Genomic DNA, 100,137 nt, shown 5'->3' on the forward strand with positions numbered 1-100,137 from the left:
GATCCCACCCCCACACCTCGACACCGACCAACCCCGCGTCAACAACTTCCACCACCCCGAACGACACTTCACCCGCCGACAAGCCGAGGAAACAGGGGAAGACGAGGCCCGGGAAGCCGGGAACGCCGGGGAAGACGAGGCCGGCGAAGCCGGGGCCGGAGCCGGGGAAGCCGCGGAGCACGGCGCGGCCTAACGCCTCAACACCCTGCCGTCACTCCTCGTCGAGAGCGGCCAACACCTCGTCAGACAGGTCGATGTTGGTCCACACGTTCTGCACGTCGTCGCTGTCCTCGAGGGCGTCGACGAGCCTGAACACCTTGTTCGCACCATCGACGTCGACCGGCACGCTCACCGAAGGCTGAAAGCCCGCCTCGGCCGATTCGTAGTCGATACCCGCATCCACCAGCGCGGTCCGGACGGCCACCAGGTCGGCGGGTTCGGAGATCACCTCGAAGCGTTCGCCAAGATCGGTGACGTCCTCGGCGCCCGCATCCAGCACGGCCGTCAGCACGTCGTCTTCGGTGAGCCCGTTCTTCTCCAAGGTGACCGTGCCCTTGCGGGAAAACAGGTAGGACACCGACCCGGGGTCCGCCATGGTGCCGCCGTTGCGGGTCATCGCTATGCGCACCTCGCTGGCCGCCCGATTGCGGTTGTCGGTCAGGCACTCGATGAGCACCGCCACCCCGTTGGGCCCATAGCCCTCGTACATGATGGTCTGGTAGTCCGCGCCGCCGGCTTCCTCGCCGGCGCCCCGCTTACGTGCCCGTTCGATGTTGTCATTGGGAACAGAAGTCTTCTTGGCCTTCTGGATGGCGTCGTACAGCGTCGGGTTGCCGGCCGGGTCACCGCCGCCGGTGCGTGCGGCAACCTCGATGTTCTTGATCAGCCGGGCAAACTCCTTGCCGCGGCGGGCGTCCTTGACGGCCTTTTGATGCTTGGTGGTGGCCCACTTGGAATGGCCGCTCATCGTCTGTGTCGTCCCTCTTTCGCTCTGTTCGCCAGCCGAGTCTACGTGGACGCACTGCGGCGGCGCGCGCCACGCCAGCGCAGCGGCCGGCATCCGCGCGTCAGTGCCGCCCCTGCACCAGGTCGACAAACAGCCGGTGCACCCGCCGGTCCCCGGTCATTTCCGGGTGAAACGCCGTCGCCAGCACCGCGCCCTGGCGCACCGCCACGATGCGCCCCGCCGCCCGGGCCAGCACCTGCACTCCATCACCGACCCGCTCAACCCAGGGCGCCCGGATGAACACCGCTCGCACGGACGAATCCAGGCCCGCGAAGGCAATATCGCCCTCGAACGAGTCGACCTGGCGCCCGAACGCGTTTCGACGCACAGTCATGTCGATGGCGCCCAGCGACAGTGCCTCCCGCCCATCGGCGCCGGCGTCCAGAATCTCACCGGCCAGCAGGATCATGCCCGCGCATGCTCCGTAGGCGGGCAACCCCTCGGCCAACCGCGTCCGCAGCGGATCCAGCAGGTCGAAGTCGCGCAGCAGATGGCTCATGGCGGTGGATTCCCCGCCGGGTATCACCAGGCCATCCACCATCTCCAGTTCGCCGCGGCGGCGCACCGCGATCGCCTCCGCGCCGGAATCGCGCAGTGCCGCCAGGTGCTCGCGGGTATCGCCCTGCAATGCCAGCACGCCGACGGTCGGCCGGCTCACGGCTGGTATCCGCGCTTGAAGCGGGTCAGCCCCTCCTGCATCACCGTCGCAACCATGTCGCCGTGCCGATTGAAGATGGTGCCGTGGCACAGCGATCGCCCACCGAACGCCGACGGCGAAGACTGGTCGTAGAGCAACCATTCGTCGGCCCGGAACCTCCGGTGGAACCACATTGCATGATCCAGTGACGCCACCTGCAGATGCGGGCGCACCTCGAGGTGAGTCACCTGCGCCGATCCCAGCAGCGTCAGGTCGCTCATGTAGGCCAGGGCGCAGATGTGCAGCACCGGGTCGTCGGGCAGCGGATCCCGATGGCGGACCCAGACTTGCTGTTGAGACGCCTTGCCCGGCAGCACCTGCAGCATCTCGCGCGGCACAATGCACACGTCCCATTCGGCGAACTGCTTGAAACCGGCGTCGTCGAACACCTTCATCGAGGTCATGTCCGGCAGTCCGTCGGGCGCGGGCGCCGCCGGCATGGCGTCCTGGTGGGTGATGCCCTCCTGATCGGTCTGGAACGACGCCCCCATGCTGAATATGACTTCGCCGTGCTGAATGGCGTTGACCCGGCGGGTGGCAAACGATCCGCCGTCCCGGGTGCGCTCCACGATGAACACCGTGCGTTCCTTGGCATCCCCGGGACGCAGGAAATAGGCGTGCAGCGAATGCACCTGGTAGCGCGGATCCACCGTGCGCACCGCCGACACCAGCGCCTGCCCGGCGACATGCCCGCCGAAAGTGCGCTGCATGAAGCCCGATTCGGGACTGTAAACGCTACCGCGATAGATGTTGACCTCGAGCTGCTCCAGATCGAGGATCTGTTCTATCGCCACGGATCGTTTCTAACAGATTGCCGCTACCAGCCACGCTGGGCCAGGCGATGCGGCTGGGCGATCTCCTCCACGTTGATCCCGACCATCGCCTCCCCCAGCCCGCGCGACACCTTGGCCAGCACATCCGGGTCGTCGAAGAAGGTGGTGGCCTTCACTATCGCGGCCGCGCGGTCCTGCGGTGCGCCGGACTTGAAGATGCCCGAGCCGACGAAAACCCCCTCGGCGCCGAGCTGCATCATCATCGCTGCGTCGGCCGGGGTGGCGATGCCGCCGGCGGTGAACAGCGTGACCGGCAGTTTGCCGGCCCGTGCCACCTCGGCGACGAGGTCGTAGGGCGCCTGCAGCTCCTTGGCCGCGACGAACAACTCGTCCTCGGACAGCGAGGTCAACCGCCGGATCTCGCCTCCGATCGCGCGCATGTGCGTGGTGGCGTTGGAGACGTCGCCGGTGCCGGCCTCACCCTTGGAGCGGATCATCGCCGCACCTTCGGCGATGCGCCGCAGCGCCTCGCCGAGGTTGGTGGCGCCGCACACGAACGGCACGGTGAATTTCCACTTGTCGATGTGGTGGGTGTAGTCCGCCGGCGTCAATACCTCGGACTCGTCGATGTAGTCCACCCCGAGGCTCTGCAGGATCTGCGCCTCGACGAAATGCCCGATCCGAGCCTTGGCCATCACCGGGATGGTGACCGCGCCGATGATGGCGTCGATCATGCCGGGGTCGCTCATCCGGGACACGCCGCCTTGAGCGCGGATGTCGGCGGGCACCCGTTCCAGTGCCATGACGGCCACCGCACCGGCGCCTTCGGCTATGCGGGCCTGTTCCGGGGTGACGACGTCCATGATGACGCCGCCCTTGAGCATTTCGGCCATGCCTCGTTTGACGCGGGCCGTCCCGGTCCCACTTCCAGATTGGCTGTCCACCGCTCTCCTTGACTCGCCCTCACGGGAGTTCACTATGACCTTCCAGTCTAGTGCTGACCGGCAAGCGGGTTTCCCCGCTCCGCGCGTCGGAGCTGTTGCCCGGACTCAGCTGATCGACTGCGGAACCGCCGTGCTGCGGGACGCGGGATAGGCGGTCGCGTTGGCGAGCTCGTTGGCGGCGGGCAACAGTTCTCCGAGCTGACGCGGATACACCTGCTGACCCGCCGCGGTGAGGCCGGCGATCTGTGCCGCGTCGCACCAGCGCGCACCGTGGATATAGCTGCGTTCCAGCTCGGTCCGCCCGCTGGGTGACGGTTCGAACCGGCGGGTGCGATGCACCAGGTAGAACTCTTCGCTGTCGATCAGCGAACCGTTGAACTCGAAAACCTCGTCGCGGCGCCAGACGGGACCCAGAAACTCCGCCGGGGCGACCCGCAGACCGGTCTCCTCCGCGAGTTCGCGTGCGGCAGCCTCGGCCAACCGCTCGCCCGGGCGCACCGCGCCACCCACGGTGAACCACCATCTGGGCGCGGTGCCATCGGTGATCGCCGGGTCCGAACCACACAGCAGCAGCACCGACCCGGCCTCGTCGAGCAGCACCACCCGCGCGGAGGTGCGGTGCGCGGATGCCGGGCCGGGGTCCGCCTGCGCATGTGGCCGCTCGACGATCTCGAAAGACGCCGGCACCGGCACTCGGCCACCGAGCCGGAACATCCGCACCATGCGACGTTCGGCCAGCACCCGGGTGTCGCGTACCGCGTCGTTGTGGAAACGCCGGGCCAGCAGCAGCCGGGCTTCGGCATCCGCCAGTTCGGTCACCAGGCCCGCCGGCAACGATGCCGCATCGACGACGGCCAGTGCCGCGGAAAGTTCGTTTTCCGCCGTTTCCCGCGCGGTTCGCGGCGCACGTTCGGCGGCATCGGCCAGGGCCGCCAGGCGCCTGCCGGCCGGCGCACCGCCGTAGGCGTCGATCGCCACCGCCCGCGCCACCACGGCGCGCCGCGCCAATGCGGCGTCCAGTGCCTGCCAGGACAGGTCGTAGCGGACGTGCAGCCGGTCGAGCCGGTGAGCCCGCTGATACCCCCAGGCGGCGAACCCGACCAGGACCGCGAAGAGCAGGACCGCCGCCGCAATCAGCCATTCCATCAACCGGCCACCTGCACCTTGATGCCCGACCCGGCGACTGTCTGGTACACCCGCATGATCTGGCCGGCCACCACCGGCCAGTCGTAGCGGCGCACCGCTTCGGCGGCGGCGCCAACATAGTGTTCGCGCTGGGTATCGTTGGCCAGCAACTCCACCAGCCCATCGGCCAGCGCGGCACTGTCGTCGACGGCGACAAGCCGGCCCACGTCGCCGTCGGCCAACACCCGCCGGAACGCGTCCAGGTCACTGGCCACCACGGCGGTGCCGGCTGCCATCGCCTCCACCAACACGATGCCGAAGCTCTCACCGCCGGTGTTGGGCGCGCAGTAGACGTCGGCGCTTCGCAACGCCGACGCCTTCTCCGCGTCGTCCACCTGACCCAGAAAACGTAGATGTCCAGTTAAATCTCCTGCCCGCGTGCGTAATTCACGCTCGTCCCCGCGGCCGACGATCAGCAACTGCACATCGGGAAAGTGCTGTATCACCTTGGGCATGGCGTCCAGCAGCACGGCCATACCCTTGCGCGGCTCGTCGTAGCGGCCGAGAAACAGCACCGTGCGGCCCGGTCGCGGATATCCCGCCAGCGGCGAGGCCGAGGCGAAAAAGCCGACGTCAACCCCATTGGGGATCTCGACCGCGTCGGATCCCAGCGACTCCATCTGCCAGCGCCGGGCCAGGTCGGACACCGCGATGCGGCCGACGATCTTTTCGTGCATGGGCCGCAGGATCCCGCCGAAGACCGACAGTGTCAACGACCTGGTGGTCGAGGTGTGATACGTCGCCACTATCGGGCCCTGCGCAACGTTGAGCGCCAGCATCGACAGGCTGGGGGCGTTCGGCTCGTGCAGGTGCAGCACGTCGAAGTCGCCGTCGGCCAGCCACTTCTTCACTTTCCGTTGGGTGGCCGGGCCGAAGCGCAGCCGCGCTACCGAGCCGTTGTACGGGATGGGCACTGACCGGCCGGCCGACACGACGAAGTCGGGCAGTGCGGCGTCGATCGAGACCGGGGCCAGCACGCTGACCCGGTGGCCGCGCGCTTCCATGATCTGGGCCAGCTGCAGTACGTGCGCCTGCACCCCGCCCGCGACATCGAACGAGTACGGGCAGACCATCCCGATCCGCATCAGCCGTCCTTCAGCCACGCCCGACGGTCGTCCGACAGGTCGGCCAACCACTGCGGCTGCAGCATGTGCCAGTCTTCGGGGTTGGCGGCAATGTTGCGGGCGAACTCATCGGCGAGTGCCTGGGTGATGACGGCGACGTCGCCGCTGCCGCAGTCCAGCGGAGTCTGCATCTTGCAGCTCCAGCCGTCGCCGGTGAACCAGCAATGCGACGGCAGCAGGGCCGCACCCGTCTCGATCGCGAGCTTCGCCGGCCCGGCCGGCATCCGGGTGGGTTCGCCGAAGAAGTCGACCTCGACGCCGGTGCGGGTGAGATCTCGCTCGGCCATCAGGGCGACCACCCGATTGTCGCGGAGCCGGTCGGACAGGACCTCAAACGGCGGGTGCTCGCCGCCGGACAGCGGCAGGACCTCGAACCCGAGGGTCTCCCGGTAGGCGATGAAGCGCCGGTACAGCGACTCGGGTTTGAGCCGTTCGGCCACGGTGCTGAAGGTGCCGTGGGTCTGCGACAGCCACACACCGTTCATATCCCAGTTGCCGCTGTGCGGCAGCGCCAGCACCACTCCGCGGCCCGCAGCCAGCGCCGCATTCAAATTGTCCTTGCCGCCGACCGAGGCGTCCAGCCTGCGGGTCAGCGATTTCAGATCCATCGTCGGCAGCCGGAACGCCTCCCGCCAGTAGCGGGCATAGGACGCCAGCGAGTCGCGCAGCAACGCATCGGGCACATCGGCCGGCCGTACACCGATGACCCTGGCCAGGTTCTTGCGCAGCTGTTCGGGCCCGCCTCCACGGGCAAAATAGCGGGCGCCGGCATCGAAGGCGTTGCGCGCGGCGAATTCCGGCATTGCCCGTACCGCCCGCCAGCCGGTCGCGTAGGCCCAGTCGGTCGCGGTCTCGGTGAGAATCCTGCGCGGGCGCGCAACCACCGATTCCGGACCCGGTGTCCGGGGTGTCACCCTGCCCCCTCCCCGGGCGGGGAAACGGGCGGGATCCGGTCGACCGCTCCGGGCGAGGTCCGCACCGCATACATGCGCTGCGCGCAGGTGATCACGCTGAGCACGGCCAACACCCACATCCCGACCGGTAACGCCGGCGGCCAGGCCACGACCGGAAAATCCGACACCCCGGCGGCACCCAACACGATGATCAGTCGCTCCGGCCGCTCGATGAAGCCTCCGTCCCCACGCAGCCCACTGGCCTCGGCACGGGCCTTGATGTAGGAGATCACCTGGGAGGTGACCAGGCAGATCAGGGTCGCGACGGCAAGCAACTCGTCGTGCAGGTGAAACACGATCCACCACAGCAGCCCGCAGAACACCGCGCCGTCGGTGATCCGGTCGCAGGCGGCGTCCAGCACCGCCCCGAAGCGGGTACCTCCGCCCCGTTCGCGCGCCATCGCCCCGTCGAGCATGTCGAACAGCGTGAAGAACCAGACCACAAACCAGCCGGCGAACAACTTGCCCGTCGGGAACAGGATCAACGACCCGGCAACCGAGGCGGCGGTACCGATGAGGGTCACCGAATCCGGTGTCAAACCGACTCTCAGCGCCGCCCGGGCCAGCGGATTGGTGATACCGGCGAAAAACGCCCGGGACAGGAACGGCAGTTTGCTCATTGCTGCCGCACCCATTCCTCGGCCAGCAGCCGACGGGTTTCGCGCAGCAACTGGGGTATCACCTTGGAGCCGCCGATGATCGTGATGAAGTTCGCGTCTCCGCCCCACCGGGGCACGACGTGGACGTGCAGGTGTTCGGCCAGCGAGCCGCCCGCCGAGGAACCCAGGTTGATGCCGACGTTGAAACCGTGCGGATGCGACACGTTCTTGATGACGCGGATCGCCTTCTGGGTGAACGCCATCACCTCGGCGCTCTCGGCGCCGGTGAGGTCCTCCAGCTCCGAGACCCGCCGGTAGGGCACCACCATCAGGTGACCCGGGTTGTAGGGGTACAGGTTGAGCACCGCATAGACCAGTTCACCGCGGGCCACCACCAGGCCTTCTTCGTCGGGCAGCCCCGGGATGTCGGTAAACGGCTGCGCGCGGTCGGTGTCTGCCCGTTCGCCGGTCGCTTCGGCGAGGTAGTTCATCCGGTACGGCGTCCACAGCCGCTGTAGGTGGTCGCGCCGGCCGACGCCGCGGTCGCGGATCGTGTCGGGGTCGGCGTCCGGCATCGTGTCGGGGTCGGCGTCGTCCTCAGCCACCGTCGCGCTCCGTGAGCTGTATCAGATCGGCTGTCGGCATGGCGTTTTCGCGGCCGGCGATCCAGTCTGCGATGGCGGACACCGCGGCCTCGCGGGGCACCCCGTTGATCTGGGTGCGGTCACCGAAACGGAAACTCACCGCGCTGGCGCGCACGTCGCGGTCGCCGGCCAGCAGCATGAAGGGCACCTTCTGGTTGGTGTGGTTGACGATCTTCTTGGCCATCCTGTCGTCGCCGGTATCCACCGTGGCCCGGACTCCCCGCGATTTCAGTTGCGCACCAACATCTTCCAGGTAGGAAATGTGCTCGTCGGCAACCGGGATCCCAACCACCTGAACCGGCGCCAGCCACGCCGGGAACGCGCCCGCGTAATGCTCGGTGAGCACCCCGAAGAACCGCTCGATCGATCCGAACAGCGCGCGGTGGATCAGCACCGGGGACTGTCGGGAACCATCGCTTGCGGTGTACTCCAGATCGAATCGCTCCGGCATGATGAAGTCCAGCTGGATCGTCGACATCTGCCAGTTGCGCCCGAGCGCGTCCTTGACCTGGACCGAGATCTTCGGGCCGTAGAACGCCGCACCGCCGGGGTCGGGGACCAGGCGCAGCCCGGACGCCTCACCGACCTCCCGCAGGATGCCGGTGGCCTCCTCCCACACCTCGTCGGAGCCCACGTATTTCTCGGGGTTCCTCGTCGACAGCTCCAGGTAGTAGTCGTCGAGGCCGTAGTCGCCGAGCAGGTCGAGGATGAAGCGCAACAGCGAGGCGATCTCCTCGCGCATCTGCTCGCGGGTGCAGTAGATGTGCGCGTCGTCCTGGGTCATGCCGCGCACCCGGGTCAGCCCGTGCACCACACCGGACTTCTCGTAGCGGTAGACGCTGCCGAACTCGAAGAGCCGCAACGGAAGCTCGCGGTAGGAGCGGCCGCGCGCCCGGTAGATCAGATGATGCATCGGGCAGTTCATCGGCTTGAGGTAGTAGTCCTGCCCGGGTTTGCGCACTGTGCCGTCGGCGTTGTGTTCGGCGTCTATGCGCATGGGCGGGTACATCCCGTCGGCGTACCACTGCAGGTGTCCGGAGGTGACGTAGAGCTGTTCCTTGGTGATGTGCGGGGTGTTGACGAACTCGTAGCCCGCCTCGACGTGCTTGCGCCGGGAGTACTCCTCCAGCTCGCGGCGCACAATCCCACCGTTGGGGTGGAAAACCGGTAGACCCGAACCGATTTCGTCGGGAAAGCTGAACAGGTCCAACTCGACACCCAGTTTGCGGTGATCGCGGCGCTGCGCCTCGGCGATCAGCTCCAGGTGGCGGTCCAGCTGTTCCTGGGATTCCCAGGCGGTGCCGTAGATGCGTTGCAGGCTGGCATTGGCCTGATCGCCCCGCCAGTAGGCCGCCGAGCTGCGGGTGAGCGTGAACGCCGGGATGTGCTTGGTGGTCGGGATGTGCGGCCCCCGGCACAGGTCGCCCCACACCCGCTCGCGGGTCCGGGGGTTGAGGTTGTCGTAGGCGGTGAGTTCGTCGCCGCCTACCTCCATCACGTCCGGGTCGCCGGACTTGTCGTCGACGAGTTCGAGCTTGAACGGCTCACCGGCCAGCTCCTCGCGCGCCTGGTCCTTGGATTCGTAGACCCGGCGGTCGAACAGCTGGCCGTCCTTGACGATCCGGCGCATCCGCTTTTCCAGGGCTTCCAGATCCTCCGGCGTGAACGGCTCGGCGACGGCGAAGTCGTAGTAGAAGCCGTCGGTCACCGGCGGCCCGATGCCCAGCTTGGCGTCGGGAAACAACTCCTGGACCGCCTGGGCCAGCACATGTGCGGTTGAGTGCCGGATCACGCTGCGGCCGTCGTCGGTGTTGGCCGCAACCGGTGTCACCTCGACGTCCGCGTCCGGCACCCAGCTCAGATCCCGCAGCGTGCCCTGAGCATCTCGGACCACCACGATCGAGTCGGGTGTCCCGCGCCGGGGCAGCCCCGCCTCGCCGACGGCGGCGGCCGCGGTGGACCCCGCCGGTACCCGAATCGGCGCGACCGGGGCCTGCGGGTCGGCGCCGCTGGCTTCAGCGGCGCGCTGTGCGGGGGCGCTCATCGGGTTGTTCTCCAACCGGGTTGACGTCACGCGTCGAAACGGTCGCGACCATGCTATCGGGGCGGGTATTCCGGTGAACCGCAGCCGCACGCCCACCGCCGGGAAAGGGTCCCGCGCGTGTCAGGGCTGACCGGGCTTGAGCTGCACGAACAAAGCCTCGGCCTCGGTCAGCAGGGTATCGCCGTCGCGCAGCCGGCCGGTCACGATGATCTTGCGTCCCTCGACGCGGTCGATTCCGGCGTCGAATTGCAGCTTTTTCTCGATCGGAACGATGTGGCGATAGTCGATCTTGAGATAGGCGGTGCGCTGGCGGCGACTGCCGGTGAGCACCGCGGCGGTCAGGCCCAGCACCGAGTCGAACAGCATGCCCAGCGAGCCGCCGTGCACGGCGCTGTTGCGTCCGAGGTGGAACCGGGCGAACCGGGCCCAGCCCGCTATGCGCCCGTCGTCGGTCCGGTGCGCCTTCATCGGGACGTTGAGAATGTTCCCGCGCACCGGCAGATCCATTCGCCGGCCCGAGGGTGTCTGCCATTCGTCGGTGTCGAACGGAGCCAGCAGCTTCGACAGTTCTTCCAGCCGGTCGGCGGCGGCGGTGATCACCTCGTCGGGGGCGTCGGCGGCGCGAGCGTGGTCCTGCAGTTTGCGGACGGCGTCGATGAACCGCCCGTAGTCCGGCCCACCCTTGTGGGTTGGCTCCACCAGGTTGAACCCCCCGCCGGGGGGTCGCGCCGATTCATGGGTCACCAGGACACCGTATTGGTTGGCCCGGAACACCTGCCTGGCTGGCTGCCCGCCTGGCAGGCAGCCACGACGTTGACTCTGCACTGGTGGCGCAAAAGTGCGAGTGGGGCGCGCCCTGGGCGCAGAATCAACGGCTGGACGGGCCCCAGGCCTCCAGCAGCTGCCGCGCACCCGAGCACATGGCCGCGATGACGTCGGCCACGCCCGCGTCGTCGCGGATCATCCCGACGCCTTGGCCGGCATCGACCGGGGCGACCCGCAGGTCGTCGACGGTGATATCGCGCCCGGACACCGCCGCCAGCTCAGCGCGCGCACCGGCGTCGCCGGCCAACTCGTGTTCGCGGCCCGTCCACCGGTCGGCAAACTCGTTGGACACCACCCGCGACGGGTACCGCTGCGGCCAGGGCAGGCCGGCGGCGACGTCGAAAACCCGGGTGACCCGGGTGTCGGTTCCGGCGGCCTCGATCAATGCCCGACGGCTCGCGTCGCCGGTCAACGCCTCTGGGCAAGCGGCAAATCGGGTCCCGATCCAGGCCCCACTGGCACCGGCCGCCAGGACGGCGGCCAGGCTGCGGGCCGAGCCGATCCCACCGCCGGCCAGCACCGGCACCGCCACCGCGTCGAGCACCGCATCCAGCAGGGGCAGGGTACCCAGACGCACCTCACCGTGACCGCCCCCTTCCGCACCGCGCGCCACCAGGATGTCGACGCCGGCATCTGCCGCGCGCCGGGCACCGTCCGCGTCGTAAACCTGTGTGGTGGCAACGATTCCGGCATCGTGCGCCTGATCCACCCAGGACCAGTCGGTGCCGAAGCCGATGGACAGCAACGCGGGACCCGCGGCCAGGGCATCCTCGAACAACCCGTCCTGGCTGCGCATCACCCAGTCCACCAGGCCGATGCCGAATCGCCCGCTGACCCGCCGCAGCTCGGTGGCCAGCGTGGCGCGGGTCGCGGTGCTGCCCATCCCGATCATGCCCAGCCCGCCGGCCGCGGTGACCGCCGTCGCCAATCGGCCGCCGGCAACCCCGCCCATCGGGGCATTGGCTATGGGCACCCGCAGGCCGAAGTCCCGCGACCACGCGGTGGCGAGCACGCCTAGCGCGCGGCGTCCGGCTGTGCCTTGACCACGGTCAGCAGGATCACCGAGTCCTCGACCGCGAGCAGCGAGTGACGTACCGGCGGAATCGGGACAAGGTCCCCGGTTTTTCCGTCCCAGGCGTCGTCACCGGCGGTGAGTCGCACGTGGCCGCGCAGTACCTGCAGCGTCGCCTCCCCCGGGCTGTCATGTTCGGCCAGTTCATGGCCGGCGAGCAGGGCCAACACCGTCTGCCGCAGCTGGTGGGTGTGGCCGCCGTGGACGGTGTGGGCGGCGCGGCCGCTATGCGCCTTGGCAGCTTCGGCCAGCTTCTCCGCCGCCAGGCCGGTCAGCGAAACAGATTCCATAGTGCGTCCTCTTTTCTGCAGTTGCCATCGGTTGTCGGCTGCGGAGAATGCTCAACAGCTCAAAATTAGCAGCTCAACAGCAGTATCCCCGTGACCAGCAGCGCGACTAGCTTGACCGCCTCCAAGCCGACGTAGTAGTAGTGCGCGTGCGAGCGCGGCCCCTCCGCTCCGGCCAGCACCGCATCGGAGCGGCGCGACAATTTGGGACGCACCGCGGCCAGCTGAGCCGCCAGTGCGATGGCGGCCACCGCGTACGCCGCGATGATCCGCCCGGACCCGCCTCCGGCCAGCAGCACCAGCATGACCACGGCGAATACGGCCTCGACGGTGTTGAGCGCACGAAAGACCAAGCGTCCGATGCCCAGGCCGATCTGCAACGTCACGTTGGGCGCCCGGAACTTCAGTGGCGCCTCCAGGAACGAGATGGCCACCACCATGCCGATCCAGACGAACGTAATGGCAATCTCGATTGCCCGCGTAGTACTCACCGTGGGAGCTCCATTTCCTAGGTATTGCCCGGATCCTGCCTAAACCTTGCCCAGATGAGCCAGACACATATCAGGCTCCACGAATGCCTCGAGTTGTTCCACCGTCACCGGTGCCGACCACGTCTCCAATGCTCCCCGCATGAGCCCGAGGTGGATGGGGCACACCACGTCCGACCGCGATTCGGCGAGTTCCAGGAACGGACAATGCCGCAGGCCGACCTGTTGTTCTCCATTGGATTCGCGGCGTTCGGGTGCGAATCCGAGGTCTCCGAGCAATTCGACCAGCCGCTCGATCGACGTGTCGGCACTCATGGTCCCCGGAGGTTCGAACCGCTTGCCCCATGCCCGGCCCGCGGCCAATGCGAGGGCGCCGCGATCCTTCGCCGCAGCCAGCTCGGCGGTGAGGATTTCGGCCAGCAACCGGTACTGCCGGGGCCCGTCGCGATCCATCTGCCGAACGGCGGCGAACATCAGGGGCGGGCGCCCGGGGCCGCGGTGCGCGGATTCGGCCCGTTCGACGTGACCGTCCCGGACCAGGGCATCGAGATGGAAGCGCACGGTGTTGGGATGCACCCGCAGCTCCTCGGCGATCGCGACGATGCTCAACGGAACCCGCGACGCCCGCACCGCCCGCAGCACCGCATGTCGGCGCCCCGCATCCGGGGCCGGTGCCACTTCATCACTCACGATCACTCACGATCACTCACGCGCACACGCTCCCTTGACTAGTCGTCGCCTTTCGGCTGGCCGGCCACCAGCGGGGCATCGGCTCCGACCGGTCCGACCTTGGCGGCGCCGCCCGGTGAACCCAGCGGCTCATCGCGGCCCGGCAGTGTCTCGGTGAAGAATGCCGCGTTGTCGGCCAGGTACGGCTCCAGTTCTTCGGGGAGGTCGTCCTCGTAGTAGATCGCCTCGACCGGGCACACCGGCTCGCAGGCACCGCAGTCCACACACTCGTCGGGATGGATGTAGAGGGCCCGGGCCCCCTCGTAGATGCAGTCGACGGGACATTCCTCCACGCAGGACCGGTCCATCACATCGATGCACGGCTTTCCAATGACATACGCCATGCGCTAGAGTTTACACAAGCATTGTTGTAAATAATAGGAGTGCCGGAAAACCATGACGGACAACGAACTTGACGTCCGGGAACTACGCAAACCCGACAAGCATCCGACGATCTTCGCAACCTACGACGCACTTTCCCCGGGTGCGTCGTTCGTCTTGGTCAACAACCACGATCCCAGGCACCTGCGGGCGGAATTCGAGATCGATCATCCGCGCAGTCACACCTGGCAGTACCTCGACGAGGGTCCCGACGTCTGGCGCATCAGGATCGGCAAGCTCAGCACCACCCCGCTGCCCCGCGTCCTGGTCAACACCGCCGACCTGTCAGCGGATCTGCCCGCGGACGCCACCGGCGCGGCCTGGAAACTCGAGGTCCGCAACCGCGATCTGGACTCCAATGTCATCGCGCTGCCGCCGGAAGGCACAATCGATACACACACCGGACCCGATCTCGACGTCCTGATCCATGTGGTGTCCGGTAGTGGCCGACTGACCACCGAGGAGGACATCATCGACCTCAACCCGGGCACCCTGTTGTGGCTGCCGAAACGTTCCCGCAGGCAGTTCGCCGCCGGGCCGGACGGCCTGCGCTACCTCACCGTTCACAAGAAGCGCCAGTCACTGGTCCTGGAAGCACCCCAGCGGCGGGCGGTCTGATGGCCGACAAGAGCGCCGACAACAAGAGCGGCAGGAAGGACGCGCTGCCGGCGGCGCAGCGGGACGACGAGCATGTGCAGGGGCACTGGCTGCTGGCACGGCTGGGCAAGCGGGTACTGCGCCCCGGCGGGATCGAACTCACCCGGACACTGCTTGCGCGCGCCAACGTCGGCGGCAAGGACGTGGTCGAGCTGGCACCCGGCCTGGGACGCACCGCAACCGAGATCATTGCGCGACACCCCAAGTCCTACGTCGGCGCCGAGGGCGATGCCGACGCCGCCGACCAGGTGCGGGGTGTCCTGGCCGGCCGGGGCGAGGTGCGGGTCGCCGACGCCGCCGAGACCGGCTTGCCCGACGTAAGCGCCGACGTCGTGATCGGCGAGGCCATGCTCACCATGCAAGGCGATTCGGCCAAGCACGCGATCGTGGCCGAGGCCGCGCGCGTGCTGCGGCCGGGCGGACGCTATGCGATCCACGAACTCGCACTGACCCCCGACGACGTACCCGAGCAGATCGCCACCGAGGTCCGTCAGTCACTTGCCCGGTCGATCAAGGTCAACGCGCGCCCGCTGACGGTTGCCGAGTGGTCGAAGCTGCTCGCCGAGCACGGGCTGGTGGTCGAAAGCGTTGCCACCGCCCCCATGGCACTCCTGCAGCCACGGCGGATGATCTCCGACGAAGGGCTGCTCGGCGCGCTGAGATTCGCCCGCAACCTGCTGTTGCAGCCCGAGGCCCGCAAGCGGGTTCTGATGATGCGCAGCACGTTCCGCAAGTACAACAAGCAAATGGCAGCGGTCGCCGTCGTCGCGCAGAAGCCGGTCAACGTCTAGCCCGGCCGGCCCTGCAGCGTTTGCTGTGCGCGTTCGACGGCCACGTCGACCAATCGGGCGGCCGCGCCGAGGTAGGTGGCCGACGGTGACCGACCGGTGAGGTCGGCTACCGCGCGCTGTTCGCCGAGAACGTCGGCGGCCCCGAGGTTTTCGGCCATCCTTCTCGCGTGCACCCCCAGCCCCGCCAGTAGTTCGCCGCACTGGGCGCCGGCGGCAACGGTTCGACGCACCAGGATGCGCAGGGTGTCCCACTCGGTGTGCCAGGCGCCGTCGGGACGCTCGTCGTTGGCCAGCGCGGCGGAGGTGTGCAGGGTGCCGGCCAATGGCGGTGCGGCCACCGCGGCCCGGCGGATCAAGATGGACAGCACCGGGTTTCGCTTGTGCGGCATGCAGGACGATATTCCGCGCCGATCACCGGCGGGCTCGCTGAGTTCGGCGATCTCCGGTCGGGCCAGGGTGACGACGTCGGCGGCGATGCGGCCCCAGGCATCGGTGCAGCCGGTCAGCGCATCACCGAGCGCGGTGACCGGTGTGCGTGTGGTGTGCCAGGGCAGCCGATAGGTCAAGCCCAGCGCGGCCGTAGCGTGCCGAGCGACATCCTCGGCCACCTCCACCAGGTCCGCACCGGCGGCCGACCCCCCGGCCGAACCGGCAGCCAGTTCGACGGCGGCTGCCCGCGTCCCGACCGCCCCACCGAACTGCGCCGGGGTATCCGCCGCGGCGAGCCCCCGGTAGGCGTCGACAAGTCCGTTCAGCCATCCGGCGGCCTTGGCTCCGAAGGTCGTCGGTGCGGCGTGCTGGGTCAGGGTGCGCCCAAGCATCGGGGTGTCCCGGTGCGCGGCGGCCAGTTCGGACACGGTGCGGATCTGGCCGGCCAGGTCGCCGAGAAGCTGGTCGACCGCTGCCCGCGCGGCCAGCATCAGCGCGGTGTCCAGCACGTCCTGGCTGGTCAAGCCGCAGTGAATCCAGCGCCCGAGCGCCGGGGCCGCCCGATCGCGCAGCAACGACACCAGCCCGATCACCGGGTTGCCGCCATCCTCGCCGGCAGCGGCGATCCGCTCGCAGTCGTCGTCGCCGATCAGCTCGCCCAGATCGCCCCCTTGAACGGGAACCAGCCCGGCGGCGATCAGCGCGTCGAGCCACGCCGTCTCCACCGCCGTCATCGAGGCCAGCAGGGTCCGGTCGGTCATGTGTTCCCCGGCGCGTTCGTCACCGGGCCACAACAGGTTCGTCATCGGCAACGATCCCCCGGCGCCAGGAACACCGTCTCGCGGGGCCCCTGCAGGTGCACATCGAACCGGTATCGTGCTCTCCCCGAGTCGTTTTCGGACACGCACAGCAGGGTCGGGCGTCGCCGCGGGTCGACCGACGCCAGCAACGGAACCGCATCGAGGTCGGTTCCGGGCAGGTAGGCGCGGGTCAGCAGCCGGTCCAGCAGTCCGCGGGCAAACACCGCGACACAGAAGAACGGCGGCTGCCCCGCGGTCGCCGAACCCGGGGCCACGGTCGCGAAGGAGTAGTGCCCGCCGGTGTCGGTCGCCGCCCGGCCCCAGCCGGTGAACGTCCATCCGTCGCGGTGCAGCGAACCGGAGGCGTGCGGGATCCGTCCGGCGCTGTCCGGCTGCCAGATCTCGATCAGCGCATCCGGCACCGCGGTTCCGTCGCCGTCGTAGACGGTGCCGTGCAACTCGATCGCACCCGGAAAATCCGCGCAAACCAATTCGCTGTCACCGGTGAACGGCAGGCCGATGCCGAAGAACGGCCCCACCGTCTGTCCCGGCGTCGCGGCCCGGTCAGTCATCGAAACCTCCGCCGCCCAGCACGATGTCCCAGCGGTAGCCGGTCGCGTATTCGGGTTCGGTGAGATCGTGGTCGTAGGCTGAGATAAGGCGTTGGCGCGCAGCGGGATCGATGATCGATTGGAAGATCGGATCGAACCCGAACAGTGGATCTCCGGGGAAATACATCTGGGTGATCAGGCGTTGGGTGAACGCGGTCCCGAACAGCGAGAAATGGATGTGGGCGGGCCGCCAGGCGTTGCGGTGGTTGCGCCATGGATACGGGCCGGGCTTGATGGTCTTGAACCGGTAGGAGCCGTCGGGTCCGGTCAGGCAGCGTCCGGCGCCGATGAAGTTGGGGTCCAGCGGGGCCGGGTGCTGGTCGCCGCGATGGTGGTAGCGCCCGGCGGCGTAGGCCTGCCAGATCTCCACCAGTTGGCCTGCCACCGGCCGGCCCGATTGGTCGAGCACCCGTCCGGCGACGATGATCCGCTCCCCGATCGGCTCGCCCTGGTGACCGGCGCTCAGGTCGGCGTCCAGCGGACCGACATCCTGATGGCCGAAGCAGGGGGCGTTGCGCTCGAGGTCCTCGGGGTCGAGGCGCACCAGCGGGTTCTTGGGATGCCGCAGGATGCTGCTGCGGTACGGCGGGTAGTTCAGCCGAGGTTGCGTCTCTCCCCCGCCGATACGGCGGTAGCCCGCCCCGAGGGCCTCGATCTCCGCGGTGATGTCGGCCTGGGATGCGATTGGCTGCGGTGTGGCATCCACGAACGGTGAGGCTACCCGTGCCGGGTCCGCACCCGGCGCGCACGGCGTTTGACCTGCGACCACCGAGACACCATTCTGTAGAGCGGAGATAGTCTCTGTATAACAGAAAACACGAGGATGGAGGTCAGGTGGGCGGCCACCGTGACGTCGAAGGCGGCACCGCGATCCGGGACATCGCCGACAACCTGCGCCGAGGCATGATCCCCGCGCACATCTACAACGACGAAGACGTCTTCGACCTGGAAAAGAAGCGGCTGTTCGCCCGGACGTGGATGTTCGTGGCCCACGAGTCGGAGATCCCCCAGGACGGCGACTACGTGGTGCGCCGGGTTCTCGACGACTCGTTCATCGTCACTCGGGATTCCACCGGCCGGATTCGCGCGCATTTCAACATGTGCCTGCACCGCGGCATGCAGATGTGCCGCGCCGAGATGGGCAACGCCTCGAACTTCCGCTGCCCCTATCACGGATGGACCTACCGCAACGACGGCCGGCTCACCGGCCTGCCGTTTCACCGGGACGCCTACGGCGGCGACGACGGATTCGCCAAGGGACAGACCCTGCTGCCCGCCCCGAGCCTGGCCAGCTACAACGGCCTGATCTTCATCAGCCTGGACCCGAACGCGCCACCGCTGACGGAATTCCTGGGCGATTTCGCCTTCTACCTCGACTTCTACACCAAGCAGAGCGACCGGGGCCTGCAGGTGCGGGGTCCGCAGCGCTGGCGGATCAAGGCCAACTGGAAGATCGGCGCGGAAAATTTCTCCGGGGACATGTACCACACCCCGCACACCCACGCCTCGGTCGTCGAGATCGGCCTGTTCCGCGAGCCCAAGGCACAGAAACGCAAGGACGGCGCCACCTACTGGGCCGGCACCGGCGGCGGCACCACCTACAAACTGCCGCCGGGCACCTTCGACGAACGCATGCGCTATGTCGGATATCCGCAGGAGATGATCGACCGGGCCAAGGGCGCCTGGTCGGCCCGGCAACAGCAGGTCATCGGCGACGACGGCTTCATGTTCTCCGCGGCCACCTGCTTCCCGAACCTGAGCTTCGTGCACAACTGGCCGAAAGTCCACGAGCACTCCCGCAATGGCCAGGACAGCGACGCGGTGCTGCCGTTCATCTCGATCCGGCAGTGGCAACCGGTCAGCGAGAACGAGACCGAGGTGTGTTCCTGGTTCGCCGTCGACGCCGCAGCGCCAGAGGAGTTCAAACGCGACTCCTACCGGGCCTATCTGATGTGCTTCGGCTCCACCGGCATGTTCGAGCAGGACGACGTGGAGAACTGGGTGTCGCTGACCTCCACCGCAGCCGGGACGATGGCGCGGCGCCTGCTGCTCAACAGCCGGATGGGCCTGCTGTCCGACGACCGCCCGGTCATCGACGCACTCTCAGCAGAGGCCTTCCACGGGCCGGGTCGCGCCCAGGTCGGCTACAACGAGTACAACCAACGCGAACTGCTCGAACTGTGGGCCCGGCACGTGGAGGCCGGATGCTGAGAAACAATGGAAAGCCGCTGCCGTTCGACGATGTCCGCCATCTTGCCGCCCACCAGTTCCTGGTGGACGAGGCCTACCTGCTGGACGCCCAGCTGTACGCGCAATGGCTGGACACCATGACCGACGACGTCCGCTACGTCATGCCGGTGCGGGTGACGACGGCTCGTGGCGCGGGATTCGACACCTCGCCGGGCATGGATCATTTCAACGAGGACAAGTACTCGCTGAGCCAGCGCGTCGCCCGCATGGCCACCGAGCACGCGTGGGCCGAGGACCCGCCCTCGCGGCTGCGGCACTTCGTCACCAACGTGCGCACCTTCGCCGACGCGACATGTTCCAGCGCCCCGGCCTCGACACACCTGCTGGTCGAGTCGGCCGAGTTGCTGTTCCGCAGTCGCGGCGACGTCAACGAGAGCGCGTTGCTGTCCTGCGGCCGGGAGGATCTGCTGCGCTGGGACGAGCCCCGGCAGACCTGGCTGCTGGCCCGCCGCAGTATCGACGTGGACGAGTCGGTGCTGCGGATGCAGAACCTGGCGGTTTTCCTGTGAATCCCGAGCTGACGGCGCTGCTGGCCGGCACCGTCGGCGAACCGGCCACCATCGCCAACGAATTCACCGAGGTGACCGTGCGGCGGGTGGATACCCGAAACGGTTCCCGGCTGCTGATCACCGCGAACCGGACCGGGCAGTGGATCAGTCTGGACGCCCTCGAGGTCGAAGCGCTGACCTGGCAGAACACCCGTACCCTGGAGGCCATGGTGGGCAACTCCCAGGCGCCGCTGCTGCCCGACGAGGGTGACGCCCCCGACGCCCCCGACGTGCCCGGGCAGCCGTGACCGGGTGGCTGCCCGGGAAACGAGCGCTGATCGTGGGCGCCGGGTCCGGGATCGGCCGGGCCGTCGCGGATGCCTTCCGCGCCGAGGGTGCGCACATCGCCGTGCTGGAAAGGGACCCCGACAAGTGCGACCGGCTGCGCCGGGAGTTGCCCGGGGTGCCGGTGACGGTAGGTGACGCGTGTGACCGCGACGCCGCCGAGCGCGCGGTCAGCACCGCGGTGCAGGCCTACGGCGGTCTGGACACCCTGGTCAACTGTGTCGGCGTATTCGACTTCTACCGGGGGCTCGGCGACATCGACGCCGACGATCTGCCGGGCGCGTTCGACGAGATGTTCCGCACCAATGTGCTCAGTCACCTGCAGACCGTGAAAGCCGCGATCCCGTCGCTGCGGGCCGAATCGGGCTCCTCGATCGTGCTGACCGAATCCACGTCGGCCTACTACCCCGGACGCGGGGGCGCCCTGTACGTGTCGTCGAAGTTCGCGGTCCGCGGGCTGGTGACGGCCCTGGCCCACGAGTTGGCGCCGGCGATCCGGGTGAACGGGGTGGCACCCGGCGGAACGCTGAACACCGACCTGCGCGGGGCGGCCAGCCTCGGCCTGGACCAAGTCCGTCTCGACGACTCCCCCGGCAGGGCCGCCGCACTGGCCGCACGCACCCCGCTGAACGTCGCACTCTCCGGGGAGGATCACGGGTGGAGCTACGTTTTCCTGGCCTCTGACCGGTCCCGCGGGATCACCGGGGAAACCATTCACCCCGACGGCGGATTTCGGGTGGGCACGACGCAATCGACGAAGCAGTGAGCCTGGAACCGCAGCGTGCGCTGGTGGCACAGGCCTGCCGGGTCGCCGCCGCCCGCGGCCTGGTCGACGGCATGCTGGGCCATCTGAGCTTTCGCGTGGACGACGACCACCTGCTGATCCGCTGCCGCAGCGATACCGACACCGGGGTCGCATTCACCCGTCCGAGCGATATCCGGCTGGTCACCTTCGACGGAGCCGAAGCCGCCGCTGGTGAACTCGACGGCTACCGGGTGCCCAACGAGCTGCCGATCCACGTCGAAACGCTGCGGGCCCACCCCGGCCACCGGGCCGTCGCGCACCTGCATCCCCCGGACGTGGTCGCCGCCGATCTGGCCGGCATCGCGATGCGCCCCATCTACGGCGCCTACGACATTCCCGCTGCGCGGTTGGCCCGTGGCGGGGTGCCGGTCTACGAGCGCGCGGTCCTGATCCGCAATGCGCGGCTGGGCCGGGAAATGGTGGCGGCCATGGGGGATGCACCGGTGGTGATCTGCCGCGGGCACGGCATCACCAGCGCCGCGGCAACCGTTGAGCAGGCGGTGCTGCAGGCAATCGGGCTCAACGAACTGGCCGCCATGTCGTTGAAGGTGCGCGCAGCCGGCGGCACCCTGCGCGACATCGACGCCTGCGACTGGGATGACCTGCCGGACTTGGGATCCGGCTTCACCATCGATTCCGCGTGGCGCCACGAGATTGCCCGCCTGGCCGGCATCGGTCAGCCCAGCTGATCGCCTATCTCGGTGGCGCCCTCGGTCAATGCGGCCGCCACCTCCGCGTAGCGGGAGCTGTCCAAGCGGTTCTGCGGGGCAGCGGCGTTCAACGCCAGCGGCAGCCCCTGCCCCCGGGTGGGTATCGAAACAGCCACCGAGGCAACGTCTTCCTCGCCCTCCCCGCAACTGACGGCATAGCCGTGCTCCCGGATGCGGGCCAGTTCGGCCTCCAACTCGGTGCGGCTGCCGATCGACCGGGACGTGACCCGCTCCAGCGTTTCGTCGGGGAACAGCTGCCTCAACTGGTTCTCCGGCAACCCGGCCAGCATCGCTTTTCCCGTCGAGGTGCAGTGTGCGGGCATCATGCGCCCCATCCGCGACGCCACCCGTACGGCCATCGGACCTTCTACGGCGGCAACGAACCGAACGCTGGGGCCGTCGAGCGTCCCGAGATGAATCGATTCCCGCAAGCTCTCGCTGAGCCTGCGCATGACCGGCAGCGCGGTCCGGTGAATGTCGGTCCGGCCGAGGATCGCCGAGGCCACACCGGTCAGTGCCGGGCCGGGCAGATAGGCCCTGGACTCGGGGTCCTGACGGACGAATCCGCGGTAGGTGAGCATCGCCAGCAGTCGGTGTGCGGTCGAGGATGCCACGCCGAGGTAGCGGGTCGCCTCGCTCAGCCGGATCTGCGGCCGCTCCCCCAACAGCAGTAGGAGTTTGAGTGCGTTGTCGACGGATTCGATCGGGTACTGCGGCGCCTCGTCGGGCATCCCGCGAGCCTATCCCGACCGGCCGCCGGGTTCCCGCCGCCGGCTCAGATTCGTTCGCGAGCGTAACGCGGCTGCGATTTCGCGCTCCGGATTTCGCCGTGGCGTTACGCTCGCGAGCATACGAGTACGCGAAGCCTCGATCGCCAAGAGCCGAATATCCTGCGCGGCCGCGCCGATATCGATACCCTCGGGCACCACCGAACCTGTTGTTCAGGCGGACAATGTGAACCGACAATCACTGCCATTGCGGATGGCCTCGACCAAACGGGCCCCGCCGCGTCGTGGAGGTCTGAAAGCAAATCTCGAGTACGGAAGAAATTGTGAGTTTTTTCGCGTTACCCCCGGAATTCAATTCGCTGCGCATGTTCACCGGTGCGGGCCCAGCCCCGATGCTGCGGGCATCCGGCGCGTGGACGGCGCTGGCCGATGAATTGGCGGCGGCGGCCAATTCCTTTGCCACGGTGACATCCGGGCTGACCGGCCAGGCATGGCAGGGGCGGCCGCCCCCTACTCCGGGTGGCTCAGCGCGGCGTCGGCGCGGGCCGCGCAGGCCGCGGTCCAGGCGCGCGCGGTGGCCGGCGCCTTCGAGGCTGCCCGCGCCGCAACGGTGCACCCGCTGGCCGTCGCCGCCAACCGCAACGCGTTCGTCCACCTGGTGACCTCCAACCTGTTCGGCCAGAACGCGCCGGCGATCGCGGCGGCCGAAGGCCTCTACGGGGAATTCTGGACAGCCGACGTGACCGCACTGCTCGACTACTTCGGTCGGGCCCAGTCCGCCGCCGCGGCCATGTCACCCTGGCCGACGTCACTTGCCGAGTTCTACAACCTCAACACCAGCATCGGCAATGACGGCGTGTGGAATCTGGGCTTCGGCAACACCGGCGACAACAACCTGGGCGGCGGTAACATCGGCGACTCGAACGTGGGCAGCGGCAACGTCGGCAGGGCCAATGTGGGCAGCGGCAATGAGGGCAACACCAACTTCGGCAACGGCAACCGCGGCAACCTCAACCTCGGCGGGGGAAACTACGGCACCGGGAACGTCGGCTCGGGGAACCTCGGCGGCGGAAACCGGGGCGGAGGAAACTTGGGTTCGACCAACATCGGCAGCGGCAACCTCGGATCGTTCAACCTCGGCAGCGGCAACATCGGTGAATCCAATGTCGGTTCCGGGAACATCGGCGACCCCAACATCGGTTTCGGGAACAAGGGCAACGGCAACGTCGGATTCGGCCTGGTCGGGGACGACCAGGTGGGTTTCGGCCCGTTCAGCGCCGGCATCGGAAACGTCGGCCTGTTCAACGCCGGCGAGAACACCACCGGCTTCTTCAACTCCGGGGACAACAACACCGGCGCTTTCCTGTCGGGCAACCTGAATACCGGCTACGGCACCTGGGCAACCCCGGAAGGTGTGGTGAATTCCGGCATCGGCAACATCGGCACCTACAACGTCGGCATCAACAACGCCGCCCATTACAGCACGGGCATCGGCAACACCGGCGATTACAGCTCGGGGTTCGACAACACCGGCGACCACCAGTCGGGTTTCAACAACTAGCCGGTGTGCCGCGCGGCCGATACGCACATCTGACGGGCCGTCAGGCATCCTGTACGCATGGACGTGACGGCACTACTCGCGGCGATCCCGCCGCTGGCGGTCTATCTGGTGGTCGGCGGGGTGGTCGGGATCGAAAGCCTGGGCGTCCCGCTGCCCGGGGAAATCGTGCTCGTCAGCGCCGCACTGATGTCATCGCATCACGAGCTGGCGGTGAACCCGGTGGGCGTCGCCGCCGCCGCGGTGACCGGGGCGGTCATCGGCGACTCCATCGGCTACTCGATCGGCCGCAGGTTCGGGATGCCGCTCTTCGACCGGCTCGGCCGCCGGTTCCCCAAGCATTTCGGGCCCGGGCACATCGCGCTGGCCGAGCGGACATTCGATCGCTGGGGTGTGCGCGCGGTGTTCTTCGGCCGGTTCATCGCGCTGCTGCGGATCCTGGCCGGGCCGCTTGCCGGGGCGCTGAAAATGCCCTACCCGCGTTTTTTGGCCGCCAATGTCGCCGGCGGCATCTGCTGGGCCGGCGGCACCACCGCGCTGGTGTATTACGCCGGCATCGCGGCCGAACGCTGGCTGTCGAGGTTTTCCTGGATAGCGCTGGTCATCGCGATCATCTGCGGTGTCACCGCCTCGATTCTGCTGCGCGAACGCACCTCGCGGGCGATCGCCGAGCTTGAGGCGCAGCACTATGGCGCGACGGGCACGCCGTCGCAGACCTGAAGCAACCGGGCCCCGATCGCGGTGGCGGGCAGGTCACGCGGTGAGCAGCCGGGCCAGGCCGATCAACCCCACCGCAACGATGACGGCCCGCAACGCATTCGGTGACAGCCGGCGCCCGTAGCGGGCCCCGAGCAGACCGCCCAGCAGTGAGCCCGCGGCGATCAGACCGGCCGCCGCCCAGCTGATCCGGTCCGGTGCCACCAGGACATAGCCAAGGGCCGCAACGATATTGACAATCGTCGACAGCAGGTTCTTGGCCGCGTTGGTTCGCTGCACGGATTCGTGAAGCAGCGCCCCCATCACGCCGATCAGCAGGATGCCCTGGGCGGCGGTGAAGTAGCCGCCGTAGACCGCGACGGCGAAGGTGCCCAGCACCAGCGCCGCCATCCGCGCCGCAGAGACGTGGTCGTGGGACCGGCCCGCCGCCGCGGCCCGCCGCCGCGCCCACCCCTGAATCCGGGGTCCGGCCAGCACCAGCGCCAGCGCCAGCACCAGCAGCACCGGCACGATCCGGGTGAACACCTTTTCCGGCAGGTGCAGCAGCAGGTAGGCGCCCAGCGCGGCGCCGGTCAGCGACGCCGGGATCTGCCAGCGCAGCCGGTCCCACTGGCCGCGCAACTCGGCCCGGTAGCCCCAGGTGCTCGACACGCCCCCGGCGACCAGCCCGACCGCATTCGACATGGTGGCGGTGACCGGGGGAAAGCCGAGGGTCACCAGGGTGGGAAAGGTGATCAGCGTGCCCGAGCCGACCAGGGCGTTGATCGCCCCGGCGCCCAGTCCTGCCAGCCCGATCAGGACCATCTGGGAAACCGGCACCGGACGACCCCGACTATGGCTGTCTAGACGTCGCTGGTGGTGTAGCGGGTCTTCACCGGCGGTGCCGCCAGCAACGGGGCCAGTTCGGTGAGTTTCCCCGGCCCGGCCCGGAAACGCCGGTAGGCCTCGTCGTGTTCCACCGATTCCCAAACCTCGTAGATCAGCCAGTGCGCCGGGTCGTCTTCGTCGACGAGAACGTCGGTGCGCAGATTCCCGTCGAACGCGCGGGTGTCGGCTAGGGCGCGGCTCATCACGTCGCTCCCGGCCGATATCGACTCAGGTGTGAACCGCAGCTCGAGGATCACCGTGACCGGCATCGTTGCTCCCCCTCCGGGTGTTCTCCGATGGTGGTCCCGGCTGGGATCGAACCAGCGACCTTCCGCGTGTGAAGCGGACGCTCTCCCACTGAGCCACGGGACCGGCGCCGACAGACGACGTCGAAGATTAGCACGGAGCCGGCTGGGCAGACGCGGGCCCGGTGGGCATGGGCGGTGGCCGGGGCGGTATCCAGCGCGCTGCCCGCCAACCACGCGCCAGGTCACGCCGGCGGGGGTGCCCTCGCCGCTGGTACCACCAGCGCCACCATCACCCATCACACCATTAGCGCCGCCACCGGCACCGGTTCCCGCAGGCCCGCCGTCACCGCCGGTACCCCCTGTGCCACCGGTAGCGGCGGCGGTCGTGTTGTCGGCCGCACCGCCTCCAGCACCGCCTATGCCGCCGTCACCGCCGTCGTGCGAACCAGCCATCATTCCCGGATCGGTATTGGTCCAGCCCACCCGCACCACCGTTACCGCCACCGGATCCGCCGTTGCCGCCGTTGCCGCCGCCGTCACCACCGTGACCCCCGGCCCCACCATCAACACTGCCCGCGGTCCCATCCGCGCCGTCACCGACCAACGGCCGCCCGGTATAGGTCACGAACGGCTCGTTGATCGGCGCGAAAATCTGCTCGGCCATCGACTCCGCCGACAACGCCTCCGCACCGGAATACAACGACCCCGCACCCGCCAACGACTCCGAAAACACCCGCTGAAACCCCAACACCTGAGCGGCCACACCCTGATAGGCCACGCCGAACTCACCGAACACCGCAGCCACCGCCGCCGACACCTCATCGGCCCCGGCACCCGCCACCGACGTCGTCACCGACGCCGCCGCAGCATTCACCTCATCTAGAGCCGCGCCAACAGTTATGACAGTGAAACTAGTCGCAGACCATATTCAGCCGATGGCCCCGGATGAGCCGCGTTCGTTGCCGACCTCGTCGCCGCCCGTGGCCGCCGGCCAAGACCCGCACGAACCACCGGACACGCTGGCACTCAGGGATTTGTGTGCGCCCGCGCACTGGACTATCGTCGTGCTTCGCACCGGGCGACGATCTCGTTCGTTGCGCGCGGATGTAGCGCAGTTGGTAGCGCATCACCTTGCCAAGGTGAGGGTCGCGGGTTCGAATCCCGTCATCCGCTCGAAGGTGCAAGTGGCATCAATCCCTGCGGTGGAGTGGCCGAGTGGTGAGGCAACGGCCTGCAAAGCCGTGCACACGGGTTCGATTCCCGTCTCCACCTCCAGCATTCGTTCCCGGCGCGATTAGCTCAGCGGGAGAGCGCTTCCCTGACACGGAAGAGGTCACTGGTTCAATCCCAGTATCGCGCACCACTACCTATCCCTACCCCCCTCCCGATACCGCGACCTGCTGTGTAATCTTGCCAACGTCCCCGAGGTGGTGTCATCAGGAGGCAATCGTGCACCGCTGGCTGATTCTGCTCACCGCACTGTTCGCCGCTCTGCCAGTCGCCGGATCCAGCGCCGGCGTGCTGCCGATCCCGCCCGCCCACGCCGACGACGAGGCCCCGATCGGCCGACTCGGCGACACCCTGCGGGTGAATACCGGCACCTACGTCGCCGACATCACCGTCAGCAGTGTGGAGCCGTGCGACCCGCCGCCCGGATTCGGCTACACCCGCAGCGGTATTCCGGTGAAGAGCTTCCCGGGCAGTTCGGTGGCCCGCGCCGACGTGGTGGTGCGCGCCGTGCAGGTGCCCAACGCCTTCATCATGGCCAAGAACTTCAGCTTCAACGGGGTCACCGACTTCGCCGACGCCTACAAGCCGCGCACCTCGGACGCACCCGACGCGCTGGACGCCGTGCTGGTGAACGCCCCGCAGGGCAAGATCGTGCGCGGCGCGGTGTACTGGGACGCCTACCGCGACCCGGTGACGGTGGTCGTGCTGCTGGACCGCAAGACCGGCGAGCACCTGGCCCAGTGGAACCTGTGACCTGACCGGGAACATCAGCGCTGAAGATCGAACGCGCGACTGCCGGTGACGCTGGCGAATTGGCCGCGGTTGCCGCCCGCACATTCCCGCTGGCGTGCCCGCCGTGGTCGCGACCGGAGGACATCGCCGCCTTCGTCGACGCCCAGTTGTCGCCGGAATGCTTCGCCGCCTACCTGAGTGATCCGCGCCGCGCGGTCATCGCGGCCCGCAATCCCGACGGAATTGCCGGGTATGTCATGGTGATCCGCGGTGTTCCGAACGACGACCGGATTCAGCGCGCCGTGCCGCTGCGGCCTGCGGTGGAGCTGTCAAAGTTGTATCTACTCACGGACTTTCACGGCACCGGGATATCGGCGGCGCTACTGGACGCCGCGATATCGGCGGCATTCGACTGGGGTGCGCGCTGCATATGGCTGGGCGCCAACGAAAAGAACCTGCGCGCGGTGCGGTTCTACCGCAAGCACGGATTCACCGTCACCGGCGCCAAGACGTTTCAGATGGGCAGCTTTGTCGAAGACGACTACGTCATGGTCCGGGAATTGTCGTGATCATCAGTCCCGCAAGGCGGTCAGGGCCAGCAGCCGGGAGGTGGCCCGCAGGTATTTCTTCCGGTACCCGCCGGCGAGCATCTCATCGCTGAAAATCGTGTCCAGCCTGTCCCCCGACGCCGCCACCGGAATCCCGGCGTCATAGAGCCGGTCGGTCAGGGCGACCAGTCGCAGCGCCACGCTCTGGTCGTCGATGCCGTGCACACCGGTCAGGAACACCGCGGTGACGCCCTCGATCAGTGTCAGATACCGCGAGGGATGCATGGTGGCCAGGTGCGCGCACAGCGTGTCGAAGTCGTCCAGCGTCGCCCCGGGCACCGCGGCGGCCCGCGCGGCGACGTCGTCGTTGGACAGCGGTGGCGGGGCGGGCGGCAGGTCGCGGTGCCGGTAGTCGGGACCTTCGATCCGCATCACGGTGAAAATCTCTGCCAGGGTGTTGATTTCGCGCAGGAAGTCCTGTGCGGCGAACCGGCCCTCACCCAGTTGCCCGGGCAGCGTGTTGGAGGTCGCCGCCACCGACACACCTCGCTGCACCAGCGAGGACAGCATCCGCGAGATCAGCGTGGTGTTACCCGGGTCGTCGAGTTCGAATTCGTCGATGCACACCGCGGTGTAGCCGGCCAGCATGTCGATGCATTCGGTGAAGCCGAACACCCCGGCCAGCTGGGTCAGCTCACCGAACGTCGCGAACGCCTTGGGCTGCTCCGGCACACCCGGACCCACACCGGGCAGCTCGTAGTACGCAGAGGCCAACAGGTGGGTCTTGCCGACGCCGAACCCGCCGTCCAGATACAGCCCCACACCCGGCAGCGGGTCGCGCCGGCCGAACAACCTCTTGCGGCCCGCGCGACGCGCCACTGCCTGCCGGCAGAAGTCCCGGCAGGATTCGACCGCGGCGGCCTGGGTGGGTTCGGCCGGATCCGGCCGATAGGTGGCAAAGCCGACGTCGGCGAACGTCGGCGGCGGCCGCAACTGGGCGATCAGCCGGCCCGGCGACACCGACGGATGCCGGTCCACCAGATGCCCAACACCGTCCGAACCAACCCCGGCCATGCTGGCACTGTAGCCACATGGTGCAATCGAACCCATGCCCGACGCACCAGCCGCGAGCCCGGCGGAGGCATCCTTCGGGCACCTGGAGTCGGGACGCGAACTCGGCCAGCCGCAGCTTGCGGCACTCTACGGCTACCCACCCGAGCGCACCTGGGTGCGCGCAAATTTCATCACCAGCCTCGACGGCGCCGCGACCATCGGGGGCCGCAGCGGTGCACTCGGCAGCCTCGGCGACCGGGCCGTGTTCAACACCCTGCGCGAACTCGCCGACGTCATCGTCGTCGGCGCCGGCACGGTGCGCGCCGAAGGCTATTCAGGCGCCCACATCAGCGTCCCGGCGAGACGGCAACGTCAGGACCGCGGCCAGGGCGAGATACCGCCGATCGCGATCGTCAGCCGCAGCGGGCGTCTGAACCGCGACCTTGCGGTGTTCACCCGGACCGAAGTGGCCCCGCTGGTATTCACCTGCCACGCGGCCGCCGACGACACCCGGCACCGGTTGGCCGGGTTGGACGGCCCGGCCGCCGAAATCATCGACGCCTCGGGTGACGACCCTGCGCAGGTGGACATGGCCCGCGTCCTGGCCGGGCTGGCCTCCCGGGGTCTGCGCCGGGTCCTCACCGAGGGTGGACCCACCCTGCTGGGCACCTTCATCGAAGCGGACCTGCTCGACGAGCTGTGCCTGACGATCGCGCCGTTCGTGGCCGGCGGAGCCGCCCCCCGCATCGCCTCGGGGCCGAGTGAGCTGCCAACCCGGATGCTGCGCGATCTGACGCTGACCGACGATGCCGGTTACCTCTATACGCGCTACGTGAAATCCGCCCCGGCCTGACACGCGGGTTTCGAACGCCGGGCTGAGGAGCCGGGCCCCACCGACCGGCGGGCTACTGTGGTCGGCATGAGTCGGCGCATCACGCTTCCCGCGATCCTGCTCGTGGCGGCCACGATGTCGACCGCCTGCGCCCCGCTCTTCGGCGCCGACCCGCGCTTCGCCACCAATTCCGGGGCCCGGCCGCAGGGGGCGGCCCCGAAGACGACTCCGCCCGGCGGCCCGGCGCCGATCGCGGCACCCAAGAACGACCTGTCCTGGCACGACTGCACGACAACGGTCAACGCCGGCGCGGGCGTCGAGGCGATGCCCGGGGTCACGCTGGACTGCGCGACCTTCGACTCCGACCTCGACGCACTCAACGGCGGATCACGACCGTTGATCATCGGCGCGGTGCGCGCCCGCTCGGATCAGACCCCCGACGACGCCGGCCCGCTTGTCTTCACCACCGGCTCGGATATCGCGTCCTCGGCCCAGCTGCCGGTCTGGCTGTCCCGCGCCGGGGCCGACGTGCTGAAAAGTCACCCGATCGTGGCGATCGACCGCCGCGGCATGGGCATGTCCAGCCCCATCGACTGCCGCGACCGCCTGGACCGCGATGAAATGCGCGATCAGACCCAGTTCGAAGTCGGCGACGATCCGGTGGCCAACCTGTCGGCGGTGTCCAACACCGCCACCACCGACTGCACCGACACCATCGCACCGGGCGCCTCCGCCTACGACAACACCCACGCCGCCTCCGACATCGAGCGGCTGCGCAACCTGTGGGATGTGCCGGCCGTCGCCCTGATCGGCATCGGCAACGGCGCCCAGGTCGCGTTGACCTATGCCGGGTCGCGCCCGGACAAGGTGGCCAGGCTGATCCTCGACTCGCCCGCGGCGCTGGGAGCCAGCGCCGAAACCGCCGCCGAACAACGCGTCAAAGGCCAACAGGCGGCGCTGGACGCCTTCGCCGCACAATGTGTCGCGGTGAATTGCGCGTTGGGTCCCGACCCCAAGGCCGCCGTCAGCGAGCTGCTGGCCTCGGCACGCGGCAGCCGCGGCCTCGGCGGGGTATCGGTGGCGTCGATCACCAACGCGATCACCACCCAGCTGGGCTATCCCGGCGGCGACCGGGTGAGGAACACCACGGAGCTGGCCGATGCCGTGGCGGCTGCCCGCTCCGGCGATATGAAGCCGCTGAACACCCTGATCGACCACGCCCAGGCCATCCGCGACAGCGACGGCCAGTTCGTCGGCTCGTGCAGCGACGCGGTGACCCGGCCCACCCCGGACCGGGTCCGCGAGCTGGTGGTCGCCTGGGCCAAGCTCTACCCCGAATTCGGCGCCGTGGCCGCACTCGATCTTGTCGAATGCGTGCACTGGCCCACCGGCCCGGACCCGACACAGCCCAAGAAACTCACCGTCGACGTGCTGCTGCTGGGCGTGCAGAACGACCCGATCGTCGGCAACGAGGGTGTCGCCGCGACGGCGGCCACCGTCATCAACGCCACCGCCGCCGGCAAGCGGGTGATGTGGCAGGGCATCGGCCACGGAGCCAGCATCTACTCCCCGTGCGCGGTCCCGCCGCTGATCGCCTACCTCGACGGCGGCCAGCTCCCGGGCACCGACACCTACTGTCCGGCCTGATCGCGGCGGGGACGGCCACATCGTCGCCCGGCGGTGCCCGCGGTGTACGGTGCGCTGGTGACGGCAGGCACTTCGGCAACCGCGGTCTTGCGTTCGGCCGTGCTGTCGGCATTCCGTCCCGGCCCGAAGAGCACCGCGTCGATCCTGCGGTCGGTGCTGTGGCCGGCGGCAATCCTGTCGGTGCTGCACCGCAGCATCGTGCTCACCACCAACGGCAACATCACCGACGACTTCAAGCCGGTCTATCGCGCGGTGCTGAACTTCCGTCGGGGCTGGGACATCTACAACGAGCACTTCGACTACGTCGACCCGCACTACCTGTACCCGCCGGGCGGCACCCTGCTGATGGCCCCGTTCGGCTACCTGCCGTTCGCGCCGTCGCGGTATGTGTTCATCTCGATCAACACCGCGGCCATCCTGCTCGCCGCCTACCTGCTGCTGCGGATGTTCGACTTCACGCTGTCCTCGGTGGCCGCCCCCGCGCTGATCCTGGCCATGTTCTGCACCGAGACGGTGACCAACACCCTGGTGTTCACCAATATCAACGGCGTCATCCTGCTGCTGGAGGTGTTGTTCCTGCGCTGGCTGCTGGATGGGCGGACCAGCCGCCAGTGGTGGGCCGGGCTGGCGATCGGGCTGACACTGGTGCTCAAACCGCTGCTCGGCCCGTTGCTGCTGCTGCCGCTGCTCAACCGCCAGTGGCGGGCGCTGGTTCCCGCCGTGTCGGTTCCGGTCGCGGTCAACCTGGCCGCGATTCCGCTGGTGGCCGACCCGATGAGCTTCTTCACCCGGACGCTGCCCTACATCATGGGCACCCGTGACTACTTCAACAGCTCGATCCTGGGCAACGGCGTGTACTTCGGGCTGCCGGCCTGGCTGATCATCGGGATGCGCGTGCTGTTCACCGGGCTCGCCGGCGGCGCGCTGTGGCTGCTGTACCGCTACTACCGCACCCGCGACCCGCTGCTGTGGTTCACCACGTCCTCCGGTGTGCTGCTGCTGTGGTCCTGGCTGGCGATGTCGCTGGCCCAGGGCTACTACTCGATGATGCTGTTCCCGCTGCTGATGACGGTGGTGCTGCCCAATTCGGTGATCCGCAACTGGCCCGCCTGGCTGGCGATCTATGGGTTCATGACGCTGGACCGCTGGCTGCTGTTCAACTGGATGCGCTGGGGCCGCGCCCTGGAATACCTCAAGATCACCTACGGCTGGTCGCTGCTGCTGGTCGTGATCTTCACCGTGCTCTACTTCCGCTACCTCGACGCCAAGGCGGAGAACCGCCTGGCCGATGGCATCGACCCGGCCTGGTGCCGGCGGGGCAGGTCCGGCACTACCGTGGAGGCATGACCCACACTGGCGACATGTCGCGCCCGAAGCTGGAGCTTTCCGACGACCAGTGGCACCAACGGCTCAACCCGCAGGAGTTCGAGGTGCTGCGCCGCGCCGGAACGGAGCGTCCCTTCACCGGCGAATACACCGACTCCACCACCCCCGGTGTCTATCGGTGCCGGGCGTGTGGAGCCGAATTGTTTCGCAGCACCGAGAAATTCGCATCGCACTGCGGCTGGCCGTCGTTCTACGACCCGTCGAACTCCGATGCGGTGATCCTGCGCGACGACGACTCGCTGGGCATGCGCCGCACCGAGGTGATCTGCGCGAACTGCCACAGCCACCTGGGCCACGTGTTCACCGGCGAGGGCTACCCCACCCCCACCGACCAGCGCTACTGCATCAATTCGATCTCGCTGCGGCTGGTGCCGGAGAGCGCATAGCCCGCGAGTGTGAATCTGACGACGGCCCCACGGCGTGTCGCGTCGTCAGATTCACGGTCGGCGGCGGCGGGGCGTCTCAGGGCAGCGAGTTGACCAGCTGGGCGACATCCACCCGGGGCCCGGTGAAGAACGGCGTCTCTTCGCGGGTGTGCCGGCGGGCATCGGTGGCGCGCAGGTCACGCATCAGGTCGACGATGCGATACAGCTCGGGCGCCTCGAAGGCGAGCAGCCATTCGTAGTCGCCGAGCGCGAACGCCGGCACCGTGTTGGCGCGCACGTCCTTGTAGCCGCGGGCGGCCATGCCGTGCTCGGAGAGCATGCGTCGGCGCTCCTCGTCGGCCAGCAGGTACCACTCGTAGGACCGCACGAACGGATACACGCACACGTAGTTGCCGGGGTCCTCCCCGGCCAGGAACGCCGGGATGTGGCTCTTGTTGAACTCGGCCGGGCGGTGCAGCGCCACGCTGCTCCACACCGGGGTGCACGCCCGGCCCAACGCGGTGGTGCGCCGGAAGTCGGCGTAGGTGGCCTGCAGCGCCTCGACGCGTTCGGCGTGGGTCCAGATCATGAAGTCCGCGTCTGCGCGCATGCCGGCCACGTCGTAGATGCCGCGCACCACGACGTCGCGTTCTTCCTGCCGCTCCATGAAGGCGACGGTCTCGCCGACGACCTCCTTGCGGGCGCCCGGGCCTCCCCTGTCGAGTTCACCGGCGCGCACGGAGAACACCGAGAACATCAGGTAGCGAATCGTCGCGTTGAGGGCGTCGAAGTCCAGGCGTGTCATGGCCCCTATCGTGCCACCTGGCCTCCCAGGGCCGAGACGACGTCGGCGACCGCCCTACCGGCGGCGCCCACGCAGGCCGGCACCCCGATGCCGTCGAGGTAGTTGCCCGCCACCCCCAGTGTCGGCGGCAGCCCGGAGCGCAACCGCGCGACCAGGTCCGCATGGCCGGGACCGTACTGCGGCATGGCGTCGACCCAGCGTTGCACCCGCACGTCCACCGGGTCGACGGCGATCCCGAACACCTCGGCCAGATCGCTGCGCGCCCAGGCCAGCAGGGTGTCATCGCAGGCCCGCATCGCCGCGTCGTCACCGAAGCGGCCCATCGACAACCGCACCTGCGCCACGCCGCCGGCCGCAACCGGTTGACCGAACCGCCCCCACTTGCGGGACGACAGCGTAATCGCCTTGGCGTGCAACGGTTCCCCGCTGGCAACCAGCACACCCGAGGCCTGGGGAAACGGGGTGTCGGCCGGCACCGCCAGGGCCACCACCACCGGCGACGCGGTGACGATCCGCCCCGCCACGGCAGCCGCCACCGGCGCCACATCCGCGGCCAAGGTGGCGGTCACCGCCGCCGGAACCGCCAGGATCACCGCGTCGGCGTGCCAGTGCGCACCGGTGTCGTCGCGCACCGTCCAGCCGGGCTCCAGCGCGCTGACCCCGGCCCGCACCCACCGGATCCGGCTGCGCTGCACCAGTGCGTCCAGCAGCGCCTGGTAGCCGCCGCGCAGCGAGCCGAACACCGGTCCGCCGCCGGCCGGCGGCAGTACGGCGCGAATCGCGTCGGTCAGGCCGGCGGCCCCGCCGTCCAGTGCCGCCGCCACCGCGGGAACCGCGGCACGTAACCCGATAGTCGCCGCCGATCCCGCATACACCCCGCCCAGCAGCGGATCCACCGAACGGGCCACCACCTGCTCGCCGAACCGCCCGGCCACCAGCGCGGCCACCACGGGGTCGCTCCCGCGAATCCAGTCCAGTTTCCGGCCGGGTTCGGCCTCGATGCGTGCGACCGTGTCCTCGTCCACCAAGCCCGCCACCGACGCCGCCGACGACGGAATCCCGGCGACGGTGTCCGGGGGCAGGGGGTGCAGCCGGCCGCCGGAGTGGATCAGCGGCCGCACACCGGTGGGGACGCGCTGGCGATCCGACAGACCCAGTTCGGCCAGCAGCGCCGGCACCTCGGGTCGGCGCAGCACATACGCCTCGGCGCCGACATCCATGGGCACCCCGCCCACCAGCTCGGTACGCAGGATGCCGCCGAGTCGGTCCGCCGGGTCGAACACCGTGATCGCCGCATCGTCGCCAACTGCGACCCGGAGCCGATAGGCGGCGACTAGTCCTGAAATACCGCCGCCGACAATGCAATACGACTGCGCGGTCATAGGGAGTGAACCAGTGATACCAGCTCGGCCAGCACGCCCGGGTCGGTTTGCGGCAGCACCCCGTGCCCCAGGTTGAACACGTGCCCCGCCGCACCGGCCGCCACGGCACGACGACCGTCGGCGACAACCTCCCGCGCGGCACGCTCGGCCACCTGCCAGCCCGCCAGCACCATCACCGGGTCGAGATTTCCCTGCAACGCGGTGCCCGGCACCACCCTGGCGGCGGCGTCGGACAGCGAGGTGCGCCAGTCCACCCCGACAGCGCGCGCCCTTCCCGGGTGCACCGCCTGCGACATCGCACCCAGCAATTCGGCGGTCCCGACCCCGAAGTGCGTCATCGGCAGGTCGTGCTCGGCGAGAGCGGCGAACACCCGGGAGCTGTGCGGCAGCACGTGCCGGCGGTAGTCGGCCAGCGACAGCGCACCCGCCCAGGAATCGAAGACTTGGATCGCGTCCACGCCGGCCGCGACCTGCCCGCGCAGAAATTCGATGGTGAGGTCGGTCAGCGCGGTCATCAGCGCGTGCCAGTTCGCCGGTTCGGCGGCCATCATGGCCTTGGTGCGCCAATGGTGGCGGCTCGGACCGCCCTCGACCAGATAGGACGCCAACGTGAACGGCGCCCCGGCGAACCCGATCAACGGCACCTCACCCAACGCGGCCACCAACAACGATACCGTGTCGAACACCGGCTGAATCGATTGCGGGTCAAGTGGTTTCATGGCAGCGATGTCCGAGGCCATCCGGATCGGGTTGGCGATCACCGGCCCGACGTCGGCCACGATGTCCAGGTCGACCCCCGCGGCCCGCAGCGGTACCACGATGTCGGAGAACAGGATCGCCGCATCGGTGCCGTACCGGCGGATCGGCTGCAGCGTGATCTCACAAGCCACATCCGGCTCGAAGCAGGCCGCCAGCATGCTGTGGTGTTCGCGCAACGCCCGGTATTCCGGCAGCGAACGGCCGGCCTGCCGCATGAACCACACCGGGATGCGGCTGGGTGCGCGGCCGGCGACGGCGGCCAGGTAGGGCGACTTTGGCAGGTCACGACGAGCACTCATCGGGCTCAATGCTGCCACGCCAACTCCCGGGGCCGGTCGGCGTACCATCACGCCAATGCCCGCCACCTACGACGACTTCCCGAGCCTGCGCCTGGACCCGGACGGCAAACCCGATTCCCACGGCGTGCTGACGCTGGTCCTGGACGCCCCGGGCCTCAACGCGGTCGGCCCGCGCATGCACCGCGACCTCGCCGACATCTGGCCGGTGATCGATCGCGACCCCGACGTGCGCGTGGTACTGGTCCGCGGCGAAGGCAAAGCGTTCTCCGCGGGCGGCAGCTTCGAGCTGATCGACGAGACCATCGACGACTACCAGGGCCGGCTGCGGATCATGCGGGAGGCCCGCGACCTGGTGCTCAACCTGGTCAACTTCGACAAACCGGTGGTGTCGGCGATCACCGGCCCGGCCGTCGGCGCCGGACTGGTTGTCGCTCTGCTCGCCGACATCTCGGTGGCGGGCCGCTCGGCAAAGATCATCGACGGCCACACCAAGCTGGGGGTGGCCGCCGGCGACCACGCCGCCATCTGCTGGCCGCTGCTGGCCGGGATGGCCAAGGCCAAGTATTACCTGCTCACCTGCGAAACGCTGTCCGGGCAGGAAGCCGAACGCATCGGTCTGGTCTCGACCTGCGTCGACGACGACGACGTGCTGTCTACCGCGACGCGACTGGCCGAGAACCTGGCCGTCGGCGCCCAGGACGCCATCCGCTGGACCAAGCACAGCCTCAACCACTGGTACCGGATGTTCGCACCGGCCTTCGAAAGCTCGCTCGGCCTGGAATTCATCGGGTTCGGTGGTCCCGATGTGCGCGAAGGGCTCGCCGCGCACCGGGAGAAGCGCCCGGCCCGCTTCGACACCGGTTCGCCGAGCTGAGCGCCACTCGGCGCGCCTGTTCCCGCTGGTCGACCGATGGGTCTACCGTCGAAATCTGTGACGTCCACTGAGCCGGTGCCGTTCCGCGAGGCGGTCGCGGCGATGAATGCGGTCACCGTACGCCCGGAGATCGAACTAGGCCCGATCCGCCCGCCCCAGCGGTTGGCGCCCTACAGCTACGCGCTGGGCGCCGAGGTCAAGCATCCCGACCTCGAAATCGTGCCCGAGCGGTCGGAAGGCGACGCGTTCGGCCGGCTCATCCTGCTCTATGACCCGGAGGGCTCGGATGCCTGGGACGGTCACATCCGCCTGGTCGCCTACATCCAGGCCGACCTCGACCCGCACGAGGCCATCGACCCTCTGCTGCCGGAAGTCGCCTGGAGCTGGCTGGCCGAGGCGCTGGATTCGCGAACCGAGCACATGACCGCCCTGGGCGGGACGGTCACCGCGACCACCTCGGTGCGCTACGGCGACATCTCCGGACCGCCGCGGGCGCACCAACTGGAAATGCGTGCGTCCTGGACGGCGACCACCCCGAATGTGGGCAGCCACGTCGAGGCGTTCTGCGCCGTCCTCGAACACGCCGCGGGCCTCCCGCCGGCGGGTATCACCGATCTGAGTTCGCGGTCACGCGCCTGACATGAGTTCCGAGCCCTCTCCGGCGGAGGCCGAGCCGTCCCCGACTGAGAGCCGGCCGTCGGCTGAGGGCGAGCCGCCGGACGGCCCGGAAACCGAGGTAGTCCCACTGCTGCATCCCGCGGACGGGATGCCCGAGCTCAGCGTCACCGCCGACCAGATCGCCTCGGCCGCGGCCCTGCTGGATCGCGGCCGCGGTTCGTTCGCCATAGATGCCGAGCGCGCATCGGGCTTCCGCTACTCCAACCGGGCCTATCTGATCCAGATCCGGCGGGCCGGGGCCGGCACCGTGCTGATCGACCCGGTCAGCCACGGCGGCGACCCGCTGAGGGTGCTGAAGCCGGTGGCCGAGGTGCTCGACCAGGAAGAGTGGATTCTGCACGCCGCCGACCAGGATCTGCCCTGCCTGGCCGAAGTCGGAATGCGCCCGCCCGCGCTCTACGACACCGAGCTCGCGGGCCGGCTGGCCGGGTTCGACCGGGTCAACCTGGCCACCATGGTCGAGCGGCTACTGGGCCGGGGCCTGGCCAAGGGACACGGCGCCGCCGACTGGTCCAAGCGCCCGCTGCCACCCGGCTGGCTCAACTATGCCGCCCTCGATGTGGAGCTGCTCATCGAACTTCGCGCGGGCATCGCCGAAATCCTGGAGCAGCAGGGTAAAACAGAGTGGGCCGCACAGGAATTCGAATTGGTGCGGATGTTCGCGGACAGGGCGCCACCGGCAATCCGGCGCGAACGCTGGCGGCGAACCTCGGGCATCCACAAGGTGCGCGATCGCCGTGCACTGGCCGCTGTGCGGGAACTGTGGACCGCCCGCGACCGGATCGCCGAACGCCGGGACATCGCTCCGCACCGCGTCCTGCCCGATTCCGCCATCATCGACGCCGCCGTCTCCGACCCCACATCGGTCGACGAGCTGACCGCCCTACCGGTATTCGGCGGACGCAACCAGCGCCGTAGCGCCGCGACATGGCTGGACGCACTGGAAGCCGCGCGGCGCAGCCAGGACCCGCCCGAGGTGAACGAACCCTCGAATGTCCTACCGCCGCCGTCACGCTGGGGCAGACGCAAACCCGACGCCGCCGCCCGACTGGAAGCCGCCCGCGCCGCCCTGGCGGAATTGTCCGAGCACACCGGGATTCCCGCGGAGAACCTCGTCGCCCCGGACCTGGTACGGCGGCTGTGCTGGGACTGGGACGCACTGGCGGCAGACGGCGCCGACCCCGAACACGTCGTCGCCGAACACCTGCGCAACGGGCAGGCCCGGCGCTGGCAGCGCGAACTCGTGGTTCCGCTGCTCGCCGCCGCCATACCGGGCGCGGCGCAGAGCAAGGCGGAAGCCGAGAACGACTAGTCCAGACGCTCGTGGACCTCGGCCCGTTCCACGGCCGACGTCGCCAATGCGGCAACCCAACCGGTGATCTGGCGGGCGATGTCCTGATCGGTGAGCCCGCGTTCGGCCAGCACCTCGCCCCGCGATGCCTGCGCGATGAAATCCTGCGGCAGCCCGACGTCGCGGCAGGGAACGTCGACCTCGGCGGCCCGCAACGCCGCCGACACCGCCGAACCGACACCGCCGGCAACCCCGTTGTCCTCCACCGTCACCACCAGCTTGTGCCCCGCCGCCAACTCGCGAATGGCCTCCGGCACCGGCAGCACCCAGCGAGGGTCGATCGCCGTCACACCGATTCCCTGGTTGTGCAGCCGCTTGGCCACCGCCACTGCCATCGAGCCGAACGCGCCGACCGCAATCAGCAGCACATCGGTGTGCAGCCCGGCCGCCGGCACCGCCAGCACATCCACCCCGTTGCGGCGCTCCAGCGCCGGAATATCCTCACCCACATCACCTTTGGGGAACCGTAGCGCCGTCGGGCCGTCGTCGACGTCGAGTGCCTCGGCGAGTTCCTCGCGCAGCCGGGTGCCATCGCGGGGTGCGGCCACCCGGATTCCGGGCACGATCCCCAGGATCGACAGGTCCCACATGCCGTTGTGGCTGGGGCCGTCGCTGCCGGTGACCCCGGCCCGGTCGAGCACCATGGTGACGGGCAGCTTGTGCAACGCCACATCCATCATGATCTGGTCGAAGGCCCGGTTGAGGAAGGTCGAATAGATGGCCACCACCGGATGCAGACCGCCCATCGCCAGGCCGGCCGCCGAGGTCATCGCGTGCTGCTCGGCGATGCCGACGTCGAACAACCTGTCCGGGAACGCTCCCCCGAACGCGGCCAACCCGGTGGGGCCGGGCATCGCCGCGGTGATGGCGACGATGTCGCGGCGGTGGTGCCCGTGGGCGACCAGCGCATCGGCGAACGTCGCCGTCCAGCCCGGACCGGCCACCTTGGTGGCAATCCCGGTGATCGGATCGATGGGAACCGTGGAGTGCATCTGCTCGGCCTCGTCGGCCTCGGCCGGCCCGTAGCCCATCCCCTTGCGGGTGACGACGTGCACGATCACCGGGGCGCCGAAGCCGCGGGCGCTGCGCAGCGCGACTTCCACGGCACGCTCGTCGTGGCCGTCGACGGGGCCGACGTATTTCAGCCCGAGGTCGGTGAACAGCAACTGCGGCGACAGCGAGTCCTTGATACCCGCCTTGACGCTGTGCACCACGTTGTAGGCGACCTCGCCCACCAGCGGCACCGCCCGCATCGCGTCCTTGCTGCGCTCCAGAAACCGCTCGTAGGCGGGCTGCAGCCGCAATTTCGCCAGGTGGTCGGCGACTCCTCCAATCGTTGGCGCGTAGCTGCGCCCGTTGTCGTTGACCACGATGATCACCGGCCGTTTCGAGGCGGCGATATTGTTCAGCGCCTCCCAGCACATGCCACCGGTGAGCGCCCCGTCGCCAACGACGGCCACCACGTGCCGGTTGCGGTGCCCGGTCAGCCGAAACGCCTGGGCCAAGCCGTCGGCGTAGGACAGTGCGGCGCTGGCATGGCTGGACTCCACCCAGTCGTGTTCGCTCTCCGCCCGGCACGGATATCCCGAGAGCCCGTCCTTTTTCCGCAGGCCGTCGAAGTCGTGCGCGCGCCCGGTCAGCAGCTTGTGGACGTAGGCCTGGTGTCCGGTGTCGAAGATGATCGGATCGTGCGGCGAATCGAACACCCGATGCAGCGCCAGTGTGAGCTCGACGACACCGAGGTTTGGGCCGAGGTGCCCGCCGGTCGCCGCCACCTTGTGAATGAGGAATTCGCGGATTTCGCAGGCCAGGTCGCCGAGTTGGCGCTGGGAAAGGTGCTGCAGATCAGCGGGTCCGCGGATCTGTTCCAGCATCCGGTCAGTCTACGCAGATCCCTGGTGAGCCGCCCCGGAGCGCAACTTTTGGTAACCTCTGTCAGCGGTGAGCCGGGAAGTCTGGTCGGCACGATAGTTCTCAGACCGTCCCATTGACCGCGGAGTGAAAAAATCATGCGTCTCGACACCGGCCGGACAGTGACCGCGGTCCGGACGTATCGTCACAGTATGCGCGCCGAAGAGTTCGCCGAAGAGTTCCCCGTCGTCAGCATCGATTCGAGCGCACTGGACGCCGCACGCACGCTCGCCGAACACCGGCTGCCCGGACTGCTGGTCACCGGAACACACGGCCGGGCCTACGCCGTACTGCCCGCCTCCCAGGTGGTGCGCTTCATCGTGCCCAGTTACGTCCAGGATGATCCCTCGCTGGCGGGTGTGCTCAACGAATCGACCGCCGACCGGGCCGCGGAGAAGCTGGCCGGCAAGAAGGTCCGCGATGTGCTGCCCGACCATCTGGTCGACGTTCCCGCCGCCCACGCCGACGACACCATCATCGAGGTCGCCGCGATGATGGCGCGGCTGCGCAGCCCGTTGCTCGCGGTTGTCAAAGACGGACAACTCCTCGGAGTGATCACGGCTTCGCGCCTGCTCGCGGCGGCGTTGAAGCATTGATCTCCAGGTATCCGGCACCGGCGCGCGACGATACACACCCCGGGCAGGTGAGTAGCCGATGAGCGCCCTCGCGGCCGTCGTCTTCGTGATGGTCTTCGCCCTGATCACCAACGACCGGGTCAACAAGACCGTGGTGGCGCTGGCCGGCGCCGGCATCGTGGTCGCGCTGCCCATCATCACCTCCCACGACGTCTTCTACTCCCACGAGACCGGCATCGACTGGGACGTCATCTTCCTGCTGCTGGGCATGATGATCATCGTCAGCGTGCTGCGCCAGACCGGCATCTTCGAGTACGTCGCGATCTGGTCGGCCAAACGCGCCCGCGGCTCGCCGCTGCGCATCATGATCCTGCTGGTGCTGGTCACCGCGATCGCCTCGGCGCTGCTGGACAACGTCACCACCGTGCTGCTGATCGCCCCGGTGACCCTGCTGGTCTGCGACCGGCTCGCCATCAACGCCTCCCCGTTCCTGATGGCCGAAGCGTTCGCGTCGAACATCGGCGGAACAGCGACACTGGTCGGCGACCCGCCCAACATCATCATCGCCAGCAAGGCCGGGCTGACCTTCAACGATTTCCTGGTGCACGTGGCGCCGGTGGTCGTGGTCACCATGGTCGTCCTGATCGCCATGCTGCCGCGCCTGTTCCCGGGAGCGTTCGTCGTGGATCAGGCGCGGGTGGCCGACATGATGGCGCTGGAGGAACGCGAAGCGATCCGCGATCCGAAGCTGCTGATCCGGTGCGGGATCGTGCTGGCCGCGGTATTCACCGCGTTCATCGGCCATTCGGCGGTGCACCTGGAGCCTTCGCTGGTGGCGATGCTGGGCGCCGGCATCCTGATCCTGGTCTCCCGCCAGGATTCATCGGAGTACCTGTCCAGTGTCGAATGGGACACCCTGCTGTTCTTCGCCGGGCTGTTCATCGTGGTGGGCGCGCTGGTGAAGACCGGTGTGGTCGCGCAGCTCGCGCAACTGGCGGTCACCGCGACCGGCGGCCATCCCCTGTTGACGACGATGGTGATCCTCGCCGCGTCGCTGGTGGTCAGCGGTATCGTCAACAACGTGCCGTACGCGGCGACGATGACCCCGATCGTCGCCGACCTGATTCCATCGTTGGTCAGCAACGGAGGCACCCAGGTGGTGTGGTGGGCGCTGGCGATCGGCACCGACTACGGCGGCAACCTGACCGCGGTGGGCGCCAGTGCCAACGTCGTCATCCTCGGTATCGCCAAGCGCGCCGACAATCCCATCTCGTTCTGGGAGTTCACCCGCAAGGGCATCATCGTGACGGCGATGTCGCTGGTCGTGGCCGCGCTGTATCTGTGGCTGCGCTATTTCGTGCTGGCCTGACCGATGACGTCCGGACGCGGCAGAAAGTCGAAGTCCCTTCGATGAGTGCCGTCGCGGTTGCGGTGTTCGTCGTCGCCTACATCCTGATTGCCACCGACCGGGTGCACAAGACGGTCGCGGCGCTGACGGGCGCGGCGATCGTGGTCATCCTGCCGATCAGCAATTCCCACGACGCCTTCTACTCCCACGAGACCGGCATCGACTGGGACGTCATCTTCCTGCTGCTGGGCATGATGATCATCGTCGGTGTGCTGCGCCAGACCGGCGTGTTCGAATACGTCGCGATCTGGTCGGCCAAGCGCGCCGGCGGCTCGCCGTTTCGAATCATGATCCTGCTGGTTCTGGTGGTCGCCGTGGGTTCGGCCCTGCTGGACAACGTCACAACGGTGCTGCTGATCGCCCCGGTGACCCTGCTGGTCTGCGACCGGCTGGCGATCAGCGCGATCCCGTTCCTGATGGCCGAGGTGTTCGCCGCCAACATCGGCGGCGCCGCCACCCTCGTCGGCGATCCCCCCAACATCATCATCGCCAGTCGCGCCGACCTGTCCTTCGATGAGTTCCTGGTGCACATGGCACCGATCGTCATCATCGTGCTCGTCGTGTTCGTCGCGTTGCTACCGCTGCTGTTCCGGGGCGCTTTCACGGTGAACAGCGACCGCGTCGCCGACATCATGTCGCTCAACGAGCACGAGGCGCTTCGGGATCGGGCACTGCTGACCAAGTGTGGCGGGGTGCTGACGCTGGTGTTCACCGCGTTCATTGCCCACCCCATCCTGCATATTCAGCCCTCCCTGGCGGCCCTGGTGGGTGCCGGGCTGCTGATCCTGATCTCGGGGTTGAAGCCGTCGGAGTACCTGTCCAGCGTCGAATGGGACACCCTGCTGTTCTTCGCCGGGCTGTTCGTCATGGTCGGCGCCCTGATGAAGACCGGCGTCATCGACAAGCTGGCCCGCGGCGCCATCGAACTCAGCGGCGGCCACGAATTTCTCACGGTGCTGATGATTCTCGGCATCTCCGCGCCGGTGTCGGGCATCATCGACAACATTCCGTATGTGGCCACCATGGCGCCCGTCATCTCCGAGCTTGTCGCGATCATGCCTGGGCAAGTGGACCCGAACGTGCTGTGGTGGACGCTGGCGCTGGGCGCGGACTTCGGCGGGAACCTGACCGCCGTCGGCGCCAGCGCCAACGTGGTGGTCATCGGAATCGCCAAGCGCGCGGGACGCCCGATCTCCTTCTGGGAGTTCACCCGCAAAGGCATAGTCGTCACCGTGATTTCGGTTGTCATGGCCGGGATTTACCTGTGGCTGCGCTACTTCATGGTGGGTTAGGGCTGGGCAGTGACGCTGACTCTGCGCTGGTGGCGCAATCACCTCCGCTGACTCTGCACCCAGGGCGCAAAAGTGCGAGTAGATCGCGCCACCAGCGCAGGATCACCGTCAGGTGTGGGCGGCGCGAAACCTGTTGAACAGCCACCACCCCAGGACCAGGTTGTATCCGAAGCCGGCCACCAGGTACGGCCACCAGATGCCGTGTGCGGCGGCCACCCAGAATGACTTGGCGGCCCAGTAGGGCGGCAGCACACCGAAGGCCAGGTTCCAACCCGAATGGATGAACCAGGGCAGGCAGGGCAGGCCGGCGATGAGCAAGCCGAGGGCGCGTACCATCGCCAGGCCCTGAATCTTGTTGCTCGCCACTGCGATGATCAGCAGTAGCGTCACCACCGCGGTCAGCCCGGCGAGCAGCCCAATGGGAATCAACGGCAGCATCAGCCCCGGACCCAACAGCCCACTGCATGACATGGTGGCAACCACGTACGCCGCGGTCACCGCGACAACCGTCGCGGCCCGGTAGCCGAGGAATATCGACAACGGCACCGGGGTGACCCGCAGCGCGGTCAGGGTGCCCGCGTCGATCTCATCGAGCACCAGGAAGGCCCCCAGGGCGCCGACGATGATGATGCTGGTCAGCAGCAGGAATGCGGTCAGGATCAACGGGTAGTACGGCACCAGGTCGAATCCGTTGCGCCGGGCCAGCAGCACGGTGGCCTTCGGGGTCAGCACCGCCACCGCGGTGGTCCAGATGACCGGGGCGACGACGATCATCACCAGCAGCGGTTCCCGGTAGGTGCCGCGAAGGTCGTTGCGCCCGAACGCTGTCAGCGCACGCATCGGCGGCGTCATGGGCCCGTCGAACCCGCCCCGTCGCCCGCCAGCACGTAGCGAGTGAACAGCGCTCTTGCCGCCCAGCACAATCCGGCCACACATAGCAGCGGATAGCCCACCGCGTAGGCGACCTGCCACGCTTGCAGACTCAACTGGCCGAACGCACTGCCCAGCAGTAGCAGCGGCCCCTGCATGGGCAGCAGGTAGAGCACCGGGTGCGGCCACAGCCCCGACAGGTAGAGGACCGGCAGATTCATCACGGCCAGCGGAATCGTGGCCGCCAGGAACCAATCGCTGATCGAGGCGAAGGGCAGTGACGTGACGAAACCCACCAGCAGCATCAGCAGCGTCCCCAAGGTCACCCCGGCGAGCACGGGCATCACACGGTAGTCGAGCCCGTGCGCAACGGTGACGACCACCACAGCTACACCCAGCGAAATCATCAGCAGCACAAGCAATTTAGCGAACAGATACTCGAAGAACCGCAACGGGGTGCAGATAACCGCCCCCAGGGTGCGTTCCTGTTTCTCGAAGAACACCGCGCCCGCGATGAAGAAGAACCCGATGATGGTGATGTCGCCGCACAGCACGTAGGGCTCGGCGGCCCGGCGCAGCCCGGGCGGCATCGGCAGCAGCACCGCCAGCCAGATCAATCCGGAGAACACCGCGGCATGCAAGAACCGCTGCCGCAGTTGGCTGGTCAGTTCCAGGCACACCGCGCGGGCCAGGCGGGTCACCGCAGGCGCCTTCCGGTGAGCTCGACGAGGACGTCGTCGAGGGAGGCTTCACGGCTGTGGATGGTCTCGACGTGCTCGTCACGGAGCAGCGCATAAAACGCCGGATCATCGGCGAGGGTGTCCATCGGGAACTCAGCCGTCGTCAAACCTCCTTTGGCCCTGCGGTATTCGACCCGGACCACGCGCCGGCTGCGGGCGATCTTCAGCTCGGCCGGCGCGTCGAGCGCAACGATCCGGCCGTCGACCACAAACGCCACGCGGTCGCAGAGCTCGTCGGCCGTCGCCATATCGTGGGTGGTCAGGAAGACGGTGCGCCCGCGCGCCTTCAGATCCACGATCATGTCCTTGACCGTGCGAGCGTTCACCGGATCCAGGCCGGCTGTCGGCTCGTCGAGGAACAGCAGCTCCGGCTCGTTGATCAGGGCGCGGGCGAACGTGAGCCGCATCTGCATGCCCTTGGAGTACCGGCCCACCCGAGTATGGGCATGGTCGGCCAGTCCCAGTTCGTCCAGCAGCCGGACCGGGTCGGCGGTCGCACCCCGGTACAGGGACGCGAAGAACCGCAGGTTCTCCACACCGGTGAGCTTCCGGTAGTGATTGGGCAGTTCGAACGACACTCCGATGCGTTCGTAGTAGTCGGAACCCTGGGATGCCGGCTCCGCACCCCAGACCTCGATCGTGCCGCCGTGACCGCGCAGCAGCCCGATCAGCAATCGCTGTGTCGTCGACTTGCCCGCCCCGCTGGGGCCCAGGAAGCCGAAGATCTCGCCGCGGCCGACGGTGAAATCCATTCCGCGGATGGCCGGAGTGTGCGATCGCGGGTAGCTGAAGGTAAGACCGCGGACCGTGATCACATCTGACGTCTCAGCGGAATAGCGGTCGCCGGACATCCCGTGCCGCCTATCGGGTGAGGAGCGCGACGCACTCCACGTGGTGGGTCAGGGGAAACGCGTCGAACACCTCGATCTTCCGCACGGTGTAGCCGCTGCGCCGGTACAGCCCGATATCGCGGGCGAATGATGCTGCCTCACAGCCGAAATGAACCACCTTCGGCACTTCGGCGGCCGCCAGCAGGTCGATCACCTCACGGCCCGCACCAGATCGCGGCGGATCCAGCACCGCTACGTCGGCGCCGGAGGTCTGTGCCGTCAGCACCCGGCGTACCGAACCGGTGACGATGTCCACCTGCGGCAGATCCGCCAGCGCCGCCCGCGCCGCGCCCGACGCCGCGCGCGAAGTATCGACGCTGAGCACCCGGCCCGACTCCCCCACCGCCTCGGCCAGCACCGCGGCGAAAACACCGGCGCCGCCGTAGAGGTCCCAGCCGGTCATGCCGTCGGCGACCTCCGCCCAGTCGGCGACGACACTGCTGTAGGTCGCCGCGGCATCGCGGTGCGCCTGCCAGAACGCCGTCACCGGCAACCGCCAGCCGCGGGAGCCCACCCGCTGCAGCACTTGGTCGCCGCCTTCGACGACATCCACCGTCGTGCGCCTACCCTGCCGCACGGTGGCGGCCACGTGTCGCTGCCCGTCGTCGTCGACAACGGCATGCACCCGGGCCCCGGCCGGCCAGTCGCGCCGTGCAAGATCGTCGAGCATCCCGGCAGACACTTGGGCGCACCGCAGGTCGCAGACCAGCTCATCGCTGTGGTAGCGGTGGAACCCCGGGTGACCGTCTGCTCCCACGTCGAGCCGGACCCGGGTACGCCAACCGGTGGCACCGGCATTCCCGACGGCCCGCGCCGAACCTGCCCACCGATAGCCGCCGAGCCGGTCGAGCTGGTTGGCCACCACCTCGGCCTTGAGCGTCAGCGCGGCCGGCGGGGCCGCGAACGACAGGTCGCAACAGCCGGCGCCATCCACCCCGGCGATCGGACACAGCGGGTCGATCCGATCCGGCGACGCCGAGATGACGTCGATAACCTCTGCGTGCCAATAGGATCCGCGATCCGCGGTCACCCGCGCCCGGACCCGCTCGCCGGGCAGGGCGTGGCGGACGAAAACCACCCGGCCGTCGTGGTGCGCGATGCAACTTCCACCGTTGGCGGGCGGGCCGACATCCAACGTCAGCTCCACGGCGGCGGGTTCGGGAGTCAATCGAAGATGCCCCGCCGTGCGTCGCCGGGGGCCGCGTGCGCCTCGAACTCCTTGATCCGCTCGGAGGAGGTCAGCTGCCAGGGAACGGACGTCACCATCACCCCGGGCATGAACAGCAGCCGGCCCTTGAGCCGAAGCGCACTCTGATTGTGCAGCAGCTGTTCCCACCAGCGGCCCACCACGTACTCCGGGATGAACACCGTCACCACCGAACGCGGCGATTCCCTACTCACCCGCTTGACGTAGTCCAGTACCGGACCGGTGATGTCGCGGTACGGGGAGGCGATCACTTTCAGGGGGACGTTGACGTCGCTGTCCTCCCACTCATGCTGCAGCTCAAGGGTTTCGGCTTCGTCGACTTTGACGGTGATGGCCTCCAGCACGTCCGGCCGGGTGGCGCGGGCATAGGCCAGGGCGCGCAGCGTGGGCAGGCGCAACTTCGACACCAGCACCAGAGCGTGATTGCGGCTGGGCAGCACGATCTCCGTTCCGTGTGCTGCGGCCTCTTCGGCCAGTTCCCGGCTGACCCCGTCGTAGTGGTGGCGGATCAGTTTCATCAGCACGAACATCACCGTCATGGCCACGATGGCGATCCAGGCGCCAGCCAGGAATTTGGTCACCATCACGACCAGCAGCACCGCACCGGTGGCAATGGCCCCGATGGTGTTGACGATCCGCGATCGGCCCATCCTGCGCCGGGCCGCGGCGTCGGTCTCGGTGCGCAACAGCCTGGTCCAGTGCCGCACCATGCCGATCTGGCTCAGCGTGAACGAGATGAAGACGCCGACGATGTAGAGCTGGATCAGGGCACTGAGCTCGGCGCGGAACGCGATGATCGCCGACAGGGCCGCCACCGACAGGAAGACGATCCCGTTGGAGAAGGCCAGCCGGTCGCCTCGGGTGTGCAGCTGGCGGGGCAGGTAGCTGTGCTGGGCGAGCACCGAGCCGAGCACTGGGAACCCGTTGAAGGCGGTGTTGGCCGCCAGCACGAGGATGAGCGCCGTGACCGCGGTGATCAGCACGAACCCGATCTGAAAGCTGCCGAACACCGTGTGGGCGATTTGGGTGACCAGGGTCTTCTGGAGGTAGTCGACAGGCACTCCGGTCAGCTGCAGCTCCGGGTCGTCGACCAGCTGCACCCCGATCATGTTGGACAGCACGATGATGCCCATCAGCAGGGCGACCGCGATCCCGCCCAGCATCAGCAGGGTGGTGGCCGCGTTGCGCGACTTGGGTTTCTCGAACGCGGGCACCCCGTTGCTGATCGCCTCGACACCGGTCAGCGCCGCACATCCCGACGAGAAGGACCGGGCGACCAGGAACACCAGCGCGAAACCGAAGACCTTGCCGTGCTCGGCGTGCATGTGCACACCTGCGGACTCGGAGGACTCGGCCTGCAGGTGATCGCCGAGTATGAAGATCCGGAAGAATCCCCAGCCCAGCATCGCGACGATCCCGACGATGAAGGCGTAGGTCGGTATGGCGAAGGCCACCCCGGATTCGCGGACCCCGCGCAGATTGATCGCCGTCACCAGCAGGATCGCCGCCACGCAGAACCAGACCTTGTGGTGGGCCACCAGCGGGACGGCCGATCCGATATTCGACATCGCCGACGCGGTCGAGACTGCGACGGTCAGGACGTAGTCGACCATCAGGGCGCTGGCCACGGTCAGGCCGGCGTTGTCACCGAGGTTGGTGGTGACCACCTCGTAGTCGCCGCCACCGGATGGGTAGGCGTGCACGTTCTGGCGGTAGCTGGCGACCACGACCAGCATGACCGCGCCCACCGCGAGACCGATCCACGGCGACAGCGAGTAGGCGGCCAGCCCGCCGACCGAGAGCATCAGAAAGATCTCCTCGGGGGCGTAGGCCACCGATGACAACGCGTCCGAGGCGAACACCGGCAGGGCGATGCGCTTGGGCAGCAACGTGTGGCTCAGTTGGTCGCTGCGATATGGCTCGCCGATCAGCAGTGTGCGCGCATTGCGCACAACATTTGAAAACTTCGACACGAGAGCCAAGACTAAGCCCACACGGGTCCGGCGGTAGCGTTCCCTAGGCGAGAATTTTCCCCGGCGGACCCCGGGGGCGCCGAGGGCGCTGGTGGGCGCCGGTGGGCCCCGGGATCGATCGCCGATCGATCGCGACGGGAAGTGCACAACCGAAAGGACCTCCACGTGCGGGTGGTTGTGATGGGATGCGGCCGGGTCGGATCTTCGCTGGCGCACGGCCTGTCGCGAATCGGCCACGATGTCTCGGTCATCGACCGTGACAGCACGGCATTCAACCGGCTCAACGCCGAATTCGCGGGTGAACGGGTGATCGGGCAGGGTTTCGACCGCGATGTGCTGCTCGCGGCCGGCATCGAACGCGCCGACGCATTCGCCGCCGTGTCATCCGGGGACAACTCGAACATCATCTCGGCACGGTTGGCGCGGGAAACGTTCGCCGTGCGGCGGGTGGTTGCCCGCATCTACGACGCCAAGCGCGCCGAGGTCTACGAACGCCTCGGTATTCCGACGATCGCCACGGTTCCGTGGACCACCGACCGGTTGCTCAACACGTTGATGCAGGAGACCGAGACCGCCAAATGGAGAGATCCGACCGGAACGGTCGCAGTCGCCCAGGTTGTGCTGCACGAGAGATGGATCGGCTACCAGGTCAAGGAGTTCCAGCATGCCACCGGGGCGCGGGTGGCCTTCCTGATCCGCTTCGGCACCGGGGTCCTGCCGGAGCCGACGACGGTGCTGCAGGCCGGCGACCAGGTCTATGTGGCCGCGATCTCCGGCCGTGTCGGCGAAGCGCTGGCCATCGCGGCACTGCCGCCCAGCGAGGAGCTGGAGCGATGAGGCGGGGGGCGGCCGGATGAAACGCGGCAACGACGAAAACGCCGGCGGAGCTGGCGTTGACGCCGGCGGAGCTGGCGTTGACGCCGGCGGAGCCGGGGTTGAGGAGTGGCGCAGATGAAGGTAGCCATCGCTGGCGCGGGAGCCGTGGGTCGCTCGGTCACCCGTGAGCTCGTCGCGAATTCGCACGATGTGACGCTGATCGAGCGCAACACCGATCACCTGGACGCCGAAGCGATTCCTGACGCAAACTGGCTTCTTGGCGATGCTTGCGAATTGACTCTGCTCGAATCGATGCATCTGGAGGATTTCGACGTGGTGGTCGCCGCCACCGGCGATGACAAGGCCAACGTGGTGCTCAGTCTGCTGGCAAAGACCGAGTTCGCCGTCCCCCGCGTGGTGGCCCGGGTCAACGATCCGCGCAACGAGTGGCTGTTCACCGACGCCTGGGGGGTCGACGTGGCGGTGTCCACACCCCGGATGTTGGCCTCGCTGATCGAGGAGGCGGTCGCCGTCGGCGACCTGGTGCGCCTGATGGAGTTCCGCAAGGGCGAGGCCAACCTGGTCGAGATCACTCTGCCCGACGACACGCCGTGGGGTGGGAAACCCGTGCGCAAGCTGCAGCTACCGAGTGACGCGGCACTGGTGACGATCCTGCGGGGGGCCCGGGTGATCGTGCCGGAAGGCGATGAACCCCTGGAGGGCGGCGATGAGTTGCTCTTCGTGGCCACCACCGAGGTTGAAGAGGGGCTGCAGCGCCTGCTGCTGCCGGATTCCGAGCACTCCGGCTAGGAACGTGGGTCGGTAGCCCACCTGGCGGGTTATTCGAGGTTGATTCTGCGCTGGTGGCGCAAAAGTGCGAGTGGAGGGCGCCCTCAACGCAGAGTCAACGCCACTGCCCAACCCCTAGCGTTCACTCTGCGCTCACGGCGCCACCTACCCGCACTTTTGCACCCTCAACGCAGGGTCAACGGGGGTGGTTGCGCCACGGGCGCAGAATCGGCGGTGGACGTGCGCCGGACGGCCTTGATCGCCGCATAGGTCGCCAGCGCCGCAAGGCCGGTGAGCGGCCAGCCCATCGCGATCCGAGCCACCCCCAACCAGCCGGTCTCACCGAGGTCGTAGAGGCGTTCCTGGACCAGGAAACGGGCCCCGAACACCAGCGTCCAGCACAGCGATGCCCCGTCGAAGGCGTACACCGCCCGCGGCACGTCCCGCCAGCTGTTGTCGCGCCCGCTGGCCCAGCTCCAGACGTAGCCGACCGCGGGCCTGCGGATGACGATCGATACCGCGAAGACGACAGCCCACAGCAGCGACATCCAGATACCCAGCAGAAAATACCCCTTCGCCTGACCCAGGAAGTACGCGATCAGCGCACAGACCGCGACCCCGAAAAATCCCGACACTGCCGGTTGCACGGAGTCGCGGCGGATCAGCCGCCAAAACAACACCAGGGCGGCCGTACCCAGCGCGGCGGCGATCGCCGGCAGCAGGCCGACCACGCCGGAGACCACGACGAATGTCACCACCGGAAGCGTCGAGTAGACGAGGCCGCTTGCGCCACCCGCCTGCTCCAGTAGCTGCCCGGCCCGGTCAGCGTTCACCGGGGGCAGCCGCGTCCCGGGCCGGGTGACCCGGACCTGTCGTGGTCCGAGGCCTCACCGCTGGATTTCGTAGTGCGGGTTGTAGATGGCCTTGTTCCCGTTCTCCAGTTTGCCCAGCCGCCCCCGCACCCGCAGCGTGCGGCCGGAGTCGATTCCCGGAATGCGTCGCTGGCCCAGCCACACCAAAGTCACGCTGTCGCTGCCGTCGAACAGCTCCGCGCGCACGCCGCCGGCGCATCCCTTGCCGTTGGTTTCGACGCTGCGCAGTGTCCCCACCATCGTCACCTCTTGGCCGCGCTCACAGTCGACGACGCGCTGCGCACCGGAATTGAGGACTTCGTCGGCCAGTTCGTCGGCCTCGCGCAGCTCCGGGTCTTCCGTCACTCGACGGGTCAGCCGACGAAGATATCCTGGGCTCCCCATTGACCGCTCCTGACAATCTGACGTCATTCGGGCAGGTGTCTGCCACCCATCCCGCATGTCACCATGCAAGGGCAACCGTAGACCTGTTGGTCGCCCCGCGCCACACCCGCTGACCAGGTGTCGGCGGGCACCCCGGTCCCGACACGCTGCCGCGCCGGGCACTATGGGTGGGTGGCTGTCGATCTGCGCGGTGTCACCACGGTGTTGCTCCCCGGAACAGGATCCGACGACGACTACGTACGCCGGGCCTTTTCCGGTCCGCTGACCGCAGCGGGAACGACGGTGGAGGCGCCGGTGCCGCAGCCGGGCCGGTTGATCGACGGCTATCGGGCCGCCTTGGACGACGCCGCCCGGCTGGGGCCGATCGGTGTCGGCGGTGTCTCGATCGGGGCGGCGGTGGCCGCCGCCTGGGCACTGGCGCATCCCGAATCCACCGTGGCCGTGCTGGCGGCACTGCCGGCCTGGAGCGGCGGCCCCGGCGATGCCCCGGCTGCCCAGGCCGCCCGGCATACGGCGGCGCAGCTGCGTCGACAGGGATTGGCGGTGACGACGGCGCAGATGCGGGCGTCCAGTCCGCCGTGGTTGGCAGCCGAGCTGACCCGTTCGTGGCAGGCGCAGTGGCCGGGGCTGCCCGATGCCATGGAGGCGGTGGCGTCCTTCGTGGCGCCCAGTTGCGCCGAGTTGGCCGCACTGACCGCACCGCTGGGCGTGGTGGCCGCACTCGACGATCCGATCCACCCGTTGCGGGTCGGCGCCGACTGGGCGAACGCCGCACCCCGTGGGGCACTGCGCACGGTAACGCTGACCGAGATGGGTACACACACCGAGGTGCTGGGAGCGGCCTGTCTCGCCGCCCTCGGTGCGGCGGGTTGACGGCGGCTTCGGGGGCGGGTGGGCCGCCGGTCAACCCCCGGTGTTCGTGCCGCGCAACTGCTGCATCGCCGACCCGCCGGCTCCCCGGCGGGCGCCCGGCTGGAGCGACTGCGACGGTGCGGGTTCGGGCGGTTCCGGCTCGGGACTCTGTTCGGCGCCCTGCTGGGCGGTCGCGGCTGCGGCCAACTGCTGGGCCATCGGCTCGGGCAGTTGCACCGGCAGCGGCGTGCGCACCGGCAACGGCGTGTCCCCTCGGCGAACCACCGTGTCGGCCAGTGCGGCCCGAGCCTCCTCGGTGAGCACATCGAAGGTTTCGAGGGCCCCGTTGACCACGCATCGAATCATCCAGCGGTAGCCGTCGACCCCGATGAAGCGGACCGCGCCGGAGGCAGTGCCGATCACTTCCCGCCCCCAAGGGCCGTCTTTGATCGATACCTCTGCGGAGTCCTTCCGCAGCGAGTCGGCCAGTTCGCCGGCCACCTCGCGCCACAGGCCGGGGCTTTTTGGTGCGGCATAGGCGGCGATGGTGTACCGGCCGTTGGGCGTGATCACCCACACCGCGCTGGGGACTCCGGTCTCGGTCAGTTCAACCTGCACCTGGCCCGCCGCGGGCATCGGGACGAGTACCGAACCGAGGTCGAGGCGGGCGATCTCGGCCGCAGCGGGATCGTCGAAGTCCTCGATATCGAACGGGCCATCGGGTTCCCCGCCCTGCGCGTCGGGTTCGTCGAGCGCATCGGCGTCCGCGCTGTGAGCGGCCACCGGCGGTGCCGGGGTGGCGTCTGTGCGCGCGCGCCTACCGAATGCCTTCACGGGCGCCGCCCTCCTCATCGCTTCGTTCGCTCACCTCGTCGCCGGTCACAAACTCGCGTGCCCACCGGAAGAACCGTGGCCGCCGTCTCCGCGCGACGTTTCAGCCAACCCCGCCTCGTGGAACGACGCCACCTCGACGAGGTCCACCAATTCGACCCGCTGGACCACCAACTGCGCAATCCGGTCACCGCGACCCACCACGATGGGTGTCGTGGGATCGAGATTGATCAGCGCCACCTTGATTTCACCACGGTATCCCGCGTCGATGGTGCCGGGACTGTTGACGATCGACAGCCCCACCCGCGAGGCCAGTCCCGAACGCGGGTGGACCAACCCGACCATGCCGAACGGGATGGCGACCGCCACACCGGTGCGCACCAGGGCGCGCTGCCCGGATGCCAGCTGCACGTCCTCGGCGCTGAACAGATCCACTCCGGCGTCGCCCTGGTGAGCGCGCGCGGGCATCGGGAGGCCTTCGTCGAGGCGGACTACGGCCAGACTGATCGCCACGGGGCCACAGATTACCCTTGTGCCGTGACCGAGACGCGCGTCGTGCCGCACAGTGTGCGATATCGCGAACGTTTGCGGGTGCCCTGGTGGTGGTGGCCACTGGGTTTCTCAGCGGCAGCCCTGATAGCAACGGAATTCAACATGGGCCTGCGCTCCCTGCCCGACTGGTTGCCGTTCGCGACGCTGTTCTCCGTTGCGACCGCCACCCTGCTGTGGCTCGGGCGTCTCGAGGTCCGGGTCGTCGAGGGCGCAGCCTCGGGCCCCGGCCAAAGCCCCGGGCTCGGGAAGGAGGTTGAAGTGTGGGCCGGCGACGCGCATCTGCCGGTCACCGTGATCTCCAGGTCCGCCGAGGTTGCGCGGACCGCGAAGTCGGCTGCACTGGGCCGGCAGCTCGACCCGGCGGCCTTCGTCCTACATCGGCCGTGGGTCGGCCCGATGGTTCTGATGGTCCTCGATGACCCCGACGATCCGACACCGTATTGGCTGGTGAGCTGCCGCCACCCCGACCGGATGCTGGCTGCGATGCGTAGTTGAGGCGGCGGGTTGCAGGTTGTGCCCGTCAGGGCGCGCAGTCGGTGCAGATCATCAGGCCGTTCTTCTCGCTGGCCAACCGGCTGCGGTGCTGCACCAGGAAACAACTGGAGCAGGTGAACTCGTCAGCCTGCTTGGGGACGACCCGCACGGACAACTCTTCGCCGGAAAGGTCGGCGCCGGGCAACTCGAAAGACTCCGCGGATTCCGACTCGTCGACGTCCACAACCGCCGACGCCGCTTCGTTGCGCCGCGCCTTCAGCGCCTCCAGCGAATCCTCGGAGACATCGTCGTTGTCGGTACGCCGTGGAGCGTCATAGTCGGTAGCCATTCCTCTACTCCCCGTCCGTTGTCGCCCGCGTCAGTCCAAGCATCCAGTTCACGCAACTGGTTCAAGCAACGCTTTGTACCAGCGTCGAACGCCTGCACCAAATGATTCGTGCCCTTATCGACAACAAACTGGGCGTGATTTACGTCACATCATATGACCAGTCGTTTCCCGGCGCCCTGAACGGCGAAGCGACCCCGCGATTAGAGTGCAGCTGTGGTCGCACACATCACCGCCGGAACCGCCTTCGACAAGCACGGTCGGCCTTTTCGGCGCCGCAACCCCCGGCCCGCGATCGTCGCCGTCACCCTGATGGCGTTGGTGACCGGCCTGGTGTGGACTATCGCCCTCACCGGGTCGCCGGACACCCGGGAAGCTGCAGTGTGCAACCCACCGCCGCCGACCGACGGTGCGGCGCCGGGTGGCGACCTCGGCGAGCCGGTATCACGGAGTCAGATGATCGACGTCGCACCCGCCGAACTCCGGCACACCAAGGTGCGGGTACTCAATGCCAGCGGCCGCGGCGGCCACGCCGGTGATATTGCCGCCGCACTGCAGGACTTGGGTTTTGCCCGGCCGAGTGCCGCCAACGACCCCCTCTACGCCGACGTCCGGCTGAACTGCCAAGGCCAGATCCGCTTCGGCTCCGCCGGACAGAGCACCGCCGCGGCGCTCTGGCTGGTCGCTCCCTGCACCGAGCTCTACAACGACGGCCGGGCCGACGACTCCGTCGACCTTGCACTCGGCACCGACTTCACCGCGCTGGCCCACAGTGACGACGTCGAGGCAGCGCTGACGGTCCTGCGGTCGGGCGCCACCGAACCTACCAACCCCGCGCTGCTGTCGCGGATCCACGCCGACAGCTGCTGATCGCTCAGTTCAGCGGTTCCAGCCCACCCGCGTCCCGCAGAACGCCCAGCAGTGCGTCGCTGATGCCGGGCGACGCGGCCACCACCGGCCCGGCGCCGGTCGCGCCGGGTGCCGGTAGCACTACCCGCGCACCCGCTTCGGCGGCGATCAGCGCTCCGGCCGCCTGATCCCAAACCTGCAGCCCATGCTCGTAGTAGGCATCGAGCCGGCCCGCCGCCACCAGGCACAGATCCAGCGCCGCGGAGCCGATCCGCCGCACGTCGCGGACCACGGGGAGAATCCGCGCCAGCAGCGCCGCCTGAGCACTCCGCCGCGCCGGCGAGTAGCCGAATCCGGTGCCCAGCAACGCCATCGACAAATCCTCGACGGCGGAGCACCGCAGCGCATGCGTGCCGTTCGCATCGACGACGCTCGCCCCCTGTCCCAACGCCGCGGAGTAGACCCGTCCGCCAACCACGTCGGCAACGGCACCGGCCACCGACCGGCCACCGACCTGCACCCCGACCGAAACCGCATAGGCCGGGATTCCGTAGACGAAGTTCACCGTGCCGTCGATCGGGTCCAGCACCCAGGTGACCGTGCCCGCCGGCCCGGTGGCGGTGCCCTCCGGCCCGCCACCCTCCTCCCCGAGAATCAGGTCGCCGGGCCGCAGTTCAGCGATCCGATCACGCAGCAACCGTTCGGTGTCGGTATCGACCACCGTCACGGGGTCGGTCGGAGTGGTCTTGGCGCGTACCGCCCCGGTACCCGAATCCGGCCCGCCAGCGGGTCCGGCGCCGAACACTTCCGCGCGGCGGCGACGGACGAATACCGCCGCCTCATCCGCCAGCAAGTGAGCCACCGAACGCAACGTCGCGGCCTCCGTGCGCGATCTTCCCGACGGGTTCACGGGTCTATCGCATCACAGCCACCGAGCGATCGACACATCGTGCGTCGCGGCTTCCTCGGAACGCGGTCGCTATGGTGAGCAAACAACCCGCACCCGTCGAGGAGATCCGATGGCCGCCATCCCGTCCGGGACTCACCCGTCAGCCGAACCGGCCACCTCCCAGCCGCGGCGCCGAGGTTTCGGTATCGACGTGGGCGGCAGCGGCATCAAGGGCGCCGTCGTGAACCTGGACACCGGACAGCTGATCGGCGACCGCATCAAGCTGCTCACCCCGCAACCGGCCACGCCCGCGGCGGTCGCCAGGGCCATCGCCGAAGTGGTCGACCGGTTCGGGTGGGCCGGACCGCTCGGCGTGACCTACCCCGGGGTCGTCACCCACGGCATCGTGCGGACGGCGGCAAACGTGGACAAGGCGTGGATCGGAACCGATGCCCGCGCCGTGATCAGCGCCGAACTCGACGGCCAGGACGTCACGATCCTCAACGACGCGGACGCTGCCGGATTGGCCGAGGAACGTTTCGGTGCAGGCCGGGGCCATGAGGGGCTGGTCGCGTTGCTCACCTTCGGAACCGGTATCGGTTCGGCACTCATCCACGACGGAACACTGATCCCCAACACCGAATTCGGCCACATCGAGGTCGGCGGCAAAGAGGCCGAGCAACGCGCAGCCTCATCGGTCAGGGAGAACAAGGGCTGGAGCTACGCGAAGTGGGCGAAACAGGTCACCAGGGTGCTGGTCGCGGTCGAGAACGCCATCTGCCCCGACCTGTTCATCGCCGGCGGCGGCATCAGCCGCAAAGCCGACAAGTGGGTTCACCTGCTGGAATGCCGCACACCGGTGGTGCCCGCCGCACTGCGCAACGCGGCCGGGATCGTCGGGGCGGCGATGGCAGCCGACGGGGGCGCGTCACGCTGAATTTCGGCCGCTCGACAAAGCCGCGCCGGTGGTGAAGTTACAATGGTCGCCGGCGGCCGCCCAAACCGACTAGCGCGCGATACGCACGCTGATGTCGATCGCCGACATTCGACATAGCAGACATTTTCGGTGAACTGTGTCCACACCGAAAGTGCGTCCGACCAAAGGGGTGTACGTGGCAGCGACGAAGGCAACTCCGGTGACCGATGAGCCGGTGCGGCGCACCGCCGCGAAACCTCCCGCCGCGAAGTCGACCGCCAGGAAATCTCCCGCCAAGCGCGCAGCGGCCACAGCCGCCGCGGGCGCAACACCGGCCAAGCGGACCGCGAAGGCGGCCAAAGGGGCCACCGGCACCCCCGGCACCCCAGCCGCCACGGCCGTCGCCCCTGCCCCGAAGAAGGCCCGCGGCAAAGCGCTGGCCAAAGCAGCCGCCAAAGTAATCGCCAAATCATCGGCCAAGCGCGGGGCGGCAAAGCCCAAGGACGAAGACAAGGTGTCGGGGGGCCCCAACGCCGAATCGGCGACCGCTGAGGGCCTGGACACCGAACCGGATGACGATCTCGACGTCGATGATGCCGAGATCAACCTCGAAGACCTCGAGGATGTAGCGGCCGACGACGACGCCGACGGTGCCGGTGACGGTGACGACGCCGACGGTGCCGGTGACGGTGACGGTGACGACGGTGCCGAGAAGCCCGGGGACCCCAAGAGCACCGCAGCCGGCAAAGCGGCCGGCAAGGCCGCCGCCGAGGATGACGACGAGGACGAGGTGATCCCCGAACCCAGCGACAAGGACAAGGCCTCCGGAGATTTCGTCTGGGACGAGGAGGAGTCCGAGGCATTGCGGCAGGCCCGCAAGGACGCCGAACTCACCGCATCGGCCGACTCGGTGCGCGCCTACCTCAAGCAGATCGGCAAGGTGGCGCTGCTCAACGCCGAGGAGGAGGTCGAGCTCGCCAAGCGGATCGAGGCCGGCCTGTACGCCACGCAACTGATGACGGAATTGGCCGACCGCGGCGAGAAGCTGCCCGCCGCCCAGCGCCGCGACATGACGTGGATCTGCCGGGATGGCGACCGCGCCAAGAACCATCTGCTCGAAGCCAACCTGCGGCTGGTGGTGTCGCTGGCCAAGCGTTACACCGGTCGCGGTATGGCCTTTCTGGACCTCATCCAGGAGGGCAACCTCGGGTTGATCCGCGCCGTCGAGAAGTTCGACTACACCAAGGGGTACAAGTTCTCCACCTACGCGACCTGGTGGATTCGCCAGGCGATCACCCGCGCCATGGCCGATCAGGCCCGCACCATCCGTATCCCGGTGCACATGGTGGAAGTGATCAACAAGCTGGGCCGAATCCAGCGCGAGCTCCTACAGGACCTGGGCCGGGAACCCAGCCCGGAGGAACTCGCCAAGGAAATGGACATCACCCCGGAGAAGGTGCTGGAGATCCAGCAGTACGCCCGCGAGCCGATCTCGCTGGATCAGACCATCGGCGACGAGGGCGACAGCCAGCTAGGCGATTTCATCGAGGACAGCGAGGCCGTGGTGGCCGTCGACGCGGTGTCCTTCACGCTGCTGCAGGACCAACTCCAGTCGGTGCTGGACACGTTGTCCGAACGCGAGGCAGGCGTCGTGCGCCTGCGCTTCGGCCTCACCGATGGCCAGCCTCGCACCCTGGACGAGATCGGACAGGTCTACGGGGTGACCCGGGAGCGGATTCGCCAGATAGAGTCCAAGACCATGTCGAAGCTGCGACACCCGAGCCGGTCCCAGGTCCTGCGCGACTACCTGGACTGATCGTCAACCGGTTCCCGACGAGCACCATGGTGCCAGGTGAATAACGACACACCCCGCAACTGCCCGGGAACAAGGTGAAACCGGCAAACGTCTGAGAGAGTAAGTCCATCGCCAGAACGGAGGAGCCATGAACGCAACTCTGACCAGTCCCGAGCTGACCCGCGCCGACCGCTGCGACCGTTGCGGCGCCGCCGCTCGGGTGTGCGCAACACTGCCTTCCGGAGCCGAGCTGCTCTTCTGCCAGCATCACGCCGACGAGCACGAGGCAAAGCTGGTTGAGTTGGCGGCCGTGCTGGAGGTGAGCGGCCGGTAATTGCCGCCGAACTCGCCCGCCCCAATGCCGGCCGCGCACTGCCTCATCGGTGATGCTGGAAGGGTATGAGTGTTCAGGCTGCAAAACCCTCGCGCCACCATGTCCGGCATCTGGGCCGCCGGACGCTGTCCAAGGCCTGGGATGATTCGATTTTCTCCGAATCCGCCGAGGCCGGTTTTTGGACCTGCCTCTCCACGCCGCCATTGCTGCTGGGCCTATTGGGCACATTGGCCTGGGTTGCGCCGATATTCGGCCAGGACACCCTGCCCTCCATCATCAAGAGCACGCTGTCGACGGCACGCAACTTCTTCTCACCCAACGTGGTCAGCGAGATCATCGAACCGACCATTCGCGACATCACCGCCACCGCCGGCGGCGACGTCGCATCGGTGGGTTTCCTGATCTCGCTGTGGGCCGGGTCCTCGGCGGTCTCCTCCTTCGTAGACGCCATCGTCGAGGCGCACGACCAGACACCGTTGCGACATCCGGTGCGGCAACGATTCTTCGCGCTGTTCATCTACATCGCGATGCTGACGTTCGTCGTGATCGCCGCGCCGATCGCGGTCGTCGGCCCGCGCACCGTGGGCCAGCACATTCCAGCCGGCCCGCAGAACCTGCTGCACTACGGCTACTACCCCGTGTTGATACTCGGGCTGATGGCCGGGGTGACCGTGCTGTACCGGGTGGCGCTGCCGGTACCGCTGCCGACACACCGGCTGATCCCCGGCACGGTCCTGGCCGCCGTGGTGTTCGCGATCGCCACACTGGGCCTTCGCATCTACCTGAAGTGGATCGGCAGCACCGGGTACACCTACGGGGCGCTGGCCACCCCGATAGCGTTTCTGCTGTTCGCGTTCTTCGGCGGATTCTCCATCATGATCGGAGCCGAACTCAATGCCGCGATCCAGGAGCAATGGCCCGCACCGACCACCCACTTCCACCGGCTTCGCCAGTGGCTTGCCCGACGCACCGGCGTCATCGCCGACCGGACGGACCGGCCGTCGAGCAGCTGATCAGCCCTTCTTCATCCGGTCGTAGATCTGCTTGCATTCGGGGCAGACCGGCGAGCCCGGCTTGGCGGCCCGGGTGACCGGAAAAACCTCCCCGCACAGCGCGACCACATGGCTGCCCACCACCGCGCTCTCGGCGATCTTGTCCTTTTTCACATAGTGGAAGAACTTGGGTGCGTCGTCACCGGTTCCGTCATCGGCGCGTTCGTCGATGTCGGGGCGCTCAAGGGTCTGGGTATCCATGCCTCATATTGTGCCCCCTTCCCGGGGAACCGACACCGGGGAATGCCCGTCGAGTCCAAACTGTGGGACAGTGGAAGCATGGCGCGCGGCCACGAGCCGGGGTTCGATGATTTCGACGATCACGGCCGTCCGGTACTGATCACCGGCGCTGCAACCTCCTACGAGGAGCAGCATCGGGCGCGGGTGCGCAAATACCTGACGCTCATGTCTTTCCGGATCCCCGCAATCATCCTGGCCTCCGTTGCCTACGGGCTGTGGCACAACGGCCTCATCTCGCTGCTGATCATCGTCGCGTCGATACCGCTGCCGTGGATAGCCGTCCTGGTCGCCAACGACCGGCCGCCCCGCAGCGCCGACGAGCCGCGGCGCTACAGCGACGCCCCCCGCCGACCGTCGCTGTTGGCGACCCTGCGCCCGCGAGAACTCGAAACCCGGCCACACCCCGAATCCCAACCGGATTCCACGACGATCAACCCCGACGGTTCCGTGTAGCGCTCGGTCCAGGCGCACTTCTCAGCACATTCTCAGGTCCTGGCCGCATTTCCGCACGTCAGAGGGTGTGCGACCGGTTCGGACCGGGAACTCCGGACAGCGCTGTCTCGTTGACTACGTAACAAGAAAAGCCGATCGGGAGGGCGCGCAGTGTCCGAAACCAGGACCGAAACCAGGACCGAAACCAGGAGCCAGACCAGGAGTCCGGCCAGGGGTCAGACCCGGGCGCAGACGGCCAGCAGGGGCGGCAGCCGCCGGGTCGACCGCGATCTGGATACCCAAAGCCCGGCCGCCGACCTGGTGCGCGTGTATTTGAACGGTATCGGCAAGACGGCACTGCTCAACGCCGCCGACGAAGTGGATCTGGCCAAGCGCATCGAGGCCGGCCTGTATGCCGCTCACCTGTTGGAGACCCGCAAGCGGCTTGGCGCGAACCGGAAACAAGCCTTGGCGGCGGTGGCACGCGACGGCGAGGCGGCGCGCCGTCATCTGCTGGAGGCGAACCTTCGCCTGGTGGTGTCACTGGCAAAGCGCTACACGGGCCGCGGCATGCCCCTGCTGGACCTGATCCAGGAGGGCAACCTGGGTCTCATCCGCGCCATGGAGAAGTTCGACTACTCCAAGGGATTCAAGTTCTCGACATATGCCACCTGGTGGATCCGTCAAGCGATCACCCGGGGCATGGCCGACCAGAGCCGCACCATCCGGCTTCCCGTCCACCTGGTCGAGCAGGTCAACAAGCTGGCGCGAATCAAGCGCGAGATGCACCAGATCCTGGGCCGTGAGGCGACCGACGAGGAACTCGCTGCCGAGTCCGGCATCCCGGTCGAGAAGATCAACGACCTGCTGGAGCACAGCCGCGACCCGGTCAGCCTGGACATGCCGGTCGGCTCGGAGGAAGAGGCCCCGCTGGGCGATTTCATCGAGGACGCCGAGGCCATGTCGGCCGAAAACGCGGTGATCGCCGAACTGCTGCACACCGACGTCCGCAGCGTGCTGGCCACACTCGACGAACGGGAACACCAGGTCATCCGACTGCGGTTCGGCCTGGACGACGGCCAACCACGGACCCTGGACCAGATCGGCAAGCTGTTCGGGCTCTCCCGGGAACGGGTCCGCCAGATCGAGCGCGACGTGATGTGCAAACTGCGTCAAGGCGAGCGGGCCGACCGGCTGCGGGCGTACGCCAGCTGAGGGCGTACCCGAGCTGCGGGCGTACGCCAGCTGAGGGCGTACCCGAGCTGCGGCTCGGGTAGACAACGACGCACGACCCCGACGGATAGGACCTATCCGAGACCGTGTGCGCCTTGAATGGACCGTCCGCGGCGTTGGCCAAGTAGAGTCAGCAGCGATGGAGGATGCTGAATGAACGACTTGGTCGACACAACCGAAATGTATCTGCGGACCATCTACGACCTCGAAGAGGAGGGCGTGACGCCGCTGCGCGCCCGGATCGCCGAACGGCTCGAACAAAGTGGCCCCACCGTAAGCCAGACCGTGTCCCGAATGGAGCGCGACGGGCTCCTGCGGGTGGCCGGCGACCGGCACCTCGAACTCACCGACAAGGGCCGCGCACTGGCCGTGTCCGTGATGCGCAAACACCGTCTCGCCGAGCGCCTCCTGGTCGACGTGATCGGGTTGCCCTGGGAAGAGGTGCACGCCGAAGCATGCCGGTGGGAGCACGTGATGAGTGAGGATGTCGAACGCCGCCTGGTCAAGGTGCTCGACAGCCCCACGACATCGCCGTTCGGCAACCCGATTCCGGGTCTGCTGGACCTCGGCGTCGGCCTCGATTCGGATGCCGAGCACGCGAATCTGGTCCGGTTGACCGAATTGCCGGACGGCCCTGCGGTCGCCGTCGTCGTTCGCCGGCTGGCCGAACACGTCCAGGGTGACATCAACCTGATCGCCCGGCTCAAAGAGGCCGGCGTGGTCCCCAACGCACGCGTCACTGTTGAGACCAGCCCGGCAGGCGGCGTGACCGTGGTCATACCCGGTCACGAGAACGTGACGCTGCCGCATGAGATGGCACACGCGGTCAAAGTCGAGAAAGTCTGACCCGAGCCCGCTGCCTCGCCGCCCCGCTGCCCCGCTGCCCCGCCGCCCCGCTGCCCTCGGGCCACCCAGCTGTAATGGTTAGCCCGCCTGCCGCCCGAAGTCCCGCGGTGGCGGCAGCCGCAGCCCCAGCCGATCGGCCAGCCGGTAGCCGGTGGCGGCCAGCTCGCGGATGTCGTCGGGCCGCATCCCCGACCGCAATGCCGTATCGAGCATGCCGGCCATCCGATGGTCGGGGTCGCATTGCAGCGCGGTCTCCAGCGATATGCCGGCCAGCGGGCCGTCTCCGCGCACATAGGCACTGAACGCCAACATCGCCAGCGCCTCCGCCCGCCAAGGCTGGGGCAGTCCGCGTGCCAACACCGACCACAGCGTCTCCGCTGCGGCTGCGTTCTCGGCCACCGCCAGCCCGTACAGGATGTCGCGCACCCGGGCATCGCGCAGGGCCGTACCCAGCCGGGCCACGTCGGCATCGGACAGCGATTGCCCGTCGGCCACCCGGGAGGCAGCCTCGATCGCGTTCCGCACATCGTCGCGGCAGCAGCCCAGCGGGTCGGTGCGATGCGCCCGCTCGCGCGCGACCGAGGCTTGTTCGAGGACCGGACCCAACGCCGCGGTGCGCTCAGGATCGGCGGCGATCACCGCCTGCAGGTCCGCACGCCGGGAATAGAGGCGCCGACCGTCCAGCACCGCGGCGGCTGCCAGCGGCGAAGCCGACGGATCTTCGACGATCCCGCCCGCGCCGCAGCCGTCGACACAATGCCAGCGACCGCCACGGGCAACGTTGTCCACGATGAACCCGGCGGGAAAGTCGATCCCATAGGGCAGCAGGGCCCTGGCCAACGCCTCGCAGAGTCGCCGATAGTCGCGGTTGCACTCGGCGCAATGCGCGCCATCTTCGTCGACAACCACCGCAATCACGGCATCCGGCTCGGCCGCCGCGGCGACCCCGGCGAGTTCGCCAATCCGATCGGTGAGGTGTTCGCAGAGATCGGCGCGCAACACCGCGTCCAGTGCGCCGTCGGCCGCCGACACCAGCACAAGCGATTTCTCCGGAACGAAGCCGAGGATTGCCGGGATCGCGGCTATCAGTGCGGCGGGACGGTTGAGGTCGAAGTCTTGTCGATGCGTCGTCATGACCCCAACGCTGATGCCCGGCACCGTCAGCGTGCGCCCGAACCAGCCGGTTCGATAGCCTCCTTGTGGACAAAGTCGCGACTGTGGGCTTTATCGTCTATCCCATGACTTCGATACGCGAGTACGACATGGTGGTTATCGGATCAGGACCCGGCGGCCAGAAGGCCGCCATAGCCGCGGCGAAACTGGGCAAGTCGGTGGCGATCATCGAGCGCGGGCGAATGGTCGGCGGCGTCTGTGTCAACACCGGAACCATCCCGTCGAAAACGCTGCGGGAGGCCGTCGTCTACCTCACCGGGATGAATCAGCGCGATCTCTACGGCGCGAGCTACCGGGTGAAGGACAAGATCACCCCGGCCGACCTGCTCGCGCGCACCCAGCACGTGATAGGCAAGCAGGTCGACGTGGTCCGTTCGCAGTTGATGCGCAACCGAATCGACCTGGTCCTGGGCCATGGGCGCTTCATCGACCCGCACACCATTCAGGTCGACCACGACGTCCATGGGGAGCGGGTCACGATCAGCGGCGAGCACATCGTCATTGCCACCGGCACCACGCCGGTGCGGCCACCGGGAATCGGGTTCGACGAGCAGCGGGTCCTGGATTCCGACGGGATTCTGGACCTCAAATCGCTGCCTGCCACGATGGTGGTGGTCGGCGCCGGCGTGATCGGAATCGAATACGCCTCGATGTTCGCCGCATTGGGCACCAAGGTCACGGTCGTGGAGAAGCGCGAGACGATGCTGGAGTTCTGCGATCCGGAGATCGTCGAGGCGCTCAAATTCCATCTGCGGGACCTGGCGGTGACGTTCCGGTTCGGCGAGAAGGTGACCGCCGTCGACGTCGGCTCCACCGGCACCGTGACCACACTGGCAAGCGGCAAACAGATTCCGGCTGAAACGGTGATGTACTCCGCGGGCCGCCAAGGGCAGACCGAGCACCTGGATCTGGCGAACGCGGGCCTGGAAACCGACCACCGCGGACGGAGTCCCGTCGACGACCGATTCCAGACCCGGGTCGAGCACATCTACGCGGTGGGCGATGTCATCGGCTTCCCGGCTCTGGCCGCCACGTCGATGGACCAGGGACGGCTGGCCGCCTCCCACGCTTTCGGGGAACCCACCGAGGGCGTCACCGCGCTGCAGCCGATCGGCATCTATTCGATCCCGGAGATCTCCTACGTCGGCGCCACCGAGGTGGAGCTGACCAGAGACTCGATCCCCTACGAGGTGGGTGTGGCACGCTACCGGGAACTTGCCCGCGGCCAGATAGCCGGTGATTCCTACGGCATGCTCAAGCTGCTGGTGTCCACTCAGGATCACACCCTGCTCGGGGTGCACATCTTCGGTACCAGCGCCACCGAGATGGTGCACATCGGCCAGGCCGTCATGGGATGCGGCGGCACGGTCGACTACCTGGTCGACGCGGTGTTCAACTACCCGACGTTCTCCGAGGCCTACAAGGTGGCCGCACTGGACGTGACCAACAAGATGCGGGCGCTGAGCCAGTTCCTGAGCTGACCGGATCGAACGGCGACCGATCGGTTGGGGGACACTGGGTGGTGCACCCCGCAGACACCCCGGAAAGGAGGCAGCACCCAATGTCCGACCACGACCCCGACCGGGCACCTGACTACCAACCGGGATCGTCCGGCATGTACGAGCTCGAGTTTCCCTCGCCCCAGGTGGCGACCGCCGACGGTCGCGGCCCGGTGCTGGTACACGCCCTGCAGGGATTTTCCGACGCCGGTCACGCGATCCGGCTGGCCTCAACTCACCTGTTGGCAGCCCTGGATTCCGAACTGGTCGCGTCGTTCGCGATCGACGAGCTGCTGGACTACCGGTCCCGCCGCCCGCCGATGACGTTCAAGACCGACCACTTCACCAGCTACACCGACCCCGAACTGAGCCTTCATGCGCTGCGCGATGCAGCGGGTACCCCGTTTCTGCTGCTCGCCGGCTTGGAACCGGACCTAAAGTGGGAACGCTTCATCACCGCCACCCGACTACTTGCCGAACGCCTGGGTGTCCGGCAGACCATCGGCCTGGGCACCGTTCCGATGGCGGTTCCACACACGCGGCCGGTCACCATGACGGCACACTCGAACAACACCGAGCTGATAGCCGACTTCCGACCGTGGGTCTCCGAAATCCAGGTCCCCGGCAGCGCATCCAACCTGCTGGAGTACCGGATGGCCCAACACGGCCATCAGGTCGTCGGCTTCACCGTCCACGTCCCGCACTACTTGACTCAAGCCGACTATCCCGCGGCCGCCGAGGCGCTTCTCGAACAGGTCGCCAAGACCGGTGAACTCGACCTGCCGCTCTCGCCACTCGCCGACGCCGCCGCGGCGGTGCGCACCAAAATCGACGAACAGGTTCGCGCGAGCGCCGAGGTGGCTCAAGTGGTGACCGCCCTTGAGCGCCAGTACGACGCGTTCATCGACGCCCAGGAGAACAGGTCCCTGCTGGACCGCGACGAGGAATTACCCAGCGGCGACGAGCTGGGCGCGGAGTTCGAGCGCTTCCTGGCTCAGCAAGCCGAGAAGAAGCACACCGACGACGACAGCAACCCCGGCTGACGGCGCTCAGCGCAGGCGGTGCTCAGTGCCGACGGCGCCCAGTCCCGGCGGTGCAGCACGGCGGCGCTCAGTCCCGGCGGTGCAGCACGGCGGAGAGATGGTGCTGCAACGGCAGACCAACCGCACCCATTTGCAGCGAGTAGGAAAGTTCATCGCCGTCGATCCGGAAAGAGCGGCCCAGCACCGAGACCTCTTTGGCCGATGGCGCCTGGCCGATGCTGCTGGCCGTCATCTCCAACTCGATGACACCTGCACGGACCGTATAGGTGCCGACTTCGATCTCGGTGATACCACTTGGGTGGGACAGCACGAACTCCAGCTGACCCGGCTCCGGCACCCGCAGATATCCCGTTTCTGCATGCATGGGGGTTCCGTCCACGACTGACTGGGTTTTTTGCCAATAGATCAGAAACGGCTTGCCGACGTGGGAGAAGGAGACTTCTTCGCGGTATTCGAAGGGTTCGATCGTCGGGTAGTCACCCGCTCCTCGCCCGGACCAGGTGCCCACTAACGGAGCCAGTTCGCTGAGGTTCGCGTGCAGGTCCACAGCCATTGGTCCAGCCTAGCGGTTCCGATCAGCCCGGAGCCGGCACTTTGCGGTGCGCCCGCAGTACTTCGATCTCGCGCTCGAAGTCGGCGGCCGAGGAGAACGAGCGGTAGACCGAGGCAAATCGCAGGTACGCGACCTCGTCGAGATCGCGCAACGGCCCCAGGATTGCCAGTCCCACATCGTGGCTGGGAACTTCGGGGCCTGCGGCACGCACGGCATCCTCCACGTGCTGAGCGAGCAGGTTCAACGCATCGTCGTCGACCTGACATCCCTGGCAGGCGCGACGCACCCCACTGATCACCTTTTCCCTGCTGAACGGCTCGGTGACTCCGCTGCGCTTCACCACGGCCAACACCGCGGTTTCCACGGTGGTGAACCGCCGTCCACACTCCGGACACGACCGACGCCGGCGGATGGCCTGGCCTTCGTCGGTTTCTCGTGAATCGATCACTCGCGAATCGGGATTCCGGCAGAAGGGGCAGTGCATAGCCCTCCTTGGTCGCTGCGTCACACCCGGGTGGAACTCCCGGGTAGAACACCCCGAGCGTACCGGTGGACCCTGGAGCTGCCGCCGCTCACCCACCTCAGCCGACCGGCGCAATCAACGTCTGACCGGCCACCACCGCATTCGAGGCCAGCGCATTGAGACCCCGAATGGTTTCGACGACTTCATCGACCGGCGCCGCCGGCGCCACCCTGGAAGCCAGGTTCTGCAGAGACTCCCCCGGTTCGACCCGAACCACCGCCAGCGCCGCGGGAACCGGGGACGCGGGTTCGGCCGGATCGGCGATGTCCCCGCTGACCAGGTTGCCGAAGTTCGCCATCAGGCCCAACCACAGCGTGATGACTCCGGCCGCCAGGGCCAGGCCCAGCGTCGCCGCCACACTCACCGGACCCTGGCGATGTGCTGCGGTCGACATCGCTACACCGGTGCCCGGGTAGCGCATCGGGGACGCACCCGGGCGTGACGGCGAGGGCCCGGTGAACGATGACGTGCTGCCCCGGCGCCGGCGAGAGCCGCCGATCCGCCTGCCCACTGGCCGACCAGCGAGCCTGTCGGTGGGCCTGTCGGTGGGCCGGCCAGGGGGCCTGCCTACCGGCGTCCGCGTGCTTCGCGTGCGCTCCGGACTCGCGTAGATATTCGGACTCGCGTAGATATTCGGACTCGCGTAGATATTCGGGCCCGGGTAAATCAGTGTCATGCCGCTTCCTCCAGTCGCTGCCTATCGCTCGTATGTTCGATACTAATCGCTCATGCGTTCGATATCGAACATTTGAGCGATGCGTGTCGCACAAGCAGAACCGTAGACCCCACCACCGACAAGCCCTACCCGGCACAACCCGCCCGTCAGGCTCTGCGGATACCCCGCATCGGCGAAAATCACACATGTGTGATTCACTCCTCCCCCGCGAGCCGGATGTCGAGGAAACCCCCGGACACGCCCATCGAACACATGTTTGATTCTTGGGCCGCGTGCGGCTACATTCGGATTCATGAGCGACAGCAACGACCCACGCGGCTCGGCCGGACATGCAGACGATTCCGCACTGACCGACCGACAGCACACCATTCTTCAGGTCATCCGCGCATCGGTAACCGGGCGGGGATACCCGCCCAGCATCCGCGAGATCGGCGACGCGGTCGGTCTGACGTCGACATCCTCGGTCGCGCATCAACTGCGCACATTGGAGCGCAAGGGCTACCTGCGTCGCGACCCGAACCGTCCCCGAGCCGTCGAGGTGCGCGGTGTCGATGACACCGTGGCACCGCACCGCACCGAGGTTGCCGGCTCGGACTCGCTGCCGGAGCCGATGTTCGTACCCGTCCTCGGGCGTATCGCCGCCGGAGGGCCGATCCTGGCAGAGGAAGCTGTCGAGGATGTCTTCCCGCTACCTCGCGAATTGGTCGGAGAGGGGACGCTCTTCCTGCTCAAGGTGGTCGGTGAGTCCATGGTCGAGGCCGCCATCTGTGACGGCGACTGGGTCGTGGTGCGCCAGCAGCACGTCGCCGACAACGGAGACATTGTCGCCGCCATGATCGACGGCGAGGCCACTGTCAAGACGTTCAAGCGTGCCGGCGGTCAGGTGTGGCTGATGCCGCACAACCCGGCTTTCGATCCGATCCCGGGCAACGACGCGACCATCCTCGGCAAGGTTGTCACCGTTATCCGCAAGGTCTAGCTATATCCGGCCATGACGTTGGCAGCGAGTGTGTTGACTTGATGTGAGGAGAACCTCCAGCTGGGGTGTGGCTTATCGAAGGCCCATCACGAACCCGCAGGTACCGGCGTCTCACCGTAGTGCCCACACAACGCTGCGCGGACGATTGTTGATCGTGCAGCGCTACCGGCAGGGTTGGAAGCATGCCTGTATCGCCGCGGCAATGGTATGTCCCGCAAATGCGTACACACCTGGATCTGCCGTACGACACGCTTGCGGCGTCGCATGCCTGACAGGGGGCCAGGGGCCAGGGGCTGGGGGTCGAGGGCCAGGGGCCAGGGGCTGGGGGTCAGGGGCTGGGGGTCAGGGGCTGGGGGTCAGGGGTCGGGGGTCGGGGGCGTCACAAGCCTGACAGGGGGCCGCGCGGCGCGCGGGCCTCGCCGCCCGGGCGCGCCGGTTGGCCCCCCGCCCCCAACAGATTCGCCGAGCGTAACGCCAGGGCGAAAACTCACCGGAAAAATCGCACTGGCGTTACGCTCGGCGAGCTGCGCGGCTGCGCGGCGGCGCGGCGGCTGCGGAGCGCGGCGGGGCGGAGCTGCGGAGCTGGGGCGCGACCCAGGGCCGCAGTTTCTCAGTCAGCCCGGATGAGGCCGCTGGCCCGAGCGGCGTCCTCGTTCGCAAACCAGAGCTCGGCCAGCGTGTCGTGGTAGTGCGGGTTGTCGGGCGTGTAGAACAGACCGAACCGTGCGCTGGCTTTGATCGGGTAGCCATCCGGTGCCCGATAGGGATCGCCGTCGATCGGCAGATGAATCACCGGGCTACCGGCGCCGCCGGCATGACCGGCGGCAGGCCCCGCCGCGGGAGCTTCGGCCCGGGCGGCGGCCGAATACGGCGTCTCCTCTTCCGCCGCATATTCCACCGCGTAGTCGTCGGGGTATTCGCCGGCAAATTCCGCGGCGTCGCCGACGGCGTCGTCCAGGGCACCTTCCGCGTCATCAAAGGCAGCGTGCCTGCCTGCGCGCGCCTCGGCCGTTTCCGCGTCCATCGGAGCCGCCAGATCGGGCGACTCGTCATCCGCGGGTTCAGTCGCCGGATAGAGGATGTCCGGAACGACCGAACCGGGGTCGGATTCGACGGCTCCGCCGCGCGAGTACGCGACCGCCGAGTCTAGGTCTTCCTCGTCGCCGTCTACGCTGGTCGCAATACGGATCACCGTGGTGTCGACAGTGTCGGGGTCTGCACCCTCGATTTCGTCGAATTCATCGAACTCCCGGGACTCACCGAACTCCCGGGACTCGCCGAACTCCCGGAACTCCCGGAACTCGCCGTATTCCCGGAACTCCCGGAACTCCCCGGTACCCGGGGCATCGCGGTCGTCCTCGAGCACCTGACCCACCGAACCCCTGGACCAGCTGACCCTGCCCACGGGGCCGGAATCTGGGTGCCCGCCGGCGGGCGGGAAGTCCTCGGAGCCGTAGTCGACGTCGTCGCGCGGCCAGCCCCTGTCGAAATCGCGCCCATAGTCGATATCCGGGTAATCTTCGCGATCACCTGCCTCACCCGACGAACGGCGGCGGGCAGTGCGACGCCGCCGAAGACTGGAAACGACTGACGCCGCCATCGCCGCCAACAGGACTCCCAGCACCGCCGCCATCAACCACCACCAGTGGAAAGTCAGCTTCTTACTCGGTGGGGACGACACGGAAGTGCTCGGCTGGCTCTGCCCTGACACCTGCAGGCCGGACAACGCCGACGCCAGGTTCGCCGGATCGGTGCTGAACGCGTTCGTAGAGCGGTTCCACCAGATCGTGCCGCCGGAGAACTTCTGCGATACCACGTCCCCGTCAATCGTCTGATCACCGACCGGGGCACCGAGTTGCCCGAGTGGCCCCTTCAGCTGGTCCCACGCCACCACGATGGCGCCGCGCACCACGAATGCCCCGTGGTCGGGAGTCCAGAAGATCACCGGCCCGTCGGCAGCGGAGAACGTGACGATCCGGCTTGCCGGCTCGATCCCGCCGTCAGCCTCGTTGGTGATCGGGAAGCCCAGGTCACTGCCGACCGGACCACCCAGCTCCTCGTACTTCGCCAGGATCGCCCCTTCTACCGCATGGGCCCCGGTAGCCGGGCTGAAGAAAATCTTGCCGCCGTCGAAGTCCTGAGCGATTCCGTCTCCGCCAATCGGGTACTGATCACCCTTCCTCGAACCAAGCGGGCCATCCGAGCCGCCGGTTGCGCTCCAGGCGGAGTTGATGGCCACCGTCGGATCGATCGTCACGTCGAGATCCACGAGTTGCTCCCCCAACTCCGGTGGATCGGTGGCGAACTCCCTGGTCTGACGATTCCACGACACCTCGCCTCCGGTGAACTTCTGCGAAACTACATCACCGAAAGATGCATCTCCGATAGGCGCGCCGAGCGGCCCCCCGGAGCTTCCCAACTTGTCCCAGGCCGCGTTGATCACGCCGCGGACCACGAATGCCCCGTGGTCGGGTGTCCAGAAAATCACCGGGTTGTCGCCCGCGGAGAAGGTGCTGACGCGACTGTCCGGGCTGGCGAGGCCGGGAACCTCGTTGATGGTCGGGAAACCCAGAGCGCTATCGGCGGGCCCGCCCAGCGACTCGTATTTGTCCAGCACGGGGCCATACATGTATTTAGCCCCGGTCTCCGGGGTGAAATACATTTTGCCGCCGTCGAATTCCAACGCGAAGCCCGCGCCGACCGGATAGACATCGCCTTTGCGGGTGCCTAGCGGCGACGCCGCCCCGCCCGCCTGCTCCCAGGCAGCCATCATGGCCGCCTCGGCATCGTCGACCGGAGCGGCCGAAGCCTCGAGCGACGACGTTATCGTCGTCAACCCCAGAGCCAAGGTCACTCCGAGTGCCGCCCCGGCGGCCACCGTGGCGGTCTTCAGCCTGCGCAACCGACGCCCCACCCGCGTGCCAGATATGCCTGTCTGCCCGTTCACCAAGCCTCCCAGTCAATAACCGGTTCACATTCGCGGACCGGCAAATGGACCGCCGCAGGCGATCCACCAGCTACGAACTGGATCGTCGCTGGCCTCGCATTACTCTCCTCTAGCGATCAAGAAATACGAAGTAGATTTCCGAATACTACGGAAACGTATACCGACCTGATATCGAAACGATGCCGGAGAGGATCCGTGTCGCGAGAATTCGAACTGCGGCCCGCACTTCCGGTGCGCTAGCGTGCCCGAGACAGGATCGCCGCCGACTCTGTGAAAGGACCTCTGGGGAGAATGGCCGTTTCGGGACTGGTCTGGGGCCTCACCATCGCCCTGATTACCGGCCTGATGCTCGTGGACTACCTCTTCCACGTGCGAAAAACCCATGTGCCGACCCTGCGCGAGGCTGCCATCTGGTCGACGCTCTACATCGGGATCGCGACCGCCTTCGGCATCGCCGTCGCGGTCTTCGGTGGCACCCGCATGGCAGTCGAGTACTTCGCGGGCTATCTGAGCAACGAAGCCCTCTCCGTGGACAACCTGTTCGTCTTCGTGGTGATCATCGGCAGCTTCGGGGTGCCGCGTATCGCCCAACAGAAGGTACTGCTGTTCGGCATAGCGTTCGCGCTCATCGCCCGCACGGTGTTCATCCTGCTCGGGGCCGCGCTCATCCACGCCTTCAGTTCGGCGCTCGGTGTATTCGGTCTGGTGTTGCTGGTCATGGCGGGCAGGCTCGCCAAACCCGCCGAACCCGAAGATCACACCGTCGATAGCGCCGGCGGAATAGTCATCCGGCTGGTCAACCGATTCCTGCCGACGTCGACGAACTACGACGGCGACCGGCTGTTCACTGTCGTCGACGGAAAACGGGTGATGACGCCCCTGCTGGTGGTGATGATCGCCATCGGCGGCACCGACCTCCTGTTTGCCTTCGATTCGGTACCGGCGATGTTCGGGCTGACCCAGAACGTCTATCTGGTGTTCACCGCGACCGCGTTCTCCCTGCTGGGTCTTCGCCAGTTGTATTTCCTGATAGACAATCTGCTGGACCGGCTCGTGCATCTGTCCTACGGCCTGGCGGTGATTCTGGGCTTCATCGGGGTGAAGCTGATCCTGGAAGCACTGCACCACAATCGGCTGCCGTTCATCAACCACGGCGAGCCGGTGCCGCTGCGGGAAATCAGCACCACGACGTCGTTGGCGGTCATCCTCACCGTGCTGCTGGTCACCACGGCGTCGTCGCTGATCTCGGTGCGCCGGGGCAAACGGGATTCCGGTGGGACCCGGCTCGACCGCTAGACCCCCAACCCGCGGCCGATGATCTCTTTCATGATCTCGGTGGTGCCGCCGTAGATCGTCTGGACCCGGGCATCCAGATAGGCGCGGGCGACGTTGTATTCGCGCATGTAGCCGTATCCACCGTGCAACTGCAGGCAGCGGTCGATCAGGTGCACCTGCTTCTCGGTGGAGTACCACTTGGCCAGTGCGGCCTGCTCCGCGGTCAGCTTCCCTTCCAGGTGCAGGGCCAGGAACTGGTCCACCATGACGCGCACCACGGTAGCCTCGGTGGCCAGCTCCGCCAGGACGAAGCGGCTGTTCTGGAAGCTGCCGATCGGCTTGCCGAAAGCCTTGCGCTCCTTGGTGTATCGCAGCGTCTCCTCCAGCACGGACTCCATGGCCGCGGCGGCCATGATGGCGATGTTGATCCGCTCCTGCGGCAGGTTCTGCATCAGGTAGATGAACCCCAAGCCCTCTTCGCCGAGGAGGTTCTCGGCGGGGACCTTGACGTCGGTGAACGACAGTTCGGCGGTGTCCTGGGCGTCGAGCCCGATCTTGTCCAGGTGACGGCCGCGTTCGAAGCCCTCCATGTCGCGCTCCACCACCAGCAGGGAGAAGCCCTGGGAGCCCTTCTCCGGATCGGTCTGGGCGACCACGATCACCAGGTCGGAGTTGATCCCGTTGGTGATGAAGGTCTTCGACCCGTTCAGCAGGTAGTGGTCGCCGTGCTTGACCGCGCGGGTCTTGATGCCCTGCAGGTCGCTGCCGGTTCCGGGCTCGGTCATGGCGATCGCGGTGATCAGTTCTCCGGTGCAGAACTTCGGCAGCCAGCGCCGCTTCTGCTCGTCGTTGGCCAGGTGCAGCAGGTAGGGGGCGACGACGTCGTTGTGCAGACCGAACCCGACTCCGCTGTAGCGCCCGGCGACGGTTTCCTCGGTGACGATCGTGTTGTAACGGAAGTCGGGATTGCCGCCACCGCCGTACTCCTCGGGCACCGCCATACCGAGGAAGCCCTGCTTGCCGGCTTCCAGCCACACGCCCCGATCGACGATCTTGGCCTTCTCCCACTCGTCGTGGTAGGGCGCGACGTGCCGGTCGAGGAAGCTGCGATACGACTCGCGGAACAACTCGTGCTCGGGTTCGAAAATTGTGCGCTGGAATTTGATGGCGCTGCCCATGCTGACGACCTCCGGGTCTCCGGTGAAGCGGACTCCGTCGACCAACATATACCAACCGGGCGGTTGGTCGGCGGCCGGAACCATTGGACGCGGATGCGGTCCGACACCCCCGGTCCCCGGCACGAGGCGCGGCGGCGCGCCGGGCGCCAAGCGCCACGCCCCGACTACCCCGGTGAACCGAACTCGCGCAGAACGGCAGCCAGTGCAACGGGTACCCGCGCCCTGATCCTGGTGCCGTCCGCCTGGTGCTCCGCGGCCTGCACACGGCCCTCCGAATGCACCCGGGCCACCACATCGCCGCGGTCGTAGGGGATCACCACGTCGACCGCCACGCGAGTCGGCATGGCGAGTTCGGCAATGCGCCCGCGCAGCCCGTCGATGCCTTCACCGGTGTGCGCGGACACCAGAAGGGCGCCGGGCAGCTCGTGGCGCAGTCCGGCCAACTGCAGATCGCCCGCGGCATCGATCTTGTTCACCACCAGCAACTCCGGCGGAGCATTGGTGTCGTGGTCGGTGATCACCTCCGAGATCACCTGCCGGACCGCGCTGATCTGCGCCAGTGGGTTGGTGTCGGAGCCGTCCACGACGTGCAGCAGCAGGTCGGCGTCGACCACCTCCTCCAGGGTGGAACGAAACGCTTCGACCAGCTGGGTGGGCAGGTGCCGCACGAAACCCACGGTGTCGGTGATGGTGTAGGAACCGGCGGAAGCGGAGTCGAATTCCGCGCGCCTGGTGGTGGGCTCCAGCGTGGCGAACAGGGCGTCCTGCACCAGCACTCCGGCCCCGGTCAGCGCATTGAGCACGCTGGACTTGCCCGCATTGGTGTAGCCGACGATCGCGATCGAGGGCAGATCGGCTTGCAATCGCCGGCTGCGTTGGGTGTCGCGGACCTGCTTCATGGCCTTGATGTCGCGGCGCAGCCTGGCCATGCGTTCGCGGATACGGCGCCGGTCGGTTTCGATCTTGGTCTCGCCGGGCCCGCGCAGGCCCACCCCGCCGCCGCTGCCGCCGGCCCGGCCGCCGGCCTGCCGCGACATCGACTCGCCCCAGCCGCGCAGCCGGGGCAGCATGTACTCCATCTGCGCCAGTGCCACCTGCGCTTTCCCTTCCCGGCTGGTGGCGTGCTGGGCGAAGATGTCGAGGATGAGCGCGGTGCGGTCGATGACCTTGACCTTGACGGCCTTTTCCAGCGCGGTCAGCTGGGCTGGGGAGAGTTCACCGTCGCAGATGACGGTGTCGGCGCCGGTCGCCACCACCACCTCGCGCAGTTCCCGGGCTTTGCCCGAGCCGATGTAGGTCGACGGGTCGGGCCGGTCGCGGCGCTGGATGAGGGCTTCGAGCACCTGCGAGCCGGCGGTTTCGGCCAGGGCCGCGAGTTCTTCCATGCTGGCGCGGGACTCGGCGGCGCTGCCCTGGGTCCACACTCCGACCAGCACCACTCGTTCCAGGCGCAGCTGGCGGTACTCGACCTCGGAGACGTCGGCAAGCTCGGTCGAAAGCCCTGCGACCCGGCGCAGCGCCGATCGGTCGTCGAGCGCGAGTTCGCCGGTGCTCGGCGGGGGTGCGGCCGCGCCGGACACCGCCGCCCCGGCCCGCACTGGCCGCATCTGCCCGTCATCGGGTGAATCTGAGTACGTCATAACCTGTGTCCGATGGTGACACGCCGGAGCCACCGGCGCATCCGAATATCGATCCCGGGCTCACTGCGGGGCGCGCCAGAAACCTTCGACCAGTTCGCCGCGGGCGACCAGCACCGACGGGCCGCGCAGGAAGCTGGATGTCGCGGTCACGGTGACGACGACGGCACCCCCCGGGACGTGCACACTCAGCGTCCCGGTTTCGGCCCCCCGGGTCGCCAGTGCGGCGACGGTGGCCGCCACCGTCCCGGTTCCGCAGGAACGGGTCTCCCCGACCCCGCGTTCATGCACCCGCATGTGGACCCGGCCGTCCACCGGGGCGGTGAGGATCTCGACGTTGACGCCGTCGGGGAACTGCCCGGGGTCAAAACCGACCGGCGCCGCGACGTCGAGGGCCGCCAGATCTTCCGGGGTCAGGCTCTCATCGACGCAGGCCAGGTGCGGGTTGCCCACGTCGACGGCCATCCCGGCGAACCGCCGGCCCCCCACCGTCGCCTCCCCCGACCCGAGTTTCGCGGCCTTGCCCATGTCGACGGTGATGTCGGCGTCGGCCGCGCTGACGCTGTGCACGGTGACGGGCCGCGGCCCGGCCAGCGAGGCGACGACGAACTCGTCACGGCTCTCCAGACCGCTGGCGCGCAGGTAGTGGGCGAACACCCGGACTCCGTTGCCGCACATCTGTGCGGTCGACCCGTCGGCGTTGCGGTAGTCCAGGTACCAGTCGTCGGCAACCACGCCGTCGGGTAGGCGGTCGAGCACGCCGGCGGCTCGGGCCGCCCCGGCGGTGGTCACCCGCAGTACACCGTCGGCGCCCAGACCGCGGCGGCGGTCGCACAGCGCGGCGACCCGGGAAGCCGGCAACTCGACCTCGGCGCCCTCGTCGTGCAGCAGCACGAAGTCGTTCTGGGTGCCGTGGCCCTTGGCGAAGATCATGTGCGCTGCTCCTCGGTGCGGATCAGGATCAGGGTACGTGCCGCCACGCCCGCAGTGCCTCGTCAGCGGCACTGACGGCGCCGGCCGCGGTGTCGGGGGTAGCGGCGGTCCCGTCGATCCAGTGCACCCGGTGGTCGCGCCCGAACCACGACCGCTGCCGGCGCACGTAGCGGCGGGTGCCGACGAACGTCTGCTGCTGCGCGGCTGCCAGCTGGTCGGCGCTCCCACCGGCATCGAGTGCCGCGATCACCTGCGAGTAGCCCAGCGCACGCGAGGCGGTGACCCCGTCGCGCAGCCCGCGGCCGATAAGTGTCCGCACCTCCTCGACCAGACCGGCGGCGAACATCGCGTCGGTGCGTCGGGCCAGCTGCTCATCGAGAATCGCTGTCTGGCAATCCAATCCGACGATGACGGTATCCCAGCGCGGGGTCCCGATGCGCGGCGCGGAGGCGGCGAACGGCCGGCCGGTGAGTTCGACGACCTCCAGTGCCCGCACGATGCGGCGTGCGTCGGACGGCAGAATCGCCGCTGCGGCGTCCGGGTCGCGCCGGGCCAGCTCGGTGTGCAACCGCGCGACCCCGATCTCGACGAGTCGCCGCTCCCACCGGGCGCGCACCGCCGGGTTGGTCGCCGGGAATGCCCAGTCGTCCAGCAGCGACTGGATGTAGAGCATCGAACCGCCGACCACGATCGGCACCGCTCCCCTGGCCAGGATCGCTTCGATGTCGCCCGCGGCCGCCCGCTGGTAGCCCGCGACCGAGGCGACATCGGTGACGTCGAGTACGTCGAGCTGATGATGCGGGATGCCGCGCCGCGCCACGGCGGGGAGCTTGGCGGTCCCGATGTCCATGCCGCGGTAGAGCTGCATCGCGTCGGCGTTGACGATCTCGGCGCCGCCGGGGCAGCCGGGCTCACCGGCCAGATATTCGGCCATATCGAGGGCCAGTTGCGACTTGCCGGTGCCCGTCGGACCGACGATCGCCAGTGGCCTCACGGCTGCCAGACACCGACGAAATAGCCCACGCCGAAGGGAGCGCCGCGGTAGAGCTCCTTGGCCGACTGCGGCCCGGGCTCGGTCAGCCCGGCCAGAACCGCAAAAGCCGCCCGGCCCAGGACGCGCGCGGGCAATCGGGTCAGGGCGCCGACGTCACCGCCGGCCAGCGCTTCGTCGAGGAACTGCTGGGCGTGGGTGCCGTCGGGGTCGTAGCCGCCGGGGGCATCGAGGGTCAGGGTGTTGACACCGTCGGCCACCACCAGCACACCGATCGGTTCGGGTTCCCGATCGATCGAGGCGCGCAATTCCCGCCCCCTAGACCGTGCGGTATCCCCGCCGAGATCGGCGGCGTAGACCCGGGCCTGCACACTACGGTCGTCCCCGGCCCGCCCGCGCACCCAGGCAGCCATCAACCCGCACAGCGGTAGTTCGACCGGGTTCGGGGCCCCGGCTTCGGGTCCCAGCCGAACCCGCACGTCGACGCCGAAACCCGCGAAGGTGCCGCAGACTTGTGGTCCCAGCTCCGCATCCGCCGCCCCGATGCCGACGGCGATCCAGCGGGTCGGCAGCACGGCCACCGCGGTATCGACCGCCGACCTCAGATCAGCGACCTCACCAGCGGCCGATCCGGCCAGCTCAGGGACCAGTACCGGCGCGGACGGGATGATCGCCACGGCGCTGAGCACAGCACCAAAACTAGCGGCTGTCCCGCGAGATGCCACACACCCAGGCGGGCACGCCACCGGCGGGTCGTCCGACCAGATTCACGGTGCTGCGACACCGCAGCCGCCGAACTGCTTCAATACATAGTCGGGACCGGTTGGCAGGACCGGGTGGACGAGCATCTCCAAGCACGTCCTGCTGGCCAATCTCCCGCCACCGGCAGTGGAGCCGCTTTGCGCGGCAGGTGCACGGTTGACCGTGCGACGGGTATGAGGAGTAGGTAGACCGCAATGACAGCTGACCAGCCCCGCGACAACGACACCGCAGCGTCGACCAGTGAACCGGCCACCGGCCCGGCTTCCCGCGGACTCCCCAAACCGGCGTCGCGACCCCGGCCGGGCCCGCTACCGGGTCCCCGCCCCGGGGCGGGGGCGCAACCGAGCGCCCGGGCCCACGTCACGACGCCCCCGCAAAGCGACCCGCACCGGTTCGGGCGGATCGACGACGATGGAACGGTCTGGCTGATCACCCGGGCAGGGGAACGGGTGATCGGTTCCTGGCAGGCCGGCGATACCGAAGCTGCGTTCGCGTTCTACGGCCGGCGCTTCGACGACCTCAGCACCGAAGTCGCTCTGATCGAGGAACGGTTGATTTCGGGGACCGGGGATCCACGCAAGATCACCGGTCAAGCGAAGTCACTGGCTGAAACATTGCCCACGGCAACGGTGCTGGGAGACGTCGACGCTATTGCAGACCGGCTGGCCGACATCTGTGCGCGCATCGACGTCTACGTCACCGCGCACCGCTCCCGGCGCAAGGAACTGCGTGCCGAGCAGACCGCGCGCAAGGAGGCGCTGGCTGCCGAGGCCGAAGACCTGGCCGCCAACTCGACCCAGTGGAAAGCTGCCGGGGACCGGCTCAAGGAGATCCTCGACGAATGGAAGACTCTCGTCGCGGTGGACCGCAAGGTCGACGACGTGTTGTGGAAGCGATACTCGCTGGCGCGAGATACCTTCAGCCGGCGCCGGGGATCTCATTTCGCCGAATTGGACCGTGATCGGGCCGGCGTCCGCCAGGCCAAGGAACAGCTCTGCGAGCGCGCCGAAGCGTTGTCGGATTCCACGGACTGGGCTGCCACCAGCGCCGAGTACCGCAAGCTGCTGGCGGACTGGAAAGCGGCCGGCCGGGCCAGCAAGGATGTCGATGACGCCCTGTGGCGACGCTTCAAGGGCGCTCAGGACACCTTTTTCAAGGCTCGCAATGCCTCCACGGCGGAGAATAACGCCGAGCAGGTGGCCAATGCCACGGCCAAGCGGGCACTGCTGGCCGAAGCGGAGAAACTCGACACCGACGACAGCGGCGCTGCACGCAGGGCTCTGCGCACCATCACCGAGAAATGGGATGCGATCGGCAAAGTCCCACGCGAACAGTCCGCCGACCTCGAGAGGCGGCTGCGCGCGGTCGAGAAGAAGGTACGGGAATCCGGCGAATCCAGGACCGATCCCGAGGCCCAGGCCCGCGCCGAGCAGTTCCGCACCCGCGCCGAGCAGTTCGAAAAGCAATCCGCCAAAGCGGCTGCGGCAGGTCGGGTCAAGGAAGCCGAGGAGGCCGCGGCCAATGCCGAGCAGTGGCGGCAGTGGGCGGACGCCGCCGCCAAGGCCCTGACCCGCAAGCCCTAACCATCGGTGGGGCCGGCGGGCCCGGGCGGCTCCTCCTCCTCCTTCGTGCCGGGCGCCAGGTCGTCCAGCAGACTCTTGGAATCACGCTCCGCGGCAGCCTGCCGGCGCACCTCCTCTGCGGCCAGCTGCACGATGGTTCGCTGCCACACCACCCGTGCCCAGTGGAACGTCAACACGATCACCGTTATCCACGAGATGAACAGCCCCACACCCGGGCCCGGGTTGCCCGCGGCCACGGTCTGGCGCGACCAGACCGCCAGCAGACCGGCGGCTGCGGCCACCCCCGTTCCGGCCAGCGCCACCCAGGCGACGCCCCAGCGGCGGGTGAGCAGGGCCAGCGCCGAGAATCCCACACCGAACACCAGCGCCAGCCAGCCGAAAATCCGCAGCGGCAACGTCACCGCCGCGTCGGCGGCGCCGTGGGTGTTGAACAATGTGTCCCAACCCCGCACCGCGCCGGTATACGGCAGGGCGAACGATCCCACCAGTACGAACACCAGGATTGCGACTACCAGTGCCCGTGCACCGGGATTGATTTCGCGCGCGACGCGGCGTTCAGCCGCCTCGAGTTCGGACCGGTAGGAGTCGAAGTCCGCCACGTGTGTTTCTCCGTTCCAGGTTCTGCCGTCAGCAGCCCGTCGATCCCGCCGCGGCCGGCTCGGTGGGCCGCCCTACGGCAGGGATGCCGAGGCCGACACCGGGGGGTCGGTGGCCCGCAGCACAAGCGTCACCGGCGCGGGTCCGCCGGTGTGTCCGGATTCCGGCGTCGGCGATCAGGTGATGCGGTGCGGCGTCGGTGATCTCGACGGTGACGACATCACCCGCCCGCACCACCGGGTCCCGGTTAGCCGGGCCACCCGGCCGCACCACCGTGCTCCCGGCCTGCGGGCCGGCTCCCTGATCGGCGGTGAAATGCACCAGGCGCCCGTCGCGTGCCCGTCCGCTCATCCGCGCGGTTCGGGCGTCTTTTCGCCCTTCGCCGGTGGCCACCAGCAGTTCGACCGTTTCGCCGATCAGCGCTCGATTGTGTTCCAGGGAGATCTGCTCCTGCAACTCGATCAACCGTTCGTAGCGTTCCTGCACAACGGCTTTGGGCAGTTGATCGTGGAGTTCGGCGGCCGGCGTGCCGGGACGCCGCGAGTACTGGAAGGTGAAAGCGGCAGCGAACCGGGCCTGACGCACCACCTCCAGGGTCGCCTGGAAATCGCCCTCGGTCTCCCCGGGGAATCCGACGATCAGGTCGGTGGTGATGGCGGCGTGCGGCATGGCCGCCCGGACCCGCTCGATGATTCCCAGATAGCGCTCGGCACGGTAGGAGCGTCGCATTGCCCGCAGCACGCGATCCGATCCGGATTGCAACGGCATGTGCAGCGCCGGACAGACATTCGGCGTCTGGGCCATCGCATCGACGACGTCGTCGGTGAACTCCGCCGGGTGCGGCGAGGTGAACCTGACCCGCTCGAGCCCGTCGATTCGGCCGCAGGACCGCAGCAACTCGGCGAACGCGCCCCGATTGCGGGGGATCGCCGAGTCGGCGAATGAGACTCCGTAGGCGTTGACGTTCTGGCCGAGCAGGGTGACTTCGAGCACTCCCTGGTCCACCAGGGACTGCACTTCGGCCACGACGTCGGCCGGGCTGCGGTCGACCTCGCGGCCCCGCAACGAGGGCACGATGCAGAACGTACAGCTGTTGTTGCATCCAACCGATATGGAAACCCAAGCGGCATAGGCTGATTCACGTACGCTGGGCAGCGATGACGGGAATTCCCTCAGCGCCTCGGAAATCTCTACCTGCGCCTCGTTGTTGTGCCGGGCCCGTTCGAGCAGCACCGGCAGCGACCCGATGTTGTGGGTGCCGAAAACGACATCGACCCAGGGCGCCCGCTTCAGTACGCTGTCTCGGTCCTTCTGCGCCAGGCAACCGCCCACCGCGATCTGCATGTCAGGATTGCTCCGCTTGCGCGGCGCCAAATGGCTGAGGTTGCCGTAGAGCTTGTTGTCGGCGTTCTCCCGCACGGCGCAGGTGTTGAAGACGACGACGTCGGCGTCGGTGCCCTCGCCGGCACGCCGGAAGCCCGCCGCCTCCAGCAGACCGGCCAGCCGCTCGGAGTCGTGGACGTTCATCTGGCAGCCGTAGGTGCGGACCTGGTAGGTCCGTGCCCCACCGCTAGTCCCCGGCGCCGTCGAAGTCACGGGGCCATGGTACGGGGGCCGGGGTGAAACGACTCAACCCGCAGCTAGCAGAGCCACAGGGCATCCCGTCAGGACCACAGGGCATCGCGCGAGGCACACAGGGCATGCCGTCAGGCCCACGGGGCATGCCGCGCGGATGACTCTGCGCTGGTGGCGCAGAAGTGCGAGTGCAGGGCGCCCTGGGCGCAGGGTGAACGCCTTGGATTCAAGCGGTGGCTGCAACGAATGTGGACGGATCTGAGAGTAGTCGGTCAAGTTCTTCGGCTGGGGTGCGCCAGCCGAGGCGTTTGCGAGGCCCGGCACCCGGCGCCCGAGACCCGGCGCCCAGCGCCTGGCAGCCAGCGCCCAGCGACCGGGGCTCGGGGCTCGGCGGCCAGCGGCCAGCGGCCAGCGGCCAGCGGCCAGCGGCCAGCGGCCAGCTCAGCCCTACACCCGACGGCGCTCCCGCTCGGCCCTCATCTCAGCGAACACCACCTCGCAGGCCATCGTCTGGCTGTAGCCGCGGCGGGCCAGCATTCCGACCAGTCTGCGGGTGACACGCGCGTCGTCGTCGCCCAGCACTTCCCGGCGCAATCGGCGACGTACCAGCTGCGCGGCGCAATCCCGCTCTTCACCGGCGTCGATCCCGGCCAGCACCGAGGTGATCACGTCGTTGTCCACTCCCTTGGTGTGCAACTCGGCAGCCAGCGCCCGCTTACTCTTGCCCGCCTTGGCTCGCCGCGACCGCACCCACTGCTCGGCGAACTCGGCGTCATCGATCAGCCCGACCGCAGACAATCGATCCAGCACGGAGCCGGCGAGCCCGTCGGAGAAACCTCGTTTCGCCAGCCGCCCGGCCAACTCGGCCCTGGTGTGTGACCGGGTGGTGAGCAGGCGCAGGCACAGTGCCCGCGCCTGCTCTTCGCCTCGGTCAGAAGTCGACGGGGGCGGGCAAGACGCTGTCATCGGTCACCACTGCGCCAATGCCGAGCTTTTCCTTGATCTTCTTCTCGATCTCGTTGGCCATATCAGCGTTGTCCAGCAGGTAGGTGCGGGCATTCTCCTTGCCCTGGCCGAGTTGTTCACCCTCGTAGGTGAACCAGGACCCGGACTTGCGGATGAAGCCGTGCTCCACCCCCATGTCGATCAGCGAGCCTTCCCTGCTGATCCCCCGGCCGTAGAGGATGTCGAACTCGGCCTGCTTGAAGGGTGGTGACACCTTGTTCTTGACGACCTTGACCCGAGTGCGGTTGCCGACCGCGTTCGTGCCGTCCTTGAGTGTCTCGATGCGTCGAACATCCATGCGCACCGACGCGTAGAACTTCAGTGCTTTGCCACCCGTGGTCGTCTCGGGCGAGCCGAACATCACTCCGATCTTTTCCCTCAGCTGGTTGATGAAGATCGCCGTTGTTCCCGAATTATTCAGCGCGCCAGTCATTTTCCGTAACGCCTGGCTCATCAGCCGGGCCTGCAGCCCGACGTGGCTGTCACCCATCTCGCCCTCGAGCTCCGCACGCGGTACCAGCGCCGCCACCGAGTCGATGACCAGAATGTCCAGCGCACCCGAGCGGATCAGCATGTCGGCGATCTCCAGCGCCTGCTCCCCGGTGTCGGGCTGGCTGACCAGCAGGGAATCGGTGTCGACACCGAGCTTCTTGGCGTACTCGGGGTCCAGCGCGTGCTCGGCATCGATGAATGCCGCAACCCCGCCGGCAGCCTGGGCGTTGGCCACCGCATGCAACGCCACTGTGGTCTTACCCGAAGACTCCGGACCGTAGATCTCAATAACCCGCCCGCGCGGCAGACCGCCGATGCCAAGGGCCACGTCCAATGCGATCGACCCGGTCGGGATAACCGATATCGGCTGCCGCACCTCTTCGCCGAGGCGCATCACCGAGCCTTTGCCGTAGCTCTTCTCGATCTGGGCCATCGCCAGTTCCAGGGCCTTCTCGCGATCAGGGGCTTGTGCCATGGTGTTTCTCCTAATAGTTCGGTGTTCAACGACCGGTATTGGCCGGTTGGTCGTGACCCTAGAGAAGGCCACCGACAAGTCGTGGTCGTCGAATGCCACCACAGTAGCCGAACATCTGTTCGACTCAAGTACGACACGCCCTCATGCACCGATTTCGCCCGGCACCCGGCTTTCTCACCACTGGTCGCGCGGCACGTCGAAATCCGCGCACAGCGCCCACCACACATCACGCGGCTCGATCCCGTCCTCGATCGCTTGCGCGGCAGTCCGGCCGTCAAACCCGGTCAGAACATGGTCTACCAGCACCGATGACCCGTAGGCAGCACCGAACCGTAGCATCACCCGCTCGTTGAACTCCGTGCGCCGCACGCCAGCCAAGATACCGGGCCGGCCAGCGCCGGATCATCCCGCAAGCGCGAGCACGTCCCGGCACACCCGCACCCCTGGGTTCGGACATTTTGCTTAGCACCCAGGCGTGCGGCCGAATTCGGGCCAGGCAGCCGCGAGTCATTCGCGAGCGTAACGGGGCTGCGATTTCGCGCTCCGAATTTCGCTGTGGCGTTACGCTCGCGAGCAAGCGCGCTGAACAGGGCCGGCGGGCCGGCCGGCGCGTGGATCATCCCGCAAGCGCGAGCGCGTCCCGGCACACCCGCACCGGGTCGGCCACGACGGAAACACCGGCGGCGGCCCGCCGTGCTGCGCCGCGGTATCCCGGCTTCGACAGCACCTCGCCCACCTCGGCCACCAAACGCTCGGCGGTCAACGGCCGGATCAGCCGCCCGCTGCCCTGCCGAACGACCCGATTGGCTATCTCCCATTGATCACCGCCACCGGGAACCACCACCAGCGGGACCCCCGCGAGCATCGTCTTGGCCACCAGTCCGTGGCCGCCTCCGCAGATCACCAGATCCGCATGTGCCAGCAGATCGTCCTGCCGGCCCAGCCCCGCCACCGCCCATGGGGGCACCGTGAGCTCCTCGCCACCGAGCCGCGACACCACAACCCGTGATCCGGCCGGCAGTGTGTCTGCGGGCCGTAGGCATTCCAGTGCGACTTCGGCCAGCCCGGCGGTGCCGGTTGCCGCTGTCGACGGCGCCACCACAACCACCGGTCCGCTGCCGGCCGGGATCCGCAGCACCCGGTCGGTCGGCTCGAAATGCAGAGGTCCGACGACGACGGCCTCCGCTGGCCAGTCCGGGCGAGGCACCTCCAGCGCCGGCAGCGTTGCGATCAGCCGGCGCAACGGCCCGGGATCACCGGGGGGCAGGCCGATCCCCGCCCGGGCGGCCGCACGCTGGCGCAGGCCGAGACGCACCGAACGTGCGGTCAGTGTCCGCATGACGACGTCCCTCGACCGACCGAGCGGCCCAGTGCCCGGTGCGAGTCCGCTGCCGATCGGCGGCAACCCCTTCGACGGCAGATAGAGCGGATGCGGGTTGAGCTCGATCCACGGGATTCCCGCCAGCTCGGCGGCCATGCCCCCGCCGACTGTGATGACATCGGACACCACCAGGTCCGGCGCCAGGTCAGCGAAGGCGGGCACCAGGAGCTCCGCCATGTGCGCCGCTCGCCGGTGAATCCGCGCCCCGGCATCGACGTCCTCGTCGGAAGCCACCAGTCCGCCCAACTCGACGGCGTCGATCCCCACCCCGCGGGCGGCAGCCAACCACTGCGCCCCGGTGAACAACGTGGGTGTGTCACCGGCCCGGGCGAAGCGCCGGCACAGCGCGATGGCGGGAAACGAGTGTCCGGGATCAGGCCCGGCGACCTCGGCAACGCGCACCCGGATCACCCTGCCACAGCGTCGACACCCAATACTCGCCTACGCTGGCAGCATGACCGAGCCGATGCGCGCGACAGCCGAGTCCACCGACAACATCCACATCGTCGAAAGTTTTCTGGACGCGCTGCAAAACGAGGACTTCGAAGCCGTCGAGTCGGCTCTCGACGACGATCTCATCTACGAGAACGTGGGTTTCTCCCGGGTCCGGGGCGGTCGGCGCACGGCCAAGCTGCTGCGCAAAATGCAGGGGCGCATCGGCTTCGAAGTCAAGATCCACCGGATCGCGGCCGACGGCGCCGCGGTACTCACCGAGCGGACCGACGTGCTGATCCTCGGCCGGTTTCGCGTGCAGTTCTGGGTCTGCGGAGTGTTCGAACTGCGCGACGGCCAAATCACCCTGTGGCGGGACTATTTCGACACCCTCGACATGCTCAAGGCCACTGTTCGCGGGCTGGCCGGGATGGTGATCCCGGCCCTGCGGGCCACGCTGTAGAGGCGCTTTGCCGGGGCAGGGTCTGGCGGGGAGACCTCGGCGGGGCGGCCCGCGGGTGGACGGGCCGGGGCGACCCGGGGCAAGATCAGCTCGACAGCCGTCGCACCGGGGCCAATTCGGCGAACGCCTGCGCCCATCCGGCCAGGCGGTCGGTGGCGCCGGCGAGTTCATCGCGATAGCGCTGCTGGTCCAGCGACGCCACTACGGCCGATCCGCTGTCGCTTGCCGATGATACCAATTGAGCTGCGGCGGTAACCATTTCGTTGTACTGACGAACTCCGGCGCCCAGCTGACCGATGTAGGCGTTGATGGTCGGAACCAGGTATTCCCGCGAAGATTCCGACGAGTGCGCCGCCCTTTCCATCGACACGACTTGGGCCGCCGTGGACGCCATCGCCGCAGAAGTGCGGTTCGCGGCGGTCGTCAGATCGGCGATCTCGCCGGCCGGCAGCATCTGTTCGCGTTCCATCACACCCAGTAGGGAGAACAACCCGCGCTCGGAAGCGCCCAGCGCATACATGGCCGGCCGCGCGGCCGAACCCGGCGGCGGCAACCGGCGCACGTTGGCCGGCCGCTGGGATGGCAGCGGCTCGGACTTCAGCCAGTGGTACCGGAAGAACAGCAGCGTCGCGGGAATCACCTGGACCACGGCGATCGCACCGGTGATCTGCAGTAGCAGGGTGAACCAGCCCCAAGCCGCCAGCACAGCCGTCAGCAACGCCCAGAACGCACATCCGGCAGTGAATATCCAGGCCCACCGCAGCGCGCGGCGGCGTCGGCGCAGCATCCGCGCCCGGGCATCGGTCGCAATGCCGATCGTGCGGGCAACCTGGCCCGCGAAGTCCGCAATGACCTCGTATTGCCGCTGCAGCAGCGCCGGGAAGCGGGTGTGTCGATTCGGTTTGGCGGCCACCTGGGGAAAACCTACTTCTGGCCTTGGGGCTGCTCGGGGAGCGGTCCGTCGGCCTTGGTGGCAGGCTTCGCCGGGGATACGGCCGGCGGGGCGGCCTGGGCGGCAGGGGTCGCCGCGCCACCGGCCGGTAACGCTTCGCCACGCATCGAAGCGCGGATCTGTTCCAGCCGCGAGTGGCCCGCCATCTGCACGCCGGCCTGCTCGACCTCGAGCATGCGACCCTGCACGGAGCTTTGGGCGAGTTCGGCCGAACCCACCGCGTCGGCATAGCGCCGCTCGATCTTGTCGCGGACCTCATCGAGGCTGGGCGTGTTGCCCGGCGCGGCGATTTCGCTCATCGACCGCAACGAGGCGCTGACCTGCTCCTGCATCTTGGCCTGCTCCAGTTGGCTGAGTAGCTTGGTCCGCTCGGCGATCTTCTGCTGCAGCACCATCGCGTTGCGCTCGACGGACTTCTTGGCCTGGCCCGCCGCCTGCAGCGCCTGGTCGTGCAGCCCCTTGAGGTCTTCGGCGCTCTGCTCGGCGGTGATCAGCTGGGCCGCGAACGCCTCGGCGGCATTGGTGTACTCGACCGCCTTGTCGGCATCGCCGGTAGCCGTCGCCTGGTCGGCCAGCGTGAGCGCCTGACGAACATTGACCTGGAGCTTTTCGATATCCGCCAGTTGCCGGTTGAGCCGCATCTCCAGCTGACGCTGATTGCCGATCACCTGTGCGGCCTGCTGGGTCAGCGCCTGGTGTGCGCGCTGGGCCTCCTCGATGGCCTGCTGGATCTGCACTTTGGGGTCGGCGTGCTGGTCAATCTTGGAGTTGAACAGCGCCATCAGGTACTTCCACCCTTTGACGAACGGATTGGCCATCGGTTAGCTCCGCCTTCGCTTGTCGTGTGCCTGCTTGCCTGACAGCCCCGGCCCGAACCGCGGCCCTGACAATCAACCTAGTAGGTCAGCGCGCTTTGCCCCACCCTTGGCCCCAATGTCATCGGCGCCATGTCTCCGGTCGTGGCGCCGGACGCAATGACGACCTTGGTGCCGGGGTCGATGGCGCTGGCGGTATCGGTGCCCGGGCGGTGGCCGGCGTGCTCGACCGGCGCCATCCGGTGACCGGCATCAATGAGCACCTGTGACATCGGAACCTCCAGCGCTGCGCAGATCGCGTGGAGAAGCTCGCTGGAAAGCTCCTTGCGGCCACGTTCTGCCTCCGACAGGTACCCCGGGCTGACACGCGCAGAATCGGCCACCTGACGCAGTGTCCTGCCCCGCGTAGTACGGGCGTCGCGCAGCACGTCGCCAATCACCTCCCGTACCAACAGCGCCATCGATCTCTCCCTACGTCCCATCGCCATCATCGCCACTACGGCCCGCACTACGGCCCCCACTACGGACGGCCCGGCGGCCGGGGCACGAACTGTCGATAGAACGTCGGCCGGGGGGTCTGTGTTCCCGACGGGCTCCGATCTAGGCATCGCGCGCGGTACCGCGGATTTCGCGGACCGTCGAGGCGACGTAATCGACGCCGGTGGCCAGGGTGAGCACGATCGCAACACCCATCAGCACCGCCGCGACGGTGTGCGGCCATCCGGAGAGCGGAAGGATGAACAGTCCGATCGCCACCGCCTGGACCACGGTCTTGAGCTTGCCGCCCCGGCTCGCCGGAATGACTCCGCGGCGGATGACGGCCAGTCGCAACGCGGTTATCCCCAGCTCTCGGGCCATGATCACCACCGTGACCCACCACGGCAGATCCCCCAGCATGGACAGGCCGACCAATGCCGCGCCCATCAGGGCCTTGTCGGCGATCGGGTCGACGAATGCGCCGAATTCGGTGGCCATGCCGTAGTTGCGGGCCAGCAGCCCGTCGAACCGATCGGTGATGCAGGCCACGGCGAAAATCACAAAAGCCACCGCACGAGAGACCGTGTGGTGGCCGTCGGCGAAGAACAGCGCATACAGGAAGATCGGGACCAGCAGCAGTCGCAGCAGAGTCAACACATTGGCCAGGTTGACGATCCCGGCGCGACTTTCCGCCTGGCCGGTTCGCGGCTGTGCTGACACGGCAACAGAATAACCGCAGACCGCCTCATCTGGTCGTCCACGTCGATACTGTTCATAGGTGACCGAAAGTCCAGGCGATCATCGGCCGACGATTCGACGCGCGAGGGCATCCGACGTTCCCGCGATCAAGCAGCTCGTCGACACCTACTCGGGGAAGATCCTGCTGGAGAAAAACCTCGTCACGCTCTACGAGGCCGTCCAGGAGTTCTGGGTGGCCGAACACCCCGACATCGAGGGCAAAGTCGTGGGCTGCGGAGCCCTGCACGTGCTGTGGTCCGATCTCGGGGAGATTCGCACCGTTGCCGTCGATCCCGCGATCACCGGGCACGGTATCGGTCACGCGATCGTCGCACGGCTCGGCGAAGTCGCCAGGGAGTTGCAGTTGCGCCGGCTGTTCGTGCTGACCTTCGAGACCGGTTTCTTCATTCGACATGGCTTCACCGAGATAGAGGGCACACCGGTCACCGCAGAGGTGTTCGAGGAGATGTGCCGTTCCTACGACATCGGAGTGGCCGAGTTCCTGGACCTGAGCTACGTCAAGCCCAACACCCTGGGTAACTCCCGGATGCTGCTGGTGCTGTAGCCGGGCCTAGCCGTCGGATTCGCCGTCGCCTGCCGGGCCACCGCGGATCAGAGTCAGTGTCGAGGCCAGCTCGTCGGGTTTGACCAGGACTTCCCGGGCCTTGGAGCCTTCGCTGGGGCCGACGATGTCCCGAGTCTCCATCAGGTCCATCAGGCGCCCGGCTTTGGCGAAGCCCACCCGCAGCTTGCGCTGCAGCATCGAGGTGGACCCGAACTGGCTGGACACCACCAGCTCCACAGCCTGCAGCAACACGTCCATGTCGTCGCCGATGTCCGGGTCGACGTCGGTCCGCTCACCGGTTGGTTTGGCGGTCGTGACGCCGTCGGTGTATTCCGGTTCGGCCTGGTCCTTGCAGGCGGCGACGACAGCCTGGATCTCCTCGTCAGTGATGAACGCGCCCTGCAACCGGGTGGGCTTGCCGGCGCCCATGGGCAGGAACAGTCCGTCGCCCATGCCGATGAGTTTTTCCGCCCCCGCCTGATCCAGGATCACGCGGCTGTCGGTCAGCGACGACGTCGCGAACGCCAGCCGCGACGGTACGTTCGTCTTGATCAGACCGGTCACGACGTCCACGGACGGACGCTGGGTGGCCAGCACCAGGTGAATGCCGGCTGCCCGCGCCTTCTGGGTGATGCGCACGATGGCGTCCTCGACATCGCGCGGCGCGGTCATCATCAGGTCGGCCAGCTCGTCGACGATGGCCAGGATGTAGGGATAGGGCTTGTACTCGCGCTGGCTGCCCGGCGGAGCGGTAATGGCTCCGGACCGGACCTTGGTGTTGAAGTCATCGATGTGGCGCACCCGGGAGGCCTGCATGTCCTGGTAGCGCTGCTCCATCTCGTCCACCAGCCAGGCCAGCGCGGCTGCCGCTTTCTTGGGCTGGGTGATGATCGGGGTGATCAGGTGCGGAATGCCTTCGTAGGGAGTCAGTTCCACCATTTTCGGGTCGATCAGGATCATCCTGACCTCTTCGGGCGCGGCGCGGGTCAGCAGCGACACCAGCATCGAGTTCACGAAGCTGGACTTGCCGGAGCCGGTGGAGCCGGCAACCAGCAGATGCGGCATCTTGGCGAGGTTCGCTGAGATGAAGTCGCCTTCGATGTCCTTGCCCAGCCCGATCACCAGCGGATGATGGTCGCGACGGGTCGTCGGCGAGGTCAGCACATCGGCCAGCCGCACCATTTCCCGGTCGGTGTTGGGCACCTCGATGCCGACGGCGGACTTGCCCGGGATCGGCGCCAGCATCCGCACGTTCTCACTGGCAACCGCATACGCGATATTTTTTTGCAGCGCGGTGATCTTCTCCACCTTGACCCCGGGGCCGAGTTCGACCTCGTAGCGGGTGACGGTGGGTCCCCGGGTGCAGCCGGTGACGGTGGCGTCGACCTTGAACTGGGTGAGCACGTCACCGATCGCACCGGACATCTGAGCGTTGGCGGCACTGCGCCTCTTGGGCGGATCGCCGGCGACCAGCAGGGCCAACGGCGGCAGGACATAGGCCCCCGGGACTACCCGGTCCAGTTCCGCGTCGTCGGCCTTAGTGGCTTTCCCGGCCTTGGCGCCCCGGCGGCGAGACCGGCTCGCTACGGCGTGCGGTTTGGTGGCTGCCTCGGAGCCCTCGAAGTCGTCGATCGGCGCGACTTCGATGGTGTTGGCTTCATCTCCTTCGAAATCTCCTTCGAAGTCCGCCGGGAAGTCCCGGTAGCCCTCACCGTCGTCGTAGGCGCCGTAGCCCTCGTAACCACCGTCGTAACCGCCGTAGCCGTCGTCGTACCCGTCGTACTCGCCGTACCCGTCGTCGTACTCGGCGTACCTGTGGTCACCGCGCTGGAACATCCCGGTGCTGAACATGCCGTACACAGCCTCGGGCACCTCGCGAGCGGTGATACCGGCCAGCAGCAGCATCCCGAACAGCGCCCCGATGAAGAGCAACGGCGCGGCGATCCACGCCGTGAGCCCGTCGGAGAGCGGTCCCCCAATGGCAAACCCGACGAATCCACCGGCGCGCGCCCGCAGTTCGGGCTCCTCGGGGGAACCCGCCCACAGGTGGCTCAGTCCCAGGACCGACAGTGCGATCAGGGCGCAGCCGAGGATCAGCCGCGGCCTGGCGTCCGGGTGGGGTTCGGTGCGCATCAACACGACAGCGGTAGCGACCGCGATCAGCGGCACCATCACGACCGACGAGCCGACGAACATCCGTATCGCCGCGTCGACCCATGCCCCGGCCGGCCGGGCGGCATCGAACCAGGATCCGGCCGCGATGACGACCGCGACGCCCAGCAGCAGCAGCGCAATGCCGTCCCGGCGGTGACCGGATTCGATGTGACGGGCCCGGCCTATCGAGCGCGCCGCACTCCCGGTCGCCCTGGCCGCCATCATCCACATCACGCGCGCGGTCCGGACGCAGGCCGCCCCGGTCAATACCAGCACCGACGGACTTTGCCGCCGCGAAGAGGCGCTTTGACGTTTGGTGGCCTTGGCAGGCCGCTTGGCAGGCCGCTTGGCAGGCCGCTTGGCCGGGGATGCTCCCGCCTGGGCCGGCCGCCCGCGTCGGGCCCCGGACCCCGACGCGGCCTTTGACCTGCTTGTTCGACTTCCGGATCGGGCAACGGTCTTACTCGCCATATCCGCAAGCCTAATCGCAAATACAACTTCTGCCTCATTTGCCACACTGGTAACAGGAGCTTCACCGCGATGTGTCCGGCTCGTGATCCGGCGGCGCGATGTGTCCGGCTCGTGATCCGGCGGCCAGTAGGCTGACACTCGGCGACTGCGACCGTGCCGGCCGCGCCACACCGCCGCAATCCTCTCCGTCCGACGCCGCTTCATCCCAAGATCGCGAGAACGACCGGAATGAACCGGAATCCCGCTGCGCGCACAGCCCTGGCCCCCATGCTGCTCAGCGCGGTCGAACAGAACGAGCCGGAGAGCTGCCGGCTGGTAGACGACGACCTGGCCCAGCTTTTCCTGCCCGCGCCACTGCGCTGGCTCGTCGCCGCCACCAGGCCGGCCGCCGTCCGGCGTGCGCTCATCAAGGCATCCGAGCGGACGGGCCCTGGATTATGGGCGAATCTGACCTGCCGAAAACAGTTCATCGGCGAGAAACTCACCGAGGCCGTCGACGACGTCGACGCGGTGGTTGTCCTCGGAGCGGGCTTGGACACCGTCGCATACCGATTGACTCGCCGGGTCCGCAAACCGGTCTTCGAAGTTGACCTGCCCGTCAACATCGCGCGCAAGGCCAAGACCGTGCGACGGGTGCTGGGGGAACTACCTCGCTCGGTCCGGCTGGTGGCTCTGGACTTTGAGCGCGACGACCTGCTGACCGCTCTGTCCGAACACGGATACCTCCCCGGCAACCGGGTCTTCTTCATCTGTGAGGGCGTCAGCCAGTACCTCACCGAGGATGCGGTCCGCGCCACACTGGAGGGCCTGCGCCCAACCGCATCGGGGAGTCGCCTGGTGTTCACCCACGTCCACCGCGCTTTCATCGACGGCACCAATCGATACGGCAGCCCCACGCTCTACCGGTCAGTTCGCAAACGACATCAATTGTGGCACTCCGGAATCCAGCCCGACGAAATCGCCTCGTTCCTCGCCGGGTACGGCTGGCGACTGGTCGAGCAAGCCGGGCCAGATGAATTCACCGAGCGCTACATCAAGCCCACCGGGCGCAAGCTCGGCGCGTCTCAAATCGAATGGTCGGCAGTCGCGGAGAAGATCTAGGCCGGCGTCAGACTTCCAGCACGGTCGGCACGATCATCGGTTGCCGGCGGAATGTCTCACCCACCCACTTCCCAATGGTGCGCCGTACGCCCTGGGCGATGCGCACCGGGTCGACGACGTTGTTCGCGGCCAGGCTTTCCAGCTCTTTCTCGACCAGGCCGATGGCGGGCTCCAGCGCCTTGGGGTCTTCGGAGAAGCCTCGGGAGTGCAGGTGCGGTGCCATCACCGGCTTGCCGGTACCACGTTTGACCACCACCGTCACCGCCACGAAGCCCTCCGACAGAATCAGCCGCTCACCGAGGGTGATCTCACCGACATCGCCGGTAATCAGCCCGTCGACGAACATCTTGCCGACCGATACGGCACCGGCGATCCTGGCTTTCCCCCCTACCAGGTCGACACTGACCCCGTTCTCCGCCAACAGAATCGATTCTGGCGGCACACCGGTGCCCACGGCCAGCTTGGCGTTGGCCCGCAGATGCCGCCAGGTTCCGTGCACCGGCATCACGTGCCGCGGACGGACCCCGTTGTACAGGAAGAGCAACTCCCCGGCATAGGCATGGCCCGAAACATGCACCCGCGCTTGCGCATTGGTGACGACCCGGGCGCCGATCTTGGCCAGCGCGTCGATGACGCCGTAAACGGCCTCCTCGTTTCCCGGGATCAGCGACGACGACAGCACAATGAGGTCACCGGCGGTCAGGGTGATACTGCGATGTTCGCCGCGCGACATCCGCGAGAGCGCCGCCATCGGCTCGCCCTGGGTTCCGGTGGTCACCAGCACCACCCGGTCGGGTGGCAGCTCCTCGGCGGCCCCGATGTCGACCAGGTCGGAATCGGAAACGTTCAGGAAGCCGAGGTCCCGGGCGATAGCCATATTCCGCACCATCGACCGGCCGACGAAGGAGACCCGACGGCCCAACGCCACGGCGGCGTCGATGATCTGCTGCACCCGATCCACGTTGGAGGCGAAGCAGGCCACAATGACCCGGCCTTCGGCGCCGCGGATCAGCCGGTGCAGCGTCGGTCCGATCTCGCTTTCACTCGGCCCGACTCCGGGTATCTCGGCGTTCGTCGAGTCGCACAGAAACAGGTCCACTCCGGCGTCGCCGAGCCGGGACATACCGGGCAGGTCGGTCGGGCGGCCATCCAGCGGCAGTTGGTCGAGTTTGATGTCCCCGGTGTGCAGGACCGTGCCCGCACCGGTGTAGACGGCGATGGCCAGCGCGTCGGGAATCGAGTGGTTCACCGCGAAGTACTCGCATTCGAACACTCCGTGTTTGCTGCTCTGCCCCTCCTTCACCTCGACGAACACCGGTTTGATGCGATGTTCCCGGCATTTGGCGGCAACCAGGGCCAAGGTGAACTTCGAGCCGACTACCGGGATGTCGGGGCGCAACTTGAGCAGGAACGGGATCGCGCCGATATGGTCCTCGTGCGCGTGGGTCAGCACCAGCGCCTCGATGTCGTCGAGACGGTCTTCGATGTGGCGCAAGTCCGGCAGAATCAGGTCGACACCCGGTTCGTCGTGGGTGGGAAACAAGACACCGCAGTCGATGATCAGCAGCCGGCCCAGGTGCTCGAACACGGTCATGTTGCGGCCGATTTCGCTGATGCCGCCCAGCGCGGTAACCCGCAGCCCGCCCTCGGCCAGGGGGCCCGGCGGGGCCAGCTCTTCGTTCACCCGTGCATCACCCCTCGTCTCACCCGAGCGCGGAGGCCGCACGCATATCGGCGGCCAGCGCCTCGCGTTGCTCGGGTGTCGCAACAACCTGCGGCAGCCTTGGATCTCCGACGTCGAAACCCTGCAGCCGTAAGCCGGTCTTCGACAACGTCACCCCGCCGAGGCGCCCCATCGCATTGCACAGCGAGCTGACCTCGGCGTTGATCTTGCGGGCGGTGGCAATATCGCCGGAGGCAAAGGCGGACAGCAATTCTCGCAGTTGTCCGGCCACCAGATGGGAGATCACGCTGATGAAACCGGTGGCGCCCATGGCCAGCCACGGCAGGTTCAGCGCGTCGTCGCCGGAGTAGTAAGCCAGTCCGGTATCGGCGATCACCTGCCCCCCGGCGTGCAGGTCGGCCTTGGCGTCCTTGACCGCGACGATGTTGGGGTGCGCCGCCAGCGCGCGCAGCGTGTCGGGCTCGATGGGCACCACCGAACGCGGGGGGATGTCGTAGAGCAGCACGGGCAGGTCGGTGGCATCGGCGACGGCGGTGAAATGCGCGATCAGCCCGCGCTGCGGGGGTTTGGAGTAGTACGGGGTGACGACGAGCAGGCCGTGCGCGCCTTCGGCCGCAGCCTGTTTGGCCAGCTTGACGCTGTGCGCGGTGTCGTAGCTGCCCGCACCCGCGATCACCCGGGCCCGGTCGCCGACAGCGTCCAGCACAGTCCGCAGCAACTCGCGCTTCTCGTCGTCGGTGGTGGTCGGCGACTCACCCGTCGTCCCCGAGACGACCAGGCCGTCGCAACCCTGGTCGATCAAGCGGCCGGCCAGCCGGGCCGTCGTTGCGGTGTCCAGGGCGCCGTCGGCGTCGAACGGTGTCACCATCGCCGTCAGCAGGGTGCCCAGGCGTGCCGGGGCATCGAATCCGACGGTGCTCACAGTGCCCAAGATTACCCGGCAGTGACAACCCCCGAACCACCAGCGCGGGCGGGCTCGCGGATTCGGCCGTTGCAAGGGTGGGTCGTCAGGTTTAGGTCTTCCGGCGGTGCGGGTGGTTGCCAGTCGGGTGGGAGCTCTTCGGGTTCGCAAGGGTCGGTCCGGCGGGTTCGTATCGGTGATCACCGATGCCGGCGGCCATAGATCTCCGAGCGGTGGTCAATATCGAGGACGTGCACAACACGGCTGGTTTCGTCGATCCGATAGAGGATCCGATAGGTGCCGCGGCGCGCGCCGTGACACCCGGCGAGTGGCCCGGGGTCAAGTCCAGGGATGTGGTGTATGGCGTCGTCGTGTGATTCTTCGAGGTCGCGGTCCCGCAGCCACGTGGCGACCTGCTGATTGATGACTTCACCCCCGCAGTCGGAATCAAAAATCACCAGATTGAGGTACCACCGTCGGCCACGCGCTCAAAGTATGTGACGCACGCTTCGGGGTCGAACCCAGCAAATCTATGGGATAGTGTGATCTACACAGGGTTGCCCTGCGTCGTATTGCGTTGCGTTGCGTTGCGTTGGGGGTGGCCGCTCGGACGGAGTATTCCGTATGGGTGATTACCGCTGACGTTTATGTGGGTTGTGGGGTTGACCCCGTTTGGTGGACATCGGTTAAGCGGCCTGCTTGGCCATGGTGATGATCCGGTGCTCGAAGGCTACCGGGGGGATTTGGCCGAGTGCGCTGTGGCGCCGTCGGTGGTTGTAGACGGTGTCGATCCAGCTGCTGACGGCGTGGATCGCCTCGACTCGGGTGTGGAAGTGATGGCGGTGGTAGAACTCGGTTTTCAGGGTTGACCAGAAACTCTCTTGCTGGGCGTTGTCCCAGCACACCCCGGTGCGTCCGACCCAGAGCCGGACGTCGAGTTCGACGGCGACCGTCGCGAGTTGGGCGCTGGTGGATTGACAGCCGCGGTCGGCATGGAAATTGACCCTGCCGGTCCCGCCGGTAGCGGGGTCTCGGAATGTCAC

Annotated in this window: 104 protein-coding genes, 4 tRNA genes and 4 pseudogenes; 46 read left to right on the plus strand and 66 right to left on the minus strand. The window is 67.8% G+C overall.

The window, feature by feature from the left end:
- Nucleotides 1-193 (plus strand): annotated as a pseudogene (locus ACK5M9_RS04765) (hypothetical protein); the annotation flags it as partial.
- A gap of 18 nt (nucleotides 194-211) precedes the next feature.
- Here the strand turns inward: ACK5M9_RS04765 and ACK5M9_RS04770 are convergent.
- From ACK5M9_RS04770 to fdxA, 16 genes are all read right to left on the minus strand, one after another.
- Entirely contained in the window at nucleotides 212-967 is a 756-nt protein-coding gene (locus ACK5M9_RS04770; RefSeq protein WP_416892043.1) for a YebC/PmpR family DNA-binding transcriptional regulator, read from the minus strand.
- A 100-nt stretch (nucleotides 968-1,067) separates the two neighbouring features.
- On the minus strand, nucleotides 1,068-1,664 hold the full coding sequence (pdxT, locus tag ACK5M9_RS04775; protein WP_416892044.1) for a pyridoxal 5'-phosphate synthase glutaminase subunit PdxT: 597 nt from the start codon (nucleotides 1,662-1,664) through the stop codon (nucleotides 1,068-1,070).
- Nucleotides 1,661-2,497, minus strand: a complete 837-nt coding sequence (tesB, locus tag ACK5M9_RS04780) for an acyl-CoA thioesterase II (RefSeq protein WP_416892045.1) — start codon at nucleotides 2,495-2,497, stop codon at nucleotides 1,661-1,663. The genes pdxT and tesB overlap by 4 nt, the downstream gene beginning before the upstream one ends.
- Nucleotides 2,498-2,520: 23 nt before the next feature.
- A complete protein-coding gene (gene pdxS / locus ACK5M9_RS04785) occupies nucleotides 2,521-3,420 on the minus strand; it encodes a pyridoxal 5'-phosphate synthase lyase subunit PdxS (RefSeq protein WP_416892046.1) in 900 nt (299 codons plus the stop codon).
- A gap of 105 nt (nucleotides 3,421-3,525) precedes the next feature.
- Nucleotides 3,526-4,566: an NUDIX hydrolase gene (locus ACK5M9_RS04790; protein ID WP_416892047.1), complete on the minus strand. Its 1,041-nt coding sequence runs from the start codon at nucleotides 4,564-4,566 to the stop codon at nucleotides 3,526-3,528.
- Entirely contained in the window at nucleotides 4,566-5,690 is a 1,125-nt protein-coding gene (locus tag ACK5M9_RS04795; protein WP_416892134.1) for a glycosyltransferase family 4 protein, read from the minus strand. Before ACK5M9_RS04795 ends, ACK5M9_RS04790 begins: the two co-directional genes overlap by 1 nt.
- Complete coding sequence (locus tag ACK5M9_RS04800; RefSeq protein WP_416892135.1) at nucleotides 5,690-6,613, minus strand: phosphatidylinositol mannoside acyltransferase; 924 nt, start codon at nucleotides 6,611-6,613, stop codon at nucleotides 5,690-5,692. The genes ACK5M9_RS04795 and ACK5M9_RS04800 overlap by 1 nt, the downstream gene beginning before the upstream one ends.
- A 26-nt stretch (nucleotides 6,614-6,639) precedes the next feature.
- Complete coding sequence (gene pgsA, locus ACK5M9_RS04805) at nucleotides 6,640-7,302, minus strand: phosphatidylinositol phosphate synthase (protein ID WP_416892048.1); 663 nt, start codon at nucleotides 7,300-7,302, stop codon at nucleotides 6,640-6,642.
- On the minus strand, nucleotides 7,299-7,856 hold the full coding sequence (locus tag ACK5M9_RS04810) for an HIT family protein (protein ID WP_416892136.1): 558 nt from the start codon (nucleotides 7,854-7,856) through the stop codon (nucleotides 7,299-7,301). The genes pgsA (ACK5M9_RS04805) and ACK5M9_RS04810 overlap by 4 nt, the downstream gene beginning before the upstream one ends.
- A 22-nt stretch (nucleotides 7,857-7,878) precedes the next feature.
- Nucleotides 7,879-9,969 carry a threonine--tRNA ligase gene (thrS, locus tag ACK5M9_RS04815; protein WP_416892049.1) on the minus strand — a complete coding sequence of 697 codons (2,091 nt, stop codon included), beginning with the start codon at nucleotides 9,967-9,969 and terminating at the stop codon, nucleotides 7,879-7,881.
- A 120-nt stretch (nucleotides 9,970-10,089) separates the two neighbouring features.
- Nucleotides 10,090-10,713 (minus strand): PaaI family thioesterase, encoded by a 624-nt coding sequence (locus ACK5M9_RS04820; protein ID WP_416892050.1) that lies wholly within the window; start codon nucleotides 10,711-10,713, stop codon nucleotides 10,090-10,092.
- A gap of 124 nt (nucleotides 10,714-10,837) precedes the next feature.
- Complete coding sequence (locus ACK5M9_RS04825) at nucleotides 10,838-11,806, minus strand: NAD(P)H-dependent flavin oxidoreductase (RefSeq protein WP_416892051.1); 969 nt, start codon at nucleotides 11,804-11,806, stop codon at nucleotides 10,838-10,840.
- A 2-nt stretch (nucleotides 11,807-11,808) separates the two neighbouring features.
- Nucleotides 11,809-12,156 (minus strand): cupin domain-containing protein, encoded by a 348-nt coding sequence (locus ACK5M9_RS04830; protein ID WP_416892052.1) that lies wholly within the window; start codon nucleotides 12,154-12,156, stop codon nucleotides 11,809-11,811.
- Between the two features lie 65 nt (nucleotides 12,157-12,221).
- Entirely contained in the window at nucleotides 12,222-12,644 is a 423-nt protein-coding gene (locus ACK5M9_RS04835) for a hypothetical protein (RefSeq protein ID WP_416892053.1), read from the minus strand.
- A gap of 39 nt (nucleotides 12,645-12,683) precedes the next feature.
- On the minus strand, nucleotides 12,684-13,331 hold the full coding sequence (locus ACK5M9_RS04840) for a helix-turn-helix transcriptional regulator (protein WP_416892054.1): 648 nt from the start codon (nucleotides 13,329-13,331) through the stop codon (nucleotides 12,684-12,686).
- A 38-nt stretch (nucleotides 13,332-13,369) separates the two neighbouring features.
- On the minus strand, nucleotides 13,370-13,714 hold the full coding sequence (fdxA, locus tag ACK5M9_RS04845) for a ferredoxin (protein WP_416892055.1): 345 nt from the start codon (nucleotides 13,712-13,714) through the stop codon (nucleotides 13,370-13,372).
- 52 nt (nucleotides 13,715-13,766) lie between these two features.
- Between fdxA and ACK5M9_RS04850 the strand changes: the two genes are divergently transcribed.
- Nucleotides 13,767-14,369, plus strand: coding sequence for a DUF2249 domain-containing protein (locus tag ACK5M9_RS04850; protein ID WP_416892056.1), 603 nt, complete (start codon nucleotides 13,767-13,769; stop codon nucleotides 14,367-14,369).
- Nucleotides 14,369-15,199, plus strand: coding sequence for a class I SAM-dependent methyltransferase (locus tag ACK5M9_RS04855; RefSeq protein ID WP_416892057.1), 831 nt, complete (start codon nucleotides 14,369-14,371; stop codon nucleotides 15,197-15,199). Before ACK5M9_RS04850 ends, ACK5M9_RS04855 begins: the two co-directional genes overlap by 1 nt.
- Here ACK5M9_RS04855 and ACK5M9_RS04860 read toward each other — a convergent pair.
- From ACK5M9_RS04860 to pcaH, 3 genes are read right to left on the minus strand one after another with little or no spacing between them, the layout of a single operon-like run.
- Entirely contained in the window at nucleotides 15,196-16,434 is a 1,239-nt protein-coding gene (locus tag ACK5M9_RS04860) for a lyase family protein (protein ID WP_416892058.1), read from the minus strand. The genes ACK5M9_RS04855 and ACK5M9_RS04860 overlap by 4 nt on opposite strands.
- Nucleotides 16,431-17,000, minus strand: coding sequence for a protocatechuate 3,4-dioxygenase subunit alpha (gene pcaG / locus ACK5M9_RS04865; RefSeq protein WP_416892059.1), 570 nt, complete (start codon nucleotides 16,998-17,000; stop codon nucleotides 16,431-16,433). Before pcaG ends, ACK5M9_RS04860 begins: the two co-directional genes overlap by 4 nt.
- On the minus strand, nucleotides 16,993-17,745 hold the full coding sequence (gene pcaH / locus ACK5M9_RS04870) for a protocatechuate 3,4-dioxygenase subunit beta (protein WP_416892060.1): 753 nt from the start codon (nucleotides 17,743-17,745) through the stop codon (nucleotides 16,993-16,995). The genes pcaG and pcaH overlap by 8 nt, the downstream gene beginning before the upstream one ends.
- A gap of 197 nt (nucleotides 17,746-17,942) precedes the next feature.
- Between pcaH and ACK5M9_RS04875 the strand changes: the two genes are divergently transcribed.
- Genes ACK5M9_RS04875 through ACK5M9_RS04895 form a run of 5 tightly spaced genes read left to right on the plus strand, consistent with a single transcriptional unit; the run spans nucleotide 17,943 to nucleotide 21,616 of the window.
- On the plus strand, nucleotides 17,943-19,250 hold the full coding sequence (locus tag ACK5M9_RS04875) for a Rieske 2Fe-2S domain-containing protein (protein ID WP_416892137.1): 1,308 nt from the start codon (nucleotides 17,943-17,945) through the stop codon (nucleotides 19,248-19,250).
- Nucleotides 19,244-19,798 (plus strand): 3-phenylpropionate/cinnamic acid dioxygenase subunit beta, encoded by a 555-nt coding sequence (locus ACK5M9_RS04880; protein WP_416892061.1) that lies wholly within the window; start codon nucleotides 19,244-19,246, stop codon nucleotides 19,796-19,798. Before ACK5M9_RS04875 ends, ACK5M9_RS04880 begins: the two co-directional genes overlap by 7 nt.
- A complete protein-coding gene (locus tag ACK5M9_RS04885; RefSeq protein WP_416892062.1) occupies nucleotides 19,795-20,085 on the plus strand; it encodes a dihydrodiol dehydrogenase in 291 nt (96 codons plus the stop codon). The genes ACK5M9_RS04880 and ACK5M9_RS04885 overlap by 4 nt, the downstream gene beginning before the upstream one ends.
- Nucleotides 20,082-20,888, plus strand: coding sequence for a 3-(cis-5,6-dihydroxycyclohexa-1,3-dien-1-yl)propanoate dehydrogenase (gene hcaB / locus ACK5M9_RS04890; RefSeq protein WP_416892063.1), 807 nt, complete (start codon nucleotides 20,082-20,084; stop codon nucleotides 20,886-20,888). Before ACK5M9_RS04885 ends, hcaB begins: the two co-directional genes overlap by 4 nt.
- Entirely contained in the window at nucleotides 20,885-21,616 is a 732-nt protein-coding gene (locus ACK5M9_RS04895; RefSeq protein ID WP_416892064.1) for a class II aldolase/adducin family protein, read from the plus strand. The genes hcaB and ACK5M9_RS04895 overlap by 4 nt, the downstream gene beginning before the upstream one ends.
- On the opposite strand, the gene ACK5M9_RS04900 is transcribed toward ACK5M9_RS04895, so the two are convergent.
- A complete protein-coding gene (locus ACK5M9_RS04900) occupies nucleotides 21,604-22,368 on the minus strand; it encodes an IclR family transcriptional regulator (RefSeq protein WP_416892065.1) in 765 nt (254 codons plus the stop codon). The two genes, ACK5M9_RS04895 and ACK5M9_RS04900, sit on opposite strands and share 13 nt — an antisense overlap.
- A gap of 320 nt (nucleotides 22,369-22,688) precedes the next feature.
- On the opposite strand from ACK5M9_RS04900, the pseudogene ACK5M9_RS04905 reads away from it, so the two are divergent.
- Together ACK5M9_RS04905 and ACK5M9_RS04910 are read left to right on the plus strand one after the other, a co-directional pair.
- Nucleotides 22,689-23,923, plus strand: a pseudogene (locus ACK5M9_RS04905) (PPE family protein); the annotation flags it as partial.
- A 60-nt stretch (nucleotides 23,924-23,983) separates the two neighbouring features.
- Nucleotides 23,984-24,643, plus strand: a complete 660-nt coding sequence (locus ACK5M9_RS04910; protein ID WP_416892066.1) for a DedA family protein — start codon at nucleotides 23,984-23,986, stop codon at nucleotides 24,641-24,643.
- 33 nt (nucleotides 24,644-24,676) lie between these two features.
- Here ACK5M9_RS04910 and ACK5M9_RS04915 read toward each other — a convergent pair whose 3' ends face one another.
- From ACK5M9_RS04915 to ACK5M9_RS04930, 4 genes are all read right to left on the minus strand, one after another.
- Nucleotides 24,677-25,459: a sulfite exporter TauE/SafE family protein gene (locus ACK5M9_RS04915; RefSeq protein WP_416892067.1), complete on the minus strand. Its 783-nt coding sequence runs from the start codon at nucleotides 25,457-25,459 to the stop codon at nucleotides 24,677-24,679.
- Nucleotides 25,460-25,482: 23 nt separating this feature from the next.
- Entirely contained in the window at nucleotides 25,483-25,776 is a 294-nt protein-coding gene (locus ACK5M9_RS04920; protein WP_416892068.1) for a putative quinol monooxygenase, read from the minus strand.
- A 28-nt stretch (nucleotides 25,777-25,804) separates the two neighbouring features.
- Nucleotides 25,805-25,879, minus strand: a tRNA-Val gene (locus tag ACK5M9_RS04925).
- Between the two features lie 303 nt (nucleotides 25,880-26,182).
- Nucleotides 26,183-26,683 carry a PE family protein gene (locus tag ACK5M9_RS04930; protein WP_416892138.1) on the minus strand — a complete coding sequence of 167 codons (501 nt, stop codon included), beginning with the start codon at nucleotides 26,681-26,683 and terminating at the stop codon, nucleotides 26,183-26,185.
- Nucleotides 26,684-26,855: 172 nt separating this feature from the next.
- Between ACK5M9_RS04930 and ACK5M9_RS04935 the strand changes: the two genes are divergently transcribed.
- The 5 genes from ACK5M9_RS04935 to ACK5M9_RS04955 all read left to right on the plus strand — a co-directional run bounded on the left by ACK5M9_RS04935 (nucleotide 26,856) and on the right by ACK5M9_RS04955 (nucleotide 28,286).
- Nucleotides 26,856-26,928: transfer RNA gene (locus ACK5M9_RS04935), tRNA-Gly, on the plus strand.
- Nucleotides 26,929-26,956: 28 nt separating this feature from the next.
- Nucleotides 26,957-27,030, plus strand: a tRNA-Cys gene (locus tag ACK5M9_RS04940).
- Between the two features lie 13 nt (nucleotides 27,031-27,043).
- A tRNA-Val gene (locus tag ACK5M9_RS04945) sits at nucleotides 27,044-27,118 on the plus strand.
- An 86-nt stretch (nucleotides 27,119-27,204) separates the two neighbouring features.
- Complete coding sequence (locus ACK5M9_RS04950) at nucleotides 27,205-27,738, plus strand: hypothetical protein (RefSeq protein ID WP_416892069.1); 534 nt, start codon at nucleotides 27,205-27,207, stop codon at nucleotides 27,736-27,738.
- 59 nt (nucleotides 27,739-27,797) lie between these two features.
- A complete protein-coding gene (locus ACK5M9_RS04955) occupies nucleotides 27,798-28,286 on the plus strand; it encodes a GNAT family N-acetyltransferase (protein ID WP_416892070.1) in 489 nt (162 codons plus the stop codon).
- A gap of 3 nt (nucleotides 28,287-28,289) precedes the next feature.
- Here ACK5M9_RS04955 and zapE read toward each other — a convergent pair whose 3' ends face one another.
- A complete protein-coding gene (zapE, locus tag ACK5M9_RS04960; RefSeq protein WP_416892071.1) occupies nucleotides 28,290-29,375 on the minus strand; it encodes a cell division protein ZapE in 1,086 nt (361 codons plus the stop codon).
- Between zapE and ACK5M9_RS04965 the strand changes: the two genes are divergently transcribed.
- The 4 genes from ACK5M9_RS04965 (at nucleotide 29,374) to msrB (ending at nucleotide 33,569) form a co-directional block, all read left to right on the plus strand.
- A complete protein-coding gene (locus ACK5M9_RS04965; RefSeq protein ID WP_416892072.1) occupies nucleotides 29,374-30,171 on the plus strand; it encodes a pyrimidine reductase family protein in 798 nt (265 codons plus the stop codon). The genes zapE and ACK5M9_RS04965 overlap by 2 nt on opposite strands.
- Before the next feature lie 66 nt (nucleotides 30,172-30,237).
- Nucleotides 30,238-31,797, plus strand: a complete 1,560-nt coding sequence (locus tag ACK5M9_RS04970; RefSeq protein WP_416892073.1) for an alpha/beta hydrolase — start codon at nucleotides 30,238-30,240, stop codon at nucleotides 31,795-31,797.
- 42 nt (nucleotides 31,798-31,839) lie between these two features.
- Nucleotides 31,840-33,144 carry an arabinofuranan 3-O-arabinosyltransferase gene (aftC, locus tag ACK5M9_RS04975; RefSeq protein ID WP_416892139.1) on the plus strand — a complete coding sequence of 435 codons (1,305 nt, stop codon included), beginning with the start codon at nucleotides 31,840-31,842 and terminating at the stop codon, nucleotides 33,142-33,144.
- A 14-nt stretch (nucleotides 33,145-33,158) separates the two neighbouring features.
- Nucleotides 33,159-33,569, plus strand: a complete 411-nt coding sequence (msrB, locus tag ACK5M9_RS04980) for a peptide-methionine (R)-S-oxide reductase MsrB (protein ID WP_416892140.1) — start codon at nucleotides 33,159-33,161, stop codon at nucleotides 33,567-33,569.
- Nucleotides 33,570-33,645: 76 nt separating this feature from the next.
- On the opposite strand, the gene hemQ is transcribed toward msrB, so the two are convergent.
- From hemQ to hemE, 3 genes are read right to left on the minus strand one after another with little or no spacing between them, the layout of a single operon-like run.
- On the minus strand, nucleotides 33,646-34,353 hold the full coding sequence (gene hemQ / locus ACK5M9_RS04985; protein WP_416892074.1) for a hydrogen peroxide-dependent heme synthase: 708 nt from the start codon (nucleotides 34,351-34,353) through the stop codon (nucleotides 33,646-33,648).
- 5 nt (nucleotides 34,354-34,358) lie between these two features.
- Nucleotides 34,359-35,735: a protoporphyrinogen oxidase gene (locus ACK5M9_RS04990; protein ID WP_416892075.1), complete on the minus strand. Its 1,377-nt coding sequence runs from the start codon at nucleotides 35,733-35,735 to the stop codon at nucleotides 34,359-34,361.
- Nucleotides 35,732-36,793, minus strand: coding sequence for a uroporphyrinogen decarboxylase (gene hemE, locus ACK5M9_RS04995; protein ID WP_416892076.1), 1,062 nt, complete (start codon nucleotides 36,791-36,793; stop codon nucleotides 35,732-35,734). Before hemE ends, ACK5M9_RS04990 begins: the two co-directional genes overlap by 4 nt.
- Nucleotides 36,794-36,848: 55 nt before the next feature.
- Between hemE and ACK5M9_RS05000 the strand changes: the two genes are divergently transcribed.
- From ACK5M9_RS05000 to ACK5M9_RS05010, 3 genes are read left to right on the plus strand one after another with little or no spacing between them, the layout of a single operon-like run.
- Nucleotides 36,849-37,667, plus strand: coding sequence for an enoyl-CoA hydratase/isomerase family protein (locus tag ACK5M9_RS05000; protein ID WP_416892077.1), 819 nt, complete (start codon nucleotides 36,849-36,851; stop codon nucleotides 37,665-37,667).
- A gap of 36 nt (nucleotides 37,668-37,703) precedes the next feature.
- A complete protein-coding gene (locus tag ACK5M9_RS05005; RefSeq protein ID WP_416892078.1) occupies nucleotides 37,704-38,306 on the plus strand; it encodes a DUF3000 domain-containing protein in 603 nt (200 codons plus the stop codon).
- Nucleotide 38,307: 1 nt separating this feature from the next.
- The gene (locus ACK5M9_RS05010; RefSeq protein ID WP_416892079.1) at nucleotides 38,308-39,657 is read left to right on the plus strand and encodes an HRDC domain-containing protein; all 1,350 of its coding nucleotides are present in this window, start codon (nucleotides 38,308-38,310) and stop codon (nucleotides 39,655-39,657) included.
- Here ACK5M9_RS05010 and dxs read toward each other — a convergent pair.
- Nucleotides 39,654-41,570, minus strand: a complete 1,917-nt coding sequence (dxs, locus tag ACK5M9_RS05015) for a 1-deoxy-D-xylulose-5-phosphate synthase (RefSeq protein WP_416892080.1) — start codon at nucleotides 41,568-41,570, stop codon at nucleotides 39,654-39,656. The genes ACK5M9_RS05010 and dxs overlap by 4 nt on opposite strands.
- A 189-nt stretch (nucleotides 41,571-41,759) precedes the next feature.
- Between dxs and ACK5M9_RS05020 the strand changes: the two genes are divergently transcribed.
- Genes ACK5M9_RS05020 through ACK5M9_RS05030 form a run of 3 tightly spaced genes read left to right on the plus strand, consistent with a single transcriptional unit; the run spans nucleotide 41,760 to nucleotide 44,882 of the window.
- Nucleotides 41,760-42,203, plus strand: a complete 444-nt coding sequence (locus ACK5M9_RS05020) for a CBS domain-containing protein (protein ID WP_416892081.1) — start codon at nucleotides 41,760-41,762, stop codon at nucleotides 42,201-42,203.
- Nucleotides 42,204-42,261: 58 nt separating this feature from the next.
- Complete coding sequence (locus ACK5M9_RS05025; RefSeq protein ID WP_416892082.1) at nucleotides 42,262-43,551, plus strand: SLC13 family permease; 1,290 nt, start codon at nucleotides 42,262-42,264, stop codon at nucleotides 43,549-43,551.
- 41 nt (nucleotides 43,552-43,592) lie between these two features.
- Nucleotides 43,593-44,882, plus strand: a complete 1,290-nt coding sequence (locus tag ACK5M9_RS05030; protein WP_416892083.1) for an ArsB/NhaD family transporter — start codon at nucleotides 43,593-43,595, stop codon at nucleotides 44,880-44,882.
- A 108-nt stretch (nucleotides 44,883-44,990) separates the two neighbouring features.
- Here ACK5M9_RS05030 and ACK5M9_RS05035 read toward each other — a convergent pair whose 3' ends face one another.
- The 5 genes from ACK5M9_RS05035 to ACK5M9_RS05055 are packed head-to-tail and all read right to left on the minus strand — an operon-like array spanning nucleotide 44,991 to nucleotide 50,541.
- Nucleotides 44,991-45,722, minus strand: a complete 732-nt coding sequence (locus ACK5M9_RS05035; RefSeq protein ID WP_416892084.1) for an ABC transporter permease — start codon at nucleotides 45,720-45,722, stop codon at nucleotides 44,991-44,993.
- Nucleotides 45,723-45,730: 8 nt separating this feature from the next.
- Nucleotides 45,731-46,453 carry a fluoroquinolone transporter permease gene (locus ACK5M9_RS05040; RefSeq protein ID WP_416892085.1) on the minus strand — a complete coding sequence of 241 codons (723 nt, stop codon included), beginning with the start codon at nucleotides 46,451-46,453 and terminating at the stop codon, nucleotides 45,731-45,733.
- Nucleotides 46,450-47,343 carry an ABC transporter ATP-binding protein gene (locus tag ACK5M9_RS05045; protein ID WP_416892086.1) on the minus strand — a complete coding sequence of 298 codons (894 nt, stop codon included), beginning with the start codon at nucleotides 47,341-47,343 and terminating at the stop codon, nucleotides 46,450-46,452. Before ACK5M9_RS05045 ends, ACK5M9_RS05040 begins: the two co-directional genes overlap by 4 nt.
- 10 nt (nucleotides 47,344-47,353) lie before the next feature.
- A complete protein-coding gene (locus ACK5M9_RS05050; RefSeq protein ID WP_416892087.1) occupies nucleotides 47,354-48,550 on the minus strand; it encodes a class I SAM-dependent RNA methyltransferase in 1,197 nt (398 codons plus the stop codon).
- Complete coding sequence (locus ACK5M9_RS05055) at nucleotides 48,547-50,541, minus strand: APC family permease (protein ID WP_416892141.1); 1,995 nt, start codon at nucleotides 50,539-50,541, stop codon at nucleotides 48,547-48,549. Before ACK5M9_RS05055 ends, ACK5M9_RS05050 begins: the two co-directional genes overlap by 4 nt.
- A 186-nt stretch (nucleotides 50,542-50,727) precedes the next feature.
- Between ACK5M9_RS05055 and ACK5M9_RS05060 the strand changes: the two genes are divergently transcribed.
- Both ACK5M9_RS05060 and ACK5M9_RS05065 read left to right on the plus strand, forming a co-directional pair.
- Nucleotides 50,728-51,399: a potassium channel family protein gene (locus tag ACK5M9_RS05060; RefSeq protein ID WP_416892088.1), complete on the plus strand. Its 672-nt coding sequence runs from the start codon at nucleotides 50,728-50,730 to the stop codon at nucleotides 51,397-51,399.
- Between the two features lie 114 nt (nucleotides 51,400-51,513).
- Nucleotides 51,514-52,188, plus strand: coding sequence for a potassium channel family protein (locus ACK5M9_RS05065; protein WP_416892089.1), 675 nt, complete (start codon nucleotides 51,514-51,516; stop codon nucleotides 52,186-52,188).
- A gap of 164 nt (nucleotides 52,189-52,352) precedes the next feature.
- On the opposite strand, the gene ACK5M9_RS05070 is transcribed toward ACK5M9_RS05065, so the two are convergent.
- A complete protein-coding gene (locus ACK5M9_RS05070) occupies nucleotides 52,353-53,000 on the minus strand; it encodes a DUF3159 domain-containing protein (protein WP_416892090.1) in 648 nt (215 codons plus the stop codon).
- Between the two features lie 54 nt (nucleotides 53,001-53,054).
- Nucleotides 53,055-53,423: an OB-fold nucleic acid binding domain-containing protein gene (locus ACK5M9_RS05075; protein ID WP_416892091.1), complete on the minus strand. Its 369-nt coding sequence runs from the start codon at nucleotides 53,421-53,423 to the stop codon at nucleotides 53,055-53,057.
- A 171-nt stretch (nucleotides 53,424-53,594) separates the two neighbouring features.
- Between ACK5M9_RS05075 and ACK5M9_RS05080 the strand changes: the two genes are divergently transcribed.
- A complete protein-coding gene (locus ACK5M9_RS05080; RefSeq protein ID WP_416892092.1) occupies nucleotides 53,595-54,296 on the plus strand; it encodes an alpha/beta hydrolase in 702 nt (233 codons plus the stop codon).
- A gap of 30 nt (nucleotides 54,297-54,326) precedes the next feature.
- Here the strand turns inward: ACK5M9_RS05080 and ACK5M9_RS05085 are convergent, their stop codons facing one another.
- Both ACK5M9_RS05085 and dut read right to left on the minus strand, forming a co-directional pair.
- Entirely contained in the window at nucleotides 54,327-55,127 is an 801-nt protein-coding gene (locus ACK5M9_RS05085) for a DUF3710 domain-containing protein (protein ID WP_416892093.1), read from the minus strand.
- A 27-nt stretch (nucleotides 55,128-55,154) separates the two neighbouring features.
- Nucleotides 55,155-55,619, minus strand: a complete 465-nt coding sequence (gene dut / locus ACK5M9_RS05090) for a dUTP diphosphatase (protein WP_416892094.1) — start codon at nucleotides 55,617-55,619, stop codon at nucleotides 55,155-55,157.
- Nucleotides 55,620-55,643: 24 nt separating this feature from the next.
- On the opposite strand from dut, the gene ACK5M9_RS05095 reads away from it, so the two are divergent.
- The gene (locus tag ACK5M9_RS05095; protein WP_416892095.1) at nucleotides 55,644-56,153 is read left to right on the plus strand and encodes a DUF3093 domain-containing protein; all 510 of its coding nucleotides are present in this window, start codon (nucleotides 55,644-55,646) and stop codon (nucleotides 56,151-56,153) included.
- A 25-nt stretch (nucleotides 56,154-56,178) separates the two neighbouring features.
- Here the strand turns inward: ACK5M9_RS05095 and ACK5M9_RS05100 are convergent, their stop codons facing one another.
- The gene (locus ACK5M9_RS05100; protein ID WP_416892096.1) at nucleotides 56,179-56,481 is read right to left on the minus strand and encodes a DUF4193 domain-containing protein; all 303 of its coding nucleotides are present in this window, start codon (nucleotides 56,479-56,481) and stop codon (nucleotides 56,179-56,181) included.
- A gap of 213 nt (nucleotides 56,482-56,694) precedes the next feature.
- On the opposite strand from ACK5M9_RS05100, the gene cei reads away from it, so the two are divergent.
- Complete coding sequence (cei, locus tag ACK5M9_RS05105; protein WP_416892097.1) at nucleotides 56,695-57,348, plus strand: envelope integrity protein Cei; 654 nt, start codon at nucleotides 56,695-56,697, stop codon at nucleotides 57,346-57,348.
- A gap of 4 nt (nucleotides 57,349-57,352) precedes the next feature.
- On the opposite strand, the gene ACK5M9_RS05110 is transcribed toward cei, so the two are convergent.
- Complete coding sequence (locus ACK5M9_RS05110) at nucleotides 57,353-58,237, minus strand: inositol monophosphatase family protein (RefSeq protein ID WP_416892098.1); 885 nt, start codon at nucleotides 58,235-58,237, stop codon at nucleotides 57,353-57,355.
- A gap of 109 nt (nucleotides 58,238-58,346) precedes the next feature.
- Here ACK5M9_RS05110 and ppgK point away from each other — a divergent pair, with 109 nt between their 5' ends.
- From ppgK to ACK5M9_RS05130, 4 genes are all read left to right on the plus strand, one after another.
- Nucleotides 58,347-59,153 (plus strand): polyphosphate--glucose phosphotransferase, encoded by an 807-nt coding sequence (gene ppgK, locus ACK5M9_RS05115; RefSeq protein WP_416892099.1) that lies wholly within the window; start codon nucleotides 58,347-58,349, stop codon nucleotides 59,151-59,153.
- Nucleotides 59,154-59,328: 175 nt separating this feature from the next.
- Nucleotides 59,329-60,948, plus strand: coding sequence for an RNA polymerase sigma factor (locus tag ACK5M9_RS05120; RefSeq protein WP_416892100.1), 1,620 nt, complete (start codon nucleotides 59,329-59,331; stop codon nucleotides 60,946-60,948).
- A 127-nt stretch (nucleotides 60,949-61,075) separates the two neighbouring features.
- The gene (locus ACK5M9_RS05125; protein ID WP_416892101.1) at nucleotides 61,076-61,261 is read left to right on the plus strand and encodes a hypothetical protein; all 186 of its coding nucleotides are present in this window, start codon (nucleotides 61,076-61,078) and stop codon (nucleotides 61,259-61,261) included.
- Nucleotides 61,262-61,326: 65 nt separating this feature from the next.
- On the plus strand, nucleotides 61,327-62,274 hold the full coding sequence (locus ACK5M9_RS05130; protein ID WP_416892102.1) for a YihY/virulence factor BrkB family protein: 948 nt from the start codon (nucleotides 61,327-61,329) through the stop codon (nucleotides 62,272-62,274).
- On the opposite strand, the gene ACK5M9_RS05135 is transcribed toward ACK5M9_RS05130, so the two are convergent.
- Nucleotides 62,275-62,514 carry a DUF3039 domain-containing protein gene (locus ACK5M9_RS05135; protein ID WP_416892103.1) on the minus strand — a complete coding sequence of 80 codons (240 nt, stop codon included), beginning with the start codon at nucleotides 62,512-62,514 and terminating at the stop codon, nucleotides 62,275-62,277. It abuts the gene before it with no gap.
- A gap of 60 nt (nucleotides 62,515-62,574) precedes the next feature.
- Here ACK5M9_RS05135 and ACK5M9_RS05140 point away from each other — a divergent pair, with 60 nt between their 5' ends.
- The 3 genes from ACK5M9_RS05140 to ACK5M9_RS05150 all read left to right on the plus strand — a co-directional run bounded on the left by ACK5M9_RS05140 (nucleotide 62,575) and on the right by ACK5M9_RS05150 (nucleotide 65,064).
- Nucleotides 62,575-63,006, plus strand: a complete 432-nt coding sequence (locus ACK5M9_RS05140; protein ID WP_416892142.1) for a DUF3099 domain-containing protein — start codon at nucleotides 62,575-62,577, stop codon at nucleotides 63,004-63,006.
- Between the two features lie 150 nt (nucleotides 63,007-63,156).
- Complete coding sequence (locus ACK5M9_RS05145) at nucleotides 63,157-64,200, plus strand: sigma-70 family RNA polymerase sigma factor (RefSeq protein ID WP_416892104.1); 1,044 nt, start codon at nucleotides 63,157-63,159, stop codon at nucleotides 64,198-64,200.
- Between the two features lie 171 nt (nucleotides 64,201-64,371).
- Entirely contained in the window at nucleotides 64,372-65,064 is a 693-nt protein-coding gene (locus ACK5M9_RS05150) for a metal-dependent transcriptional regulator (RefSeq protein ID WP_416892105.1), read from the plus strand.
- Between the two features lie 78 nt (nucleotides 65,065-65,142).
- Here the strand turns inward: ACK5M9_RS05150 and ACK5M9_RS05155 are convergent, their stop codons facing one another.
- Nucleotides 65,143-66,198: a DUF4192 domain-containing protein gene (locus tag ACK5M9_RS05155; RefSeq protein WP_416892106.1), complete on the minus strand. Its 1,056-nt coding sequence runs from the start codon at nucleotides 66,196-66,198 to the stop codon at nucleotides 65,143-65,145.
- 113 nt (nucleotides 66,199-66,311) lie between these two features.
- Here ACK5M9_RS05155 and sthA point away from each other — a divergent pair, with 113 nt between their 5' ends.
- Together sthA and ACK5M9_RS05165 are read left to right on the plus strand one after the other, a co-directional pair.
- The gene (sthA, locus tag ACK5M9_RS05160) at nucleotides 66,312-67,718 is read left to right on the plus strand and encodes a Si-specific NAD(P)(+) transhydrogenase (protein WP_416892143.1); all 1,407 of its coding nucleotides are present in this window, start codon (nucleotides 66,312-66,314) and stop codon (nucleotides 67,716-67,718) included.
- Between the two features lie 80 nt (nucleotides 67,719-67,798).
- A complete protein-coding gene (locus tag ACK5M9_RS05165; RefSeq protein ID WP_416892107.1) occupies nucleotides 67,799-68,779 on the plus strand; it encodes a proteasome assembly chaperone family protein in 981 nt (326 codons plus the stop codon).
- A 67-nt stretch (nucleotides 68,780-68,846) separates the two neighbouring features.
- Here the strand turns inward: ACK5M9_RS05165 and ACK5M9_RS05170 are convergent, their stop codons facing one another.
- The 3 genes from ACK5M9_RS05170 to ACK5M9_RS05180 form a co-directional block, all read right to left on the minus strand.
- Nucleotides 68,847-69,332, minus strand: a complete 486-nt coding sequence (locus ACK5M9_RS05170) for a peroxynitrite isomerase (RefSeq protein WP_416892108.1) — start codon at nucleotides 69,330-69,332, stop codon at nucleotides 68,847-68,849.
- Nucleotides 69,333-69,354: 22 nt separating this feature from the next.
- A complete protein-coding gene (gene nrdR, locus ACK5M9_RS05175) occupies nucleotides 69,355-69,816 on the minus strand; it encodes a transcriptional regulator NrdR (protein WP_416892109.1) in 462 nt (153 codons plus the stop codon).
- A gap of 97 nt (nucleotides 69,817-69,913) precedes the next feature.
- Entirely contained in the window at nucleotides 69,914-70,366 is a 453-nt protein-coding gene (locus ACK5M9_RS05180) for a hypothetical protein (RefSeq protein WP_416892110.1), read from the minus strand.
- A 457-nt stretch (nucleotides 70,367-70,823) separates the two neighbouring features.
- On the opposite strand from ACK5M9_RS05180, the gene lexA reads away from it, so the two are divergent.
- Nucleotides 70,824-71,510: a transcriptional repressor LexA gene (gene lexA, locus ACK5M9_RS05185; protein WP_416892111.1), complete on the plus strand. Its 687-nt coding sequence runs from the start codon at nucleotides 70,824-70,826 to the stop codon at nucleotides 71,508-71,510.
- Nucleotides 71,511-71,595: 85 nt separating this feature from the next.
- Nucleotides 71,596-71,753: pseudogene (locus tag ACK5M9_RS05190) on the plus strand (helix-turn-helix domain-containing protein); the annotation flags it as partial.
- 367 nt (nucleotides 71,754-72,120) lie between these two features.
- Here ACK5M9_RS05190 and ACK5M9_RS05195 read toward each other — a convergent pair.
- Complete coding sequence (locus ACK5M9_RS05195) at nucleotides 72,121-74,457, minus strand: hypothetical protein (RefSeq protein ID WP_416892112.1); 2,337 nt, start codon at nucleotides 74,455-74,457, stop codon at nucleotides 72,121-72,123.
- A 291-nt stretch (nucleotides 74,458-74,748) separates the two neighbouring features.
- On the opposite strand from ACK5M9_RS05195, the pseudogene ACK5M9_RS05200 reads away from it, so the two are divergent.
- Nucleotides 74,749-75,711, plus strand: a pseudogene (locus tag ACK5M9_RS05200) (TerC/Alx family metal homeostasis membrane protein); the annotation flags it as partial.
- A gap of 38 nt (nucleotides 75,712-75,749) precedes the next feature.
- Here ACK5M9_RS05200 and ACK5M9_RS05205 read toward each other — a convergent pair.
- From ACK5M9_RS05205 to ACK5M9_RS05225, 5 genes are all read right to left on the minus strand, one after another.
- Nucleotides 75,750-76,910 (minus strand): acyl-CoA dehydrogenase family protein, encoded by a 1,161-nt coding sequence (locus tag ACK5M9_RS05205; RefSeq protein ID WP_416892144.1) that lies wholly within the window; start codon nucleotides 76,908-76,910, stop codon nucleotides 75,750-75,752.
- Between the two features lie 164 nt (nucleotides 76,911-77,074).
- Nucleotides 77,075-78,550, minus strand: coding sequence for a GTPase HflX (gene hflX / locus ACK5M9_RS05210; RefSeq protein ID WP_416892113.1), 1,476 nt, complete (start codon nucleotides 78,548-78,550; stop codon nucleotides 77,075-77,077).
- Between the two features lie 60 nt (nucleotides 78,551-78,610).
- A complete protein-coding gene (gene dapF / locus ACK5M9_RS05215) occupies nucleotides 78,611-79,480 on the minus strand; it encodes a diaminopimelate epimerase (RefSeq protein ID WP_416892114.1) in 870 nt (289 codons plus the stop codon).
- A 28-nt stretch (nucleotides 79,481-79,508) separates the two neighbouring features.
- The gene (gene miaA, locus ACK5M9_RS05220; protein WP_416892115.1) at nucleotides 79,509-80,474 is read right to left on the minus strand and encodes a tRNA (adenosine(37)-N6)-dimethylallyltransferase MiaA; all 966 of its coding nucleotides are present in this window, start codon (nucleotides 80,472-80,474) and stop codon (nucleotides 79,509-79,511) included.
- The gene (locus ACK5M9_RS05225) at nucleotides 80,471-81,160 is read right to left on the minus strand and encodes a hypothetical protein (protein WP_416892116.1); all 690 of its coding nucleotides are present in this window, start codon (nucleotides 81,158-81,160) and stop codon (nucleotides 80,471-80,473) included. Before ACK5M9_RS05225 ends, miaA begins: the two co-directional genes overlap by 4 nt.
- 267 nt (nucleotides 81,161-81,427) lie before the next feature.
- On the opposite strand from ACK5M9_RS05225, the gene ACK5M9_RS05230 reads away from it, so the two are divergent.
- Complete coding sequence (locus ACK5M9_RS05230) at nucleotides 81,428-82,816, plus strand: DUF349 domain-containing protein (RefSeq protein WP_416892117.1); 1,389 nt, start codon at nucleotides 81,428-81,430, stop codon at nucleotides 82,814-82,816.
- Here the strand turns inward: ACK5M9_RS05230 and ACK5M9_RS05235 are convergent.
- The 6 genes from ACK5M9_RS05235 to ACK5M9_RS05260 form a co-directional block, all read right to left on the minus strand.
- Entirely contained in the window at nucleotides 82,813-83,415 is a 603-nt protein-coding gene (locus ACK5M9_RS05235) for a hypothetical protein (protein ID WP_416892118.1), read from the minus strand. The two genes, ACK5M9_RS05230 and ACK5M9_RS05235, sit on opposite strands and share 4 nt — an antisense overlap.
- Nucleotides 83,416-83,443: 28 nt before the next feature.
- Nucleotides 83,444-84,940: a tRNA (N6-isopentenyl adenosine(37)-C2)-methylthiotransferase MiaB gene (gene miaB, locus ACK5M9_RS05240; RefSeq protein ID WP_416892145.1), complete on the minus strand. Its 1,497-nt coding sequence runs from the start codon at nucleotides 84,938-84,940 to the stop codon at nucleotides 83,444-83,446.
- A gap of 495 nt (nucleotides 84,941-85,435) precedes the next feature.
- Entirely contained in the window at nucleotides 85,436-85,954 is a 519-nt protein-coding gene (gene recX / locus ACK5M9_RS05245; RefSeq protein WP_416892119.1) for a recombination regulator RecX, read from the minus strand.
- Complete coding sequence (recA, locus tag ACK5M9_RS05250) at nucleotides 85,920-86,960, minus strand: recombinase RecA (protein ID WP_416892120.1); 1,041 nt, start codon at nucleotides 86,958-86,960, stop codon at nucleotides 85,920-85,922. The genes recX and recA overlap by 35 nt, the downstream gene beginning before the upstream one ends.
- A 174-nt stretch (nucleotides 86,961-87,134) precedes the next feature.
- The gene (locus ACK5M9_RS05255; RefSeq protein ID WP_416892121.1) at nucleotides 87,135-87,329 is read right to left on the minus strand and encodes a DUF3046 domain-containing protein; all 195 of its coding nucleotides are present in this window, start codon (nucleotides 87,327-87,329) and stop codon (nucleotides 87,135-87,137) included.
- Nucleotides 87,330-87,576: 247 nt separating this feature from the next.
- Nucleotides 87,577-88,743: a glycosyltransferase gene (locus ACK5M9_RS05260; protein WP_416892122.1), complete on the minus strand. Its 1,167-nt coding sequence runs from the start codon at nucleotides 88,741-88,743 to the stop codon at nucleotides 87,577-87,579.
- 52 nt (nucleotides 88,744-88,795) lie between these two features.
- On the opposite strand from ACK5M9_RS05260, the gene ACK5M9_RS05265 reads away from it, so the two are divergent.
- Entirely contained in the window at nucleotides 88,796-89,236 is a 441-nt protein-coding gene (locus tag ACK5M9_RS05265; protein ID WP_416892123.1) for a limonene-1,2-epoxide hydrolase family protein, read from the plus strand.
- Nucleotides 89,237-89,321: 85 nt separating this feature from the next.
- Here the strand turns inward: ACK5M9_RS05265 and pspM are convergent, their stop codons facing one another.
- The 4 genes from pspM to pgsA (ACK5M9_RS05285) form a co-directional block, all read right to left on the minus strand.
- Nucleotides 89,322-90,149 carry a phage shock envelope stress response protein PspM gene (pspM, locus tag ACK5M9_RS05270; protein ID WP_416892124.1) on the minus strand — a complete coding sequence of 276 codons (828 nt, stop codon included), beginning with the start codon at nucleotides 90,147-90,149 and terminating at the stop codon, nucleotides 89,322-89,324.
- Nucleotides 90,150-90,160: 11 nt separating this feature from the next.
- Complete coding sequence (gene pspA, locus ACK5M9_RS05275) at nucleotides 90,161-91,006, minus strand: phage shock protein PspA (protein ID WP_416892125.1); 846 nt, start codon at nucleotides 91,004-91,006, stop codon at nucleotides 90,161-90,163.
- A gap of 77 nt (nucleotides 91,007-91,083) precedes the next feature.
- Nucleotides 91,084-91,464 carry a helix-turn-helix domain-containing protein gene (locus ACK5M9_RS05280; protein WP_416892126.1) on the minus strand — a complete coding sequence of 127 codons (381 nt, stop codon included), beginning with the start codon at nucleotides 91,462-91,464 and terminating at the stop codon, nucleotides 91,084-91,086.
- Nucleotides 91,465-91,603: 139 nt separating this feature from the next.
- Nucleotides 91,604-92,200: a CDP-diacylglycerol--glycerol-3-phosphate 3-phosphatidyltransferase gene (pgsA, locus tag ACK5M9_RS05285; protein WP_416892127.1), complete on the minus strand. Its 597-nt coding sequence runs from the start codon at nucleotides 92,198-92,200 to the stop codon at nucleotides 91,604-91,606.
- 58 nt (nucleotides 92,201-92,258) lie between these two features.
- Here pgsA (ACK5M9_RS05285) and ACK5M9_RS05290 point away from each other — a divergent pair, with 58 nt between their 5' ends.
- On the plus strand, nucleotides 92,259-92,783 hold the full coding sequence (locus ACK5M9_RS05290; protein ID WP_416892128.1) for an amino-acid N-acetyltransferase: 525 nt from the start codon (nucleotides 92,259-92,261) through the stop codon (nucleotides 92,781-92,783).
- A gap of 6 nt (nucleotides 92,784-92,789) precedes the next feature.
- On the opposite strand, the gene ACK5M9_RS05295 is transcribed toward ACK5M9_RS05290, so the two are convergent.
- Complete coding sequence (locus tag ACK5M9_RS05295) at nucleotides 92,790-95,168, minus strand: DNA translocase FtsK 4TM domain-containing protein (RefSeq protein WP_416892146.1); 2,379 nt, start codon at nucleotides 95,166-95,168, stop codon at nucleotides 92,790-92,792.
- Between the two features lie 468 nt (nucleotides 95,169-95,636).
- On the opposite strand from ACK5M9_RS05295, the gene ACK5M9_RS05300 reads away from it, so the two are divergent.
- A complete protein-coding gene (locus ACK5M9_RS05300; protein ID WP_416892129.1) occupies nucleotides 95,637-96,509 on the plus strand; it encodes an SAM-dependent methyltransferase in 873 nt (290 codons plus the stop codon).
- A gap of 7 nt (nucleotides 96,510-96,516) precedes the next feature.
- On the opposite strand, the gene ACK5M9_RS05305 is transcribed toward ACK5M9_RS05300, so the two are convergent.
- The 4 genes from ACK5M9_RS05305 to ACK5M9_RS05320 form a co-directional block, all read right to left on the minus strand.
- Nucleotides 96,517-98,193, minus strand: coding sequence for a ribonuclease J (locus ACK5M9_RS05305; protein WP_416892130.1), 1,677 nt, complete (start codon nucleotides 98,191-98,193; stop codon nucleotides 96,517-96,519).
- A 19-nt stretch (nucleotides 98,194-98,212) separates the two neighbouring features.
- Nucleotides 98,213-99,115 carry a 4-hydroxy-tetrahydrodipicolinate synthase gene (dapA, locus tag ACK5M9_RS05310; protein ID WP_416892131.1) on the minus strand — a complete coding sequence of 301 codons (903 nt, stop codon included), beginning with the start codon at nucleotides 99,113-99,115 and terminating at the stop codon, nucleotides 98,213-98,215.
- A 179-nt stretch (nucleotides 99,116-99,294) separates the two neighbouring features.
- A complete protein-coding gene (locus tag ACK5M9_RS05315; RefSeq protein WP_416892132.1) occupies nucleotides 99,295-99,552 on the minus strand; it encodes a type II toxin-antitoxin system RelE family toxin in 258 nt (85 codons plus the stop codon).
- A 228-nt stretch (nucleotides 99,553-99,780) separates the two neighbouring features.
- The coding region (locus ACK5M9_RS05320) for an integrase core domain-containing protein (protein WP_416892133.1) at nucleotides 99,781-100,137 on the minus strand (357 nt) is incomplete at its 5' end.

It is taken from the genome of Mycobacterium sp. (genome assembly GCF_047975165.1).
GTDB lineage: Bacteria > Actinomycetota > Actinomycetes > Mycobacteriales > Mycobacteriaceae > Mycobacterium.

Coding starts and splice junctions, on each gene's coding strand:
- ACK5M9_RS04770 (WP_416892043.1), bottom strand. CDS start 967: ATGAGCGGCCATTCCAAGTGGGCCACCACCAAGCATCAAAAGGCCGTC.
- ACK5M9_RS04790 (WP_416892047.1), bottom strand. CDS start 4,566: ATGGAATGGCTGATTGCGGCGGCGGTCCTGCTCTTCGCGGTCCTGGTC.
- ACK5M9_RS04795 (WP_416892134.1), bottom strand. CDS start 5,690: ATGCGGATCGGGATGGTCTGCCCGTACTCGTTCGATGTCGCGGGCGGG.
- pgsA (WP_416892048.1), bottom strand. CDS start 7,302: ATGAGCAAACTGCCGTTCCTGTCCCGGGCGTTTTTCGCCGGTATCACC.
- ACK5M9_RS04810 (WP_416892136.1), bottom strand. CDS start 7,856: ATGCCGGACGCCGACCCCGACACGATCCGCGACCGCGGCGTCGGCCGG.
- thrS (WP_416892049.1), bottom strand. CDS start 9,969: ATGAGCGCCCCCGCACAGCGCGCCGCTGAAGCCAGCGGCGCCGACCCG.
- ACK5M9_RS04830 (WP_416892052.1), bottom strand. CDS start 12,156: ATGGAATCTGTTTCGCTGACCGGCCTGGCGGCGGAGAAGCTGGCCGAA.
- fdxA (WP_416892055.1), bottom strand. CDS start 13,714: ATGGCGTATGTCATTGGAAAGCCGTGCATCGATGTGATGGACCGGTCC.
- ACK5M9_RS04850 (WP_416892056.1), top strand. CDS start 13,767: ATGACGGACAACGAACTTGACGTCCGGGAACTACGCAAACCCGACAAG.
- ACK5M9_RS04855 (WP_416892057.1), top strand. CDS start 14,369: ATGGCCGACAAGAGCGCCGACAACAAGAGCGGCAGGAAGGACGCGCTG.
- ACK5M9_RS04860 (WP_416892058.1), bottom strand. CDS start 16,434: ATGACGAACCTGTTGTGGCCCGGTGACGAACGCGCCGGGGAACACATG.
- pcaG (WP_416892059.1), bottom strand. CDS start 17,000: ATGACTGACCGGGCCGCGACGCCGGGACAGACGGTGGGGCCGTTCTTC.
- ACK5M9_RS04875 (WP_416892137.1), top strand. CDS start 17,943: ATGATCCCCGCGCACATCTACAACGACGAAGACGTCTTCGACCTGGAA.
- ACK5M9_RS04880 (WP_416892061.1), top strand. CDS start 19,244: ATGCTGAGAAACAATGGAAAGCCGCTGCCGTTCGACGATGTCCGCCAT.
- ACK5M9_RS04900 (WP_416892065.1), bottom strand. CDS start 22,368: ATGCCCGACGAGGCGCCGCAGTACCCGATCGAATCCGTCGACAACGCA.
- ACK5M9_RS04910 (WP_416892066.1), top strand. CDS start 23,984: ATGGACGTGACGGCACTACTCGCGGCGATCCCGCCGCTGGCGGTCTAT.
- ACK5M9_RS04920 (WP_416892068.1), bottom strand. CDS start 25,776: ATGCCGGTCACGGTGATCCTCGAGCTGCGGTTCACACCTGAGTCGATA.
- ACK5M9_RS04965 (WP_416892072.1), top strand. CDS start 29,374: ATGCCCGACGCACCAGCCGCGAGCCCGGCGGAGGCATCCTTCGGGCAC.
- zapE (WP_416892071.1), bottom strand. CDS start 29,375: ATGGGTTCGATTGCACCATGTGGCTACAGTGCCAGCATGGCCGGGGTT.
- ACK5M9_RS04970 (WP_416892073.1), top strand. CDS start 30,238: ATGAGTCGGCGCATCACGCTTCCCGCGATCCTGCTCGTGGCGGCCACG.
- msrB (WP_416892140.1), top strand. CDS start 33,159: ATGTCGCGCCCGAAGCTGGAGCTTTCCGACGACCAGTGGCACCAACGG.
- hemQ (WP_416892074.1), bottom strand. CDS start 34,353: ATGACACGCCTGGACTTCGACGCCCTCAACGCGACGATTCGCTACCTG.
- ACK5M9_RS04990 (WP_416892075.1), bottom strand. CDS start 35,735: ATGACCGCGCAGTCGTATTGCATTGTCGGCGGCGGTATTTCAGGACTA.
- hemE (WP_416892076.1), bottom strand. CDS start 36,793: ATGAGTGCTCGTCGTGACCTGCCAAAGTCGCCCTACCTGGCCGCCGTC.
- ACK5M9_RS05000 (WP_416892077.1), top strand. CDS start 36,849: ATGCCCGCCACCTACGACGACTTCCCGAGCCTGCGCCTGGACCCGGAC.
- ACK5M9_RS05005 (WP_416892078.1), top strand. CDS start 37,704: ATGGGTCTACCGTCGAAATCTGTGACGTCCACTGAGCCGGTGCCGTTC.
- ACK5M9_RS05010 (WP_416892079.1), top strand. CDS start 38,308: ATGAGTTCCGAGCCCTCTCCGGCGGAGGCCGAGCCGTCCCCGACTGAG.
- dxs (WP_416892080.1), bottom strand. CDS start 41,570: ATGCTGGAACAGATCCGCGGACCCGCTGATCTGCAGCACCTTTCCCAG.
- ACK5M9_RS05020 (WP_416892081.1), top strand. CDS start 41,760: ATGCGCGCCGAAGAGTTCGCCGAAGAGTTCCCCGTCGTCAGCATCGAT.
- ACK5M9_RS05025 (WP_416892082.1), top strand. CDS start 42,262: ATGAGCGCCCTCGCGGCCGTCGTCTTCGTGATGGTCTTCGCCCTGATC.
- ACK5M9_RS05030 (WP_416892083.1), top strand. CDS start 43,593: ATGAGTGCCGTCGCGGTTGCGGTGTTCGTCGTCGCCTACATCCTGATT.
- ACK5M9_RS05035 (WP_416892084.1), bottom strand. CDS start 45,722: ATGCGTGCGCTGACAGCGTTCGGGCGCAACGACCTTCGCGGCACCTAC.
- ACK5M9_RS05045 (WP_416892086.1), bottom strand. CDS start 47,343: ATGTCCGGCGACCGCTATTCCGCTGAGACGTCAGATGTGATCACGGTC.
- ACK5M9_RS05065 (WP_416892089.1), top strand. CDS start 51,514: ATGAAGGTAGCCATCGCTGGCGCGGGAGCCGTGGGTCGCTCGGTCACC.
- ACK5M9_RS05075 (WP_416892091.1), bottom strand. CDS start 53,423: ATGGGGAGCCCAGGATATCTTCGTCGGCTGACCCGTCGAGTGACGGAA.
- ACK5M9_RS05085 (WP_416892093.1), bottom strand. CDS start 55,127: ATGAGGAGGGCGGCGCCCGTGAAGGCATTCGGTAGGCGCGCGCGCACA.
- ACK5M9_RS05100 (WP_416892096.1), bottom strand. CDS start 56,481: ATGGCTACCGACTATGACGCTCCACGGCGTACCGACAACGACGATGTC.
- ppgK (WP_416892099.1), top strand. CDS start 58,347: ATGGCCGCCATCCCGTCCGGGACTCACCCGTCAGCCGAACCGGCCACC.
- ACK5M9_RS05125 (WP_416892101.1), top strand. CDS start 61,076: ATGAACGCAACTCTGACCAGTCCCGAGCTGACCCGCGCCGACCGCTGC.
- ACK5M9_RS05130 (WP_416892102.1), top strand. CDS start 61,327: ATGAGTGTTCAGGCTGCAAAACCCTCGCGCCACCATGTCCGGCATCTG.
- ACK5M9_RS05135 (WP_416892103.1), bottom strand. CDS start 62,514: ATGGATACCCAGACCCTTGAGCGCCCCGACATCGACGAACGCGCCGAT.
- ACK5M9_RS05150 (WP_416892105.1), top strand. CDS start 64,372: ATGAACGACTTGGTCGACACAACCGAAATGTATCTGCGGACCATCTAC.
- ACK5M9_RS05155 (WP_416892106.1), bottom strand. CDS start 66,198: ATGACGACGCATCGACAAGACTTCGACCTCAACCGTCCCGCCGCACTG.
- ACK5M9_RS05165 (WP_416892107.1), top strand. CDS start 67,799: ATGTCCGACCACGACCCCGACCGGGCACCTGACTACCAACCGGGATCG.
- ACK5M9_RS05170 (WP_416892108.1), bottom strand. CDS start 69,332: ATGGCTGTGGACCTGCACGCGAACCTCAGCGAACTGGCTCCGTTAGTG.
- nrdR (WP_416892109.1), bottom strand. CDS start 69,816: ATGCACTGCCCCTTCTGCCGGAATCCCGATTCGCGAGTGATCGATTCA.
- lexA (WP_416892111.1), top strand. CDS start 70,824: ATGAGCGACAGCAACGACCCACGCGGCTCGGCCGGACATGCAGACGAT.
- ACK5M9_RS05205 (WP_416892144.1), bottom strand. CDS start 76,910: ATGGGCAGCGCCATCAAATTCCAGCGCACAATTTTCGAACCCGAGCAC.
- hflX (WP_416892113.1), bottom strand. CDS start 78,550: ATGACGTACTCAGATTCACCCGATGACGGGCAGATGCGGCCAGTGCGG.
- dapF (WP_416892114.1), bottom strand. CDS start 79,480: ATGATCTTCGCCAAGGGCCACGGCACCCAGAACGACTTCGTGCTGCTG.
- ACK5M9_RS05230 (WP_416892117.1), top strand. CDS start 81,428: ATGACAGCTGACCAGCCCCGCGACAACGACACCGCAGCGTCGACCAGT.
- miaB (WP_416892145.1), bottom strand. CDS start 84,940: ATGAACGTCCACGACTCCGAGCGGCTGGCCGGTCTGCTGGAGGCGGCG.
- recX (WP_416892119.1), bottom strand. CDS start 85,954: ATGACAGCGTCTTGCCCGCCCCCGTCGACTTCTGACCGAGGCGAAGAG.
- recA (WP_416892120.1), bottom strand. CDS start 86,960: ATGGCACAAGCCCCTGATCGCGAGAAGGCCCTGGAACTGGCGATGGCC.
- ACK5M9_RS05265 (WP_416892123.1), top strand. CDS start 88,796: ATGACCGAGCCGATGCGCGCGACAGCCGAGTCCACCGACAACATCCAC.
- pspA (WP_416892125.1), bottom strand. CDS start 91,006: ATGGCCAATCCGTTCGTCAAAGGGTGGAAGTACCTGATGGCGCTGTTC.
- ACK5M9_RS05280 (WP_416892126.1), bottom strand. CDS start 91,464: ATGGCGCTGTTGGTACGGGAGGTGATTGGCGACGTGCTGCGCGACGCC.
- ACK5M9_RS05295 (WP_416892146.1), bottom strand. CDS start 95,168: ATGTGGATGATGGCGGCCAGGGCGACCGGGAGTGCGGCGCGCTCGATA.
- ACK5M9_RS05300 (WP_416892129.1), top strand. CDS start 95,637: ATGAACCGGAATCCCGCTGCGCGCACAGCCCTGGCCCCCATGCTGCTC.